Raw genomic sequence first — 92,195 nt, forward strand, 5'->3', positions numbered from 1 at the left:
CTGACTTCGACGACACCATCATGAAGCTCTGCCGTTGAGCCGGGGCCCGATGCCCCGCCACGAGAGGCGTGGCGGGACATCGGGCCGGGGTCAGCGGTGCCGACCGTGCTCTTGTGATGCCTTCCGCGCCGCTCCCCGTGCTTGGGGATCGCCCCTACTCAGGACCGATTCACGCCCTGTGATCGCGCGGGCTCTGAGGCCGTGCCAGTCCCTCCCAGAACAAGCAGTCGCGAGGGTACTGCTTGACGACCTGCGGGAGCACCGGATCAGCGACCTTGCCGCGTATGGCCACGTCGTCGAGCGAGGCAATGACATCGAGAACCGAACGCGGCTCGAACTGTCCCGCCAGCCGCTTCGCCTTGCTACGCACGTTGTTCGGCGTAGGGCCGGCGTCGAGAACCGAGTGATGCCACAACCGGCTGTGGTGGGCGCACCGGTTGCGCAGGTAGACCGACCTCACACGGCAGGCGAACCCGGCCGTCGCGACCCCGACGTTGGTCGCCACGGCATCGGCCAGTGCGCCGCTGGCTCCGCGCTCGATGGCCTTGGACAGCGTTCCGAACGAGCACGCTTCAACGGCGGACCACACGGGCAGCTTGCTGTGGTCGACACGGTCACCTTCGGTACCCCTGTACCGAAGGATGTGGCGGTCTTTGCTCCGGTCGATGTCACGCAGGCACGACTCGACACAGGTCCTCTGTACGCGGACCGAAGAAATCCACGTCTTCCAATGCTGACCTTCTTCCTTCTTGCACAGCTCCACTGACCGTCGTGGCCGGCCGTGGCCCCGGGGCGTATCCGCCGGGAAACGGCCAGGTCTTCGGAAGTCAATTCCTAGCAGCCGGCCGAGACGATTCCCCGGCCCGGACCGCCGGGGCCGTATCGGGCGGACCAGCCGACGGCCCGGACCGGTAACCGGAACCCTCGGCATTCGAGGAGCGTGCTGCTCGTCGGCGGCGGAGGCGGCCAGGGACGTCCTACTAGTGGCGTGGACTGCTGCAATCGGAGCTCGGGCGCCGGGTAGCCCGCAATCCTGCTCGCTTCCGAAGAGATCTCCCTTCTCGCCGAGATGCTGCAACAGCCCTGCTGACGCCCGGAATGCGGAGTCAAGCAGGTGGACACAACTGCGTAGAAGGTGATTCGATCGGTTTCGAAAGACGGTGCACGAAAGGCAGATTCGTGATCACATCCCGCTGAGCGCGGACACACTGGCAGCCATCCGGTTCGCGGTTTCCCCACGGATGCAGGCCGGCGCCTTGCTGCATCCGTCCCGGCCGCGAGCCATGGGCGACGACTCCCTGTCATATGGCGAGGGTCAGCAGCGTGCTGTAGGAACATCGAATGCATCTGCGGGCCGCAGTACGCCAGTTGATGCAGACACGGTCATCCACTGGTACGGCGAGCACGAGACGAGCTGGCTGTTGCGCCGGGTCCTGCCGCGCTACCTCCAGAAGTTCATGCAGGGCATAGCCGAAGGGCTGGCCCGCTACGCCGAGGAGCGCAAGCCGACACAGTGAGACCTGTGCTGCGGTGCGCGTTCAACCGGGGCCCGCCCATCGATCAGGAGCCTCTCCCAGCATCCGCACCGTGCCCCCGGCACCGCCCAGCAACACTGTCTGACCGGCGCCTGGTTCGGGCAGAACGGCCGCTTCGCCGGGACAGTTTGGTCCCCTCCACTTCGCTCAGCCCCCGGGCCGCCGTGCCCGCCCTGTCGTGCCTACGCTGCTCCTGTCCCACCGCCGCTGATTCGGACGGTCCTCCTCGTGCCTCTCTCCTTCGAATTCCTGTTGCTCCCAACGGCCCTCATACTGCTCGGCAGTGTCATGAGCGCATTGGGATGCCGTGCCTTCCTCCGAAACCGGAGCCTGCGCCGGAAGGGCGCGAGGGCGGAGGGGGTGGTGATCCGCTTGCAGTGCACCACGATGAGATCCCCCAGTTCGGGCTCCTCAAAAGTCGGGTACTTCCCGGTCATCGCCTGGACGACGGCCGACGGACGCCCCATGGAGACCGACGACCGGGTAGTCCGCGAGCTTCACCACAGCCCGCCGCCCGGCACCCCGGTCACGGTCTACTACGACCCGGCGGACCCATCCCGCTGGATGGTCCCCTCCACGGCCGCGCTCGTGTACTGGCTCCTCGGTGGAATCGGGGCGGTGTTTGCAGTGGCCGGCGTAGGGATCCTGCTGGCAATGGTGTTCTGGGGATCCTCGATGGAAAAGTGCGATTCGGGTCCGAGCGGCTACAGCACCTCGTGTCCCTGAAAGCTGGCGGGCTGACTCGCTGCACCAGAGTTCCGAAGAGGGATATCATCCAGGCGGGCGTTGTGGTTCAGACGGTGCCAGGGGGCATGGTGAGTTCAGAGCACGGTGAATCGCGCGGGTTATTCAGTGGGTTCGAGGGCTACCGGACGCCGGCACCGACGGAAGTCCGTGCGGCCCTGGCTCACGGCGTCGTCGTCGTGGATACCAACGTGCTGGTCGACCTCTACCGAATGAACCGCCAGGTTCGCGAGGACATGTTGACGGTGCTGGAGGCGCTCAGTGACCGCCTGTGGGTGCCGCACCAGGTACTCATCGAGTTCTGGCGCAACCAGCAGCAGCCTGGCGTACTCGGACACCATCACGTCCAGGCGCGCGACACCCTCACTGCCATGACCAAGGCGCACAGCTCGATCGGAGATTCCCTCAAGCGCTGGGCACGAGCAGTCCACCTGTCTGAAGACGCCCCCATCCGTGACGAGTTGAACCAGCTCGAGGGAGAGCTTGACGCAACACTGTCAAGGCTCCGGGAGGTACTCGAACGACAGGCCAAGGTCGACCAGGTGCCGGGTGCACCGGACACATCGGCGGACCCGGTAATCGGCAAGCTGGAGGGGCTGCTCCAGGGCAAGGTCGGGGCTGCGCCAACGGACGAGCAGCTCGTTCGCTGGATTTCGGAGGCCAGGGAGAGGGCGCAGCGCAGGCAGCCGCCGGGCTTTCGTGACTTTGACGATGGAAAACCCGACCAGACGGCAGCGGGCGACTACATCGTGTGGAGGCAGCTCTCCGCAGAGGTGGCAGCGCGCGGCAAGGACGTCGTTTTCGTTACCAGGGATCTTAAGGAGGACTGGTGGCGGACCCTGGCGGTGTCCGGTGATCGCTTGCCACGCATTGAGCTCGTACACGAACTGCGCGCCGAGACAGGACAGCAGCTGTACATGCTGGAGCCGAGCGGTCTGCTCGACTTGGCCCAGGATAGCCTTGATCTGCGTGGGCGAGTGGCGAGCACCTCAGTCGACGCGCTGCGCCAGATGGAGAGCGAATCGAGCACCATCGAGTGGTCGGAGGAGACGCTTTGCTACCTGCTCGCCACGCTTCAGCATCAGTCCCCTGTCAGGTTCCAGGTCCTGCTCCAGGCCGGGCGCGCCAACGGCTTCGTCGACAGGGAGACCGTCTATAGGCTCGGAGGCTACGAGCCAAATCGGATGCTGCGCGGTTTCACCAGACCAGTAGCAACCGCCGCCCGCCGCCTTCAAGCGCTCGGACTCATCAGGGGAACACCGGAAGAGTTGCTGCGCGCCGTGTACGACGGCGATGTCCTAGCAGCGGGCTTCGACGTTCCCGATTACACCATCCCGATACTGAAGCGCATCGCGCAGAATTTTGACACGCACGGCGTTGTCACGCTGGAGACCGACACCGATGACGAGGACGCGGAACACGACTCTGAAGCCTGCGAGGATTGACATGCTGGGCGACCCTGCATTCGCCTCCGACGACGTCCACGGTTCCGAGTTCGACCACGGACGACGTATGCGGTCTCGATATCGACAAGCGCCCTCAACCCGCACGGAACCAGCGTGGAGCCGCTCCAAAAACTGCGATAGCCCGATCACTTGTTCGCGTTCAGGTCAGCGGCGTCAGCCGGGTCCGCCCCTGCACTGCCACTACGGCGCGAGTACGCAGGTCACCGTGGTGCGCAAGACCAGCTATGTTTTGTGCGGCCACGACAGTGACGGGGAACTGCGGCACCCGACACCTACACCGCCAGTTGCCCGTCAGGCACCTCTCAAGGGCGCGTGCTCCACCTGCAGGGAGGACGTCCTGCCCGAACGCCCCGCCCCCTTACCCGGGCCTCCATCCAGCACCGATCCAGCACCGATCCAGCACGGTACGGGTTTCCATAGGTGACGACAGGTGACGATGGGTCAGGAAATCCAGCACCGATCCAGCACGGGAACAGCGACGGGGTCGGCCCATAAGTGGGTCGACCCCTGCTGACCTGCACATTTGCCAGGTCAGCGATCAACTGCTGGAGCAGCCACTACACATTGAAGCGGAACTCCACCACGTCGCCGTCGCGCATGACGTAGTCCTTGCCTTCCATGCGGGCCTTGCCTGCGGAGCGGGCCTCGGCGACCGAGCCGGTCTCCAGGAGGTCCTCGTAGGAGATGACCTCGGCCTTGATGAAGCCCTTCTGGAAGTCGGTGTGGATGACGCCGGCGGCCTCGGGGGCGGTGGCGCCCTGCTTGATGGTCCAGGCGCGGGCTTCCTTGGGGCCGGCCGTGAGGTAGGTCTGGAGGCCGAGGGTGCGGAAGCCGACGTGGGCGAGGGTGGCGAGGCCGGGCTCCTCCTGGCCGACGGTCTGCAGCAGCTCCAGCGCCTCCTCCTCGTCCAGCTCGGCGAGGTCGGCCTCCAGCTTGGCGTTCAGGAAGACGGCCTCGGCGGGGGCGAGGAGGGCGCGCTGCTCGTCCTTGAAGGACTCGTCCGTCAGTTCGTCCTCGTCGACGTTGAAGACGTAGATGAACGGCTTGGTGGTGAGCAGGTGCAGCTCGTGCAGCGGCTCGGCGCGCTCGGTGCCCTGGGCGATGCCCGCGGAGAAGAGGGTGCGGCCCTCCTCCAGAATGGCCTGCGCCTCCTGGACGGCCTTGACCTGCGGCTGCTTGTCCTTCTTGACCCGCGCTTCCTTCTCCAGGCGGGGCAGCACCTTCTCGATCGTCTGGAGGTCGGCCAGGATCAGCTCGGTGTTGATCGTCTCGATGTCGTCCTTGGGCGAGATCTTGCCGTCGACGTGGACGACGTTGTCGTCCTTGAACGCGCGGATGACCTGGCAGATCGCGTCGGACTCACGGATGTTGGCGAGGAACTTGTTCCCCAGCCCCTCCCCCTCGCTCGCGCCCCGCACGATGCCCGCGATGTCGACGAAGTCGACGGTGGCCGGGAGGACGCGCTGGGAGCTGAAGATCTCGGCGAGCTTGCCGAGCCGGGGATCGGGGACGCCCACGACGCCGACGTTCGGCTCGATGGTGGCGAACGGGTAGTTGGCCGCCAGCACCTCGTTCTTGGTCAGAGCGTTGAAAAGGGTCGACTTGCCGACGTTCGGCAGGCCGACGATTCCGATCGTGAGCGACACGTGGCGACTACTTCCCGTTGCCCCTGGCGGGGGTTCTCCGTAGAGGGGTCTCTTGGCGGACAGGCGGCCCGGAGGCCGACCACCCAGTCTACGGGCGACCGGAACCGCGCTTCCCCTGCGTCGGCCGTACGGGACCAGGGCGGGATCAGTGCAGGGTCGTGCCGGTGCGGCCGGCGGTCCAGGGGTGGCTCGGAGGCGGCTGAGCAGCCGCCCGGCGCCGAGCGGCCCGCCGAGCCGGGCCCCGTGCGGGGAGGGCGTCCGACTGCTGCCTGGACGGCGACCGGGCTGCCGGGTGGTCTCCCGGCAGTCGGTACGGCCCGGCCTGTGCACGGATCCGGCAGACCGGGTGGACGGGGTGCGCCGGACCGGCGCCTTTGGCGGAATCCGCGTGTTCATGACGGCCACCACGGGGCCGGACCGCCTACCGTGGCCCGGTGGAGCAACGCAGCGCGCGCACGACCCAGCACGATCCGTACGGGGCCCCTCCCCCGGGCAGCCGTGCCGAAGGCGGCGGTGCCGCCACCCGGCAGAGCCCGCGGCTCCCGCACCCGGCGGCGCCCGCCCCCGCACCCGCGTCCCCGGGCCGACGGGGGAAAGGGCAGGCTCGGTCCTCCGCCCTGCCGAGAGGCGCACCCCGGCGGAGTGCGGGCAAGCAGTCGGCAGGCGGGCGGCAGCGGACAGCTCGCGGCGGTGCGGCCCGGCGCGGGAATGCCCCCTCGGCACCCCGCCTGACCGGGCTGGGCGTCGGAGTGTTCGCCACGCTGCTGATGGTGCTGGTCGGGGGTCTGGTGGCCCTGATGCCCGGTGGGGCGCCTGCCTTCTACGGCATCGGGTTCGTCCTCGTCTCCATGGCCGCTGCCGTGTGGGTACGGCCTACGGAGCTGTTCACCGCTCCGGTCGCGGTACCGCTCGCCTACACGGCGGGGCTCTTCTTCGCCGGGGGTGCCGGGGACGGCGTCGTGGGAGTGCTCCAGAACGTCTTCACCGGGCTGGCCGTGCACGCGGGTTGGCTGTACGCGGGCACCGTGGCGGCGGCGCTGATCGCCCTCGTACGGAGGACGGCCCTCGGCCTGGAGCAGCGCCGCAGCCGGCGGCGCGCCGCGGCAGGGTGACGACAGTCGGCCGGTGAAGCGGCAGGGGATGCGTCCGGCCCCGGGCCTGGCGGCACGCGGGGCTCGGCCGGAGGCTTGACCGCCGCTCACGGGCTCGCCGGGTCGGGCGGGGCCTGCCGACGGGGCCGCGCCTCTCGCCGGCGAGCCCCTTCCCGACTCCAGGTGCAGCCGACCCCGCGGGCCCGTGTACGGCCAGGCCCGCGGGCGATCGGCCCCGCGGGCGATCAAGCCCCGCTCGGCCGGAAGCCGGGCCGCTCGGGCCCGCGGGCGGGGTCAGGCTCGCGGCCGGGGTCAGGACCGGGTGCGGTCCGCGGCCTCGGCGCGCAGGTCGCGGCGGAGTTCCTTCGGGAGCGAGAACTGCATGTGCTCGTCGACGGGCTTGACGATCTCGACCTCGTCCCAGCCGCGCTGCGCCAGCCACTCCAGGACGCCGTCGACCAGGACCTCGGGGACCGAGGCGCCGGAGGAGAGGCCGATCGTCTCGACGCCTTCCAGCCACGCCTCGTCGAGTTCTTCCGCGTTGTCGACCAGGTGGCCGTCCTTGGCACCGTGCGTCAGGGCCGTCTCCACCAGGCGTACCGAGTTGGAGGAGTTCTTGGAGCCGACCACGAGGACCAGGTCGGCCTCCGCGGCGACCTGCTTGATCGCGGTCTGGCGGTTCTGGGTGGCGTAGCAGATGTCGTCGCTGGGCGGCGAGAGCAGATTCGGGTAGCGGCCCTTGAGCGCGTCGACCGTCTCCATGGTCTCGTCGACCGAAAGAGTGGTCTGGGAGAGCCACACCACCTTCTCGGGGTCGCGGACCTCGACGTTCCCCACGTCTTCCGGGCCGTCGACCAGCGTGATGTGGTCCGGCGCCTCGCCGCTGGTGCCGATGACCTCTTCGTGGCCCTCGTGTCCGATCAGGAGGATGTCGTAGTCCTCCTTGGCGTACCGCACGGCCTCCTTGTGCACCTTGGTGACCAGGGGGCAGGTGGCGTCGATGGTGGCCAGCTTGCCGCGCTCGGCCTCCTCGTGGACGGTGGGCGCCACCCCGTGCGCGGAGAAGATGACGATCTCGCCCTCGGGCACCTCGTCCGTCTCCTCGACGAACACGGCACCCTTCTTCTCCAGGGTCTGGACCACGTACTTGTTGTGCACGATCTCGTGCCGTACGTAGATCGGAGCGCCGTACTGCTCCAGTGCCTTCTCCACGGCGATCACCGCGCGGTCCACGCCCGCGCAGTAGCCGCGGGGCGCGGCGAGCAGGACGCGGCGGCGGCCCGGAGCGGCGGATTGCGGTGCGGTGGTTTCCGGTGCGTCGTCGGGCCTGCGGGCGGGCGTACCAGTCATGGCTCCATCGTAAAGGCCGTGCTCGCCTCGTTCCGGGGGCCGCCCGCAGCGGCGCGGGCGGCGGAGGCACTCGGCGGGAGCAGATGTGCGCGCCGACTCCGGTGTGCGCCAGGGGCGCGGTTGTGCCGGCGCGAGCCGGTCACCCGGCGCGAGCCCGCTACCCGGCCCCAGCCCGTTCCGCGGCGCACTTCCGTACCGCCCCAGAGCCCATTCCCCGGCACGAGCCCGATCCGCGGCACGAACCCGTCCCGCGGGGGAGCGCGCTGCACGGCGGGAGACGCTGCGCGGCGGGAGCGCTTGGCGCGGTCGGGTTGCGCCGCTGGGGCGCGTTGTCCGCTGCTGATGGATGCGCTCTGCGGCAAGCTGGGCCCATGCCTGGAGCCCGCTCGCGCACGGCCGACCTCCTGGGGGACAGCCCGGACGGTGCACTGCGGCGCAGTCTGACGCTGCGCGACCTGATCGTCTACGGTCTGCTGTTCATCGCACCGATGGCACCGGTGGGCATCTACGGTGCGCTGGACGCACGCAGCCATGGCGTGGTGCCGCTGGTGTACGTGGTGGCGACGGTGGCGATGTCGTTCACGGCCTTCTCGTACGCCCGGATGATCCATACGGTGCCGCAGGCGGGCTCCGTGTACGCGTACGCGCGCGTGGGCGTCGGGCCCGGCGCCGGCTTCGTGGCCGGCTGGATGATGATGCTGGACTATCTGCTCATCCCGGCTGTCGCCTATCTGTTCTCCGGCATCGCCATGGCGCAACTGGTGCCCGAAGTGGACCAGTGGATCTGGACGGCCCTCGCCGTGGTGGTGACGACAGCGCTCAATCTCTCGGGGGTGCGGCGCGCGGCGGTGGTCGGATTCCTGGTGCTGGCCATGGAGATCCTGGTGCTGCTGGTGTTCGTGGCGGCCGCGCTGGTGGTGCTGGTGCAGGACGGTCCCGCGCGGGGCTGGCTCTCCCCGGTCACGGGGGACCGCGCCTTCTCGCTGACGGCCCTGCTGAGCGCGGTCTCCGTGGCGGTGCTCTCCTTCCTCGGCTTCGACGCCATCGCGAACTTCGCCGAGGAGGCGCGGGCCGGCAAGGGTGACCGCGCCACCCCGGTCGCCCGCGCCCTGGTGTGGTGCCTGCTGGTCACCGGTGTGCTCTTCGTCGTCCAGACCTACCTGGCCGCGCTGCTGTCGCAGGACTCCTCGCAGCGGCTCGCCGACGATCCGGCCTCCCAGGGTGCTGCCTTCTACACCGCGACGAAGGCGGCGGTCGGGGGCTGGCTGGAGACGACGGTGGCGGTGAGCAAGGCGATCGGTGCGGCGTTCGCGGCGCTGGCCGGGCAGGCGGCGGCCGCCCGGCTGCTGTACGCCATGGCGCGCGACCGGCGGCTGCCGCGGGTGCTCGCCGAGGTCGGCAACCGCACCGGGGTGCCGGGGCGGGCGCTGCTGCTGAGCGCGGTGCTGACGCTGTGCGCCGCGGTGTGGGCCGCGCGGGCCGCCGACGGTCTGGACCGCCTCGTCTCCGTGGTGGACATCGGCGCCCTCTTCGGATTCGGCATGCTGCACCTGTCGGTCATGGGCTACTACGGGCTCGGGCGGCGGGAGGGACAGCGCCCGGTGGGCCGGACCGCGGCGCCGGGAGGCTCGACACCCGGAGGTCCGGCGCTCGAAGGCGGCGCGCCCGGTGGCGCGGCGGGGCGACGGGGGCACGTGCTGTGGAACTGGGTGGTGCCGCTGGTCGGGCTCGGAATCATCGTCGCGGTGATCGTCACCGCCAATCGCGAGGCGCACTGGGTGGGCCTGGTGTGGCTGGCGGTCGCGCTGCTGGCGCTGGCGGTGCTGCGCCGGCGGGACCGGCGGGAGGCCGCGGCCGGGCGGGACACCGCTCCCGGCTGACCAGCGCGGACCGGACTGCCCGACCGGAACTGCCGGGGCAGAAGGACGCAGGGACAGAAGGACGCAAGGGCAGAAGAGCGGAGGGGGCGGAGGGAGCGGAGCAGCGTAGGAGTGTAGGGGACGGAGCGCAGGGGGCGCGGGCGACGGAGGCGGGAAGGGCCGGGCTGTCGGTGGCAGGGCCTAGCCTTCTCGCATGGCTCTCACCACGTCCGCCGAATCCCCGATCCCCGTCAGCGAGGTCTCGCGACTGATCCGCGGTTGGATCGACCGGCTGGGCGCCGTCTGGGTGGAGGGGCAGATCGTCCAGCTCTCGCCGCGGCCCGGTGCCGGCATCGTCTTCCTGACGCTTCGCGATCCCTCCCGCGAGGTCTCGCTCAGCGTCACCTGCTTCCGTCAGGTGTACGAGCAGGTCAAGGACGTCATCAGCGAGGGCGCCCGAGTGGTGGTCCACGCGAAGCCGGAGTGGTACGAGAAGACGGGGCGCCTCTCGCTGCGCGCCGCGGAGATCCGCCCGGTGGGTATGGGTGAGCTGCTGGCGCGGTTGGAGCGGCTGCGGAAGACGCTGGCGGCCGAGGGGCTGTTCGCGGCGGAGCGCAAGCGGCGGCTGCCGTTCCTGCCGCAGCGGATAGGGCTGATCACGGGCCGGGCCTCGGATGCCGAACGGGATGTGCTGCACACCGCGCGGGAGCGCTGGCCCGCCGTGCGCTTCGAGGTGCGGAACACGGCGGTCCAGGGGGTCTACGCGGTTCCGCAGATCATCGAGGCGCTGCAGGAACTGGACGCGCGGGCCGACGTGGACGTGATCATCGTGACGCGGGGCGGCGGCGGTATGGAGGATCTGCTGCCGTTCTCGGACGAGCGCCTGGTGCGCGCCGTCGCCGCCGCGCGGACCCCGGTGGTGTCGGCGATCGGGCACGAGGCCGACGCACCGCTGCTGGATCTGGTCGCCGACCTGCGCTCCCGCACGCCCACCCACGCGGCCAAGGACACCGTGCCGGATGTCGGCGAGGAGCACGAGCGGGTGCGCGCGCTGCGGGAGCGTGCCTGGCGGGTGATCAACGGGCTGCTGGAGCGCGAGGAGCGCGGCCTCGCGGAGGTGATGAGCCGCCCCGTGATGGCCGATCCGCACGCCATGGTGGCGGATCGGGAGGAGGGGGTCACGGCGCTGCTGGACCGCTCGCGGCGGGTGCTCGACCACCGGCTGGCCCGCGCGGAGGACGCCTTGGAGCACACCCGCGCCCGCGTCGTCGCGCTGTCTCCGGCCGCGACGCTGGAGCGGGGCTATGCGGTGCTGCAGCGGGAGGACGGTGCTGTGGTCCGGGACGCGGCCGAGGTCGCCGAGGGCGACCTGCTGCGGGCCCGGGTGGCCGACGGGGAGTTCGGCGTCGCTGTCGGTCCCCGCGCATAGGCTGGCGGTATGACGACGGAAACGGAAGGCCAGGTCGCCGCGGGCGGCCCGGCGGAGGCCGCGGCGGACGGTGCGGCCGGCTCGTCCCAGGCGGAGCTGGCCTCGGCGGACGCGCTCAGCTATGAGCAGGCGCGGGCCGAGTTGGTCGAGGTCGTGCAGCGGCTGGAGTCCGGTGGTTCGACGCTGGAGGAGTCGCTGGCGCTGTGGGAGCGTGGCGAGGAGCTGGCGGGAATCTGCCGCGCCTGGTTGGAGGGGGCGCGGGCCAGGCTGGACGCGGTGCTGGAAGAAGAGGAAGAAGAAGAGGAAGAAGAGGCGGAGGAAGCAGAGGAGGACGAGCGGTGAGCCGGGGGCGGTGAGCGGTGGGCGGCCGGCCCGGGAGCACCCGGTGCGGGGCACTGCCCATGGGGCGGGCGACCGGCGCCGGAGGCGGCCCGCCGGTGGCGCGCCGGGCGGCCACCGGAGGTGTTGTTCAAGCTTTAACTAGTGCTGGTTACACTTGTCTCTGCACCCCGAACGTCGCACGCAAAGGCAAGGCACCACCCCATGACACTCGCCCTCGACCCCGCAGCCCAGGACCTCCTCTTCCGTGAGGCCCGCACGGCCAACACCTTCACGGACGAACCGGTCACCGAGGAGCAGGTCCAGGCGATATACGACCTGGTGAAGTACGGCCCCACGGCTTTCAACCAGTCGCCGCTGCGCCTCACCCTGCTGCGCTCACCCGAGTCCCGGGAGCGGCTGCTGGCACACATGGCCGAGGGCAACGTGCCCAAGACCCGCAAGGCGCCGCTGACCGCAGTGCTCTCCTACGACCTGGACTTCCACGAGCGGCTTCCCGAGCTCTTCCCGCACGCCCCGCACATCAAGGACGCGTTCTTCGCGGAGGAGAGCACGCGCGAGAGCGCCGGTGCGCTGAACGCGGCGCTCCAGGCCGGGTACTTCATCCTCGGCGTGCGCTCCGCAGGGCTCGCGGTCGGCCCGATGACCGGCTTCGACCACGACGGCGTCGACAAGGAGTTCTTCGGCGACGGCCGCCAGCGCGTCCTGCTGGTCGCCAACATCGGGAAGCCGGGCCCCGACGCGTTCGCCCCGCGCTCGCCCCGACTCTCCTACGACGACGTGGTGACCGCCCTCTGAGCCACCGCCCCGTGCGGCACCGCCCTGCGCGGCGCCGTGCCCGGCGCTGATCGCCGAGCCGCGCCCAGCGACCCCTGAACCGCCCCCCGCGCGTACCCCCCCTCGCGCGGGGGGCTTCCCTTTGCGCCGGGGCGACGCCGGCGGTCCGCCGGGCCGGACGGACGCCGGTCCACCAGGCGGACCGCGCGCCGCGCGCTATCCGGCCTGCTCGGCGGCTATCCGGCCTGCTCGGCAGGGGACGCGGACGGGCTGTCGGCGGGCTTGTGCGACTCGGCGCGGAGCGCTCCGGCCAGCTCGCCCAGTTGCTGGAAGCTCGCCGTACCCGTGACCACCGTCACCGACTTGCCGTCCTCGGCGGTGCGCACCAGCGCGTCGTATTTGGGGCCGCGGTAGCGGGTCCACTCCGCGCCCGCGACGCGCTGCTTCTTCGCCGTCTTCTCCGCGCCCTGGGTGACGTCCTCGACGAACCGCGCCGGACGCTCCTCGTCGCTCTGCTCGACGGCGGCGTACTCGTTGTCCGGCGTCATGAAACCCAGGTGCCAGGCGGATCCCAGCGGGCTGTCCGCCTTGTAGCGGACAGAGGTGGCGCGCCACTGGTCGGACAGTCCCTGCGGCGCGGCGACCGGGTACGGCGCCGCGCGCCGTGCGGACGCCAGCTCGACGCGGTAACCGACGGCCTTGACCGGGTCCTTCTTGTCGTCGTGCGGAACGAACAGGTAGACGACCCCGGCGGCGAGAATGATCACTACCAGCGAGATGACCATGTCGCGCACGGCCTGTGCGCCGCGTTTCTTGTCTGCTGCCACGCCCCCATCGTCCCTTATGCCGGTCGGCGCCCCGCGCGAGGGTGCGCGCAGCGGGCGCAGCGCCCGGCCGGTGGCCGCGAGCACACCCCGCCCCGGCCGCTCATCCGTGGGCGCCCCTGCTCAGTCTGTGGCGTACGGGTAAAATCCTGCCCACCCTCGCCGAATCGGCACAGCTCACGTCGCCGCAGTGGCCGTCCAGAGTCGCCGTACAGAAAGGTGTGTTCCGATGACCGAACACCACCACCTGCCCTCCCCGCTCGAAGTCAGCCCGGAGGCACCTGACCGCAACCTGGCCCTGGAGTTGGTGCGGGTCACCGAGGCGGGGGCGATGGCGTCGGGGCGCTGGGTCGGCAAGGGGGACAAGAACGGTGCGGACGGCGCGGCGGTCAAGGCGATGCGCACGCTCGTCTCCACGGTCTCCATGAACGGCGTGGTGGTGATCGGCGAGGGCGAGAAGGACGAGGCCCCGATGCTCTACAACGGGGAGCGCGTCGGCGACGGCACCGGGGCCGAGTGCGATGTGGCCGTCGATCCGGTCGACGGCACGACACTCACGGCCAAGGGCATGGGCAACGCGGTCTCGGTGCTGGCCGTGGCCGAGCGGGGCTCGATGTTCGACCCCAGCGCCGTCTTCTACATGGACAAGCTGGTCACCGGGCCCGAGGCGGCGGAGTTCGTGGACATCACCGCGCCGCCCGCGGTGAACATCCGCCGGATCGCCAAGGCCAAGGGCTGCGGCGTCGAGGACGTGACCGTCGTCGTGCTCGACCGGCCGCGGCACGAGGGCCTGGTCAAGGAGATCCGCGAGGCGGGCGCCCGGATCAAGTTCATCTCGGACGGCGATGTGGCGGGTGCCGTCATGACGGTGCGCGAGGAGACCGGCGTCGACCTGCTGCTCGGGGTCGGCGGCACCCCGGAGGGCATCATCGCGGCCTGCGCGATCAAGTGCCTCGGCGGGACGATACAGGGCAAACTGTGGCCCAAGGACGACGAGGAGCGGCAGCGCGCTCTCGACGCGGGCCACGACCTGGACCAGGTGCTGCTCACCGACGACCTGGTCAGCGGTGAGAACGTGTTCTTCGTCGCCACCGGTATCACCGACGGCGACCTCCTGCGGGGTGTGCACTACCGCGGCGAACGCGCCTACACCCAGTCGCTGGTGATGCGGTCGAAGTCGGGCACCATCCGCCAGATCGACTCCGTGCACCGGCTCTCGAAGCTGCGCGCCTACAGCGCCGTCGACTTCGACCGCGCCCGCTGAGGGCTGCGCCCGCGGCCGGGCCCGCACCGGCTGCGGGCCCGCACCCGGCCGGAGCCGCCCGGTGACGTCGCCGGGGGCGGTCCGGGCCCGGGACCGGTGGTGCCGCCCTCCGGGGACGAGTGCGCATCCCGCACCCCGCACCCCGCGACGCCACACCCACACCCGGACCCACACCCGCGAGCGCACCCGCATCGGAGCCCGCGTTCCTGCGCGGTGGCACGGGCCTGCCCCGCACCCGCACCCGCGAGCGCGAGCGCGAGCGACCGGACAGTGGCAGCCCCTCCCCGGAGCAGTCACGGTTTCCCCGGAGCAACTCCCGGAGCAGTCCCGGAAGCAGCCCCTCCCCAGCGCCGGAGAGGGGCCGTGCGGAGCGGGGGTTCCGGGTGAGTGCAGCTAGGCGATACGGGAGACCTCCGCCGGCTGCCCCGCGGCGGCGGACTGCGCGGCGCGGCGGCGACGCGAGAGGACGACGCGGCGCTCCGCGGCGGTGAGGCCGCCCCAGACGCCGTACGGCTCGGGCATCACCAGGGCGTGCTCGCGGCACTCGACCAGGACGGGACAGCCCGAGCAGACGCGCTTGGCGGCCTGCTCGCGGGAGAGGCGGGCGGCGGTGGGCTCTTTGGAGGGGGCGAAGAAGAGACCCGCCTCGTCCCGGCGGCAGACGGCGTCCGCGTGCCAGGGGCCCGCTTGGTCGTCTCGCTCAGGCGTTCGCTGTGCGGGGACGGTGGCGGCGGCCTGCAGGGACTGATGCGGCGTGTGCAGCACGGTCTGCTCCTGACGCGACGACGGAGGTTTGTTTCCCCTTCACCCGTCTTGCGGCGTACGGCAGTCCGCGGCTCCCCCGCGGGCCCCTCGGGACCGGCTCGCAAACTCTCGCCGTACGCAAGACGATGCCCGAGCCCTACCCGCTGTACGCGCCGGTATGCATTGCGTGTCGTCTGATACGCGCCCCAGCGTGCGCTCCCCGGCGCACACTGAACACCCCATGCGCCCCGCCCGTTCAGAGCTCCTTGCGCAGCCGGTCGCGCAGGTTCTGGATGAGGCGGCCGCGCTTCGGCTTGGCGTCCACACCGCCGAAAATCGCCACTCCCTCGACCAGCACGGTCGGCGCGTCCGGATCCGCGGAGTCGTTGACGCGGACGTCGAAACCGCCGAAGATCCCGGCGCCCTTCTGCTGCAGGGTGACGTTCTCCGGGACCCGGATCTCGATTCCCCCGAAGATCGCAGTGGCGTTGATCTGCACATGCGGGTGCTCGAACAGCGCCTCGGTGAGGTCGATCTCGATCCCGCCGAAGCAGGCGAAAGCGTTGATCTTCCGCGGGACCCGCCAGCGCCCCTTGCGCCCGGCGCCGCTGAAGATGGCGACCAGGTTCTCCTTGGAGCAGTTGCCCGGCGCGGACGGGACGGAGGTGTGCGAGGCCGAGAAGTTCGCGAACGCGGTGCCGTAGGACCGCTGGCCGCCCCCGTGCGGTCCCGCGCCGTCGTGCTCTGCGCCGGAGGCGCCGGAGCGGCCCGCGGGAAGATCGCGCACGAGGGGCTCCAGCTCGCCCATCGTCTTGGCCCCGTAGACCGCCTCGATCCGCTCGCCGTGCTCCTCCGCGTCCAGCCGGCCCTCGGCGAGGGCCTCCCGGAGGATGTCCGCGACCCGGTCCCGGTCGGCGTCCGAGGCGCGCACCCCGCCGGGCTCCACAGCGGGGGCCGGCGCCGGCGCTGCCGCCGCGGCGGGCTCCGGGGACCGTTCGGCCGACTGCTGCTTCTGGAGCGAGGTGCGGGAAGAGTCTTCAGTCACAGGGGCAGCGTACCCAGACGCGATAGATCGCGACTACCCCCGCAGCGCCTCCTTGCACCCGGGTTCTACGCTGTGAGACGCGCTCCCATCGTCGAGAGCCGTAAGTGTGAGAGGAAGAGTCCCCGTATGTCTGCCAGCTCCCGACCGGCCAGCCCGGAGTTCTCCTACACGGATCTGCTCCCCGCCGGCGCGGACCCCACGCCGTACCGCCTGATCACCAGCGAGGGCGTGAGCACTTTCGAAGCGGACGGGCGGACCTTCCTCAGGGTGGAGCCGGAGGCGCTGCGCAAGCTGGCGGCCGAGGCCGTCCACGACATCCAGCACTACCTGCGCCCCGAGCACCTCGCGCAGCTCCGCCGCATCCTGGACGACCCCGAGGCCAGCGCCAACGACCGGTTCGTCGCACTGGACCTGCTCAAGAACGCCAACATCGCGGCGGCCGGGGTGCTGCCCATGTGCCAGGACACCGGCACGGCGATCGTGATGGGCAAGCGCGGCCAGCAGGTGCTGACGGCGGGCGGCGACGAGGAGGCCCTCTCGCGCGGCATCCACGACGCCTACACCCGGCTCAACCTGCGCTACTCGCAGATGGCTCCGCTCACCATGTGGGAGGAGAAGAACACCGGCACCAACCTCCCGGCCCAGATCGAGCTGTACGCGACGGACGGCGACGCCTACAAGTTCCTGTTCATGGCCAAGGGCGGCGGCAGCGCCAACAAGTCCTTCCTCTACCAGGAGACGAAGGCCGTGCTCAACGAGGCGAGCATGATGAAGTTCCTGGAGGAGAAGATCCGTTCGCTGGGCACGGCCGCCTGTCCGCCGTACCACCTGGCGATCGTCGTCGGCGGCACGAGCGCCGAGTACGCGCTCAAGACCGCCAAGTACGCCTCCGCGCACTACCTGGACGAGCTCCCGGACACCGGTTCGCCCGCCGGGCACGGCTTCCGCGACAAGGAGCTGGAGGAGAAGGTCTTCGAGCTCACGCAGCAGATCGGCATCGGCGCCCAGTTCGGCGGCAAGTACTTCTGCCACGACGTGCGCGTGGTGCGGCTGCCCCGGCACGGCGCCTCCTGCCCGGTCGCCATCGCGGTGTCCTGCTCGGCCGACCGCCAGGCCAAGGCGAAGATCACCGCCGAGGGCGTGTTCCTGGAGCAGTTGGAGACCGACCCGGCGCGCTTCCTGCCGGAGACGACGGACTCCGAGCTGACCGAGGGCGCGGGCGCCGACCTCGACGCGGTGCGGATCGACCTGGCGCGTCCCATGGACGAGATCCTGGCCGAGCTGACCAAGCATCCGGTCCGCACCCGGCTGTCGCTGACCGGCACGCTGGTCGTCGCCCGCGACATCGCGCACGCGAAGATCAAGGAGCGGCTGGACGCGGGCGAGGAGATGCCGCAGTACCTCAAGGACCACCCCGTCTACTACGCGGGCCCCGCCAAGACCCCCGAGGGGTACGCCTCCGGTTCCTTCGGCCCCACCACGGCCGGGCGGATGGACGCCTACGTCGAGCAGTTCCAGGCCGCGGGCGGCTCGAAGGTGATGCTGGCCAAGGGCAACCGCAGCAAGCAGGTCACCGACGCGTGCGCGGCGCACGGCGGCTTCTACCTCGGCTCCATCGGCGGCCCGGCCGCCCGGCTCGCCCAGGACTGCATCAAGAAGGTCGAGGTCCTGGAGTACGAGGAACTGGGCATGGAGGCGGTCTGGCGGATCGAGGTGGAGAACTTCCCGGCGTTCATCGTCGTCGACGACAAGGGGAACGACTTCTTCGCCGACCCCGCACCCGAGCAGCCGTTCGTCACCTCCATCCCGGTGCGCCCCGGCTCCTGACTCATCCGCCGGGGCACAGCGTCACCCCGGCAGGGCTCCCGGGCCCGGTGCCGGCACCCGACCGGCACCGGGCCCGATGACAGCACCCGGGGCCGGTTCCCGGGCCCGGCCCACCCGGCAGGGCCGGGGCGGGATCCTCACAGGTCCTGGACCGTCCGCTGCAGCAGGCAGAACTCGTTGCCCTCCGGGTCGGCGAGCACCGTCCAGGTGACGTCCGGGGGCTGGCCGACGTCCACCCGGGTGGCGCCCAGCTCCAGGAGGCGCCGCAGCTCCTCCTCGGTGGTGCTGCCGTCGGCCCGCAGGTCGAGGTGGAGGCGGTTCTTGAGCGTCTTGCGCTCCGGGACGGGGAAGACGTCGATGCCCGGCAGCGCCGGGTCCGACGGGCCGATGGTGATCCCGCCGTCGGCCTCCTCCCTGATCCGCCAGTCCAGCACCCGGCACCAGAAGTCGGCCACGACCCGGGGTTCCAGAGCGTCGATGCACAGCACCGAGATACGACTCGTCATGCCCGGACCCTAGCCAGGAATGCGGCCGGGATGCGAGATGCTGAGGAGCAGGGAGGTGTGCGCACGATGACGGACAGCACAGACAGCACCGGGTACCGGGTCGAGCACGACTCGATGGGAGAGGTGCGGGTTCCCGCGGACGCCAAGTGGCGTGCGCAGACGCAGCGCGCCGTGGAGAACTTCCCCGTCAGCGGGCAGCGGCTGGAGCGCGCTCACATCCAGGCGCTGGCCCGCGTCAAGGCGGCGGCCGCGGTGGTCAACGCCCGGCTCGGGGTGCTGGACGAGGAGCGGGCCGAGGCGGTGCGGGCCGCGGCCGAGGAGGTCGCCGAGGGCCGCTGGGACGACCACTTCCCGGTCGACGTGTTCCAGACCGGTTCGGGCACCTCCTCGAACATGAACATGAACGAGGTGCTGGCGACCCTGGCCACCGAGCGGCTGGCCGCCGCGGGTTCCCAGCCGCCCTCCGTACATCCGAACGACCACGTCAACGCCAGCCAGTCGTCGAACGACGTCTTCCCCTCGTCCATCCACATCGCGGCGACCGCTGCGGTGACCGCCGACCTGGTCCCGGCGCTGGAACACCTGGCCGGCTCGCTGGAGGGGAAGGCCGCGGAGTTCGCCGACGTGGTCAAGTCGGGGCGCACCCACTTGATGGATGCCACCCCGGTGACGCTGGGCCAGGAGTTCGCCGGCTACGCGGCGCAGATGCGGTACGGCGTCGAACGGCTGCGGGCCGCACTCCCCCGGCTGGCCGAACTCCCGCTCGGCGGCACGGCCGTGGGGACCGGGATCAACACCCCGCCGGGCTTCGCGGCCGCCGTCATCGAGGAGGTGGCCGAGGCCACCGGGCTGCCGCTGACCGAGGCCCGGGACCACTTCGAGGCGCAGGGCGCGCGGGACGCGCTGGTGGAGACCTCCGGGCAGCTACGGACGGTCGCCGTGGGGCTGACCAAGATCTGCAACGATCTGCGCTGGATGGCCTCGGGACCGCGCACCGGCCTGGCCGAGATCGCGCTGCCCGACCTGCAGCCCGGCTCGTCGATCATGCCGGGCAAGGTCAACCCGGTCGTCCCGGAGGCGGTGCTGATGGTGGCGGCGCAGGTCACGGGGAACGACGCGACGGTGGCGGCGGCCGGGGCCGCGGGCAATTTCGAGCTCAACGTGATGCTGCCCGTCATGGCCAAGAACCTGCTGGAGTCGATCCGGCTGCTGTCCAACGCCGCGCGGCTGCTGGCCGACCGCACGGTGGACGGCATCACCGCGAACACCCGGCGGGCGCGGGAGTTCGCCGAGTCCTCGCCCTCGGTCGTCACGCCGCTGAACCGGTACATCGGCTACGAGAGCGCGGCGGCCGTGGCCAAGCGGGCCATGGCCGAGGAGTGCACCATCCGCGAGGCGGTGCTGGCCGCGGGGCACGTGGAGCGCGGGGAGCTGACGCTGGAACAACTGGACGCCGCGCTGGACGTGCTGGACATGACGCGCCCCTGAGCCGGGCGGACCCTCCCCGGGCAGGCAGCCCCCTGGGTCCGGTGTGCCGCACGCCCGCGTGACACACCGGACCCGGGGACTCCCCGGGGACGGGGTCCCCGGGCCGGGGCGGAACGGCACCCGGCGCGCTGCGGCACAGCTCACGGCGGTCCGACCGGCCGCACATCTAAGATCCCGTCATGACAGCGGAACAGACGGCGCACCGGCAGCGGTGGCCCACAGGCACTCCGATCCTGTGGCGGTACCGCGCCAACGGCGCCACGCACCCCCACATCTGCCGCCCTGTGACCGTCGTCCGGGACACGGCGGAGCTGCTGGCGGTCTGGCTGGCGCCCGGCACGCGGTGCGTGCGGCCCGAGATGGCCGACGGCACGCCTGTGCACCACGAGCCCCTGGCCACCCGCTACACCAAGCCGCGCAGGGCCTCCTTCGCCCCCTGGTTCGGGACGGGTGTGCTGAAGCTGGCGCGTCCGGGCGAGCCGTGGTCGGTGTGGCTCTTCTGGGCGGACGGCTGGCAGTTCAAGAACTTCTACGTCAATCTCGAGGAGCCGCTGCTGCGCTGGCCGGGCGGGGTGGACTCCGAGGACCACTTCCTGGACCTGGAGGTGCGCCCGGACGGCCGCTGGGAGTGGCGGGACGAGGACGAGTTCGCCGAGGCGCAGCGGGCCGGGCTGCTGGATGCGGCGCTGGCCGAGCGGATCCGTGCGGCGGGGCTGCGCGCGGTCGAGGCGGTGCGCTCCTGGGGCTCGCCGTTCGCGGACGGCTGGGAGCACTGGCGGCCCGATCCGTCCTGGCCGGTGCCGCCGCTGCCGGAGGACTGGGACCGGCCGCCGCGGAATGCGTCCGGGCACCGGCCTCCCGATGCCCCTTGATGCGCCCCCATACTGCAAACGTAGGATCAACGTCCGTAAACAGTACCGCTGCACAACAACTCCCCTCACCCCCCGGGGACTTGACCGGCAGCCAGGAAGGAGCCGAGCCGTGAGCAGCTCTGCGGGTTTCGGGGCCGGCGGAACGTCCGGGGCGGACTTCGGGGTATATGACGGATTCGCCCGGATGAGCATCGACAGATCCGGGCAGCCCGAGGCGTTCGACGCCATAGGGGACCGCTACGACGAGGCATTCCCGCACAAGGAAGGCCAGCTCGACTGCGGTACCTGGCTGGCGGACCAGTTGCCGCCCGGGTCCCGGGTACTGGACGTGGGCTGCGGAACCGGTCTGCCGACGGCACGTCAGCTCGCCGACGCGGGGCACTCGGTCGTGGGCATCGACCTGTCGTCCTCGATGCTGAAGCTGTGCCGCGACAACGTCCCCGAGGCCGACTGCCACAGGCTGGACGTGGCGGCGCTGGAGTCCTCGGGCCTGGGTCCCTTCGACGGTGTCGCCGCCTTCTTCTCACTGTTGATGCTGCCCCGCGACGAGATCCCGTTCGCGCTGCGCGCCCTGCACCGGCAACTGCGCGGCGACGGCCCGCTGGCGCTGGGGATGGTGGAGGCGGACGTGAACGATTTCGCCATCCCGTTCCTGGGCAACTCGATCCGGGTATCCGGCTATCTGCGGGACGAACTGCGCGGGGTGGTCCAGGACGCGGGATTCGATGTCGTGGGTGAGGACGCACGCGCGTACGCTCCTGCGAGCACGGACATACCTCCCGAGATTCAGCTTTTCTTGCAGTGCCGACGACGCCCATAGACCGCGAGCACCCAGCGCAGGGCGTGCGCCGACGCGCAGCCCCGGATGGATGGAAACCGAACGCGTGACGGAGCACGAGAAACCTGCGGTGAGCAGCACCACCGATCCGACGCACCCCGCACCGTCGGGGGACGCCCCCACCGGCGCCGGGGAGCAGCCGGCGGGGCGGGAGCGCGAGGGCGCTCCGCCGAGACCGCGGCCGCACCCGCCGCAGCCCGGCGACGCCGCAGAGCGGGCCGTCGCCGAGCCGACGGCGGAGGACGACGCGCTCAGCGAGCGCTCCGAGCGGGAGCGCCGCGGCGGCGACCGGCTGCGGTTCGTCGGCGCGGCGACGCGGCGCATCGCGCGCGGAGTGGACCTGGACGAGACGGTACTGGGCCTGTGCCGTGCCAGTGTGCCGGCCTACTCGGACGCGATCCTCGTCTATCTGCGTGATCCGCTGCCGGTCGGCGACGAGCGGCCCACCGGCCCGTTCATGCTGCGGCTGCGGCGCAGCGACCGGATCCCCGAGGACCCGCTGTCCGCGCAGGCGCTGCAGGCCGCGCAGACGTCGGCGGGACTGGCGGCGCCCGAGGCCGCCGGGCATCCGGCCGACGCCGGATATCAGGGGCGGGCCGCGGCGGAGGCGGCGGGCCTGTCGCTGGGCATGGCGGCGGGTATGGCGGCGGGCGCGGCGGGCACCGCGGCGGCGCAGCTCGCCGAGGTGCGCGCGGGCGGCCCGCTGGCCGAGGTGCTGCGCGGGGTGCGGCCGGTCTTCGCGGACTCTCCCGCGGCGAGCGCCGCGCTGCCCGAACTCCTCGGCCCGGAGCGGGACGTGCCCGGCGGGCACCGGGCCATCCTGGCGCCGCTGCGGGGCCGCCGCCGGGTGATCGGCGCCGCGGTCTTCCTGCGCCGCCCGGACCGGCCCGCCTTCGAGCCGGACGATCTGCTGATCGCCGCGCAACTGGCCACCCATACGGCGCTGGGCGTGGACAAGGCGGTGCTCTACGGGCGGGAGGCGTACATCGCCGACGAGCTCCAGCGCACCATGCTCCCGGACGAGCTCCCGCAGCCCACCGGAGTGACCCTGGCCAGCCGCTATCTGCCCGCCGCCGAGACGGCGCGGGTCGGCGGCGACTGGTACGACGCCATTCCGCTGCCCGGTTCACGGGTGGCGCTGGTGGTCGGGGATGTAATGGGCCACTCGATGACGTCCGCCGCGATCATGGGCCAGTTGCGGACGACGGCGCAGACCCTGGCCGGGCTGGACCTGCCGCCCCAGGAGGTGCTGCACCACCTGGACGAGCAGGCCCAGCGGCTCGGCAGCGACCGCATGGCGACCTGCCTGTACGCCGTCTACGACCCGGTCGCACACCGCATCGTGATCGCCAACGCGGGCCACCCGCCGCCGGTGATGCTGCACCGCAGCGGACGGGCCGAGGTGCTGCGGATACCGGCGGGTGCGCCGATCGGCGTGGGCGGCGTCGACTTCGAGGCCGTGGAGCTGGACGCACCGGCGGGGGCCACGCTGCTGTTCTACACCGACGGGCTGGTGGAGTCGCGGCAGCGCGACGTGTGGACCGGCATCGAGCACCTGCGCGAGAAGCTCGCCGCGACCGCGCGGCTGACCCGACCCGGCGCCTCGGCCCCGCTGGAGCCGCTGTGCGACGAGGTGCTGGACATCGTGGGTCCGGGCGACCGGGACGACGACATCGCGCTGCTGGCCGCCCGGTTCGACGGCATCGCGCCGAGCGACGTGGCGTACTGGTTCCTCGACCCGCGCGCCCAGACCGCGCGGCAGGCCCGTCGGCTGGCGCGCAGGGCGCTGACCCGCTGGGGCCTGGAGGAGCTGTCGGACTCGGTCGAGCTGCTGGTGAGCGAGATCGTCACGAACGCGGTGCGGTACGCGGAACGCCCCATCACACTGCGGCTGCTGCGCACCGACACGCTGCGCTGCGAGGTGGGCGACGACGTACCGCAGTTGCCCCGGCTGCGGCAGGCCCGCGCCACCGACGAGGGTGGACGCGGGCTGTATCTGGTCAACCGGCTGGCCCGGCGGTGGGGCGCCACCCGGCTGTCCACCGGCAAGGTGGTCTGGTTCGAACTCCCGGTCCCGGACGCCGGACCGGACCCTGAACCGGAGCTGTGAGGCACGGCGGCCGGGTACTCGGAGCGCCGGGCCCTGTCAGCACGGATCGGCGCCGGCCGGTACGGATCGGCGCCGGCCGGCGCGGATCTGGCCGGCGCGGTTCCGGTCGGTCCGGGCCCGGCCGGTGCGCGTCCGGCGCGTACGCCCCGGGCCGACTCGGCCCGGCCGGTGACACGGCACGGCCCCGGGTGCGCCGCCGTGCGGGCGGGCGCACCCGGGGCCGGACACAGGTGCCGCGAGAGCGCGGGGCTCAGCCCGCGAGCTGCTCCTCGGCGTCCAGGGTGGCGCCGACCGCCTGGAGGACGGCCGCGATCTTGAAGGCTTCCTGGATCGTCTCGCGGTCCACTCCGGCCTTGCGCAGCACCTGCTCGTGCGAGTCGAGGCACTGGCCGCAGCCGTTGATCGCGGAGACGGCGAGCGACCACAGCTCGAAGTCCGCCTTCTCGACACCGGGGTTGCCGATGACGTTCATCCGCAGCCCGGCACGCAGCGTGCCGTACTCCGGGTCCGACAGCAGGTGCCGGGTGCGGTAGAAGACGTTGTTCATCGCCATGACGGCGGCGGCCGACTTGGCGGCGGTGTACGCCTCCTCGCTCAGGTTCTCCCTGGCCTCCGGCTCCAGTGCGCGCAGCACGATCCCGGAACGGGACGCGATGGCGCAGGACAGCACGGTGCCCCAGAGCTGCTGCTTGGGCAGCTCCGAGTTGCCTATGACGGAACCGAGGTTGAGCTTGAGGTCCTTCGCGTAACCGGGAAGGGCCGACTTCAGGTCGTCGAGAGCCATGGCTTCTCACTCACCAGCCAGCAGCGAGACCGGGTCGAGAGTCTCCTCGCCCTGGGTCCAGTTGCAGGGGCACAGCTCGTCGGTCTGCAGCGCGTCGAGGACCCGCAGGACCTCCTTGGGGTTACGGCCGACGGAGCCCGCGGTCACCATCGTGAACTGGATCTCGTTGTTCTGGTCCACGATGAAGACGGCGCGCTGCGCGAAGCCGTCCTCGCCCTCGATGCCGAGCGCGCGCATCAGCTCGTGCTTGGAGTCGGCCATCATCGGGAACGGCAGGTCGGTCAGGTCCGGGTGGTCCTTGCGCCAGGCGTGGTGCACGAACTCCGAGTCACCGGAGAAGCCGAGGATCTGCGCGTCGCGGTCGGCGAACTCCTCGTTCAGCTTGCCGAAGGCGGAGATCTCCGTCGGGCAGACGAAGGTGAAGTCCTTCGGCCAAGCGAAGACGACCTTCCACTTGCCCTCGTAGGTCTTGTGGTTGATGTCCTCGAACTCCTTGCCCTTCTCCAGGGAGACGCAGGCAGTCAGCTCGAACTCAGGAAACTTGTCACCGACAGTGAGCACGTACACACTCCTTGTGCTTGCGACCAGGATGCCCGGATTGCGAGCATTCCTGGAGGTTGGTCGGAACCACCTAACCACACGGGGCATTGATCGCGGAAATCGGCATGTGCGTGCCCGTTGATCGCCTCCACTTATCAGAGTCCGGGCTCCCGGCAGCGACCCGCCCGGGGCCCCCGGGCCTCCCGCATCCGCACCGAAAGCCGCACCGAAAGCCGCACCGAAAGCCGCACACCCGCAATCCCCTGCGCACCACCGGCACCCGCTCGGGGCCTGCCCTCAGCCGTCCACACACAGGTGAACACCGATCCCCGCTTCGCAGCGGGTGCGCAGCAGCAGCCCCACCTGCCGCACCCTCGCTCAAAACTCCCTCCTGAATGAGGAGTTCACGGGTTACAGTCCTCTGGCAGGTACCTGAATGGGGGGTTCTACGATGACTCGGACAAGCATATGGCGTTTTGTTACTGTTTCAACTGCGGCGGTCGGTCTCCTGTTACCGCTCAGCACCTCGGCCGCAGCTTCTGACGCGGACACGTTGATCGATGCGCCGGTGCGCCCGGGAGCGCACAGCGAACCAGGTGCCGCGGCTTCGGACGACGCCGGGAGCGTTCCGCCTGACGCCGAAGCGCGCATCAATCTCTTCACCACTCACGGCGACAACGCACATGTGACCCGGGGTGAAGTGTCCGTGCACGGATGGTGGACCAAGCAGAGCGGACCGGCCACCAAAGCCAAAGTCACGGTGTGGCTCCAGGCACACAAGGGGTCGAAGTGGAAGACCGTCAAAAAGGGAGTCCGCACCGTCAAGCCGGGAACGAGCAAGCGCGCCAACGCCCGGAAGAAGTGCAAGAACACCACCACGAAGGTCAAGTTCCGCACGAAGGTCGATGTCGACATCATCGGATACCCCGACTCGCCCAGAAAGCTGTACACCAAGGGCGTCAAGCGCCGCTGCAAGGTGTGACAGCCGCGAGACCGCGACCAAGAGGCAAGCGAGCCGGACAAGGAGGCACCGGTGAGGCGTAGGCGGGCACCGCGCGCCAAGAGGGTGGAGACGGGCGCGACGGGCGAGATGTTCCTCGGTCTCCACGGCGTCGCGGACGTCGATGCCGCCGTCCTGGCGCACTGGCGCCAGAGCGATGTGGCGGAGGTGGCGGACGGGATCAACGGACTGGTGGTCTGCCGCGCCGACGCATACGGCTGGCCCTCGGCCCACTCCAGCGACGGAATGCCGCCGGGGCGCCGCTGGTGGCACCTGGATGCGGGCGGCGACTGGGAGCACCCCGGCCGGCAGACGGAGATGGCCTGGTGCCAGGTCGAGGTGGCACCCCAGCCGCCGGGACAGCGCCTGCCGTTCCTCCCGCTCGCCGCGCTCCTGTCCGACGCGCTGAGTGCCGTCGGCACCTACCGCCTCACCGGCCTCCACGCCCTGGTCCCCATGGAAGCCGCGGTCGACGCCCGCGCGGCGCTCACCTCCGTGTCCGAATGGCGGGAGCTGACCGCGCTCCGGCAGCCCGAGCGCACGGTGCGGGTGAGCCTGGCAGGAGTGCCGGACTCGGTACGGGCCGGCACACTCGCGGCCGCAGCAGGCGGACTCGCCCACGGGCTGCTCGTGTGCCGCACCGAAACAGGAGCCGACACCGGCACTCCTCCCGAGGGGGTCACTCCACACCCCATCGGGCATGAGCGCCTCCGGGAGACTCCCGGCGGGAGCCTCTCCCTGAGCTTCGCGTGCACCGTCCGAGGGTGGGACGGGGACACGGCGGCGTGGCTGGCCGAACTCTTCACCGAGGCCCTGCGGCAGTGCGGCACGGCAACGGGCAGCGTGCTCGTCTCCGTGGGAGCCTGAGCGACCGCGGGGCACCCGCCGCGGATCCCGCGGGCCGGAGAGGGAGGAACCTCCCCCGGGGCGGCGGCGTCCGGTCCCCCCGCTCCGGACGCCGCCGTCGTCAGCCTCACGAGACCGTCCACGACGAACGGCCCGGGGCCGGGGACCCTTGGGAGCTGCCGCCGGTCGGTGCCATGACCTACGCCCTCACCCGGCCGCCCCGGGTCCGCGCCCGGGGCCGGTCACAGGAGCGGCAGGTGCCTCACCGAGCGAGCCCGGGGGGGGTGAAGGCCGGTGGCGGGCCGGCGTGCCTCAGTTCCAGATGACCCAGAGTTCGTAGTCGTCGCCGGGGACCCACGACCCGTTGATGCACTGGTACCTCGACCACTTCCGGAGCTCCTGGCCCCGCTCACCTGCCTTGAGGCAGTCCTCGTTCCAGTAGTAGTAGCCCACGAAGGCCCACGGGTAGGAAGGGTCGTCGACCCGGGCCTTCCCCGGCTGAGCGGCTGAAGCAGGGGACCAGTCACCGACCGGCTGGGCGGCGTGTGCCGGTACGGTCAGTGCACCGAGTCCGAGTGCGGTTCCGAGTGCCGCGGCCGCCAGAGAACGACGAAGTCGCATGAGAACTCCTTGTCGAAGTACGTGACCATCACAAGGCATCGCCCGGGGGAAATGCCTCTCGCCTGCACGATGCTTCCTGAAGCGCTGGAGAGGGAGAAGCTTTTCGATCCACCTCGAAAGGCTCCCTCGGGGAGCGTCAGGGGCGCTTTTCCGACCTGTGCTGATGGCCCCGGGAGTTCCGTCAGTCGACGGGGTGACGCTGCTCCAGCAGGGCGATGCCCAGTGAGGTGATCGTGTGACGGACTGCTTGGCCCTCGCGCCGTGTGGTGATCAGACGGGCGTTGCGCAACACCGTTGTGTGGTGGCTCGCGGTCGCCGGCGAGATGTTCAGCCGGCCGGCCAACTCGGTGGTTCCGCAGCCACCGACACTCGCTCTCAGCACCGCAGCCCTGGTGCGTCCGAGCAGATCGTCGAGGGACCGGGGGACGGAACCGTCCGCACAGTCCCACAGTGTGGTGTCGAGCGCAGTGCCACTGACCGCAGGGACTGCCAGAACGGGTGGCCGGTCCGGGTCCAACGGTGCTTGCAGTAGTTCGACCTCGCTTCTGGAGAACATTGTCGGTGCGATGACAAGTCCTCGCCCCTGCAGATGAATATCCGCATCGCGGGTGTGAGCCACCTGCAGCACGGGGGGCCGCCACCGGATCGACGGAGGGCAGAGGGTGGTGAGGAGCTGCTCGACCCCACCGTCGGCCATCGTGTCGGCGTACGCGGCGCGCACCTTGCTCAGATGGGAGCTCACGCGGCTCCAGTAGGGGGCCACGGCCATGCGGTGACATGCCCGGAGAGCTGCCGCCACGTCAAGACGGGCCTCCCGGTCGCCGCTGATCAACTGCTGGGCCCAGGAGCGGTGTTCCCGGCCGAAGTCGATGCCTTCCAGCTCGAGGCGCATGAGGGCGCGGGGAGCCGTGAGGAGATGGTCCACCGCCTCGTCGATGGAGGCCGTGTCCCCGGTCAGACTCGTCAGGTCGACGAGTGGCCCTCGTGCGGGCATCATCGCGGTCAGTGGGCCCGTCTGTTCACTCAGCCGGCCGGGGACCGCCAAGCGCCAGGGGCGGAAGGCGAGACTGGAGGTCCGGGCCTTCAACAGCTTCAGGCTGTCGAACGTCTCGGCCGCCACCCCGATGGTCGTGGACACGCGGGTCCGGGCCAGGTCCTCCGGCGTGAAGTGGATGCGCTTCACCGACTGCCCTTTCCAGCGTGCCACCGTTCGGACCACAGCAGTCTCAGCGTCGGTGAGGGCGCATACAACGGCCACATCAGGCCACGGCCGCAGGATGGTGGCGCGGCGCCAGAAGGCATACGTTCCGCCCGGACCTCCCGAGCCCGTGGCATGCGGAAGAGAGACGCCATGGCGGAAAGCCGTGCGGGCCGGCGGACTTGCAGGCCGGCCCGCAGCGGAGCGCGCCGACAGCGCGCCTCCGCCCGCCGGGTGCCCGGCCGGACGGGGGCGCGCACTGCGCGTGCGGCGTCAGCGCTCGGCGTGCTTGAGTCCGCTGACGAACGCGGACCAGGCGGCGGTCGGGAAGCTCAACGACGCACGGCTGGTGTCCTTGCTGTCCCGGACGGGGACGTTCCCGGAGGCGGCGAGCTGCGGCGCCCACTCGACGCAGTTGCCGCCCTGTCCGCCGCTGTAGCTGCTCTTGAGCCAGGTGGTGCTCATCGGGTGTGCTCTCCCATCACGCCGTGAATCAAGTCGAATGACTGAGCCGGTGATAGCGCGTCTGCACGGAGGCGGTCCAAAAGCTTCCAGCCCTCCGCCACTCGCTCCGCAGAGTCAATCACACGGCCGATTCCCTGTCCTTCGGAGTACAGGACAGGCCGTTGGGCCGTGGGCTCGGGAAAGCGGAGGAGAGTGAACGGCGACTCGGCCGGAGGCGCTCCGGAGGTGAAGGGCAGGACTTGAATCGTGACGGCCGGGTACTCCGCCAAGCTCATGAGGTGCTGTAGTTGCTCGTGCATGACCGCGCTTCCCCCCACCTCGCGCCGCAGACAGGCTTCGTCCAGCACCAGCCAGAGCAGCGGGGGATGACCCCCCGTGTGGAGAGTGCCGCGCTTCAGTCTCAGATCGGCCTTGGCGGCCGTCTGGTCGGGAGTGTCCAGTGGTTGGCCCGAGCGCAACAGTGCCTGGGCGTACTCCCGCGTCTGGGCACCGCCGAAGATCAGGTTGGTGCTGTAGTCGCAGATCTCGGAGGCATGCTTCTCCAACTCCACGAAGGGTGCGAACCAGTCTGGATGGTCCACCTCCATGAGCCTTCGCAGCGATTCGGCGAAGAGTCCGCCCGTTCCGAACGCGCGGTCGCACCCTTCTGCAAACTTGACCGAAGGCGTGACGGTACCCTTTTCGATCTTGCTCACATAGCCTTCCGAGTAACCGGTCACCTGACCCAGTTGCCTCTGCGTGAGCCTGCGGGCCCGCCTCACTCTCCGAACATCCTCACCGAAAGAGTGAGGCACCGGTGGATTCAAGTCCGCTGCACGCCTCTGCCTTCCCTGCACTACTGACCAGCTCCTACGCGTTCGGACAGATGGGTGCGCGCCGCTCTCCACTTGCGGGCTTGCATTCAAGTGCGGCCAGATTAACGCGAGTTGTGTTGTCCTCACCACAGAGTCCGAAGAAAGGGCGCAGGTGATGGAACTACAGGTCGGGATCACCGTCCGGGTCTCCGGCGTGGAGGATGACCGGTTGATGAAACTCATGGCGGTGGAAGACGTACCGAACTCCGCGGACGGTCCGCATCGGCGGAGATTCGAGCGGACAGCGTTCGTACGCCCGTTGGCCGGCGGCGCCGAGCGCGGCTACCCGGTGGAGGCCGTGGAGGCCGTCTGCGCTCATCCCCGGCTGGACCGGCGCGGGGACGGGACCTACTGCACGGGCTGCGAGGCGCTCATCTACGCCTCCGGCGCGTCGTAGCGGTGTTCGACGTGGGCGACGTGCCAGGGGAGGCGTTTTCTCCTCCGCCGCTCGTCAACGGATGCATGTGGTGCGAGAACGCCTCGTCCACCTACGCGGGGCATGCGCGCATGCCGGACTGCCCCCGGCGGGACGAACTGTTGTTCTGGGCGATGCGGCAGTGGCGCTCCCATTTCGAGTACGCACACCCGGATGCGGCCGAATGAAAGAAAGTGACTGGAATTGAAGCGCATTCTTCGGATCCTGATGGCGTATGCCGGACCGATCATGATCGTGACCGTGAGTGGGGCATGCGGCTTCGTTCTGGGACTGTGTCCGGGACGGATGTGAGTGCCTTTCGGCACCGCCCGGTGGGGCGCGGGCGCCGGGCCGGATTCCGGCCCGGCGGACCCGCTGCGGAATTGATTGCGGGAGTGGATACAGTTGGCCCGGTTGATTGGAGTGAGTTATCAGTGACCGGTCCCACCGTCCCCGCACAGCAGACCCGCGCCCCGGCCCGGAAGCCGGCCCAGGCGCCCAGCCGGACCCCGGCGGCAGCCACGCACTCGGCGCGTGCGCGCCAGCCCAGCCTGGCGCAGCTTCGGGCCTTCGCCGCCGTCGCGGAGCATCTGCACTTCCGGGAGGCGGCCGCCGCGCTCGGGATGAGCCAGCCGGCGCTGTCCGGGGCGGTCGCGGCGCTGGAGGAGACGCTCGGGGTGCAGCTCCTGGAGCGGACCACCCGGAAGGTGCTGCTCTCGCCCGCGGGTGAGCGGATGGCCGCCCGGACCCGGTCGGTGCTGCACGCCGTGGGGGAGCTGATGGAGGAGGCGGAGGCCGCGCAGGCCCCCTTCACCGGGGTGCTGCGGCTGGGGGTGATCCCGACGGTGGCTCCGTATCTGCTGCCCACGGTGCTGGGGCTGGTGCACCAGCGCTATCCGGACCTGGACCTCCAGGTCCACGAGGAGCAGACCGCCTCGCTGCTGGAGGGGCTCGGGCAGGGACGGCTGGACCTGCTGCTGTGCGCGGTGCCCCTCGGCGCGTCGTGGGTGCGCGAGATACCTCTGTTCGACGAGGACTTCGTCCTGGTCACCCCGGACGGGCACCCGGTCGCCGGACGTACCGATCTGCCGCGCTCGATGCTGCGCGAACTGGATCTGCTGCTGCTCGACGAGGGCCACTGCCTGCGGGACCAGGCCCTCGACATCTGCCGCGAGGCGGGCCGCACGGAGGGGGCGAGTGTGACGACCAGCGCCGCGGGGCTCTCCACACTGGTGCAACTGGTGGCCGGCGGGATGGGCGTGACGCTGCTGCCGCACACGGCGGTCCGGGTGGAGGCCGGACGGAACCAGTCCCTGGCCACGGCACACTTCGCCGACCCCGCACCGGCCCGGCGGATCGCGCTGGCGATGCGGGAGGGCGCCGCCCGCGAGGAGGAGTTCCGCGCGTTCGGCGACGCCCTGCGCGCGGCCCTGCGCTCGCTGCCGGTGCGGCTCGCACTGCCCTAGCACCCGGGTGGGGCGCCTACGAGGCCGCTTTGCGCGACTGTCGGCTCGCGGACGCCGCGGTCAGGACGGCCGGCGCAGTCCGGCGACGAGGATCTCGACCAGTCGGCGGGCGTCGTAGCGGGGGTCGCTCTCGGCGCCGATGCAGAGGTTCCCGATGCCGCGCATCAGATGGTACGCGTCGAGGTCGGAGCGGATCTCGCCGGACGCGGCGGCGGCGTCGAGGAGTTCTGCGCACACCGGCAGGAGGCGTTCGAGGAAGTAGGCGTGCAGCGTCTCGAACCCGGCGCTGTCCCCCTGCATCGCGCCGGCCAGGCCGTGTTTGGTGACCAGGAAGTCGGCGAAGAGGCCGACCCACCGCTCCAGCGCCGCACGGGGTGTCGGGCTGTCGGCCAGCAGGGCCGGTCCGGCCTCGGCGCAGGCGTCGACCTGGTGCCGGTAGACGGCGATGACGAGGTCCGCGCGGGTGGGGAAGTGGCGGTAGACGGTGCCCACCCCGACTCCCGCCTCGGCGGCGATGTCGCGGACCGGTGCGTCCACGCCCGAGGCGACGAAGACCGCCGCGGCCGCGTCCAGCAGGGCCCGCTGGTTGCGTCGGACGTCCTTGCGCCTGGATCCGGCCCCGTCGGCCGGTCCCTGACTGGCGTCGCTCACCGCGCGCTCCTTCCACACTTGCAAAACGGAACAGCGTTCCGTATCGTCTTTGGCGGAACAAGGTTCCGTTTCATTCATCATCGCAGAACCCGGCCGCCGCCGACCAGGCCGCCTTCGCGCGCACTCCTGCTCCCGGAAGCACCGGGAGCAGGAGTGCGCGACCGCCGGCGCCCGGCTCGGCACGGCCGCAGCCGCGAACCGCCCCCGCTCCCCCACCGGCCCAGACCGCGACTCCACCGTCGCCGGCCGCGCCGGTCCCGAGCGATGCCCCTGACCGGAAGGCATCTCCATGTCCGACCCGAACACCCCGACCGACCCGACGAACACGACCGACCCGTCGAACGCCACCGCGCCGACGACGGTGGTCTCCGCGAAGCCGGTGGTCCTGGCAGCGCCCGGCGGGCGGGGCGTGGACCTCCAGGTCCGTGTGTCCGCCCCCGCGACCGGCACCGACCTGCCCGTCGTCGTCTTCTCCCACGGCTTCGGCTGGTCGATGAACGGCTACGCCCCGCTGGCGGACCACTGGGCCGCCCAGGGCTTCGTGGTCGTCCAGCCCACGCACCTGGATTCCCGGACGCTCGGCATCCCCGCCGAGGACCCCCGTACACCGCGGATCTGGCGCTTCCGCGTCGAGGACATCACGCAGGTGCTGGACGCGCTCGACGTCGTGGCAGCCGCCGTGCCGGGCCTCGCCGGGCGCCTGGACCGCGGCCGCATCGCCGTGGCAGGCCACTCCTGGGGAGCCCAGACGGTCAGCACGCTGCTGGGAGCGCGCGTCCTCGACGCCGACGGCGTACCCGGCGAAGACCTGTCCGACCCCCGGGTCACGGCGGGAGTGCTGCTCGCCCTCACCGGCCTGGGCGACGACCTGACCCCTTTCGCCGTCGAGCATCTGCCCTTCATGAGGCCGTCCTTCGACACCATGACCGCACCGGCCCTGATCGTCGCCGGGGACCGGGACCAGTCCCACCTGTCCACCCGCGGACCGGACTGGTTCACCGACCCCTACACCTACAGCCCCGGCCCCAAGCACCTGCTCACACTGTTCGGCGCGGAGCACTCGCTCGGCGGGATCCCCGGATACGAGGTCGCCGAGACGACCGACGAGAGCCCCGCACGCGTCGCCCTGGTCCAGAAGCTCAGCACCGCCTTCCTGCGCGACGCCCTCTCCCCCGGCGGCGCCGGTGCCGCGGAGTGGAAGACGGCCGCCGCCGCACTGGAAGGGGCCGCCGAGCCGCTCGGGACGCTGCGGAGCAAGTAGCTGCGGAGCAAGTAGCTGCGGAGCAAGTAGCCCCCTCGAAGCCGTCCGCATCGCTCCGGAGGGCTGCTCGCGGCGGGCTTCCGGCGCAGCCGGGCCGGGCCTCGGCTCAGCCCGGGTTCGGCGGGCGGCCTCGGCGCGGGTGGGGGCGGGCCTCCTTGGGCAGGCGGCCCGCCTCCTTGAGGGCCCGGCGCAGCAGGTAGTCGATCTGCGCGTTGGTGGAGCGCAGTTCGTCGGCCGCCCAGCGGGCGAGCGCGTCGTGCATCGCGGGGTCCAGCCGCAGCAGCACCTGCTTGCGGCGCTGCGGCCCGGACCTGCCCGCCCTCTCCGGCGCGGGCGGCTGCTCGGCGGCCGCCGCCCGCTCGGGATCCGGGCCGGTGCCCTCGCCCGCCTCGGTGGCGCCGCCGCCGTCGGCCGTCACTGGTAGAGCGACCCCGTGTTCAGCACCGGCTGCGGGGACCGGTCGCCGCACAGCACCACCAGCAGGTTGCTGACCATGCTGGCCCGGCGCTCCTCGTCCAGTTCCACGAAGTCCTGCGCCGTGATGCGGGCGAGCGCGTCCTCGACCATGCCGCAGGCACCCTCCACGATCTGCTTGCGGGCCGCGACGACAGCGCCCGCCTGCTGCCGCTGGAGCATGGCGGAGGCGATCTCGGGCGCGTAGGCGAGGTGGGTGAAGCGGGACTCGACGACGGACACCCCGGCCGCCCGCACCCGGGCCGTCAGCTCCGCGGCCAGCTTCTCCGTGATCTCCTCGGCGTTGCCGCGCAGGGAGAGGCCGCCCTCCTCCAGCGCGTCGTACGGGTACTCGATGGCGATGTGGCGGACGGCAGCCTCGGTCTGGGTGGAGACGAACTCCGCGTAGTCGTCCACCGAGAAGGTGGCCTGCGCGGTGTCCCGCACCTGCCAGACGACGACCGCGGCGAGTTCGATCGGGTTGCCATAGGCGTCGTTGACCTTGAGGACCGCCGTCTCGTGGTTGCGGACCCGGGTGGAGATCTTGGTGCGGCTGGTCAGCGGGTTGACCCAGCGCAGTCCGTCGGCGCGGACGGTGCCGGTGTAGCGGCCGAAGAGCTGGACGACGCGTGCCTCGCCGGGCGCCACCATGTTCAGCCCCGCCATGCCGAAGACCGAGCCGATCGTCAGCACGATGCCGAGGACGATCAGCACACCGCCGCCCGCGGCGCTGCCACCGGCGGCGAGGCCGCCACCGGCGAGGAGGACACCGACACCGAACAGGAAGCCGACCAGGCCGAGCAGCAGCGCGATGCCGCCGGGCAGGCTGACCGCCACCGTCTCCTTCACCTCGGGTGCGGGCATCTCCGGTGCGTCGGTCGGCTGGTCACTGCTCATCGTGCTCCCCCGTTCGGTCGTGCGGGCGGGTGCACACCGCGCACGGCGGCACCCCTATCAAAGTGATAACACATTAACGTCCGGAAGCGGCGGTCGCCAGTCCGGGCCGACGGCCGAGCGGTTTTCCGGCACCCGGCGGAGGGTCAGCCGCACACCTGCGAGCGCAGTGCGTCGAGCCGGGCGGCGGCCGTCTCCAGCCAGCGCAGATCGGCCTCCAGATGGAAGAGCGCGTGGTCGCAGATGAGCTGATCGGCGAGGTCGCCCTCGGTCTTGCGGCGGGTCAGTTCGCGCATCAGCCGCAGATGCTCGGCGCGCTGGGTGTCCAGCAGCGCGGCGCCGTCCCGGCCCGTCAGCAGCGCGAGGACGAGTTTGGTGTAGAGCGTGCTGTGCAGATAGGGCTCCGGCTTCTCCGGCGTGGACAGCCACTCCTGCACATCGGTGACCCCGGCGTCGGTGATCGCGTACCGCTTGCGCTCGGGGCCCTCACCGGGCTCCCTGCCCTCGACCTCCACGAGCCCGTGCTTCAGCAGCCGCGACATGGTCGAGTAGACCTGCCCGTAGTGCAGGGGCTTGTCCTGCCCGAACCTCTCGTCGAAGGCCCGCTTGAGGTCGTATCCGTGGCGGGGTCCGGTTTCCAGCAAGCCGAGCAGCGTGTGACCGATGGACATGGGCCAACTCTACGCCATGTGTATACACGTCGTGTATACATCTCCGCCGGACCCCGCTCAGCCTCCCCCGGAACCTCCTCGGGCTCGTCCCCGGACCCGCCGGGCCCGCCGGACCCTGGACCCGCCGGACCCGCCGGGCCACGGACCCGCCCGGCCGCGGGCCCGCCCGGCCGCGGGCCACGCACGCCCGAGCAACCCGGCGCCCGCCCTTTGCGTCAGCGCATCGGGGCCTCGCAGCCGGGGTCGGGACCGTGGGCGGACAGCGAGCGGGAAGCAGGCGATGGGACAGGCAGCGGACGACCGGATCGCGCAACCACCGCACGCGGACCGGCACCCGGCCGCCGACCCGCCCTCCTCCGCGTCCGACACCCCGTCCGGCACCGCCGAGCCACCACCCGCCTCCCGCACCGACGCCGGAGAGCCGTCGACGCTGCTCCCCGGCACCGCCGAGCCGCCCGGCCGGCTCCCCTCGCCCCGTACCGTGCGCCTGCCGGGCCCCCGCGTCGGGCCGCCGAGCGGACTCCGGCCGGCCGACGGGACCGCGGAGTCCCCCGGCGCCGACCCCGCAGGCCCGGCCCCGGGGGAGTCCCCGGAAGCGGAAACGGAAGCGGAAGCGGAAACGGAAACGGAAGCGGACCCGCCACGACCGCGGGGCGCGCTCCTGCTGCGCACCCTGCGCGGCCCGGTGCTCGCCCTCCTCCGGCATCCCTACTGGGAACCCGCCGACCCTGCCTACGTCCTGCGGCGCTGGCCCGGACTGACCGCGATGTGCTGCGCGACGCTGTTCTTCTGGCTGTCGCTGACGCCCTCGCTGGTACCCCGGCCCTGGCCGCTGCAGGGAGTGATCGGCGGGATCACGGCCGCCATCGGGTACGCCATCGGCGGACTGCTGGAGTGGCTGCTGCGGCTCGCGCTGGGGCCGCTGTACCGCCGCCACCGCAGCCGGGTGCACCGCCTGCTGCCGGGGCACCCGGGGCCGCACTGGCGGGCCCGGGCCTGGCTCGGCTACTACCTGCTCAGCACCGGACTCACCGTCGCGGCGCTCTCCCTGAGCGCCGACGCGCAGCGGGAGCTGCGCCGGCTCCAGGAGATGCCCGAGACACTGACCTGGCACTCCCTGATGATCGCGCTGCTGGCCATGGCGATCTGCGGCACGCTGGTGGCGCTCGGCCGGGCCGTGCGGCTGGGCACCCGCGTCCTGATCCGGCTGCTGGGCCGGTTCGTCCCGCGTCCGCTGGCCATCGGCGTCGGACTGCTGGTCAGCGCCACCGTCGTGGTCTTCGGGACCCGCGACGTCGTCTTCGACCGGGGCATCATCGACGTCGCGGCGCGGCTGGCCGAGAAGACCGACAGCAGCACGAAGGACGGCATCGTGCAGCCGGCCTCACCACAGGTCTCCGGCAGCCCCGGTTCGCTGGTGCGCTGGGACGAGCTGGGCTACGAGGGGCGCAACTTCACCGGCTCCTCGCTCTCGCCGCACCGGATCACCACCGTCACCGGCAAGCCCGCCGTGCAGCCGATCCGGGTGTACATCGGCCAGGAGTCGGCGCCGACCTTCACCTCCCGCGCGGAGCTGGCGGTACGGGAGCTGGAGCGCACCGGCGCCTTCGACCGGGACGTGCTGGCCGTCGCCGGTACCACCGGCCGGGGCTGGGTCAACTCCACGGACGCCGAACCGCTGGAGTACATGCACGGCGGGAACACCGCGATCGTCGCCGTGCAGTACTCCTACCTGCCGAGCTGGGCGTCGTTCCTGGTGGACAAGGAGCAGGCGGGACGGGCCACCCGGGCCCTGGTCGAGGCGGTCCGCGCCCGCTGGCTGCGGATTCCGGCCCAGGAGCGGCCGAAGCTCGTCGTCTTCGGCGAGTCCCTCGGCGCCTATGGCATCGAGGCGTCGTTCGACGGACCCGACGACATGCTGTCCAAGGTGGACGGCGCGCTGCTGGCCGGAACCCCCAACTTCTCCCCCATCCGCCGGGAGCTGACCGCGCACCGCGACCGGGGCACCCCGGTCTGGCGACCCGAGTACGAGAAGGGGCGGCACTTCCGCTTCGCGCAGTGGCCGCGCAAGGACCTCGCACGGCCGGGCCCGGAGTCCGCGTGGAAGGGACCGCGCGTCGTCTATCTGCAGAACGCGTCGGACGCGATCGTGTGGTGGTCGCCGGATCTCGCCCTCGAACCGCCCCGGTGGCTGCGCGCCCCGCTGGGTCCGGACATCACCGACGAGGTCACCTGGTTCCCGCTGGTGACCTTCTGGCAGACGACGGTGGACATGGCCGTCTCCTACGGCGTCGGCGCCCCGCACGGCCACCGCTACGGCAACGGCTCGGTGGAGGGCTGGGCGGCAGTCGCACCCGCGGCGGGCTGGACGGAGCAGGACACCGCGCAACTGCGCCGGTTCATGGACCAGCGGGAAGCCCCCTACTGAACCACCCAGGCCCCGCGGCCGCAGACCCCAGGGCCCGCGGCACATCCGACCGCCGGAGAGGCGGCCGCGGGGCCGGCCCCCGTCGTCACTCCTGAGCGCCGCCGTTCCCGGGCGGCGCCGACTGCTCCGGGCCGGGAGCGGCGGACCCGCTCCCGGCGGCGGCGCCCGCGGGTTCCGGGGCGGCCTCGCGCAGCCGGCTGAGGGCCTGCTCCTGTGCGTAGCCCTTGAGGTAGCCGACGACGGTGTTGGTGACGGCGACCAGCGGAACCGCCACGACGGCGCCGGGGATACCGGCGATCAGACTGCCGCCGGTCACGCCGAGGACCACCGCCAGCGGGTGGACGCGCACCAGTCGGCCCAGGATGAAGGGCTGGAGGATGTGGCTCTCGATCTGCTGCACGGCCAGCACCACGGCCAGCGCCAGCAGCGCCGTGACGATGCCGTCGGTCACCAGCGCGACGACCACGGCGAGCGCGCCGGAGACCACCGCACCGATGATCGGGATGAAGGCGAAGAGGAAGATGAAGACGGCCAGCGGCACCGCCATCGGGACGTTGAGCAGATACAGCCCGATCCCGATGAAGATCGCGTCGATCAGCGCGACTATCACCGTCCCGCGGACGTAGCCGGTGAGCGTGGCCCAGGCGCGCGGACCGGCTCCCGCCACCCCCTCGCGGGCGGCCGCGGGGACGAACTTGAGCGTCCACTCCCAGATGCGGCGGCCGTCGTAGAGCAGGAAGAGGGTCACGAACATCGCCAGCAGGGCGCCGGAGAGGAACTCCAGGATGACGGTGACGCCCTCGATGCCCGCGGAGGTCAGTTCCTTGCTGTTGTCGCCGATCCAGTCGCTGAGGTTCTGCGCGATCTCGTTGATCTGGTCCTCGGAGACATGGAACGGCCCGTTCAGCGCCCAGTTCTTCAGCTCCTGGATACCGTCCTGCACCTTGTCGGTGAGGGTGTCCAGGTTCTCCATCACCTGCCAGACCACGAACCAGCCGACCAGGCCCATGACCACGAAGCCGCCGATGAAGGTGATGGCGGTGGCCAGCCCGCGGCCCAGCCCGATCCGCCGCAGCCGGGCGACGGTGGGCTGCAGCAGTGCGGTGATCAGCAGACCGGCGGAGAAGGCGATGATCACCAGGCTTATCGTGCTGACGACCTTCATCAGCACCCAGATGACGCCGGCCAGCACCAGCAGCCGCCAGCCCGCCTCGGCGGCGACCCGCACGCCCCACGGCACGGCCGCCGACGGCTCCGGCTTGGCCGCTATGGCGGGCGCGTACTGCGGGGGCGGCGGCACGTAGGCGCTGCCGTTCGCCGCGTCACCGGCCTCCGCCTCGGCCTGGGCCCGGCCCGCCTCGGTGTTGGAGAGCTCCGGGTCGACGCCGTCGGACCGGTGCGCGGCACCTGAGCCGCGCTCCGCTTCGGCCCGCCGCTCGGCGGCCTTCGCGGCCCAGCGGCCCACGGCCACCCTGAGCCTGTCCATCCTGCTGGTCATTCCGCTTCCTCCGCCCCCGGGGCCAGTGGCTTCGCCGTGTGAGGGACGACGTTACCCGTGCCGATGGTTGCTTCGGGAACCGGATACCGCGGCCGACGGCCCGCCGCGGGCCCCGCGGCGTCGGTGCCGGCGTCCCGGCCCGTCCGGACGGACCCGCGGAAAAGGGGATGCCCCCCGGGTCGATCTTCACAGATCGCCGCGAGGGGCATCCCGTTCCGGACCGGCAGGGGTCCGGTGAGCTGCGCTGGACCGGTTCGGCTCAGTAGTAGTGGTTGGCCTGCCAGAAGTCCCACGCACCACAGGGGCTTCCGTACCGGTCGTTCATGTAGTTGAGGCCCCACTTGATCTGGGTGGCCGGGTTCGTCCGCCAGTCGGCACCCGCCGAGGCCATCTTGGAGCCCGGCAGCGCCTGGACGAGCCCGTAGGCACCCGAGGAGGCATTGGTCGCGCGGTAGTTCCAGCCGGACTCGCGGGAGACGATCGACGAGAAGCACTGGTACTGCCCGCCGCCGACGATCTGCTTGGCCATCGACTGCACCTCTGCGGTGGAGTACGACGACTTCTGGGCGAAGTCCGCGCGCTCGTTGGAACGGCTCGCGGTCGACTTGACCTCGTCGCGCTCCTTGGCCTTCTCGGCGGCCTTCTCCGCTGCCGCTTCCTTCTCGGCCTTCGCCTTCTTGGCGGCGGCGTCCTCGGCGGCCTGCTTGCGGGCGGCCTCCTCGGCGGACTTCCGCGCCTCGGCGTCGGCCGCGGACGAGGCGGCGTCGACCTGCTGGGTCAGGGAGGCACTCTGCGCCCGGGCCTGCGACCCGGCTGGTATGTCCTCCAGGAGCGTCGCCTGGGCGGCGGTGGCCTCGGCGTCACTGGGCGCCGAGCCCTGGTCGGCGCCTGCGGCAACACCGACGACGGCGCCGACGGTGGTGACCGCGGTGGCGGACGCCACGGCGAATCCCCGGACCGAAATCCGAGCAGTCACACGGTTTCCTTCCAACATGCCCGCTGGGGTGACCTCGCGGGCGCAATCGTGCCCCTGGCACTGGCCTCCCTCGTTCTGGCCACGGGAGACACGGGCCCGGTGGGTCTCTCCCGGCGGGAGAGCCCGCGTGGTGCTTCGGGCGGCATACGGCGACTGCTGTTCAGTTCTGTACTGCGTTGCGGTGTCGCACCGTTGGTGGTGCGGATGTGCCGTATGCGGGGCCTGACAGAAACCACACCCTGCCGGAACCGGACGCGCCGAAGCAATTCCGTGCCGAGTGGGAAAGCTCACACGGCGTTTGGGGGACAGGAATCCCGGAAACATGCGCGCGAGCAGGCCCCGTGCGGCTAAGGTGCTGTGCCCTTGCGCACGGGGCCCGGTTCCCTCGGAAGCGGCTAGCGGGCTCGGTCCGGCCCACAGCCGAGATCAGTGCAGGTCAGACCCGCCCCTCCTCCAGCATTTCGGTCACCAGTGCGGCAATCGGAGAGCGCTCCGAACGCGTCAGGGTGATGTGTGAGAAGAGCGGATGACCCTTCAACCGCTCCACCACGGCGACGACTCCGTCGTACCGGCCCACCCGCAGGTTGTCCCGCTGCGCCACGTCGTGGGTGAGGACCACCCGCGAGTCGGTGCCGATCCGGGAGAGCACCGTCAGCAGCACGTTGCGCTCCAGCGACTGGGCCTCGTCGACGATGACGAACGCGTCGTGCAGCGAACGGCCCCTGATGTGGGTGAGCGGCAGCACCTCCAGCATGCCGCGGCCCACCACCTCTTCGATGACCTCCCTGCTGGTGACCGCCGAGAGCGTGTCGAAGACGGCCTGCGCCCAGGGGTTCATCTTCTCCGCCTCGGAGCCCGGCAGATACCCCAGGTCCTGCCCGCCGACCGCGTACAGCGGCCGGAAGACCATCACCTTGCTGTGCTGCCTGCGCTCCAGCACCGCCTCCAGTCCGGCGCAGAGTGCCAGCGCGCTCTTGCCGGTGCCCGCGCGCCCGCCCATCGACATGATGCCGACCTCCGGGTCGAGCAGCAGATCCAGCGCGATCCGCTGCTCCGCGCTGCGGCCCTTGATGCCGAACGCCTCCCGGTCGCCGCGCACCAACCGGATCCGGCCGTCCGCCGTCACCCGGCCGAGCGCCTTCCCCTTCTCCGACTGCAGCACCAGTCCGGTGTGCACGGGCAGCTCCGGGGCGTCGTGCGGCAGGGCCGTGCTCTCCTCGGCGAAGAGTTCGTCCACGTCCTCGCCCGGGAGGGTGAGTTCGGCCATGCCCGTCCAGCCGGAGTCGGTGACCGCCAGCTCGGCCCGGTACTCCTCGGCCAGCAGCCCGACGGACGACGCCTTGATCCGCAGCGGCAGGTCCTTGGAGACGACCGTGACGTCATACCCCTCCGCCTGCAGATTGCGGGCGACGGCGAGGATCCGCCCGTCGTTGTCCTCCAGCCGCCCGTGCGGATTGAGGAACGCGGCCGGCAGCACCGCCGGATCCGAGTGGTTCAGCTCGACCCGGAGCGTGCCGCCCGTGTCGCCGATCGGGATCGGCGCGTCGAGCCGGCCGTGGCGGATGCGGTACTCGTCGAGCCGGCGGAGGGCCTGCCGGGCGAAATAGCCCAGCTCTGGGTGGTTGCGCTTGGCCTCCAACTCGGTGACGACGACCACGGGGAGCACGATCTCGTGCTCGTCGAACCGGTCCATGGCTGCCGGATCCGCCAGCAGGACGCTCGTGTCGATGACATACGTGCGTCGGCCGGAATCGCTGCGCTTCTTGCTGATCACCACGGTGGGACGAACCCCCTCGGATGAGGTCGGGAGCGACGGCGTCGCGGGGGAAGAGACCGGAGTCGGCCCGCACCACGCGGGCCGGGCTCCGGCCCTCCGCGTCCTGCGCCCGTGCCGCGCGCGTTGCTGCTCCGCGCGGTCCGGGGGCGTCCGTGGTGTCCAAAGGGCCTCCCGGCGACCACACCCCCTGGGAGGGGCACGGTCGTGAGGGATATTCCCTGCTGAGTGGTCAGCCATGCAATCAGCCGTCCCCTGCGTCGCAGCACGCCCGCGCGGGGCGGCCGGCGGCCGCGAGAGAGCAAGAGGCCGGCGGAGGAGCCGGGGTCCTGGGCCGGATCGGCGGCACGGAGCAGCGGAGCCGGGCCGGGTGGCGCCCGGGGCCGGGCTCGGGAGGCGGCGACGGCGTCGGTCGCGGCCGGGCGGCGTTCGTCCTCGGCCCGCCGTCGAGCCGGACGCTCGGGTGCGGGTGCGGGTGCGGGTGCGGGTGCGGGTACGGCGGCCGTCGGGCCGGGCGCGGGCGGTGGTACCGGTGACGGGGGCGGCGGGCGGCGGCTGCCGGTGGCGGCCCTCAGCCGCCGTAGCGGCGGTGGCGCGCGGCGTAGTCGCGCAGGGCGCGCAGGAAGTCGACCTTGCGGAAGCCGGGCCAGAGCACCTCGCAGAAGTAGTACTCCGAGTGGGCGCTCTGCCAGAGCATGAAGCCGGACAGCCGGGTCTCCCCGCTGGTGCGGATGATCAGGTCGGGGTCGGGCTGCCCCCTGGTGTAGAGGTGCTCCGAGATGTCCTCGACGGTGAGGCTCTCGGCGCACTCGTCGAGGCTTATGCCGCGCGCGGCGCGGTTGCTCAGCAGCGAGCGGACGGCATCGGTGATCTCCTGCCGGCCGCCGTATCCGACAGCGACGTTCACCAGTATCCCGTCGACGTCCCCCGCCTTCTGCTCGGCCTCCTTGAGCACCTTCTGGGTGCTGGCCGGCAGCAGGTCGAGCTGCCCGACGTGGTGCACGCGCCAGCGCCCGTCGGCGGCCAGGTCGCGCACGGTGTCCTCGATGATGCCCACCAGCGGGAGCAGTTCGCTCTCCGGGCGGTTCAGGTTGTCCGTCGACAGCAGCCAGAGCGTCACGACCTCGACGTCCGTCTCGGCGCACCAGCCGAGCAGCTCCTCGATCTTGGAGGCGCCCGCTTTGTGTCCCTGCTCGGCCGTCCCGCCGGCGGCCCGCGCCCAGCGCCGGTTGCCGTCCAGGATGACGCCGATGTGCTTGGGGGCCTGGTCGTGGTCGAGACGGTCCTCCACCCGGCGCGCGTAGAGCTTGTACACCAGGTCGCGCAAGTTCATGGGAACGGCCAGCCTCTCCGTGCCGAGTCGGGATTCCAGCACCTTACTGCCGTTCGCCCGACCGTACGAACCGAGCCGGTCATGGTCGCGGAGCCGTCCCCGCGACCGGGAGCGGGGCCGTCACCGGCACGGTGATAGGAAAAGGCATATGACGCACGGCACTCACCTCACCACATCCCCCGTCCCCGTCCCCACAGCCGTACCGTCCGACACGCTGCACCGTGCGGACCCCGCGCGCTACGACGCCATGGAGTACCGCCGCACCGGCCGCTCCGGGCTGAAGCTGCCCGCGATCTCGCTGGGGCTGTGGCACAACTTCGGCGACGACCGTCCGCTGGCGACCCAGCGGGCCATCCTGCGCCGCGCCTTCGACCTCGGGGTGACCCACTTCGACCTGGCCAACAACTACGGCCCCCCGGCCGGGTCCGCCGAGCTGAACTTCGGCCGCCTCTTCGCGCAGGACTTCCGGCCCTACCGCGACGAGCTGGTCGTCTCGACCAAGGCCGGCTATCCGATGCACCCCGGGCCGTACGGGGACTGGGGTTCGCGCAAGTACCTGCTCTCCTCGCTCGACGCGTCGCTGAGCCGGATGGGTCTGGAGTACGTGGACATCTTCTACTCCCACCGCTACGACCCCGAGACCCCGCTCGAGGAGACCATGGGCGCGCTCGCGAGCGCCGTCCGGCAGGGGAAGGCGCTGTACGCGGGCGTCTCCTCCTACAGCGCCGCGCGCACCCGCGAGGCCGCCCGGCTGCTGCGCGAGATGGGGGTGCCGGCACTCATCCACCAGCCCTCCTACTCGATGATCAACCGCTGGACCGAGGACGACGGGCTGCTGGACACGCTGGAGGACGAGGGCATGGGCTGCATCGCCTTCGCGCCGCTCGCCCAGGGGCTGCTCACCGACAAGTACCTCGGCGGTGTCCCGGAGGGCTCCCGGGCCGCCCAGGGCACGTCCCTGGACCCGGGCCTGCTGACGGAGGAGGTCGTGCGGCGGCTGCGCGGCCTGAACGAGATCGCCGAGCGGCGCGGGCAGTCCCTCGCCCAGTTGGCGCTCCGCTGGGTGCTGCGCGACCCGCGGATGACCTCGGCGCTGATCGGCGCCAGTTCCGTGGCGCAGCTCGAGGCCAATGTCGCGGCGCTGCGTGCCGGGGGGCTCACCGAAGGTGAGCTGGCCGAGATCGACGAACTCGCCGTCTCGGAGCCCGGCGCCAACATCTGGGCCGCCAGCAGCAACTCCTGACCGCCGCGGCGGGGGCCCGAAGGGGCCCCGGAACGCAAAGCGGGCCGGTCCGTGGGGGGATACGGACCGGCCCGAGGGGGGGGTTCCCACCATAGCCCCTCGGGTGCGATCTTCCGCACACCAACGACCGTGTCGCACAAGCGGATCCGGGCCTTCAGACGGCCAGCGCACCCAGCGCGACCCCGGCCATCGCCCCGAGCACCATGAAGGGACCGAAGGCCAGGGCGCTGTTCCGGCGGGCGCGGCCGGTCGCCACGAGGGTGAGGCCGTAGCCCGCCGCCGCCAGGAAGCCGAGGAACGCGCCGGCGAACAGCACCCCCCAGCCGTACCACCCAAGAGCGACCCCGACCGACAGCGCGAGCTTGACGTCGCCGAAGGCCACCGCGCGCGGACTGATCAGGAACAGCACGAAGAAGGCCCCTGCCAGCGCGAGCCCGCCCAGCAGCGCCCGGCCCCAGCTCCCGCCCGCGCCGGGCAGCAGGGCAGCGCCGCCCAGCAGTACGGCGGTGCCGCCCGCCAGCGGCAGGGTCAGCAGGTCCGGCAGCCGCATCACCGCGTGGTCGACGGCCGCCAGCAGCAGGGCCACCGGCACGGCCAGCAGCCACACCGCCAGTTCCGGACGCAGCCCGGCGGCCGCGGCCAGTCCGGCGCAGGCGAGCGCGCCAAGTAGCGCGAGAGCGCCCCTTCCGCGCCCGTACGCCCCCTCGGGCTCCTGAGTCCCGGCGCACCCGGCGCAGGTGGCGGGACCGAGCAGACCGCGCACTCCCCCGCCCAGCGGGTGCCCGCGGGGACAGCTCCCGCGCCACGGTTCCCCCGGTTCCACCGAAAGGCGGTAGACGGCCCGGGGCAGCAGAGAGCACGCCGCGGCGCCGTAGGCGGCGGCGGCCGGTATCGCGATCCACTCCAGCGGCGGCACACCGCGAGCCTACGCGGGGCCGGTGGCCGAACGGCCCTACTCGCCCGTACGGTGGTCTTCGGGAGCGATTCATCTCACACCGGCGCGGAGCATCCCGGAGCGGGACAGCGCCGACACCTGCGACGCAGCACCAACCGGCCCTCTTCGGCGCCGCGTTATCCACCTGCCGTTGTCAGTGGGGGGCCGTACTGTAGTGCGTATGACATCGACTTCCACCGGGCCCGGAGAGCCCGGACGGTCCCAGGAGACCGCTGCGGGCGCTGCGCCCGCACCGGAGACCTCCGTCACCGCGGCCAACGACGCGATCAGGAACTTCGTCGCGGGCCGCACCCTCTGGTCGAAGGAAGCTCTGGCCGAGCTTGACCGGCTGCGCGAGCAGTGGCAGCGCGCCGTTCGTGCCGAGATGGTCGAGGCGGCGTGAGGGCCGCCGCCTCGACCATCTCCTCCTCCCGGTGAGCTCCGACTCACCGTCCTCTCCGCGCCACTTCGGCGCACACGCACCGCACCTCCCGCCGAACGGGGTCTCGTCACCCGCCCGTTGATCCGCGACCATGTGACGGGTCGGCGGTACCCGCGGCACGCGGGCTCCCCGGGGGACGGAGGTACGGTGCGGAATCGCGGACTGCGGCAGCGGAGTCGGCCGCGGACGGCGGACGGTCCCGCCGCGCCCGAGTACGGCGGGCACAGCCCCGAGCACGACAGCCCCGAGCCGGGCGACGACGAGGCAGCCGGACACGAGGCGTACGAGGCCGCGGAGCGGGCCCGGCGCGGACGGCGGCGACTGCTGGTCGCCGCCGCCCTGTTCGCGACACTGATCCTCCCCCGGGTCGTCAGCCCGCCCGGCTCCGCGGACGGCACCGAAGCCGCCCGCCCCGCGCCCGGCAGCGCCACCGCCCCGGCGACCCCGCACCCCGGCGCGGGCAGCAGTTCCTCCCCCGCACCGGCGCCCACCTCCACCGGGCCGGCGCACGAGGACGCACCGCGCCCGACCAGGAGTCCCGCACCCGGCCGCCCCGGCCCCGCGGCGGGGCCGGGATCCGGCGACGGCGAGGCCGCGTTCCGCTCGGTACACGCGGGGCAGTGCCTGACCGTGCACGGCAACGGCTCGGGGTGGAACCGTCCGGCGCCCACCGAGGCCACCCGGATCGGCTGCGGGGACGACCGCGCCTTCACCCGGGTGACCGCCGTGCGCCGCGCTCCGGCCGACGGCACGAGCGCCCCCGGGTGCCCCACCGGGAACGGCCGGGCCACCTGGACGCACGGCGCCACGACGCTGTGCCTCACCCGGCAGTTCCGCACCGGCCAGTGCCTGCTGGCCGAAGCGGACGACGGCCAGGTGCGTGCCGCGCTGATGTCCGCGCCCGCGTGCTCCGCGGCCCCGCCCTCCGGCCCGGGCCGGTACAACCGGCTGCTGCGGGTCACCGGCGTCCGCGACGACACCGCACCCTGCCGGGAGAACGACCCCGCAGCGCACTCCCGCTACTGGCGGTGGCGCATCGACGGCGGCGACCGCACCCTGTGCACGGCCGACGCGACCGAGTGAGGCACGCCACCCCTCACCCCGCGCGGCGGCGCACCCCGGGAGCGGCGGTGGCCAGCACCACCGCGAGCCCCCCGGCGAGCAGCGCGAAGGGCAGCGCCGCACCCGCCAGAGCCAGATACGGCAGCGCGGAAAGCCCCGCGACGAGGCAGTAGCAGGCACCCGCGAGGGAGAGGAAGCACTGGGTGCGGGGCGGTCCGTCCACGTTGAGGCGGACCACCAGCGCGGCGCACACCGCGGCCCACAGCGCCGCCCGCGGCTCACCGAAACTGCACGCGTCCCGGGCCGCCTCCGCCGCACGGAACCACCACTGCGCGTCCAGAGCGTCCGCCATGCGGGGGAAGTCGGCCGCGTAATCGGGCAGTCGGGCGCCGCCGGGCACCCGGGCGCCGAAGGGCGCCACGTCCCGCCGGACGCACTCGGTGACCAGCAGCACCGCCGCGCCGAGCGCCTGTGCCAGGCCGGAACTCCACCCGACCGTCCAGGCCCGCAGCCGGACACCGCCCGGGACTTCGGGCGGGCCGCCGCCTGGTGCTCCACCGCCCGGCGCTGCCGTCTCCGCCGCCGCTGCTCCGCCGGGTCCCGGTCCGGCATCCGCCGCCACCGCTGCTCCGCGGGGGCCCGCTCCGGCTTCCGCCGCCGCCCCGGCGGGTTCCGCCGCCTCCTGTGCCACGCCCGCACGCTCCCTCGGCCCGCCGTCCGTCCGCGGTCGGCCCGGGCCGCCCGGACCGGCTCCGCCATGATCGGACGCACCGTCCCGCCCCGCAAGAGGCCGCCGGGGCACCGGAGTCGGGCGGCGCGCGGTGCCGGTCAGTCCTTCTTGGGGAAGGACACCTCCACCCGGCGGTTCTTCGCGCGGCCCTCCTCGGTCCCGTTGTCGGCGACCGGGTAGTCCTCGCTGTAGCCCCGCACGTTGAAGCTGACCTCGGAGCCCAGCTTCCGGGCCAGCGCCGTCTGGACGGCTGTCGCGCGCTTCTTGGAGAGCGTCTTGCCGTGCGCGTAGGTGCCGAGGTCGTCGGTGAAGCCGAAGACGTTGACCTCCGTGCTGCCCTGCTTCTCGATCTCGTCCGCGATGGTCTCGATGCGGTCCTTGGCGCCGCTGCCGAGCTCGGCGCTGTTCTTGGCGAACAGCACCTCGGCCTGCAGAGTGAACTTCGTCTTCGCCGAGCTGTCCTCGCGGCGCTCCTCGCCCCCGAGGTCCTCGGTCACGAACTTGATGTCCAGCACCTTGGGCTCCGCGAGCTTCGCACCCGCGGCGAGGCGCAGCCCGTCGGCCTTCGCATCCACCCGCACGGGCTTCCCGGAGTCCTTGAAGTCGTCCGGCGGCGCGCTGAAGCCGGGGTCCCCCGGGCCCTTCTCGCCGGGGAGCGAGGGCGCCTGCCCGGTGGGGATGCCGGTGGGGTCGTCGGTGGGGTAGCGGGTCGCGATGTCCGGGACAGACGGAGTCGGCCCGGGGGTGGGGTCGTCCGCCCGCGCGGCGGGCGCCGTGATGCCCAGGACGAGGGCGGCGGAGGCGGACGAGGCAGCCGCGGCTCTGGCGGCGAGCTGCCACCGGGTGAAGCCCATCCCTCACTCCCCTTCAGAGATCGTCACACCGGCGGGAGGCATGTCCGCGATCTGGAACTCGACCTCGTCGTTGCCTTCCGGCGGAGCGGGGAACTGCGCGTACCAGGTCTTCGACTTCCCGGCGAGCACCGGCTGGCCGAACGAGGTGCACAGGCACCGTCCCTCGGTGTCCCTGAGGACGAGATAGCGCTTCTTGCCCTTCTTGTCGACGAGTTTGGCACCGGCGACCGACAGCTTGTTGCGCAGGGCGACTTCGGACTCGTTGCCCTCCCAGCCGGGTGCCACCCACGCCTTGCCGCCCCCGTTGGTCACCTTGCCGCTGATCGTCACGAAGCCGCCGGACTCGCGGCGGGCCGAGGTGATGGTGAGGGTGATGTCCTCGCCGCCCCGCACCTCCGCCAGCGGTTCGCCGTCCGCGGGGGCGCCGGAGCGTCCGCCGTCCGAGCCTCCGCCGCTCCCGTCGGCCTTTGCGGAGGACTGCGGCTCCTTGCCGTCGCCGTCTCCGCCGTCACCGCCCCCGCCGCACCCGGCGGTGACTGCCAGTCCGGCCGCGAGGGCCACCGCGGTCATGGTCCTGCGGACCCGCAGGACGCGCCGATGATTCATGGACCACTCGACTCTCGTTCGTCGTTCGCTCGTCATTCGACCAGCACCACCGAGAACAGGTCGGACGGCTTCAGATCGCGCCCCGCGTGTTCGGGGTCGATCGTCAGCTCCTCGCCGTCGCAGCGCAGCCGGATCTCCTCGGCGCTGTCCCCGTCGCTGTCGTCGCTGTCGTCGCTGTCGTCGCTGCCGTCGCTGCCGTCGCTGCCGTCCCCGGCGCCGCCGTCGCTGCTGCCGTCGCTGCCGGGCCCGCCCGTGCCGGTGTCCTCGCTCTCGCCGCCAGTGCCGCCGGCGTCGCTCTCGTCGCCGCCCGTGCCGTCGTCACCGGTGTCCTCCGCCACGCAGCGGGGCCGGAGCACCGCGGTGGCGGTGGCCTTGGCCGTCCTGTCGTCCGCGCCGGGGACGATCGTGCGGCCGGTGTCGAACCGCGTCTCGATGCGGACGCGGTAGCCGAGGTCGCCGTCGCGCGTGACCGGGTCGCAGGTGAGCAGGTCGGAACGGTTGCGGTCCGCGAAGTGCGCCGCCGCGCCGCAGCCGTCGCCGGTCAGCGCGGCCCCGGCGGCCAACCAGTCCGGCCAGCCCCGCGCGGCCTCGACCGCGTCCAGGAAGCCGTCGAAGAACTGCTGCCGGTCGTCCTCGGCAGCTCCCAGCGCCGCCGCGTCCGCAGCGGTCTGGCCACCGTTGCGCACGGTCGCCGCCTGGGCGACGGCGAAGAAGGCGAAGGCGAGGAACAGCAGACCGGCGATCACCGCTCCGTAGAGCAGGACCGTCTGGCCGCCGTCGCCGGACGGACGGCGCGTGCTCAGCCACCCAGCACGGCGGTCACCGCGTTGATGATGGCGCCGGAGATCAGCGAGTCGAGCCCCAGCGCCCGGATGGCCAGAATGATGCCCGCGACGAGGATGACGATCCCGGCGTATTCGATCGAGTTGGCGCCCCGGTCCCCGCCCCTGCCCCGCATCAGGGCGAGGCGGGTGCGGATGCGTCCGCGCGTGGCGTTCGGCATCGGGCTCTCCTCCGTTGCTGGCTGACTCGGTACCCCTGGAGGGATCCGCCCCCGGGTCGTTCCGGACGTTCGGGCCCACCCGCCCCGCACGGCGGCCGGTGCCGGGGCGGCAGCGGCGTGGTGTCACCTCGGCCCCCTCCTGCCGGTACCCCGCGGTGTAGCTAACAGTCGCTGTCCGAATGCAGACTGTGCCACAACTCATTGCGGCGGCGAAGGGGTGGACGGCAACAGGTGCCGCGAGCACGGCCGTAGGGGGTGCGGACGGACACGTTCCGGCATACCGGACGGCGGGGAGGGCGGGGAGTAAGCCGGACATGAACCGACGCCGCCTCCTCTCGACGGACCGTGGCGACAGGGCGAGCGGCGCAGAAGCGCGGGGAACACCCGTGCTGAGTGCGCGCGTTGAGCAGATGCGGGCCGCGGACGTACCGACCCTCACCATAGCGAGCGAGATGCCCCGCGCGCGCCCGTCGCAACCCCGCTTCTCCGCGCGACATACCTCCCGTACGTGAGGTAACGGGCATGTCGCCGACCGCTCGTCGCCGCACCACCACCCCTTCCAATGGTTCGCATGCGGAAAGCAGCCGAGGGGGAACACTGCACCGTGAGTCAGCTCACAACGGCTTCGAAAACAACACGTCTCGTTTTTCACTTCCTTCGCACAGCACTTCGCTGTTCCCGCAGCACAGCCCAGGAATGCGATCAAGGAAAACATTCCGGACGTGAAATGCGCCGCAGTGGGGCGGAGATGACTCGGCGATCATTTTCTTGTGCGCCGGAAATATGTGTGCTTAAGGTGCCCGAGCTGTCGCGCCCGACGTGCGGCAGTTCGCAGCCGGACGCCGAGTCCTGCCGCTGGTCTGCGAGAACCCACCGTCGGCAGGAGCGGGGGAACCAGGTAAGTGCCCTCCGGGACCGATGTCCCGAGGGCTTGGGGTGAAGCCGTGACGGTGCCGCCGAAGAGGCGGACGTCGCGGCCGGGCTACTACTCCGGCCCGAATCCGACAGCTCACCTCGCAGGCGTAGGAGAGGGACTCCCCTATGTCTGGAAAGCATGCCCGAAAGTCCCGGAGCCGCCTCCGGCGCGGTGCCGTCCTGGCACTGACCGCAGGAGGCGCGGGTGTCGTACTGCCGCTGTTCGCGACCGGCAACGCCGACGCGGCTTCCGTCGACACGTGGGACAAGGTGGCCCAGTGCGAGTCGAGCGGCAACTGGCAGGCCAACACCGGCAACGGCTACTACGGCGGCCTGCAGTTCTCCCAGTCGAGCTGGGCCGCGGCAGGCGGCACCGCCTACGCCTCCCGCGCCGACCTGGCCACCAAGGACCAGCAGATCGCCGTCGCCGAGAAGCTCCTGAAGATGCAGGGCCCCGGCGCCTGGGCCTGCGCCGGAGCCGGCGGCCTGACCGCCGGCGGCCCCGCCGCCGACGTCCACCCCGACGGCGACCAGCCCCAGCCGCAGCAGAAGTCCACCCCCGAACAGGCCCGGCCCGAGAAACCCGAGCCGAAGCAGGCCGCCCCGCAGGACACGTCGGCCCGGTCCTACACCGTGGTCGGCGGCGACACCCTCTACGGGATCGCCACCTCGCACCAGGTGTCCGGCGGCTGGGAGGCCGTGTACGCGGCGAACCGCGCGGTGGTCGGCGGCGATCCGGACCTGATCCTGCCCGGCCAGCGCCTGTCGCTGCGGACGGAGGACGGCAAGGGAGACGTCGAGGAGAACGGCAAGGGGAACCACAAGAACTCCGAGGCGGGCTCCGAGCCGCAGGGCGGCGCCGAGAACTCCGCCGCGCAGGACGCCGCGGGCCCGGCGGACGCCGCAGCCGGTCAGGCCGCCGCGTCCGAAACGGCGCAGGACGACTACGTGCGGCCGGTGCCGGGCGGGACCAGCACGCCCTACCGGGCCGCCGGCTCCAGTTGGTCCAGCGGGCACCACACGGGCGTCGACTTCTCGGCCGCCACCGGGACCCCGGTGCAGGCCGTGGCCGCGGGCGAGGTCGTGGCGGCGGGTGACGGCGGCGCCTACGGCAACCAGGTCGTCGTCCGGCACGCCGACGGGAAGTACAGCCAGTACGGCCACCTGTCCTCGCTCGCGGTCCGGGCCGGGCAGCAGGTCGACGCCGGGACGCGGCTGGGGCTGTCGGGTGCGACCGGCAACGTCACCGGTCCGCACCTGCACTTCGAGGTGCGGACCGGTCCGGGCTACGGCTCCGACGTGGACCCCGTCGCCTACCTGCGGGCACACGGCGTCTCTCTCTGAGCCGCGGCACCACGCCCCCGAGCGCCCGGCGTCCGGCCCCCCGCGGGCCGGACGCCGGGCGCTCGCGTACCGGGCGGGCGCGCGGACCGGGCGGGCGCGCGGACCGGGCGGGCGCGCGGACCGGGCGGGCGCGCGGACCGGAACGTAGGGGACGGGACCGGGCTCAGCCGCCCAGCACCGCGCCGAAGTCCGTGTCGGAGCCCAGGATGAAGGTGGCGACGATGAGGATGAGGGTGCCGGGGAGCAGGAAGGCGATGGTGGTCATGGTGGCCTTGGGCACGGTCTTGGCCGCCTTGCGGCGTGCGTTCTGGGCATCGGTGCGGCGCATGTCGGTGGCGATCTGGATGAGCGTCTCGGCGATCGGGGCGCCGAGCTCCTCGCCCTGCTGCAGCGCGGTGACGAACTGGTCGACCTCGTCGCTGGCGTTGCGTGCGCGCAGCTCGTCGAACGCCTGGCGACGGCTGACGCCCATGTCCATTTGGCGGAGCGTGATGCGCAGTTCGTCGGCCCACGGGCCGCGGTAGCGGTCGGCGACGCGCTCCAGCGCCTGCCGGAAACCGAGCCCGGCGGAGACCACGACGGCCAGCACGTCCAGGAAGTCGGGCAGGGTGCGCTCGATGACGCGGCGCCGTTCCTTGATCGCCTGCCGGATGGCGAGATCGGCCGCGAACCAGCCGAAGGCCAGCACCAGCGCGGTGAAGAAGAGGCTGCCCGCCCACAGCCCCACCAGCCCCATGGCGAGCCCGAAGGCGCCGTAGACGGCGCGGCGGGCGGCGTACCGCTGGAGCGTGAGGCCGCCGGGGTTGCCGGCCTGGTCGATCCGGCGGCGCTTGGCCGCGACCTGCTTGGGGCCCATCAGCCGCAGCACCAGCGGGGCCAGCCGCATGCCGAGCCGGTCGACGGCGGCCTCCCCCGTCGAGGTGCGGGTGGCACCGACCTCCAGGGCCACGGCCAGGTCGGGCGGGAGCCTGGCCTCCGCGCGGTACATCCGGATGCCCAGAAAGGCGCCGAGGACGGCGAGCGCGCAGAGTGCGGCGAGTCCGAGAGCCAGCACGGTCACACCTCTATCCGGCCGAGGCGGCGGATGACGAGGAACCCGGCGGCGAAGAGCCCGACGGCCACCACCATGGCGACCTGCCCGACCGGGCTGCCGGTCACCCGGGCCAGGGCGCCGGGCATCATCGAGTTCATCATCAGCATGGCGCCCAGGCCCAGCAGCGGGATGGTGAAGGCCGTCGCGTTGACCTCGGCGAGCATGGTGCGCACCTCGCGCCGGGTCTCCTTGCGCTCCTCCAGCGTGGTGGTGAGGTTGCGCAGCGAGGCCACGATGGTGCCTCCGGCCCGGTTGGCGAGGACGAGCGTGGTGACCAGGACGACGAGTTCGCGCGAGGGCAGCCGCTCGGCGAGTTCGTTGAGCGCGTCGTCGACGGAGCGGCCGACGGCGAGCTGGTCGGTGACCAGCCGCAGCTCGTCGCCCGCGGGGGCCTCCAGCTCCTCGGCGGCCATGCCCAGTGCCGTGCGGAGTGCGAGTCCGGCAGAGGTGGCGTTCGCGAGGATGCGGGCGAGTTCGGGGAGCTGGCCGATGAACTGCTCGGTGCGGCGCTGCCGCTGGTGCGCCAGGAAGGCGTTGGCGGCCAGCACCCCGACGAGCCCGGCGATCGGCCCGAAGAACGGCGCGAGCACGGAGGACGCCAGCAGCCACAGCACGGCGACCAGGCCGGTCAGGTACACGACGTACTCGCCGGGTGTGAGGTCGAGTCCGGTCGCGGCGAGCTTCGCCTGGAGGCGGCGCCCCGCACCGGTGGCGCGCACCCGGCGGTCCACTCCGGCGAACCGCCGCCGCCCGCCGCCGGTGCCGGGCGGCAGCGCCGGTGCGGGGCCGCCGTCCCGGTCGAGCCGGTCGAGGAGGGCCCGGCGGCGGGCCCGCCCGGAGGCGTAGAGCAGCACGCCGGCGGCGGCCAGCAGACAGGCGGCCAGCGCGGCGCCGAGGGCGGTACCGGCGGCGGCGTCCAGCGCGAGCGGCGTGCCGTGCGGGCGCGGGGCGGGGGTCACACCGCCTCCCGGGTGGCGAGCTGGTCCTCGGAGTGGGCGACGCCGAAGGCGGCGGGCACGGGTTCCCCGGCCAGCGAGAGCCGGTCGGCGACGCGGCGGGGCAGCGGCAGATGGGTGAACGTGCCGTGCACCCGGCCGTCGGGGCCCGTGGGCCGGGCTGCGAACCGGGAGACGGTCGCGATCTGGAAGGACTCGCGGCCGTGCGAGGCCAGCAGGGCGATCTCCACGATCCGGCGGGAGCCGTCCGGGAGCCGCGCGAGCTGGACGAGCACGTCCACGGCGGAGTTGATCTGGTCCTGGAGGGCGGCGAAGGGGACGTCGACCTCGGACATGGAGGCGAGCGTCTGGAGCCGCATCAGGGCGTCCTCGGCGCTGTTGGCGTGCACGGTGGCCAGGGAGCCGTCGTGACCGGTGGACATGGCCTGGAGCATGTCGAGGGTCTCGCCGCCGCGCACCTCGCCGACGATGATGCGGTCCGGGCGCATCCGCAGCGAGTTGCGCACCAGGTCGCGTACCGTCACCTGGCCCTTGCCCTCCACGTTGGGCGGCCGGGTCTCCAGCCGGATGACGTGCTGCTGCTGGAGTTGCAGTTCGGCGGCGTCCTCGACGGTGATGATCCGCTCGTGTTCGGGGATGAGCGCGGACTGCGCGTTGAGCAGGGTCGTCTTGCCGCTGCCGGTGCCGCCGGAGACGATCACGTTGAAGCGGGCCCGGATGAAGGCGGACAGCAGCGCGAGCATGTGCTCGTCCAGCGTGCCGAGCCCGATCAGTTCGCCGAGCGAGTAGGCGCGCGGGAAGCGGCGGATGGTGAGGGTGGCGCCGGTCAGCGAGAGCGGCGGGATGATGACGTTGACCCGCTCCCCGGACGGCAGCCGCGCGTCCACCATCGGGTTGGACTCGTCCACCCGGCGGTTGACGGTGGAGACGATGCGCTCGATGGTCTGCAGCAGTTGCTCCTCGGAGGCGAACCGTACGGGTACCTGCTCGACGCGCCCGCCCCGCTCGACGAAGACGTGGTCCGGCCCGTTGACCATGATCTCGGTGATCGAGCCGTCCTCCAGCAGCGGTTCGAGCACCCCCAGGCCGAGGGCCTCGTCCACCACGCGCCGGATCAGCAAAGTACGGTCGCCGGTCGCCAGGACCGGACCGTCCCGGCTGATGAGGTGGCCCAGCACCCGCTCCAGGCGGGCCCGGCGCTCGGCGGGGCTGAGGGCCGACATCTCGGCGAGGTCGATCTCCTCCAGCAGCTTGGCGCGGTAGGCCGGCACCAGGTGCCCGGTGCTGTCGGCCGCCGGCCCCGGCGCTCCGGCGGGGCCGGCGGCCGCGGGGTTCTCGTGCCCGGTGATGCGGGAGCGCAGACTCATGGACCGACCTCGCTCATTCCTGTCCTCTCCGTCGCGGCGGTCGTCCGGCTCATCAGCGGCGCTCGCTCGGCATGGTCGCGGAGCGGGAGGCGGAGCCCAGGCTGTCCATCCCGGGGAGCAGGGACGGGATGGACACGGTCGCGGTGACCCGCACCTCCCCTGCGCCGTCCGCGCGCGTGAAGCTGCTGCGCTCCGCCGTCCAGTCGGACATGGCGGCCCGTCCGCCCGCCGCGTACCGGTCGGCCGTCTCCTCCCGGGAGGCCACCCGCGCCGCCGCCCGGGCGCCGGTGCCCGCCTGCTGGACGGCGTAGCCGACGATGCCGAGCTGGATGGCCGCCAGCGCCACGAGCAGCAGCAGCGGCAGCATCCCGGCGAACTCCAGCGCGCTGGAGCCGCGATCGGCTTCCCGGCCCCGCGTGCCGGAGCGGGGCCGGTGACGTCGCAGGCACCGAAGGTCCCCGCTCTCCCGGCGGCTTCGCGGACCCCGGACGAGCCGAACGTCCCCGCTCTCCCGGCGGCTTCGCGGACCCCGGACGAGCCGAACGTCCCCGCTCTCCCGGCGGCTTCGCGGACCCCGGATGACCCACGGGTCCCTGCTGCCCCGGCCGCTTCGCGGGTCCTGACGGCCCCGGCGGGCCCGCGGACCCCGGCCGTTCGGCAGGCCCCGGCAGGCGCTCCCCGGCATGCCCCCTCACCCCTCCTCCGCCGCGCCCGCAGCGCCGCTCACCGTGAACGGCAGACCCGCGCCGCCCGGGAACAGCAGCGGCGTGCGCAGGTCGACGTCGGCCTTCCAGACGGTGCCGCCGCGGGTGCAGCTGACCGCGGCGTCCGAGCGCCACTTCGCGGGCAGGTGTGCGCGGGCCGCCGCCTCGCAGGCGCTCTGCGGGTCCCCGTAGGCGGCGGCCGCGGTGGCGGCACGGGCGGCCTCGTCGGCGGAGTTGCCCGCGAGCGAGAAGGTGTAGCCGATCAGGACGCACTGCCACAGCAGCACCAGGGTGAGCAGCACGACCGGCGCCATCCCGGCGAACTCCACGGTCAGCGAGCCGCGGTCGCCGCCCCATGCGCCGGTGCGGCCCTCCGGTGGCACCTGGCGGCGCGGGATGCCCAGGGCTCCCCGGTCGGAGCCGAGGGGCGACGCGGTGCCGGAGGCCGGGCCGGGCGGCAGCGCCTGTCGCGCCTGCCGCGCCTGCGGGGCGAGCGCGGGTCTGTGGCCGGCCTCCTCGCCCCCGCCCCGACCGCCGCCGCCCTGGCCACCGCCGCCCTGGCCACTGCCACGGGTCCGGCGCCGGGCCGCGGGACCGCGCGGCGGCTCCCCGCCCGGCCCCGCGGCCAGTCCGAGCTCACCCGCCAGGGCCCACAGCGCCTGCCGGACGCTGCCTTTGGGGTCCAGGTCCTGCATCCGCCCGGCGTCCAGCGCCGACTGGAGTTCCTTGAAGTGGGCCGGCACGGTCGTGCGGGCCACCGGGCTGCCGGTGATGCGGGCGACGAGCTGCGGCTGGATCTCGGCCTGCCGCGAGGCCCGGTTGACGACGACGACCGTCTCCTGCGCCGTGCGGATCCGCAGCCGGTCCCACATCCGCACCATGCGCTTGGCACCCCGTACGGCGAGCACGTCGGGGGTGGTCAGCAGCAGGGCGAGGTCGGCCGCCTCGACGGCCGCGGCGTTCCCGGAGTGCATCTGGCTGCCGCAGTCCAGCACCACCGTCTCGTAGTGGGAGCGCAGCGCGGCGACCAGTTGGCGGGCGGTCCGCTCGTCCACGTCCTCGCCGCGCTCGCCCTCGTCCGGGGCCAGCAGCAGGCCGAGACCGGTCTCGTGCGGGTAGACGGCGTCCTGGAGGACCCGCGGGGTCAGGTCCTTGATCCCGGCCAGGTCGGCGACGGACCGGCGGAAGCGCACGTCGAGGAAGGAGGCGACGTCCCCGGACTGGAGGTCGAGGTCGGCCAGCACCGTGCTGCGGCCCGCGGCGCGGGCGGCGAGGGCCAGTTGGACGGCCGTCAGGGTGGTGCCGACGCCGCCCTTGGCCCCGGAGACGGTGACGACGGTGCCGCCGCCCGGTCCGGCGGCGCCGGGCGGCGCTGCGTCGCGGCCCTCGGGACCGCCCAGGTGGCGGCGGACGCCGGTGGCCCAGGCCGCGGCGGCGCCGACCCGGGCCGCCAGTTCGTCGTAGTTCAGGGGCAGTCCGGCGACGCCGCGGGCTCCGGCGTCCATGGCGGCGGCGTACAGCGCGGGGCTGGTGTCCTGGGTGGCGAGCACGACGGCGACGGCGGGGAACCGGAGGGCGACCTGGCTGATCAGTTCCAGTGCGGCGACCGGGCCGATCAGCTCGTGGACGAGCACCACTTCGGGCAGCTCGGCGGGTGCCTCGGCGGCCTGCTGGGCGAGGGCGTCCAGCAGTTGCCCCGAGTCGACGGCGGGCGGGAGCGGCTCGGCGTCGGGGAGCTGGCTGAGCAGGGTGACGAGGGGGCGGGCGGCGTCCGGGTCGCTGACGGCGGGCTGGATGCGGATGACCATCGGGGCCTCACTTGTCTCCGGGGAGCGTGTAGATGCGGTCCTCCTCGGGGACCTCGGTGTCGTCACCCGGTGCGACCAGGGCGAGCCGGACGTGCTCGGCGAAGGATTCGGCGTAGGCGACGCGCTGGGCGTCCTCGGTGGTGAGCGCGAAGGTGATGGGGACGCCGTCGCGGTCGCGGGCGCGGTCGTCGCGGTCCCCGCCGTCCTTGAGCGGGGTGAGCTTGCCGACGTCGATGACCTTGGCGCCGCTGACGATGACCCGGGACTCGGAGGGGGTTCTGCCGCGGCCCTCGCCTCCGGCGCGCTGCTCGCCCTCGAAGGTGGCGTAGATGTTGACCCGGTTGCCGGGGTGGATCTTCCCCGCGACGCCGGTCTCGGCGTCGATCATGATGGCGATCTCCTGCTCGCCCGTGTCGAGTTCGGGCCGCTCGGCCATCATGTCCGACTGGAGCAGCGAGCCCTTCTTGAGGGGGTTGACGGCGATCTTGCGCCGGATGTCGCCGAGGTCGGTGACGGCGGTGGCGGGCAGCCACCGCTTCGGCATGGACACCTCGGTGAACTGCGAGCTGTCCAGCGTCCGGTAGGCGGGCACGTCCTCCTTCAGCTCGTAGGCCGTCGTCTCCTCACCCACCTTGGACTCCACGTTCCGGACGACGGCCAGCACTCCGGCGAACGCGGCGAGGGCGCACAGGGCCGAGAGGACCAGCAGGAGGACACCGCGGCGCTGGCGTGAGTTCATGGACGGATTCCTCGGGGATCGGCGACGGCGGGCTCGGGCGGGTCGGGCTCGGGCGGCGCCGCGGAGTGGGCGGAGGCCGCGGACACGGGCGGTGCGGAGGCGGGCGGTGCGGAGGCGGGCGGTGCGGAGGCGGACGGTGCGCCGGGGGGCGCGGGCGGCAGCGAGGCGGCACAGAACGCGCAGCGGTCGCCGATCAGTTCGAGGCCGCATCCGGGGCATTCGTCCCGCCGTACCGAGGCGACCAGTTGGTAGAGGACGGAGACGTCGGGGATGGCGGCCACGAACTCGGTCAGCCGGGTCGTGCCCCACCAGTCCGCCGAGTCCCGGGGCAGCGGCGCCTGGTGCACGTGCCCGACCCGCCAGCGGGCGGGGAGGGTGTGCAGGGCCCAGTCGGCGGCGAGCCCACCGGGTGCGACGGTCAGTTCCGTGGCGAACTGCGGTGCTGTCAGGCCCTTGTCCGCCTCGGGGGTGCCGAGCCGGACCAGCTCGGGAGTGGGCGCCGCCAGGACGGCGAACCGGCTGCCGGGCAGCCAGGAGCGGGCGTGCGAGGTGACGCCGACGGGCACCCGGTCCAGCTTCGCGACGGACCCGAGGACCGCACCGGCGTACAGATAGTGGGTCAGCAGGCGGGCCGCGGCCCCGAGCACCCCGGGAGTGAAGTCGCACAGCGAGAGCTGCCGCAGCTGCCGCACCAGCACGCCGGTGGCCAGCGGCGGCAGTTCGACCGGCAGCAGGGCGATCCGGCGGCTCTCCAGCAGAGAGCGGACGGTGTGCAGCCGGTGCCGGTGGCGGAGGGGAAGGGTGGCGGGGAAGACGGTGACCAGGTGGCCGTGCCGCTCCAGCAGTCCCTGTGTCTCGGCCAGCGCCGCGTCCAGCGGCTGCTCCCCGGGCGGGGAGAGCACGTGCGCGAGCGGGGTGTGCCGGTCGGGCGCGGCGAGCAGGTGGTCGGGGCAGGTGACCGCTAACGCCGTCGACACATCTGCCTCCCCCGGAGCCCACCACCGGGCTACCACACTAGCCATGGGCCCGCGCACCGGGAACCGTTCCCCGCAACTGGGCGCAGCCGAACCACTACCCGTCCCACCCGGCCCGCCAACCCCGCGGCGGGAAAGTCCGCGGGGCGCCGGCCGGCCGCGTCACCAGGGCAGGTCGCGGACCTGCTGCACGCACAGGACGAGGAAGAGCACGCAGGAGGCCCCCAGCAGGCCGTTGCTGACCGGACCGTTGCGCCATTCGCGGGGCGTGCGCTCGCTGTTGAGCAGCCACAGCAGGGTGGCGGCGAGGAAGGGCATGAAGAACGCGCCCAGCACTCCGTAGGCCACCACCAGACCGAAGGGCCGGTCCAGCCACAGCAGGATCATCGGGGGGAAGGTCAGCCACAGCAGATAGCCGCGGAAGGGCAGCGAGCGCTCCTGCTCGCCGCGGGCGAGCGGGGCGACGCCCGCCTCGGCCGGACCGCCGCGGGCGGCCCGTACCCGCGCCACGAAGTCGGCGAACATCAGGCTCACTCCGTGCCACACGCCCACCAGGGAGGAGAAGGAGGCGGCGAAGAAGCCGATCAGGAAGAGCGTGGCGGTGGAGCTGCCGAAGCGCTCCTCCAGGACGGATTCGAGGTCGAGGAGCCCTTTGTCGCCGGACGCGAGCGCCAGGTGCGAGGAGTGCAGCAGCTCGGCGCCGATGATCAGCATGGCGACGACGAAGACGCCGGTCGTCAGGTAGGCGACGCGGTTGTCGAGCCGCATCATCCGCATCCAACTGCTGTCCGCCCAGCCCTTGGCGTTGATCCAGTAGCCGTACGCGGCCATGGTGATGGTGCCGCCGACCCCGCCGATCAGGCCCAGGGTGTAGATCATCGAGCCGGACGGCAGGACCGGGACGAGTCCGGCGAGCGCGTCGCCCAGGTCGGGGCTGACCCGGATCGCGACGTAGACCACGACCAGGAACATCACGCCGACGAAGGCCATCATGATCTTCTCGACGACGGCGTAGCGGTTGGTCCACACGAACAGCAGCCCGACCAGCCCGGTGAGGACGGCCCACGCCTTGAGCGGCAGGGCGTCCGGGAAGAGCGCCTGCAGCGGCAGCGCGCTGGAGGACATGGCGGTCGCGCCGTAGACGAAGCCCCAGATCACCACGTACCCGGCGAAGTAGACCGTCGTCCAGGCTCCGAGGCCGCGCCAGCCGTCGAAGATGGTGCGCCCGGTGGCCAGGTGCCAGCGACCGGTGGCCTCGGCCAGTGCGATCTTGACGATGCAGCCGATGACGGCGGCCCACAGCAGGGTGTAGCCGAACTTGCTGCCGGCCACGAGGGTGGCGACCAGGTCGCCCGCGCCGACTCCGGTCGCCGCGACGACGACGCCGGGACCGATCTTCTTCCAACTGGGCCTGCGCACCGCGGGTGCGGTACCGCCGGTCGTACCGGGTGCGGCACTGCCGGACATGCCGGGTGCGGTCTCCTCCGCTGCCATGACGCCTCCGCCGTACGTGTGCTCGTGGGTGGGACGACCGTGCAGGTCGCAGGCGATGAAACCGCCTGCGGACGATCAGCACAAGGGGGTGCGGGCTGCGAGGTGGGCTCGCTTCGGAACGCCGGGGCGCCACCGGCGCACGCTGTTCGATGCCTTGACAACGGGCCCGCACGTGCACGCGCTGCCCTGAACCGGCCCCCGGCAGCGCCGCGCCCCCGGACCCGAGCGGATCCGGGGGCGCGGCGGTGTACGGAGCCCGCGGCGCCTGCTACGGCCCCTCAGCGGCCGTCCGCCGGCGGGGGACTACGCGGCCGGCTGCGGCAGGACGCAGCCGCGCGCGTCGAGGTCGAGCTGGTTGCCGCGGCCGAAGCAGCGGTTGATCCAGTAGGTCTGCTGGCCGTAGGCGTTCCGGTAGCGGATGCTGACCTCGCCCTTCCGGTCCACCTCGCACGGGTTGTTGAGCGTGCAGCGCTCCCCGTCCTCGTTGTGGGTGTTGTTGACCCCGACCACCTTGCCGGTGCGGTTGTCGATCACCGGGGAGCCGGAGGTGCCGCCCTTGGTCTGGCAGTCCATGGTGTAGCGGATGGAGTTCTTCCAGGTCCAGTCCGCCTCCTTGAGCCGGTAGGCGAACCCGTCGACCGCGCAGCCGAAGGTCTCCTTCCAGTAGCCGGAGACGACGGTGATGTCCCGCCCGGCACGCGGACGCTTGGCGTCGAGCTTCAGTGCGTCGATGCCGTACTTCTTCTTGATCTGCCGGTACGTGGAGGTCGTCTCGTACAACGAGATGTCGGTGTCCGTCATCGTCGCGTACGCGATCTTGTCGGAGTGGATCTTCCCCGCGTCGCTGCCGTCCGCGTTCAGCAGGGTGAAGTCACGGCTGGTCGGCTGGTCGACGACGACCTCGCCCGCGCCGGGCATGCCCTCCTGGAGGCAGTGGCCGTTGGAGAGCACGAGCGCCGGGTCACCGGGCCGGGAGTGCTTGAGCTTGACCACGGAGCCCGAGCAGTTGCTGAGGGCGACGGTGCCCTCGAAGGAGGGGGTGCGGTGGGCGGTGGGCTGGGCGGGGGCTGCGGCGGCGGGGGCAGCGGATATGCCCACCAGCGCGGCGGCGCTCAGGAGCGCCGCCGCGGCCGTGCCGACGAGGGACTTTCTCATGTACTCCTCATTCTTCTCGGTTGCGGGAGAACCGGCCCCGAGCGGGGACGGTGGTGGCAGTTCCTGCGCCGGGCCCCCGGTCCGCACGGACGGGTGGCGTCAGGGCTTGGGGAGCGTGCAGCCCGCGCGGTCGAGGTCGACCTTGTTCCCCGCGCCCACGCACGGCGCGATGATGTAGGTCTCCTGGCCGTAGCCGATCCCCGGGCGGACGGTGACCTGCCCGGACGCGTCCACCTCGCAGGGGTTGTTCAGGGTGCAGCGCTCCCCGTCCTCGTTCCGGGTGTTGTTGACCCCGACCACCTTGCCGGTGGCGTCGTCGATCACCGGTGAGCCGGAAGTGCCGCCCTTGGTACGGCAGTCGGCGGTGTAGCGCAGGGAGTCCTTCATCGTCCAGCCGGCTTCCTCGAGCCGGTGGGCGAAGCCGTCGAGGGAGCAGCCGTACTTCTCCCGCCAGTAGCCGGAGACGACGGTGATGTCGCGGCCCTGGGTGGGGTGGGCCGCGTCGACGTCGAGCGCCTCGATGCCGTACCGGGACTCGATCTGCCGGTAGGTGGAGCGCACCTGGTACAGCGAGATGTCGGTGTCGGTCATCGTCGCGTAGGCGACCTTGCTGGCGCGCACGGTGCCCGCCCGCCAGCCGCCCGCGGTCAACAGGGTGAAGGAGCGGCTGGACGCCTGGTCCTTGACGACCTGGCCGGGCGAGGGCATGCCCGTCTCCAGGCAGTGGCCGTTGGAGAGCACGAGCGCCGGGTCGTCGGGCTGCGAGGTGGGCATCTTGACGACCGAGCCGGAGCAGTTGCTGAGTGCGACGGTGCCCTCGAAGGAGGGCGTCGCGGCCACCTTCGCGCCGTGCGCGGCCGTGTCGTGGTCGACGGCGGCGGCCGGTGCCGCGGCGATACCGGTGAGTGCCGCGGCGCCGAAGAGCGCGGCGGAGAGGGAGGTTGCGAGAGGTCTGTTCACGGTGGGGGTTCCTCTCTTGATACCGAAGGTTCGTTCGGTCCGACGCCGTGCATTCTTGGGCCAGATGGCGGCCACCACAAGAGCGCCCCCGGAATCGGGAGAAACGATTCCGGGGGCGCACGGGCGACCGGCGGCATCCGAACGGCGGTGCGACCGGGCGGCGTTGCCGCGGCCGGACCGCTGCCGGACGCGGGCTAGACGACGATGCTGACCAGCGCCGCCACCGCGAACCCCGCGACCGACAGCACCGACTCCAGCACCGTCCAGGAGGCGAGGGTGTCCCGCTCGGAGATGCCGAAGTACTTCGAGACCATCCAGAACCCGCCGTCGTTGACGTGCGAGGCGAAGATGGACCCCGCCGAGATCGCCATGATGACCAGCGCCAGGTGTGCCTGCGAGGGGTCGCTCTGCGCCAGCAGCGGTGCCACGATGCCCGCCGTGGTGACGATGGCGACCGTCGCCGACCCCTGCGCCACCCGCAGCACCAGCGAGATCAGGTAGGCCAGCACGATCACCGGCAGCCCCGCGTCCCCGAACACGTCCGCGAGGGCCTGCGCGACGCCCGACCCCTGCAGGACGGCGCCGAAGACGCCGCCCGCGCCCACCACCAGCAGGATGTTGCCGACCGGCTTGAGCGAGGCGGTGGAGACCGACTCCAGCGACTTGCGGCTCCACCCCCGGCGCAGCCCCAGCAGGTAGTAGGCCATCAGCAGGGCGACGGTCAGCGCCACGAAGGGATGCCCGACGAACTCGATGACCGAGCGGACCGTCGAGGGGTCGAGCGCGAGCGAGGAGAAGGTGGCCGCCAGGATGAGGACCAGCGGGGTCCCGATGATGGCCAGCACCGTGCCGAGAGCGACGGGCTGCTCCGCGGCCGCCGCCTCCTCCCCGGCCTCCGCGGTCCCGGTGCCGGTGCTGGTGCCGGTGCCGGTGCCCCCGGTGCCCTCGGTGCCGGTGCCGGACGTCCGCTTCTCCGCCGCGACGGCGCGCTTGGCCTCCTCGGCGGCCTCCAGCATGTCCTGCGGTACCGCGACGAAGAGCCGGTTGCCGATCCACGCCGCGTACGCCCAGGCGGCGAGCACTGCGGGAATGCCGCAGACGACACCCATCAGGATGATCCAGCCCAGTTCCACGTCCAGCAGCCCGGCCGCGGCCACCGGGCCGGGGTGCGGCGGCAGGAACGCGTGCGTCATGGACAGCCCGGCGAGCATCGGCATGCAGTAGAGGAGGATCGACTTGCCGCTGCGCTTGGCCGCCGCGTAGACGATGGGCGCCAGCACGAAGATGCCGACGTCGAAGAAGACGGGGATACCGAAGATCAGACCGGTCAGCCCCATGGCGAGCGGCCCGCGCCGCTCACCGAAGAGGCCCAGCAGCCGCGCCGAGAGCGCCTCGGCGCCTCCGCTGACCTCCAGGATCGCCCCCAGCATGGTGCCGAGGCCGATGATGATCGCGACGTGTCCGAGGATGCCGCCCATCCCCGATTCGATCATCGAGACGGCGTCGGACTTCTGGACGGTGCCGAAGAGTTCGGTGACGGACAGGCCCGCGCCCAGCCCCACCGCGATGGAGACGGTGAGCAGCGCGACGAACGGCTGGAGGCGGACCTTGATGATCAGTACGAGCAGCAGGACGATGCCGAGGGCCGCCACGGTGAGCAGGCCCCCGGTCCCGGGTATGAGCGCGAGCAGGCCGCCCGTGTGGGGGGCCGCCTCTCCGGCGAGCAGCATGGGAACTCCGTTGTCCGGTACGGGGAGGGAGGACTCCGCGCCTGCCGCGGACCGCGGCGGTGCGGCCGCGAGGGCCCGTTTCCCCTCCCCGCGGGCACGCCGGACCACCCGCCCGCGGCCGGACGGTGCCGGGGCGGGACGGGGGAGACCGGTGGGGCGCGGGGCGAGCGGGCGGCGCGGGGGAACCGGAGGCGCGCGGCCCCCGGCGCGGGGAAGGGGAAGGAGAAGGAGAAAAGGAGAAGAGGAGCGAAGGGAGGGGAAGGAGGGGAAGCGCCGGAGTGGGGGGGTGGAGCCCGGCGGCGGGGATCAGCCCAGGACGGCGAGGGCGTCGATCTCGACCAGCAGTCCGGCGGGCAGCCCGACGTAGACGGTGGTGCGGGCCGCGGGAGCCTCCTGGAGGGAGGCGAAGTACTCGTTGTAGATCTCGTTGAACTCCGCGAAGTGCGCGGTGTCCGTCAGATAGACGCGGATCATCATGGCGTCCTCCCAACCGGCGCCGCCCTCGGTGAGGACGGCCTCCACGTTGGCGAGGGTCTGCAGGGTCTGCTCGCGCAGCCCCGGGCCGACGGGCGTCGGGGCCGCCCCCTCGGCGGCCGGGCCGAACCCGACCTGTCCGGCGACCTGGAGGAGGTTGCCCTTGCGCACGCCGTGCGAGAACTTCGCGGGCGGCGTGGTGTGGGTGGCCGGGGTGAGGGCGGTCTTGGCAAGCTTCTCGCTCATGGTGCGGCTCTCTTGCTGCTCGGTTGCGCGGACGGTTGCTGCTGCGGCTCCGGCTGGGGCCGCAGGTGGGGCGACTGCCCCGTGTACTCGGCGCTGACGGCCTCGGCCGTCCGCCGGACCCGGGGCAGCAGGGCGAGGAGTTCGTCGGCGGAGACGACGACGTTCGGCGCGGAGACCGACATGGCCGCCACGACCCGCCCCTCGGCACCGCGGATGGGGGCCGCGACGCAGTTGATGGACTCCTCGTGGCCACCGAGGTCGGTGGCCCAGCCCTGTTCGCGCACCGCGGCCAGCTCCGCGAGGAACGCGGCGGCGTCGGGTGTCGAACGGGGCGTGTACCGGGGGTAGTCGAGCCGTTCGGCGACGGCGCGCCGCTCCGGCTCCGGTAGGTCGGCGAGCAGCAGCTTGGCCACGGCGGCCACGGTGGGCGCGACGGGCTTGCCGATGCGCGAGTACATCCGCACCGGGTAGCGGCTCTCGACCTTGTCGATGTAGAGGACCTCGTCCTCCTCGTGGACGGCGAGGTGCACGGTGTGCCCGCAGGCCGCGTTGAGTTCGGCCAGGTAGGGGTGGGCGATCTCGCGGATGTCGAGGTTCTCCATGGCCTGCTGGGCGAGCGCGAACAGCCGCGTCCCGAGCCGGTAGCGCTGGTCGGGCTGGCGGTAGACGATGCCGTGCTCGTGCAGCGTGCGCAGCAGCCGCAGCGCCGTGGACTTGTGCACCTCCAGCCGGGCGGCGACCTGCTCCAGGTTGGCGGGCCCCTCGGCGAGCAGCGGCAGAATGCTCAGTGCCCGGTCGACGGTCTGACTCATGCGGAACGCACCTCCGGCTCGTGTGCGCCGGGGCTGTCGGGCCGTCCGGCGGCTGCGGACTGGGGCCCGCTCGCCGTCCAGCCGGGGCCCAGCCGCAGTCTCCCCCACCTCTCCCCGTCCAGTGCCACCAGCCGGTCGGCGGCGGCGCGGTCGGGCGGCGCGGCCAGGTCGCCGGCGTCGGTGAGCGCCGCCGCGGCCATCAGGTGCCCGTGCCGGACCCGGTCGCGTACCGGCAGCCCGCGCAGGGTCCCGGCCAGGAAGCCCGCGGCGAAGGCGTCGCCGGCACCGACCGGGGAGACCACCTCCACCTCCAGTGCGGGTGCGAAGACACCCGGTGCGTCGCCGACGAACGCGGTGGCCCCGCGCGCGCCCTGCTTGACGACGAGCACGGCGGGCTCGCGCAGCAGTTCGCGCACCGCGCCGGGACCGCCGGTGACGCCCCAGGCGGCGGCCGCCTCGTCCTCGCCGACGAAGACGAGGTCGCTGCGCCGGGCGAGTTCGAGCAGCACTGCGGCGCCGGACTCGGCCGCGGTGTGCCACAGGCCGACGCGGTAGTTGACGTCGAAGGACACCAGCGGCCGGGGCGCGGCAGCACCCGTACCGGCCGGGGTGCCGTCCGCAGTCAGGGGACCGTCCGCAGTCAGGGGACCGTCCGCAGTCGAGGGGCCGTCCGCAGTCGGGGCACGCTCTGCCGTCGTCGCACGGTCCGCGGCCGGCTCGCGGTCCCCGGTCAGGGCGCGCATCAGGGCCAGGCAGTCCGCGGAGAGGGCCGCGGTGATCCCGGTCAGATGCAGCACCCGCCCGGCGTCGACGGCCTGCTGCGGAACGGTGGCCGGGGACATCGCGGAGGCGGCGGACCCGGCGCGGTAGTAGAGCACTTCGGACAGTTCGGCGAGGGCGGCGGTGCCGGGCGCCGACGGGTCGGTGCCGGGCACCGCGGGGTCGTGGGTGCCGGGTTCCGGGGCGGCGGTGGGGCGTTCTCCGTCCGTACGGAAGTAGATGCCGGTGGGCCGCTCCGGGTCGCGCTCGACGGCGGAGGTGTCCACTCCGTACCCGGCGATGGTGCGGACCAGGTGGTCGCCGAAGCCGTCGGCGCCGACCCGGCCCACCCAGCGGGCACGGTGCCCGGCGCGGGCGAGGGTGCAGGCGACGTTCGACTCGGCGCCGCCGATCGCGCGGTCGAAGGAGGGCACGTCGGCGAGCGGGCCGGGGCGGGAGGGCAGGAACGTGACCATGGACTCGCCCAGGCAGACGACGTCGATGTCGGCGGTGGTGGTCACGATGGGATCTGCTCCTCGCTGCGGGGTCTCGCCGGGCGGCCGGGCCGGTGCGGGCGGGGCCGTGCGGAAGGGGTTGTGCGACCCTCGGCTCCATTGACCGGCTGTTCGGCGGGATGCTAGACAGCAACAAGCGTCATACGCAATGGTCGTTGCAAAATATGCAACACCGCGAGTGCACAGGGAGACCGCATGGCAGCCCCCGTCCCCTCCCCCGGATCCGCCGCGTCCCGGGCCGTCGCCGCGGCCGCCCGCCTCGCCGACGAGCCCGCCGACCACCGCTTCAAGGGGCTGCCCCCGAACGCCGCCGACCGCACTCTCGGGGAGCTGGCCGCCGAACGCCGCTCCCTGTTCACCGGCGGCTTCACCACCCCGGTCCTCGCCCTCTCCGCGGAGCGCCTGGAGCACAACCTCACCGCGCTCGCCGACTACACCGCGCGCCACGGCCTGGCCTTCGCCCCGCACGGCAAGACCTCCATGGCACCGCAGCTCTTCGCCCGCCAGCTCCAGCACGGCGCCTGGGGCATCACGCTGGCCGTCCCGCACCAGGTGCGGGTGGCGCGCGCCTATGGAGTGCCGCGGATCTTCCTCGCCAACGAACTGGTGGACGCGGCGGCGCTGCGGTGGCTGGCCGCCGAACTGGACGCCGATCCGGACTTCCGCCTCGTCTGCTACGTCGACTCCCCGCAGGGCGTCGCGCTGATGGACGAGGCCCTGCGCGCCGCCGGGGCCCGGCGCCCGGTCGAGGTCGTGATCGAGCTCGGCGCCGGCGCGGGTGCGCGCACCGGAGCCCGCACCCAGGCCGAGTGCGCCGCGGTCGCCGAGGCGGTGGCCGCGACCGGGACGCTGCGGCTGGTGGGCGTCGCCGGGTACGAGGGCGAGGTGCCCGACGCCGACCTCGCCGCGGTGCGCGGCTGGCTGCGGCAGTTGGCCGAGGTCGCCGCGGCGCTGGACGCGGCGGGCCACTTCGCGGACGCCGAGGAGATCGTGGTCAGCGCGGGCGGCAGCGCATGGTTCGACGCGGTCGCCGACGCCTTCGCCGAGCTGCCCGAGCTGTCCGCGCCCGTACTGAAGCTGCTCCGCTCGGGCGCCTACGTCTCCCACGACGACGGCCACTACCACCGGTTGACGCCGTTCAACCGGCACCCCGACGAGGGGGCCCTCCAGGCCGCCTTCACCCTGTGGACCCAGGTCGTCTCCCGGCCCGAGGCCGGGCAGGCGTTCCTCAACGCGGGCAAGCGGGACGCCGCCTACGACCTCGAACTCCCGCAGCCGTACGCGGTGCGCGGCACCGACGGCACGGTGCGTCCCGCAACCGGGCTCGCCGTCACCGGACTCAACGACCAGCACGCCCGGGTGCGGGTCGAGGAGGGCACAGCGCTGGAGGTGGGCGAGTGGGTGGGCCTGGGGATGTCCCACCCCTGCACCATCTTCGACAAGTGGCAGGCGATCCCCGTCGCCGACGCCGACGGCACGGTCACCGACCTGATCCGCACCTTCTTCTGAGGCCGGTGACCCCATGGACACGGTCATCCGCGGCGCCCGCGTCGTCGACGGCTCCGGCGCCCCCTCCTACCGCGCGGACGTCGCCCTGGACGAGGGGCGCATCGCACGGATCTCCCCGGAGGGCGGGCCGCGCCTGCACGGCGCCCGCACCCTGGACGCCGACGGACTCGCGCTGGCGCCGGGCTTCATCGACATGCACGCCCACTCGGACCTGGCGATCCTGCGCGACCCGGAGCACACCGCGAAGGCCGCCCAGGGAGTCACCCTGGAGGTGCTCGGCCAGGACGGGCTGTCCTACGCACCCACCGACGACACCACCCTCGCGGCGATCCGGGAGGCGATCACCGGCTGGAACGGGGACGGCAGCGACATCGACTTCGACTGGCGCACGGTCGGCGGCTATCTGGACCGCATCGACCGCCAGGGCACGGCCGTCAACGCGGCCTATCTGATCCCGCAGGGCAGCGTCCGGATGCTGGCCGCGGGCTGGGAGGACCGCCCGGCCACCGCGGACGAACTGGCGGCCATGCGGCGCCTGGTCGCCCAGGGGATGGCCGAGGGCGCGATGGGCATGTCGTCCGGGCTGACCTACACCCCGGGCATGTACGCCTCGGACGCCGAGCTGACCGAACTGTGCCGGGTGGTGGCGGCCCACGGCGGCTACTACTGCCCGCACCACCGCTCCTACGGCGCCGGCGCGCTGGAGGCGTACGCGGAGATGGTGGCGCTCACCCGCGAGGCCGGGTGCCCGCTGCACCTCGCCCACGCCACCATGAACTTCGGCGTCAACCGGGGGCGGGCCCCGGAACTGCTGGCCCTGCTCGACGAGGCACTCGCGGACGGCGCCGACATCACACTCGACACCTACCCCTACACCCCCGGCTGCACCACGCTGGCCGCGATGCTGCCGAGCTGGGCCAACGAGGGCGGCCCCGAGGCGACGGCGGCGCGGCTGGCCGACCCGGCGACGGCGGCCCGCATCCGGCACGTGATGGAAGTGGAGGGCGCCGACGGCTGCCACGGGGTGCCGATCGAGTGGGACACGATCGAGATCTCGGGCGTCGGCAACCCGGCGCTGGCCGACCACGTGGGCCGCACCGTCGCCGAGTCCGCCGCGCTGCACGGCCAGGAGCCGTGGGAGACGGCGCTGCGGCTGCTGGTCGAGGACCGGCTCGGCTCGACGATCCTGCAGCACGTCGGCCACGAGGAGAACGTCCGGACCATCATGCAGCACCGGGTGCACACCGGCGGCAGCGACGGCATCCTGCAGGGCGCAAAGCCGCATCCGCGGGCTTACGGCACCTTCCCGCACTACCTGGGGCACTACGTGCGCGAGTTGGGCGTCCTCTCGCTGGAGGAGTGCGTCGCCCACCTCACCGGACGGCCGGCCGCCCGCCTCCGCCTCCTCGACCGCGGCCTGGTCCGCGAGGGCCACCGCGCTGACCTGGTGCTCTTCGACCCGGACACGGTCGCGGCCACGGCCACCTTCGAGGCGCCGCGCTCCCTGCCGGCCGGCATCCCGCACGTCCTCGTCGCCGGGCAGCCCGTCATCGCGGACGGCCGCCGCACGGACGTCCTCGCCGGACGGGCGGTACGGCAGACGGGGTGAGGGCTACTCCTCGGCGCTGCGCACCGGGAACTCGGAGGTGTCCACGATGACCCGCTCGCCGGTGGTGAGGGACAGCGTGACGGTCTCCCCATAAGCGACTTCGCGCACCTTCGAGTAGCCCGTTGCATGCGACTCGGACATCACGGTGCAGGTCCGCTTGAAGGGGTCTGCGATCACATAGCACTCGATACCGAACCGGCCGTACTTGGCGACGTTACGCACATAGTCCTTGTCGTCGTCCGCACGGGAAACGACCTCGACGACGAGGAGAACGTCGATGCAGTCGTAGCTGTTCTTGTGACGGCCGGCAGCGTCCGCCACGATGGCGAGGTCCGGCGCGGCGTCGTTCTCGCCGGGGAACCGCACCAGCACGTCACCCAGGACCCGTTCCCGGGAGATGCCGACCGCCCTGGCCGCCGCCTGCACCTCGGAGACTGTCCAGAACTGCTCCGGACTCCGCGGAGTCATGATCACTTCCCCGTCGAAGATCTCGACCTTGTAGCCCTCGGGGACGGCTCCGCGCTCCAGCAGGTCATCCATGACTGTCACGGCCGCTCACCTCCCGCGGCCAGGATGCGTGATCTCCGCCCTCCTCGTGGGGACTACGCGTGCTGGTAGGCGACCAGCGAGATGCCGACATAGTGGACGACGAAGGCGGCCAGGGTGAAGGAGTGGAAGACCTCGTGGAAGCCGAACCAGCGAGGTGAGGGGTTCGGGCGCTTGATGCCGTAGATGACGCCGCCCGCGCTGTAGAGCAGCCCTCCGACGACGACGCACACCATCACCGCGATGCCGCCCTGCCGCATGAACTCCGGCAGGAAGAAGACCGCGGCCCAGCCCATGGCGATGTAGCAGGGGGTGTAGAGCCAGCGGGGGGCGCCGACCCAGAAGACGCGGAAGGCGATTCCGAGTCCGGCCGCTATCCAGATGCCCCACAGCAGCAGGTCGCGCCGCCCGTCGGGCAGCAGCAGGATCGTCAGCGGGGTGTAGGTGCCCGCGATGATCAGGAAGATGTTGGCGTGGTCGAGCCGCCGCAGCACGGCGTTGACCCGGGGGCTCCAGTCTCCGCGGTGGTAGAGCGCGCTGACTCCGAAGAGCAGGCAGGCCGACAGCGTGTAGACGGCGCAGGCGATCCGGCCGCGCATGCTGTCGGCGAGAGCGGTCAGGAACATGCCGGAGATCAGCACGGCGGGGAACATGCCCAGGTGCAGCCACCCGCGCAGCTTGGGCTTGATGACCTGAGCCGCCGAGTGCGCCGACGCGGACAGCTTGGCGGCGGAGAAGTGCGCGGAGGAAGAAGCGGAAGACGGAGAAGAAGGGGAAGAAGGAGAAGAAGGGGAGGCAGCGGAGGAAGAGGCTGCGGCGGAGGGCGCTTCGGGGGACGACGAGGCGCCGGACGGCGGGGAGATCACAGCGGCGGGCTCCGGGGACGGGGACGCGGAGTCAGTCATCGGGACATCGTACCCACGACACTTTCACGACCTACGCCTCCGTAGGTTACGGCCCGTGGACAGCCGGTATGACCCTGCGTGGCACAGGGGAGGACCCTACGTGTCGACGACCACACGCTCTCCGTCTGGACAGACAAAGCCTTCGCACCGCATGATCAGATGAGCACAAGCGGCACCGGATGAGCGAAAGACATATTGCCACGAAAGCATCCGGGTCGCGGCCCCCAAGGGGCGCGCTGGCAGTCGGTACCCAACCCTCAACGTCTGGAGCGATCGTGGCGCGCAGTTCTGCGGCTCCCCTCACCTCGAACCCGTCCGACCCGTCCACCTCGAACCCCGGGGACGCCCCCACCCGCCACCAGGAACTGCTCTCCTGGGTGGACGGAATCGTCGAGCTGACCCAGCCCGAACGCGTCGTCTGGTGCGACGGCTCGGAGGCCGAGTACGAGCGCTTGTGCGAAGAGCTGGTCGCCAAGGGCACGTTCACGAAGCTCGACCCGGTCAAACGCCCCAACTCCTACTACGCCGCGTCCGACCCCTCGGACGTCGCCAGGGTCGAGGACCGCACCTTCATCTGCTCCGAGAAGGAGGAGGACGCGGGCCCCACGAACCACTGGAAGGACCCCGCGGAGATGAAGGAGGTCTTCGCCGGGGAGCAGGGCCTCTTCCGCGGTGCGATGCGCGGCCGCACGATGTACGTCGTCCCGTTCTGCATGGGCCCGCTGGGGTCTCCGCTCTCCGCGCTCGGCGTGGAGATCACGGACTCGGCGTACGTCGCCGCCTCCATGCGCACGATGACCCGCATGGGACAGCCCGTGCTGGACGAACTGGGCGAGGACGGCTTCTTCGTCAAGGCCGTGCACACCGTGGGCGCCCCGCTGGCCCCGGGCGAGGCGGACGTGCCGTGGCCGTGCAACACGACCAAGTACATCTCGCACTTCCCGGAGACCCGCGAGATCTGGTCCTACGGCTCCGGCTACGGCGGGAACGCGCTGCTCGGCAAGAAGTGCTACGCGCTGCGCATCGCCTCGGTGATGGCGCGCGACGAGGGCTGGCTGGCCGAGCACATGCTGGTGCTCAAGCTGACCCCGCCGCGCGGCGGGACCGAGGCCGTCAAGTACGTGGCCGCCGCCTTCCCGTCCGCCTGCGGCAAGACCAACCTCGCCATGCTCCAGCCCACCGTCCCCGGCTGGACCGTGGAGACGATCGGTGACGACATCGCCTGGATGCGGTTCGGCGAGGACGGCCGCCTCTACGCCATCAACCCGGAGGCCGGCTTCTTCGGCGTCGCCCCCGGCACGGGCGAGGACACCAACGCGAACGCCATGAAGACCCTGTGGGGCAACGCGGTCTTCACCAACGTCGCGCTCACCGACGACAACGACGTGTGGTGGGAGGGCATGACCGACGAGACGCCCGCCCACCTCACCGACTGGAAGGGCAACGACTGGACGCCGGAGTCGGGCACCCCCGCCGCACACCCCAACGCGCGGTTCACCGTCCCGGCCGGGCAGTGCCCGATCATCGCCCCGGAGTGGGAGGACCCGCGCGGCGTGCCGATCTCGGCCATCCTCTTCGGCGGCCGGCGGGCCACCGCGGTGCCGCTGGTGACCGAGTCCTTCGACTGGCAGCACGGCGTCTTCCTCGGCGCCAACGTCGCCAGCGAGAAGACCGCGGCGGCCGAGGGCAAGGTCGGCGAGCTGCGCCGCGACCCGTTCGCGATGCTGCCCTTCTGCGGCTACAACATGGGCGACTACTTCGCCCACTGGCTGGAGGTCGGGGAGAACGCCGATCCCGCCAAGCTGCCGAAGATCTACTACGTGAACTGGTTCAAGAAGGACGCGGACGGCAAGTTCGTCTGGCCCGGCTTCGGCGAGAACAGCCGGGTGCTGAAGTGGATCGTCCAGCGGCTGAACGGTGAGATCGAGGGAGTCGAGACGCCCATCGGCATCCTGCCGCGCAAGGAGGACCTGGACACCGCGGGGCTCGGACTCTCGGACGCCGAGCTCGACTTCGTCCTCGCCGTCGACAAGGAGGTCTGGCGGGACGAGGCGGCGCTCGTCCCGGAGCACCTGAACACCTTCGGCGAGCACACCCCCAAGGCACTCTGGGACGAGTACCGCTCCCTGGTGGAGCGCCTGGGCTGATCGCGTGTGGCGGGCCGGCCGGGTGCGGGGCACCTCGTCCGGCCCGCCACGGCCCGGACGCCTTCCCTGCCGGGAGGCGGGATGCCCCGCACCCGGCGCCGGGAGCGGGCTACACCGGGAGGGCCTCCGCGGCGGTGTGGGCTGCCAGGCGCTCCGTCACCAGTGCGGTGACCTCCTCGTCGCCGCGGGAGGTGGCGACGGCGAGGGCGTTCCCCGCCAGGGTGCCGGCCCGGGCGTGCAGGGAGGCCACATGACCGGCCTCGGCCCGGACGGCGGACGGCTCGGCCCGCAGCGGCGCCCGGCCGCCGGAGAGCCGGGCCGCATGGCCGGCGAGCTGCGCGGCGGCGGTGTCCAGCGCGGAGGACGGCGTCAGCACCCGCAGCTCGTCCGTCACCGTGAGCAGCGCGGTCAGATGTCCGGCCAGGCGGATGTCCAGCTCCTCCTCGCGGGTGCGCCGCGGCAGGCCGGACCGGGGGCTCTCGGCCGCGGTGTGGACCGATTTGGTGCGGATCGGTTCGTACATGGATGGCCTCCTGATGCTCCAGAAGGCCATCCTAACTTGGACAGCGTCTAAATTTGTCCTTCGTTCATTGAACTCGCCACGAACGGTCACACTCGGTCACGGCTGGCTGTATCCATCCAGGAAGCGGCCGATTCTGGTCACGGCATCGCGCAATTCCGTCACGCTCGGCAGATTGACGATCCGGAAGTGATCAGGCTCGGGCCAGTTGAACCCGGTGCCGTGCACAATCATGATCTTCTCGGCGCGCAGCAGGTCGATCACCATCTGCCGGTCGTCCTTGACCTTGTACACCTTGGGGTCGAGCCGCGGGAACGCGTAGATCGCCCCCTTGGGCCGTACACAGCTCACGCCCGGGATGTCGGTCAGCAGCTCGTACGCGGCATCGCGCTGCTCGCACAGCCGGCCCCCCGGCAGCACCAGGTCCTCGATCGACTGCCGGCCGCCGAGCGCGGCGGCCACCGCGTGCTGCGCGGGCATGTTCGCGCACAGCCGCATGTTGGCCAGCACGGTCAGGCCCTCGATGTAGCTCTCGGCGTGCGCCTTGGGCCCGCAGACCGCCAGCCAGCCGCTGCGGTACCCGGCGACCCGGTAGGACTTGGACAGACCGTTGAAGGTCAGTGTCATCAGGTCGGGCGCGACCAGGGTGGTCGGGGTGTGGGTGGCGCCGTCGTAGAGGATCTTGTCGTAGATCTCGTCCGAGCACACCACCAGGTTGTGGCGGCGGGCGATGTCGGTGAGGCCGCGCAGGACCTCCTCGTCGTAGACCGCTCCGGTGGGGTTGTTCGGGTTGATGACGACCAGCGCGCGGGTACGGTCGGTGACCTTGCGCTCGATGTCCGCCAGGTCGGGCATCCAGTCGGACTGCTCGTCGCAGCGGTAGTGCACCGCCGTACCGCCCGCCAGCGACACCGAGGCGGTCCACAGCGGGTAGTCGGGTGCCGGCACCAGCACCTCGTCCCCGTCGTCCAGCAGCGCCTGCATCGACATCTGGATGAGCTCCGAGACCCCGTTGCCCAGGTAGACGTCCTCGACGGACAGCTCTATGCCCTGCGTCTGGTAGTGCTGCGCCACCGCCCGGCGCGCCGAGAGCAGGCCCTTGGCGTCGCCGTAGCCGTGCGCGGTCCCGACGTTGCGCAGCATGTCCTCGAGGATCTCCGGCGGGCAGTCGAAGCCGAACGCGGCGGGGTTGCCGGTGTTGAGCTTGAGGATCTGATGCCCTGCCGCCTCCAGCCGCGTCGCCTCCTCCAGGACCGGGCCCCGGATCTCATAACAGACATTGGCGAGCTTCGTCGACTGGATGACCTGCATGACGTCAGCCTACGGGCGGTGTTGACCGGGCGCCCTATGTTTTCCCTCACCTCGGGGACCCTCGAACACTCCTTCCCCTCCGAATGGCAGCCACTGCCATTCGGCGTGCACTGCCACAATTGCCCAGCCGAATCCCGGCAGGGTGGCCCGGTGCCGTACGGGACACCTCTCTCTCCGACAGCCGCCGGACGCGCGCGGCACCGCGAAGACAGCGGCGCCCTCCGGGACGAAGACACCGGCGGCTTCCGGGACATGGCCCTGCCCGCGGACGATGCATGACAATGAGATCCATGGCCCCCGCACCTGCAGAAGCCGACGACGACACCGCCGCGGACCCCTGTGCCCCTCCGGCCAGACCGGGGCTGCGCGAGCGCAAGAAGATCCGGACCCGCCAGGCCATCCGGCGGGCCGCCTACCGGCTCTTCGAGGAGCAGGGCTACGACACCACACCGGTGGACCGGATCGCCGAGGAGGCGGACGTCTCCCCCAGCACCGTCTTCCGCTACTTCCCCACCAAGGAAGACATCGTCCTGACCGACGAGTACGACCCACTGCTGGAGGAGGCGCTGCGGCAGCGCCCGGCCGGAGAACCGCCCGTCGCCGCCCTGCGCGAAGCCCTGTGCTCCTCCCTGACGGGCATCTACCGGGCCGACGCCGAGGAGACGATGCTGCGCATCCGCCTCATCCGCGAGGTGCCCGCACTGCGCGGCCGGATGAGCGAGCACTCCGCCGACACCGCGTGGCTGCTGCGGCGCTCCCTCGCCGAGCGCACCGGACGCGCCGAGGACGACCTCGAACTGCGGATCGTGACCAGCGCCATGCTCGCCGCGCTCACCGAGGCCCTGTACTCCTGGGCCGACACCGGCATGGCGGGCACCCTGGAGGACCTGCGCGCCCTGGTCACCCGCGCCCTCGGTGTGCTGGAGCGCGGGCTGACGCTGTAGAGGCGGAGCCGGGCCGGCGGGCGGCCCGCGGCCCGCGGAGGGGGCCTGCCACCCGGCCCGGAGCCGGCTGCGGCAGGCGCCCCGGCCGCAGGCTAGTCGCGGAGGGCGGCACCCAGCGCCTCGGGATCCGTCACCGGTGCGGCGCACACGAAGCCGCGGCACACATAGGCGGCCGGCTTTCCGTCCACCAGCCCCCGGTCCCGCAACAGCGGTACGCCGGAAGCGCCCGGTGCGCCCACCGCCACCACCGCGCCGGGCGCACCGGACAGCAGGGCGGCCCGGTGCAGCGCGCCGCCCGGCTCCTCCCCCACCACGGCGACCTCGCGCGGCCCGTCCAGCAGCGCCTCGCCCGCGGCCAGCCCCCAGCCCAGGAAGCGGGGCGCCCGCGCGGCGAGTTCGCGCACGACGCCCAGGGCCCGCTCGGCGGCCTCCCGGTAGCGGTGCTCCCCGGTATAGGCGCCGTACGCGAGCAGCGCGGCGGCCGCCGCGTTCCATCCGGAGGGCACGGCGTTGTCGGTGGGGTCCTGGGGGCGCCGGATCAACTGCTCGGCGTCGTCGGCCGTGTCGAAGAGAGCGCCGTCCGCACCGGCGAACCGCTCCAGCACGGTGTCCAGCAGGGCGCCCGCACGGGTCAGCCACTCCGCTTCACCGGTCACCGCATACAGCGCCAGATAGCCCTCCGCCGCGTCGCCGTAGTCCTCCAGCACCCCGGCACTGCTGCCCGGCACCCCGTCCCGCGAGGTGCGCACCAGGCGCCGGCCCTCGTCGAAGGTGTGCACCTCGGCGAGCAGCGCGGCGGCGCCCGCGGCGGCCTCCACCAGGTCGGGCCGGCCGAACCAGGCCCCGGTCTCGGCCAGGGCCGCGACGGCCAGACCGTTCCAGGCCGTGACGACCTTGTCGTCGCGCGCCGGCCGGGGACGCTCCGCCCGCGCCTCGAACAGCCTGCGCCGGACCGACGCGAAGCGGTCGGCGTCCAGCAGCGGCGTCTCCCGGTCGGGCAGTTGCAGCACCGAGGCGCCGCCCTCGAAGGTGCCCTCCTCGGTGACGTGGAAGCACTCGGCGGCCAGTTCACCGTCCGCCTCGCCCAGCACCTCGGTGAGCTGCTCCGGGGTCCACACGTAGTAGGCGCCCTCGGCATGGCCGCCGTGCCCGTCGTCGCTGTCGGCGTCCAGCGCGGAGGCGAACCCGCCCTCGGCGGTGCCCAGCTCGCGGACCAGGAAGTCCGCCGTCCGCAGGGCCACGGCGCGGGCCTGCTCCGAACCGGTGGCCCGCCACAGCCGGGCGTAGACACGGCACAGCAGCGCGTTGTCGTACAGCATCTTCTCGAAGTGCGGGACGACCCACTCCGCGTCCACGGAGTAGCGGGCGAACCCGCCGCCGAGCTGGTCGTGGATACCGCCCCGGGCCATCGCCTCGCACGTCGCCGAGGCCATCTGCAGCGCGCCCTCGGAGCCGGTGCGGGCGTGGTGCCGCAGCAGGAACTCCAGCACCATGGGCGGCGGGAACTTCGGCGCGCCGCCGAACCCGCCCCACCGCGCGTCGAAGTCCTTGGTCAGCCCGAGCAGCGCGGCGCCCATCTCCTCCGCGCCCGGGGGCTGCGGAGCGCCCAGCCGGATGCTCCGCCCGGCCAGGTCGGCACTGATCCGGGAGGCGACGTCGGCCACCTCCTCGTGCCGGTCCTGCCACGCGGTCCGCACGCCCTCCAGGATCTGCCGGAAGGACGGCATGCCGTGCCGCGGCTCCGGCGGGAAGTACGTCCCGAAGTAGAAGGGTTCGGCGTCCGGCGTCAGGAACACCGTCATCGGCCAGCCGCCCTGCCCGGTCGCCGCCTGGACGGCCTCCATGTAGACCGCGTCCACGTCCGGGCGCTCCTCGCGGTCCACCTTCACGCTGACGAAGCCCTCGTTCATCAGCCGCGCCGTCGCCTCGTCCTCGAAGCTCTCCCGCGCCATCACATGGCACCAGTGGCACGACGCGTATCCGACCGACAGCAGCACGGGCACCTCGCGCCGCCGCGCTTCCTCGAAAGCCTCCGGCGTCCAGGGCCACCAGTCGACCGGATTGTCCGCGTGCTGGAGGAGATAAGGCGAGGTCACGCCAGCCAACCGGTTCATACGCCCAGGCTCTCACAGCGGCCCGCCCGCCCGAGGCGGCACGCTCGTCCGCCACGGTAGTGCCGTAGTGCCCCACGGCGAGCCGACGGCGTACCGCCGGACACGTCCCGGCGCTCCTTCGAATCGGTGGACCAGTATGCGAAGGCCGGCATCCCCTTCCACTGGCGGGTCGAACAGGCCGCCACCGGCGTCCCGATCGTCTACACCTACGTCCTCGATCCCGCTACCAGGACCTACCGGGACGGCGAGATGTTCACCGGCGTGATCAAGGCTGCCGCGCCGTTCACCATCACCGCCGATCTCGGCGCCCTCTGAGGACTCGCCTCCGTCGAGTCACTCGCGCACCGGCGGTGGCCAAGAAGAAGTCTCCGGCCCGGCCGCCGGCGCCGGACGGCCCGGGCGGCGCGTCCTGCCGGCCCGTGGGCCGGCGACGGACGGGGTCGGCGGGACGGCCCGGCTCCTACTGGTCGGCCTGGCGGCCGAGTTCTGCGAGTCGGACCAGGGCGGGCAGGGCCTCGGCGATCGACTGCCGTTCCTCGGGGGTCAGTTGGGCGATCAGCGGGAGCAGGTGGCGGCCGCGGTCCTCGTGCCGCGCCTGGCAGATCTGCCGGCCGCGCTCGGTGAGGTGGACGAGGACAGCCCGGCCGTCCGTCGGATCGCGGCGGCGTTCCACAAGCCCGTCGTGTTCGAGCCGGGTGACCAACTGGGTCAGCCCCGGCTGGCTGATCTGCTCGGCCCGGGCGAGTTCGGTGAGCCGTTTGGGACCGCTCTGGACCAGGGTGTCCAGCACGGACAGCGTGGTGAACGGCAGCTTCTGCACCACGGGGAGCCGGATGTAGTAGCGGTTGAAGTCCTCGATCGCCCGGGTGAGGTCGCCGACGGCCAGGTCGGTGCCATGGCCGGAGCGCTGCATAGAAGTCACCCCGCAAATGTATCGCGAACTTATATAAGTGTTTGTTGGATCGCTGCGCGGTGCTGGGCCCGCCGTGAGCGGCTCGGACCACGCTGTGGGGCGGCGGCGCTGCGGCGCGGCGGCGCTGCTCACGCCGCGGAACGCGGCGGTACTTGAGCGGCGGATCGTGTCCCTGAGTGCGGTCGTGCGGGGCACCGGCCTGCTGCTGGTGACGCTGGTGCCCGGGACGGATCGGCCGCATCCGCCGCTGCCGGCGGTGCACGGGCGCACGCACACCGTGGAACGCGCCGCCGACCGGCCGGGCCACCGACCGGCGGACCCGCGGCGCGCCCGCGGCGGGCCCCTCCCGGCATCGTCCGGGGGCGATGCGGAGTGACTGGTCCGCTCGGCCCGGGCGGTCGGCGGGCCGACCCCGCCGGACATCGCGCCCCGGATGCGGGCACCACGGCCGGAAGGACCGGGTGCCCGGGGCGGCGGCGCCGCGCTCAGTGCGGGGTGCGGGCGCCGCCCGCGGCCTCCCAGCCGGCCACCGCGAGGGCGCGGTAGGCGGTGTAGGCGGCGGCGGGGTCGCCCTCGTCCACCCACGGGACGGCGCCGACGTGGCCGTCGACGGCGGCGAGGGCCTCCATGGCCTCGCCGTAGCGCTCGGCCCGCACCAGGAACCAGACCAGCAGATGGAGGACGTGCGGGCGTACCGGGTGGTCGTCCTCGACCTGGTCGACGGCGTACTCGGCGGCCTCGATGGCCTTGCCGATCTCCTCGCTCTGATACAGGCCGCGGACCATGTTCACCTCGGGCAGGTGGCCGTAGGCCGCGAACAGCGGCAGCGCCGCCAGCAGCGACCCCTCGGGCGCCTGCGCAGCCGCGGCGCGGGCGAACGCATCGGCCTGCTCCTTGGAGCCCGTGCCCCGCGCCGACCAGTAGGGCAGTGCCGCCAGATGGGCGCCCATGTGGTCGGGTGCCAGCCTGCGGACGGTGCCCCACAGGGACTCGAAGTCGGCCTCGCGGTAGCCGAGATGGCGCGCGAGGGTCAGCTCGGTCAGCTGCGGCGTCGGGTCGGCCGGGGCGAGCTTCGCCGCGTCGCGCGCGACGTTCCGCGCCTCCTCCAGGATGATGCGGCGGCTGTCGGGATCGCTCTCGGCCAGCGCCTGGAAGACCAGAAACTGCGCGTACACCTGGGCGCCCCCGTGGTCGCGCGGCTGCCGGGCGCGCCACTCGCGCAGCCACCGCGCGTCCGGCACCCCGGCGCCCGGCTCCTTGCTGAAGGACACCCCGCCGGTGCCGGTGTCCGCACCCGCGGCGGCGCCGTGCTCGCGGGAGCGGGCCAGTTCCATGGCCGCGGCGCCCGCCAGGGACTGCACCCGCTGCCAGCGCAGCTCGTACTCGTCGCCGGTGAAGGCCAGCAGGTGTGCGACCGGCTGCCAGTCCTGGGTGCGCTGCGCCTCCTCCAGCGCCTCGACCAGTTCCCGGTCCGGCCCCGGCAGCCGCACATCGAGCTCGTCGGCGGGGACGAAGCCGTACCCGGCCGTCGGGTCGACCGCCTGGGCCAGGCCCCTGGCGCCGTCCTGCCGCAGCTTCCTGCGGCGCATGGCGGGGTAGACGACCACGCCGAAGACGGCGGCGAGGGCGATCAGGAGGAGCAGGGCTTCCATGGCGTCGGATCTCCACGCTGTGACGGACGGCTGGGCGGGGCGGCACGCCCCGGGGGCGGTACGTCCCCGGAGCGGTACGTCCCCGGGGAGGAGTGCGCCCCACTCCACCGTACGGCCCACTAGTCTCGCCCCCATGAGTGAGCAGCGCGACAACGGCATCGACAGCGGGGCGGACGGCACCCCGGACACCCCGCGGCAGAGCTTCGAGACCCTCGCCATCCATGCGGGGCAGGCCGCCGACCCGAGGACGGGGGCGGTGGTCCCGCCCATCCACCAGGTCTCCACGTACAAGCAGGACGGCGTCGGGGGGCTGCGCGGCGGCTACGAGTACAGCCGCTCGGCGAACCCGACCCGCAGCGCGCTGGAGGAGAACCTGGCGGCGCTGGAGGGCGGCAGGCGCGGACTGGCCTTCGCCTCCGGGCTGGCCGCCGAGGACTGCCTGCTGCGCACCCTGCTCACCCCCGGGGACCACGTGGTGATCCCGAACGACGCGTACGGCGGCACCTTCCGGCTCTTCGCCAGGGTCGCCGAGCGGTGGGGTGTGCAGTGGTCGGTGGCCGACTCCTCCGACCCGGCCGCCGTCCGCGCCCAGCTCCGCGAGCGCACCAAGGCGGTCTGGGTGGAGACCCCCTCCAACCCGCTGCTGGGGATCACCGACATCGCGGCGGTCGCGGAGGTGGCGCACGAGGCGGGCGCACGGCTGGTGGTCGACAACACCTTCGCCAGCCCGTACCTCCAGCAGCCGCTCGCGCTGGGCGCGGACGCGGTCGTGCACTCGACGACGAAGTACATGGGCGGCCACTCCGACGTGGTGGGCGGTGCGCTGGTCGTCGCCGACCCCGCGCTCGGCGACGAACTGGCCTTCCACCAGAACGCGATGGGCGCCATCGCGGGGCCGTTCGACGCCTGGCTGGTGATGCGGGGGATCAAGACGCTGGGCGTGCGCATGGACCGGCACGGGGAGAACGCCGCCCGCGTGGTCCAGTTGCTGAGCGCGCACCCGGAGGTGACGGAGGTCTACTACCCGGGGCTGCCCACGCATCCCGGGCACGAGATCGCGGCCAAGCAGATGCGCGGCTTCGGCGGGATGGTGTCCTTCCGAGTGGCGGGCGGCGAGGAGGCCGCGGTGCGGGTGTGCGACCGGGCCCGGCTCTTCACGCTGGGCGAGTCTCTGGGCGGGGTCGAGTCGCTGATCGAGCACCCGGGGCGGATGACGCACGCCTCGGCGGCGGGTTCCGCGCTGGAGGTGCCGGCAGACCTGGTGCGCCTCTCGGTGGGCATCGAGTCGGCGGACGATCTGCTGGCGGACCTGACGCAGGCGCTGGAGGGGGCCGCAGCGGGCTGAAGCGACGCGGCCGGGCCCGGGTCACCCGCCGACGCCCGCGGGCGGGGACGTCGTCCAGCCGCGCGGAGATGACCCCGCCGACGCTGGATCCGACCCCCGCGGGCGAGGACGTCGTCGCGGCTCCCCGGCAGCCCACCCCGGGCGGGGTCGTCGTCGGGGGTCACCAGCCCACCGCGGGCGGGGTCGTCGTCGGGGGCGGAGCCGCCCAGGGGTGCAGCACCAGCGCCCACACGGCCAGGACCAGCAGAGCGGCCAGCACCCCGGTCCACAGCGCCGCACCGAGCGCCCGGCGGCGCCGCAGCAGCCGGGCGCCCTCCGCCAGGGCCCGCTCCGCCAGGTCGGCGGGGACGGGCTCGGCGGTGCGCTGCTGGACCAGGCGCCGCACCTCGGCCTCCTTGCGGTCAGGCGGGCTCATGGGCGCTCTCCGCTGCGTCCTGCTCGCCCTGCGGGGCCCGGGGGGCCGCCTGGGGGCCCTGCTCGGCCTGCGGGGGCCCGACCGCTCCGCGGGCCGGGCTGCTGAGCACCGTCGCCATGGCACGGGTGTGCAGGGCCCGCACCCGTTCGACGGGGAGCCCGAGACCTGCGGCGACCTGCTCCTCGGCGATCCCCTCGTGCAGCCGCAGGACGAGCACCAGCCGCTCCTGCGGAGTGAGGACGCCCAGCAGCCCGCCGCGCGCGCGGCGGTGCCGTCGGCCGGTGCGGGCGAAGCGGAGCGCCAGCGCCTGCCGGGTGTGCTCGTAGGGGTCGTCACCGCGCAGCCGGGCCCAGTCGGCGCGGGTCCGCGCGAGCGCCCGCACCAGCAGCCGCTCCGCTTCGGGAGCGGCGCCGGGAGGTTCGGCGGTCAGCAGAGTGGCGGCATGCAGCAGCCGGCCGCCCGCGCCCGCGACGAACGCCTCGAACTCCCGGGCGCGGAGGCTCTCCTGCCGTGCCTGACGCTCTCGCACGCCGCCTCCCGTGCCGCCTATAGGACGGCAGGCAGGGAGATCAAATCAAGAGGCGCGACACCACCGCGACACCACCGCGCCGCCCCCGGAACCGGCCCCGCGCTGCCGGGAGCCGAACTGCCCCGGCCCGGAGCGCTCCGCACACCTGTGCAGACGGCGCCCCGGCGGCGGCACTCGGCCGTCGCAGCCGGGGGGCGGGGGGCCGGGAGTCGGGCCCCACGGGGTCAGGAACCGGACCCCGGCGGCTGCGAGAGACTGCTCGGGTTCAGTTCGAGCATCGCCGTGTTGAAGCGGGTCAGCAGCTTGCAGAACGTCCCGCGCTCCTCCTCGGTCCAGTCCTTGGTGATGAGCTGCATCAGGTTGCGGCGGGAGGAGCGGACCTCCTCCAACCGGGCCTCACCGCGCGGCGAGAGCTGGAGGACGACGGCGCGCCCGTCCTCGGGGTGCGAGGTGCGCTTGACCAGTCCGGACTCGACGAGCGGGGCGACCTGCCTGGTCACCGTCGAGGAGTCGATGCCCATGCCGGCGGCGAGCGCCTTGACGCCCATCGGGCCTTCCTGGTCGAGGCGGTTGAGCAGCAGATAGGCGGCGCGGTCCATGGAGTTGCGGGCCTGTCCGAGTCCGCCGAGGCGGGTCTGCTCCGCGCGCCGCGCGTACACCGCGAGTTGGTGCTGCATGGCGTCCAGCGCGGCGGTTCCGGAGGCGGCACCGTCGTCGGCAGGCACCGCGGAGTCGTCCGGCGCGTCGGGGGTGTCTGTCGTCATGTCCGGATGCGTGGGCATGGCAGGTGCGCTCACTTCGTCGATCAGCAGGAGTTTTTGTTGAGTTTTGACAGTTTTGGGGTGGTCTGTTGGGTGCATCGACCTGAGGTGGTGGCCACAGAGTACGCGGAGCGGACCCACGCCGTACCTCCACTGCACGAACCAGTGACGCGGACCACCCCGCGCGGCCGCCCGGCCGGTGGCCCGCCCACCGGCGGGGCGGCTGCCAGACTGGCGGAATGGTCACCAGCGCAACCCCCTCCGCCGCCTCCGGGCACCCCGAACTCCCCGTCTCGCTGGACGAGGTGCGCCTCGCCCGCAAGACGCTCGCGGGGGTCGCCCGCACCACCGCCGTCGAGGGCAGCCGGCACCTCTCCTCGCTGGTCGGTTCGCCGGTGCACCTCAAGTGCGAGAACCTGCAGCGCACCGGATCGTTCAAGCTGCGCGGCGCGTACGTGCGGATCGCGGGGCTGACGCCCGAGGAGCGGCGGCGCGGGGTGGTCGCGGCGAGCGCGGGCAACCACGCGCAGGGCGTGGCGCTGGCGGCGTCGCTGCTGGGGGTGCCGTCGACGGTCTTCATGCCGGTGGGGGCGCCGCTGCCGAAGGTGGCGGCCACCCGCGACTACGGAGCGCGGGTGCGGATGCACGGCCAGGTGGTGGACGAGACGCTGACGGCGGCCGAGGAGTACGCGCAGGCCACCGGGGCCGTCTTCATCCACCCCTTCGACCACCCGGACGTGGTGGCCGGGCAGGGCACGCTGGCCCTGGAGCTGCTGGAGCAGTGCCCGGAGGTGCGGACCGTCGTGGTGGGCGTCGGCGGCGGCGGGCTGCTCGCGGGCATGGCGGTGGCGATCAAGGCGCTCCGCCCCGATGTCCGCGTGGTGGGGGTGCAGGCGGAGGGCTCGGCCGCGTATCCGCCGTCACTGCGGGCCGGGCGTCCGGTCGCACTCGGGTCCGTCTCGACGATGGCGGACGGCATCAAGGTCGGCCGGCCCGGCGACGTGCCGTTCGAGATCATCCGGACGCTGGTCGACGACATCCGCACGGTGTCCGAGGATGCGCTCTCCCGGGCGCTGCTGCTGTGCCTGGAGCGGGCCAAGCTGGTGGTGGAGCCCGCGGGGGCGAGCTCGGTCGCGGCACTGCTCTCGGCCCCGGACAGCTTCGAGGGGCCGGTCGCCGCGGTGCTCTCGGGCGGCAACGTCGACCCGCTGGTCCTGCAGCGGACGCTGCGGCACGGGATGGCTGCGGCCGGGCGCTATCTGTCGCTGCGGCTGCGCCTCCCGGACCGGCCGGGCGCGCTCGCGGCGCTGCTCGGGGAGCTGTCGGTGGCGGACGCCAACGTGCTGGACGTCGGCCATGTGCGGACCGATCCGCGGCTGGGTCTGGACGAGGTGGAGGTGGAGCTGCACATGGAGACGAAGGGCCCGCAGCACTGCGTGGAGGTCGCCTCGGGGCTGCGCGCGGCGGGGTACACGGTCATGAGCTGAGCGGGCACGGGGCGCCCTCGCCCCGGCTCTCACGACACGGCGGCACAGGACGCGGACTATCGCGTATTTCTTGACGCGATACATCGCGTCGCTCCATACTGCTGTGCGACGGACCCCGGTTCGCCGCATCTCCGTACATGCCGGAACTTCCCGGCACCTCTAGCATTTTCGTAGCGTGTCACGCTCCACACCCTGGGAGTCCATCCATGCCAGGTGCCATTTACGCCGAAGGGCTGGTGAAGACCTTCGGCGAGGTGAGGGCTCTGGACGGCGTCGACCTCGACGTCCCCGAATCCACCGTGCTGGGCCTGCTCGGCCCCAACGGCGCGGGCAAGACCACCGCGGTCCGGGTACTGACCACCCTGCTGCGCCCCGACGCGGGCCGCGCCGTCGTCGCAGGTCTCGATGTCCTGAAGAACCCGACCGCGGTACGCCGCTCCATCGGCCTCTCCGGCCAGTTCGCCGCCGTCGACGAGTATCTGACCGGCCGCGAGAACCTCCAGATGGTCGGACGGCTCTATCAGATGTCCGCACGTGACGCGAAGAAGCGCGCGAACGAACTGCTGGAGCGCTTCAACCTCGCCGACGCCGCCGACCGGACGGCCAAGACCTACTCGGGCGGCATGCGCCGCCGCCTGGACCTCGCCGCCGCGCTGGTCGTCAGTCCGCCCGTGATGTTCATGGACGAGCCCACCACCGGACTCGACCCGCGCAACCGGCAGCAGTTGTGGGAGGTCATCGAAGAACTGGTCGCGGGCGGTACGACGCTGCTGCTGACGACGCAGTACCTGGAGGAAGCCGACCGCCTCGCACACGACATCGCCGTCGTCGACCACGGCAAGGTCATCGCACGCGGCACCTCCGACGAGCTCAAGGCCCGCACCGGCGGCGAGCGCATCGAGGTCGTCGTCCACGAGCGCGCGGACATCCCCGCGGCACGCGAGGTGCTCGTCAGCCACGGGCTGAGGGGGACGGTGCACGAGGGCTGCACCGTCGAGCAGCACACCCGCAAGCTGACCGTCCCGGTCACCGGCGGCGCCAAGCTCCTCGCCGAGGTCATCAGGGAGCTGGACGCGCGCGGCATCGAGATCGACGACATCGGCCTGCGCCGCCCCACCCTCGACGACGTCTTCATCTCCCTGACGGGCCACGCGGCCGAGGGCGGGCGGGAGCCGGAGGGCACCGGTGAGGACGCACCCCCGGACGGGCCCCGGGGCACCCTCCGGTCCACGTCCGAGTCCGAGGAGGTCACCAAGTGAGCGGCACAGCGCGGACGCCGATCCGCACGGCACGCATCTCGAGCCCCGGTCAGCCGGCAGGGAAGGAAGGGCACAAGTGAGCACTGTGACCGATTCGCTGGTGCTGGCCCGGCGGAACGTGATCCGCATGAGCCGAATCCCCGAAGTGCTGCTTTTCGGGCTCATCCAGCCCGTGATGTTCGTGCTCCTGTTCACGTACGTCTTCGGCGGCTCGCTGAAGATCGGCAACACCACCGACGCGGCCGTCTACAAGAACTTTCTGATGGCGGGCATCTTCGCGCAGACCGTCACCTTCGCGACGGCGGGAGCGAGCGCGGGCATCGCCGAGGACATGCACAAGGGGCTCGTCGACCGGTTCCGCTCGCTGCCCATGGCACGCGGAGCCGTGCTGACCGGCCGTACCCTCGCCGACCTGGCGCAGACGGCCCTGACGCTGCTGGTCCTCGCGATCGTCGCGCTCCTCGCCGGCTGGCGCCCCGGCTACGCGGAACCGACCAACCTCGCAAGAGTGCTGGGCGGCTTCGGCCTGCTGCTTCTGCTGGGATACGCCTTCACCTGGATCGGCGCGCTCATCGGGCTGTCCGTGCGCACCCCGGAGGCGGCGACCTCGGGAGGGCTGATCTGGCTCTTCCCGGTGACGTTCATCTCCAACGCCTTCGTCGACACCGGGCAGATGACGCCATGGCTGCGCCATGTGGCCGATTGGAACCCGTTCAGCGCCACCGTCCAGGCGTGCCGTGAGTTGTTCGGCAACCCCGGGGTCACCGGGTCGGACGCCTGGCCGATGCAGCACCCGGTGTGGGCTTCGCTGCTCTACTCGGTCCTGATCGTCGCCGTCTTCCGCACGCTCGCGGTCCGCAAGTACCGCCGGGCGGCCGAGTGATGACTCCCCCTTCCTGACCCCGCACAGCCAGGGCATGCTCCGGCCCCCTCCCCCAGGAGGGGGCCGGAGCATGCGACTCCCCGGAAGCCTCGCAGGTGACTCACGTCACAACTGGGGCGCAGCCGAATGCCACCGTCCAGTCTCACCGGGTAGCTAGATTGGCCCGGCCAGAAGCCGAGGGGAAGCTTGAGGGGAAATATGATGGTTAAACGACATCTTATGGTCGCGACCGCTGTAGCCACCATCCTGGCGGTCAGCGCCCCCGTCGCCGGCGCGACCAGCGGCACGGCGGGAGAAACCACCCACCGCGCCGAAAAGCTCAGCTCCTTCTCCGCAGAGGCGAGCAGCGCCCCGGAAGTGACTCTGGCCAAGAAGTACAAGGGCAAGGCCAAGACGCCCTACTACAAGAAGAAGCGCGTCCGTTCCTACGGCGTACTCAAGTCGAAGCGGCCCAAGGGCTGGAAGCTGTGCATCAGCCTTCTGATGAGCACCCCCACCTCGCCGCCCGGTCAGGTGGCAAAGAAGTGCGCCTACAAGAGGAAGGTGAAGGTGTCCACCATGAACTGGTGCGCGCCTTTCGCGGCGCTCCTGACACTCGAGAAGAAGGGGCAGAGGACGTACTGGGTGCACCGGACGAAGGCCCGGGTCATCTGCCGGTGACGTCGGCCGCCCCACAGCCTGCCCGCTCAAGGCCGCCGGCACGCCCACGAACCGGCGGACGGCCCGCGCTGTCACGCGCGGGCCGTCCGCCATCGTGGTACCGGGGCCCCACAGGGCACGCCGCGGTGCGACTCAGTCCCGGTAGGGCTTGGCCTCCAGGATGCGTACCGACGCCATCTTGCCGTTCGGCAGCTCGTACTCGGCGTCCTGGCCGACCTTCTTGCCCATCACGCCGGAGCCCAGGGGCGACTGCGGAGAGTAGGTCTCGATCTCGGAGCTGGCGTACTCGCGGGAGGCCAGCAGGAAGGTGATCGTGTCGTCCTCGTCGCCGTCGAAGGCGATCTTGACCACCATGCCGGGCTCCACCACACCGTCGTCCGCCGGAGCCTCACCGACCTTGGCGTTCTCCAGGAGCTGCTGGAGTTGCCGGATACGCAGCTCCTGCTTGCCCTGCTCCTCCTTGGCCGCGTGGTACCCGCCGTTCTCGCGGAGGTCGCCCTCCTCGCGAGCCGCCTCGATCTTCTTGGAGATCTCGGTGCGTGCAGGACCCGACAGGTACTCCAGCTCGGCCTTGAGCTGGGAGTACGCCTCCTGGGTCAGCCAGGTGACGTTGTCGCTGGTCTGGGTCACAGGTGCTCCTCGTCGGTACTGGGATATGAAGCTGATGCAGAAAACGCCCTACCAGAAAGGGTGCGCCTGCACTGGTGGGCGAAACCACGAGCTTAACAATTCCGCCGGAAAAGGGAAGAAGACTCCGGCTCCATCCCAGGTCAGCAGGGTCCGCCGGACGAGCCGGAACGCCCGGCCGCCGCCCGCCTCAGCGCTCCTGGCAGCCGATCAGCTCGGCACTCGTGGCGCGCGCCGTGGTACGCACGGTGACGACCTCGTCCACCCGGGAAGCGCCCGCGGCGAACTCCGCGTTCTTGCGCCCGACCTCGCTGCCGTCCTCCGCGCGGGTGCGCAGCGTGCACACGCCCTCGGCCCCGGCCTCCTTGCGCACCTCCACGTGGACCTGCACCGCGCTGTCGGAGACCACCTTGAACTTGATCAACTCGCCGCTCACCTGCTGGCCGGAGATGTACGCGACCCCGAACCAGCCGATCAGCGCGAGCAGCAGCACCCCCAGCACACCGCCGGTGACCTTCAGCCGACGGTCCGTGCGCGCCTCCGCGTCCGCGGACCGGCCCGCAGCACGCCCGTACCGCCCCTCGGGGACCTGTTGGCGCAGGTCGACCATGGTCCGTTCCTCCCGGCAGCCGCTCCGACCGTGCTGTGCGGACCCGGCCGGAGCCGGGCGGGCCCGAACCGGGAATACATCACGGTGCTGATTCGGTCACTATAGAAGCCGCTCCCGAATCCGCCGACGGCGGGCGGGGCCGATGGCGGAGCCGCTTTGACCTATGAGGATTGAGTTGTGACTGAGCAACTGCGACTGATGGCCGTGCACGCACACCCCGACGACGAGTCGAGCAAGGGTGCGGCCACCATGGCGAAGTACGTCGACGAGGGGGTGGACGTGCTCGTCGCGACGTGCACCGGGGGAGAGCGGGGCTCCATCCTCAACCCGAAGCTCCAGGGCGACACCTACGTCGAGGAGCACATCCACGAGGTGCGCCGCAAGGAGATGGACGAGGCCCGGGAGATCCTGGGCGTGAAGCAGGCGTGGCTCGGCTTCGTCGACTCGGGCCTCCCCGAGGGCGACCCGCTGCCGCCGCTGCCCGAGGGCTGCTTCGCCCTCCAGGAGGTGGACGAGGCCGCCGGAGCGCTGGTGCGGCTCATCCGCGAGTTCCGCCCCCAGGTGATCACCACCTACGACGAGAACGGCGGCTACCCGCACCCCGACCACATCATGACCCACAAGATCTCGATGGTCGCCTTCGAGCAC

General features: G+C 72.2%; 89 protein-coding genes, 1 pseudogene and 1 riboswitch (1 of these 91 cut by a window edge). Of the genes and pseudogenes, 37 read left to right on the plus strand and 53 right to left on the minus strand.

Annotated elements, in window-relative coordinates:
• On the plus strand, positions 1-38 hold the final stretch of the coding sequence (locus BMX65_RS20230; RefSeq protein WP_075001837.1) for an SMI1/KNR4 family protein. It extends 496 nt beyond the left edge of the window; the window shows 38 of its 534 coding nt (coding positions 497-534); its start codon lies beyond the left edge, outside the window; its stop codon occupies positions 36-38.
• 131 nt (positions 39-169) lie between these two features.
• Here the strand turns inward: BMX65_RS20230 and BMX65_RS20235 are convergent, their stop codons facing one another.
• Positions 170-763, minus strand: coding sequence for an Abi family protein (locus BMX65_RS20235; RefSeq protein WP_204357577.1), 594 nt, complete (start codon positions 761-763; stop codon positions 170-172).
• 397 nt (positions 764-1,160) lie between these two features.
• Between BMX65_RS20235 and BMX65_RS32980 the strand changes: the two genes are divergently transcribed.
• The 3 genes from BMX65_RS32980 to BMX65_RS20250 all read left to right on the plus strand — a co-directional run bounded on the left by BMX65_RS32980 (position 1,161) and on the right by BMX65_RS20250 (position 3,724).
• A complete protein-coding gene (locus tag BMX65_RS32980; protein ID WP_177214305.1) occupies positions 1,161-1,517 on the plus strand; it encodes a hypothetical protein in 357 nt (118 codons plus the stop codon).
• A gap of 246 nt (positions 1,518-1,763) precedes the next feature.
• Positions 1,764-2,261 carry a DUF3592 domain-containing protein gene (locus BMX65_RS20245; RefSeq protein WP_075001747.1) on the plus strand — a complete coding sequence of 166 codons (498 nt, stop codon included), beginning with the start codon at positions 1,764-1,766 and terminating at the stop codon, positions 2,259-2,261.
• An 86-nt stretch (positions 2,262-2,347) separates the two neighbouring features.
• Positions 2,348-3,724: a PIN-like domain-containing protein gene (locus BMX65_RS20250; RefSeq protein WP_075001748.1), complete on the plus strand. Its 1,377-nt coding sequence runs from the start codon at positions 2,348-2,350 to the stop codon at positions 3,722-3,724.
• A 578-nt stretch (positions 3,725-4,302) separates the two neighbouring features.
• Here the strand turns inward: BMX65_RS20250 and ychF are convergent.
• The gene (ychF, locus tag BMX65_RS20255; protein ID WP_075001749.1) at positions 4,303-5,391 is read right to left on the minus strand and encodes a redox-regulated ATPase YchF; all 1,089 of its coding nucleotides are present in this window, start codon (positions 5,389-5,391) and stop codon (positions 4,303-4,305) included.
• A gap of 434 nt (positions 5,392-5,825) precedes the next feature.
• On the opposite strand from ychF, the gene BMX65_RS34175 reads away from it, so the two are divergent.
• Positions 5,826-6,503 (plus strand): DUF6542 domain-containing protein, encoded by a 678-nt coding sequence (locus tag BMX65_RS34175; protein ID WP_338068946.1) that lies wholly within the window; start codon positions 5,826-5,828, stop codon positions 6,501-6,503.
• Between the two features lie 291 nt (positions 6,504-6,794).
• On the opposite strand, the gene BMX65_RS20265 is transcribed toward BMX65_RS34175, so the two are convergent.
• Complete coding sequence (locus BMX65_RS20265; RefSeq protein ID WP_075001751.1) at positions 6,795-7,832, minus strand: 4-hydroxy-3-methylbut-2-enyl diphosphate reductase; 1,038 nt, start codon at positions 7,830-7,832, stop codon at positions 6,795-6,797.
• 371 nt (positions 7,833-8,203) lie between these two features.
• On the opposite strand from BMX65_RS20265, the gene BMX65_RS20270 reads away from it, so the two are divergent.
• From BMX65_RS20270 to BMX65_RS20285, 4 genes are all read left to right on the plus strand, one after another.
• Positions 8,204-9,712: an APC family permease gene (locus BMX65_RS20270; protein WP_075001752.1), complete on the plus strand. Its 1,509-nt coding sequence runs from the start codon at positions 8,204-8,206 to the stop codon at positions 9,710-9,712.
• Between the two features lie 193 nt (positions 9,713-9,905).
• The gene (gene xseA, locus BMX65_RS20275; protein WP_075001753.1) at positions 9,906-11,120 is read left to right on the plus strand and encodes an exodeoxyribonuclease VII large subunit; all 1,215 of its coding nucleotides are present in this window, start codon (positions 9,906-9,908) and stop codon (positions 11,118-11,120) included.
• Positions 11,121-11,129: 9 nt separating this feature from the next.
• Entirely contained in the window at positions 11,130-11,462 is a 333-nt protein-coding gene (locus BMX65_RS20280; protein WP_239502107.1) for an exodeoxyribonuclease VII small subunit, read from the plus strand.
• Between the two features lie 201 nt (positions 11,463-11,663).
• The gene (locus BMX65_RS20285; protein WP_075001754.1) at positions 11,664-12,257 is read left to right on the plus strand and encodes a malonic semialdehyde reductase; all 594 of its coding nucleotides are present in this window, start codon (positions 11,664-11,666) and stop codon (positions 12,255-12,257) included.
• A gap of 215 nt (positions 12,258-12,472) precedes the next feature.
• On the opposite strand, the gene BMX65_RS20290 is transcribed toward BMX65_RS20285, so the two are convergent.
• Complete coding sequence (locus BMX65_RS20290; RefSeq protein WP_075001755.1) at positions 12,473-13,063, minus strand: DUF4245 domain-containing protein; 591 nt, start codon at positions 13,061-13,063, stop codon at positions 12,473-12,475.
• A 226-nt stretch (positions 13,064-13,289) separates the two neighbouring features.
• Here BMX65_RS20290 and glpX point away from each other — a divergent pair, with 226 nt between their 5' ends.
• Entirely contained in the window at positions 13,290-14,324 is a 1,035-nt protein-coding gene (gene glpX / locus BMX65_RS20295; protein ID WP_019355303.1) for a class II fructose-bisphosphatase, read from the plus strand.
• A gap of 393 nt (positions 14,325-14,717) precedes the next feature.
• Here the strand turns inward: glpX and BMX65_RS20300 are convergent, their stop codons facing one another.
• The gene (locus tag BMX65_RS20300; RefSeq protein WP_075001756.1) at positions 14,718-15,089 is read right to left on the minus strand and encodes a WhiB family transcriptional regulator; all 372 of its coding nucleotides are present in this window, start codon (positions 15,087-15,089) and stop codon (positions 14,718-14,720) included.
• Between the two features lie 235 nt (positions 15,090-15,324).
• Positions 15,325-16,113, minus strand: coding sequence for a DUF1707 SHOCT-like domain-containing protein (locus BMX65_RS20305; protein WP_075001757.1), 789 nt, complete (start codon positions 16,111-16,113; stop codon positions 15,325-15,327).
• Positions 16,114-16,239: 126 nt separating this feature from the next.
• On the opposite strand from BMX65_RS20305, the gene BMX65_RS20310 reads away from it, so the two are divergent.
• The gene (locus tag BMX65_RS20310; protein ID WP_075001758.1) at positions 16,240-17,940 is read left to right on the plus strand and encodes a fumarate hydratase; all 1,701 of its coding nucleotides are present in this window, start codon (positions 16,240-16,242) and stop codon (positions 17,938-17,940) included.
• Positions 17,941-18,077: 137 nt separating this feature from the next.
• Here BMX65_RS20310 and BMX65_RS20315 read toward each other — a convergent pair whose 3' ends face one another.
• On the minus strand, positions 18,078-18,446 hold the full coding sequence (locus BMX65_RS20315; protein WP_075001759.1) for a VOC family protein: 369 nt from the start codon (positions 18,444-18,446) through the stop codon (positions 18,078-18,080).
• Positions 18,447-18,512: 66 nt separating this feature from the next.
• Here BMX65_RS20315 and BMX65_RS20320 point away from each other — a divergent pair, with 66 nt between their 5' ends.
• The 4 genes from BMX65_RS20320 (at position 18,513) to BMX65_RS20335 (ending at position 23,754) form a co-directional block, all read left to right on the plus strand.
• Positions 18,513-19,934, plus strand: coding sequence for a class II fumarate hydratase (locus tag BMX65_RS20320; protein WP_075001839.1), 1,422 nt, complete (start codon positions 18,513-18,515; stop codon positions 19,932-19,934).
• Between the two features lie 179 nt (positions 19,935-20,113).
• Positions 20,114-20,806, plus strand: a complete 693-nt coding sequence (fomD, locus tag BMX65_RS20325) for a cytidylyl-2-hydroxypropylphosphonate hydrolase (RefSeq protein WP_075001760.1) — start codon at positions 20,114-20,116, stop codon at positions 20,804-20,806.
• 184 nt (positions 20,807-20,990) lie between these two features.
• Positions 20,991-21,626 (plus strand): class I SAM-dependent methyltransferase, encoded by a 636-nt coding sequence (locus BMX65_RS20330; RefSeq protein WP_075001761.1) that lies wholly within the window; start codon positions 20,991-20,993, stop codon positions 21,624-21,626.
• Between the two features lie 49 nt (positions 21,627-21,675).
• A complete protein-coding gene (locus BMX65_RS20335; protein ID WP_075001762.1) occupies positions 21,676-23,754 on the plus strand; it encodes a SpoIIE family protein phosphatase in 2,079 nt (692 codons plus the stop codon).
• 250 nt (positions 23,755-24,004) lie between these two features.
• Here the strand turns inward: BMX65_RS20335 and BMX65_RS20340 are convergent, their stop codons facing one another.
• Together BMX65_RS20340 and BMX65_RS20345 are read right to left on the minus strand one after the other, a co-directional pair.
• The gene (locus BMX65_RS20340) at positions 24,005-24,538 is read right to left on the minus strand and encodes an alkyl hydroperoxide reductase (RefSeq protein ID WP_069992918.1); all 534 of its coding nucleotides are present in this window, start codon (positions 24,536-24,538) and stop codon (positions 24,005-24,007) included.
• A 6-nt stretch (positions 24,539-24,544) separates the two neighbouring features.
• A complete protein-coding gene (locus BMX65_RS20345) occupies positions 24,545-25,099 on the minus strand; it encodes a peroxiredoxin (protein WP_075001840.1) in 555 nt (184 codons plus the stop codon).
• Between the two features lie 664 nt (positions 25,100-25,763).
• On the opposite strand from BMX65_RS20345, the gene BMX65_RS20350 reads away from it, so the two are divergent.
• Together BMX65_RS20350 and BMX65_RS20355 are read left to right on the plus strand one after the other, a co-directional pair.
• Positions 25,764-26,060: a hypothetical protein gene (locus BMX65_RS20350; protein ID WP_143081869.1), complete on the plus strand. Its 297-nt coding sequence runs from the start codon at positions 25,764-25,766 to the stop codon at positions 26,058-26,060.
• Between the two features lie 51 nt (positions 26,061-26,111).
• A complete protein-coding gene (locus BMX65_RS20355; protein ID WP_143081870.1) occupies positions 26,112-26,945 on the plus strand; it encodes a hypothetical protein in 834 nt (277 codons plus the stop codon).
• 291 nt (positions 26,946-27,236) lie between these two features.
• On the opposite strand, the gene BMX65_RS20360 is transcribed toward BMX65_RS20355, so the two are convergent.
• From BMX65_RS20360 to BMX65_RS20375, 4 genes are all read right to left on the minus strand, one after another.
• Positions 27,237-27,545, minus strand: a complete 309-nt coding sequence (locus BMX65_RS20360) for a hypothetical protein (RefSeq protein WP_075001765.1) — start codon at positions 27,543-27,545, stop codon at positions 27,237-27,239.
• A gap of 181 nt (positions 27,546-27,726) precedes the next feature.
• Complete coding sequence (locus BMX65_RS20365; protein WP_075001766.1) at positions 27,727-28,728, minus strand: ArsR/SmtB family transcription factor; 1,002 nt, start codon at positions 28,726-28,728, stop codon at positions 27,727-27,729.
• Between the two features lie 288 nt (positions 28,729-29,016).
• On the minus strand, positions 29,017-29,208 hold the full coding sequence (locus BMX65_RS20370; protein WP_075001767.1) for a DUF397 domain-containing protein: 192 nt from the start codon (positions 29,206-29,208) through the stop codon (positions 29,017-29,019).
• Positions 29,205-30,044, minus strand: a complete 840-nt coding sequence (locus BMX65_RS20375) for a helix-turn-helix domain-containing protein (RefSeq protein ID WP_244905674.1) — start codon at positions 30,042-30,044, stop codon at positions 29,205-29,207. The genes BMX65_RS20370 and BMX65_RS20375 overlap by 4 nt, the downstream gene beginning before the upstream one ends.
• A gap of 133 nt (positions 30,045-30,177) precedes the next feature.
• On the opposite strand from BMX65_RS20375, the gene BMX65_RS20380 reads away from it, so the two are divergent.
• From BMX65_RS20380 to BMX65_RS20385, 3 genes are all read left to right on the plus strand, one after another.
• On the plus strand, positions 30,178-30,459 hold the full coding sequence (locus BMX65_RS20380; RefSeq protein ID WP_239502105.1) for a hypothetical protein: 282 nt from the start codon (positions 30,178-30,180) through the stop codon (positions 30,457-30,459).
• Between the two features lie 11 nt (positions 30,460-30,470).
• Entirely contained in the window at positions 30,471-30,665 is a 195-nt protein-coding gene (locus BMX65_RS32520; RefSeq protein WP_143081871.1) for a hypothetical protein, read from the plus strand.
• Between the two features lie 246 nt (positions 30,666-30,911).
• Positions 30,912-31,943 carry a hydrogen peroxide-inducible genes activator gene (locus tag BMX65_RS20385; protein WP_420856824.1) on the plus strand — a complete coding sequence of 344 codons (1,032 nt, stop codon included), beginning with the start codon at positions 30,912-30,914 and terminating at the stop codon, positions 31,941-31,943.
• A 60-nt stretch (positions 31,944-32,003) separates the two neighbouring features.
• Here the strand turns inward: BMX65_RS20385 and BMX65_RS20390 are convergent, their stop codons facing one another.
• Positions 32,004-32,594, minus strand: coding sequence for a TetR/AcrR family transcriptional regulator (locus BMX65_RS20390; protein WP_075001769.1), 591 nt, complete (start codon positions 32,592-32,594; stop codon positions 32,004-32,006).
• A gap of 289 nt (positions 32,595-32,883) precedes the next feature.
• On the opposite strand from BMX65_RS20390, the gene BMX65_RS20395 reads away from it, so the two are divergent.
• Complete coding sequence (locus BMX65_RS20395) at positions 32,884-33,855, plus strand: alpha/beta hydrolase family protein (RefSeq protein ID WP_075001770.1); 972 nt, start codon at positions 32,884-32,886, stop codon at positions 33,853-33,855.
• Positions 33,856-33,961: 106 nt separating this feature from the next.
• On the opposite strand, the gene BMX65_RS34180 is transcribed toward BMX65_RS20395, so the two are convergent.
• The 3 genes from BMX65_RS34180 to BMX65_RS20410 all read right to left on the minus strand — a co-directional run bounded on the left by BMX65_RS34180 (position 33,962) and on the right by BMX65_RS20410 (position 35,873).
• Positions 33,962-34,273: a type II toxin-antitoxin system antitoxin gene (locus BMX65_RS34180; RefSeq protein ID WP_075001771.1), complete on the minus strand. Its 312-nt coding sequence runs from the start codon at positions 34,271-34,273 to the stop codon at positions 33,962-33,964.
• Positions 34,270-35,205, minus strand: coding sequence for an SPFH domain-containing protein (locus BMX65_RS20405; protein WP_075001772.1), 936 nt, complete (start codon positions 35,203-35,205; stop codon positions 34,270-34,272). Before BMX65_RS20405 ends, BMX65_RS34180 begins: the two co-directional genes overlap by 4 nt.
• 143 nt (positions 35,206-35,348) lie before the next feature.
• Positions 35,349-35,873 carry a PadR family transcriptional regulator gene (locus tag BMX65_RS20410; RefSeq protein WP_075001773.1) on the minus strand — a complete coding sequence of 175 codons (525 nt, stop codon included), beginning with the start codon at positions 35,871-35,873 and terminating at the stop codon, positions 35,349-35,351.
• Between the two features lie 280 nt (positions 35,874-36,153).
• On the opposite strand from BMX65_RS20410, the gene BMX65_RS20415 reads away from it, so the two are divergent.
• Complete coding sequence (locus BMX65_RS20415) at positions 36,154-38,301, plus strand: alpha/beta hydrolase (protein ID WP_177214308.1); 2,148 nt, start codon at positions 36,154-36,156, stop codon at positions 38,299-38,301.
• 85 nt (positions 38,302-38,386) lie between these two features.
• Here the strand turns inward: BMX65_RS20415 and BMX65_RS20420 are convergent, their stop codons facing one another.
• The 4 genes from BMX65_RS20420 to BMX65_RS20435 all read right to left on the minus strand — a co-directional run bounded on the left by BMX65_RS20420 (position 38,387) and on the right by BMX65_RS20435 (position 43,882).
• Positions 38,387-39,799, minus strand: coding sequence for an AI-2E family transporter (locus BMX65_RS20420; RefSeq protein ID WP_075001774.1), 1,413 nt, complete (start codon positions 39,797-39,799; stop codon positions 38,387-38,389).
• Positions 39,800-40,058: 259 nt separating this feature from the next.
• Complete coding sequence (locus tag BMX65_RS20425; protein ID WP_177214309.1) at positions 40,059-40,793, minus strand: aggregation-promoting factor C-terminal-like domain-containing protein; 735 nt, start codon at positions 40,791-40,793, stop codon at positions 40,059-40,061.
• Between the two features lie 418 nt (positions 40,794-41,211).
• Complete coding sequence (phoH2, locus tag BMX65_RS20430; RefSeq protein ID WP_019357633.1) at positions 41,212-42,552, minus strand: RNA 5'-3' helicase PhoH2; 1,341 nt, start codon at positions 42,550-42,552, stop codon at positions 41,212-41,214.
• Positions 42,553-43,120: 568 nt separating this feature from the next.
• Complete coding sequence (locus tag BMX65_RS20435; RefSeq protein ID WP_075001776.1) at positions 43,121-43,882, minus strand: isoprenyl transferase; 762 nt, start codon at positions 43,880-43,882, stop codon at positions 43,121-43,123.
• A 148-nt stretch (positions 43,883-44,030) separates the two neighbouring features.
• Between BMX65_RS20435 and mgrA the strand changes: the two genes are divergently transcribed.
• The gene (gene mgrA, locus BMX65_RS20440) at positions 44,031-45,125 is read left to right on the plus strand and encodes an L-glyceraldehyde 3-phosphate reductase (RefSeq protein WP_075001777.1); all 1,095 of its coding nucleotides are present in this window, start codon (positions 44,031-44,033) and stop codon (positions 45,123-45,125) included.
• A 154-nt stretch (positions 45,126-45,279) separates the two neighbouring features.
• Here the strand turns inward: mgrA and BMX65_RS20445 are convergent, their stop codons facing one another.
• Positions 45,280-46,041 carry a prepilin peptidase gene (locus BMX65_RS20445; protein WP_079171995.1) on the minus strand — a complete coding sequence of 254 codons (762 nt, stop codon included), beginning with the start codon at positions 46,039-46,041 and terminating at the stop codon, positions 45,280-45,282.
• A gap of 199 nt (positions 46,042-46,240) precedes the next feature.
• Between BMX65_RS20445 and BMX65_RS20450 the strand changes: the two genes are divergently transcribed.
• Entirely contained in the window at positions 46,241-46,462 is a 222-nt protein-coding gene (locus BMX65_RS20450) for a hypothetical protein (RefSeq protein ID WP_075001778.1), read from the plus strand.
• A 186-nt stretch (positions 46,463-46,648) separates the two neighbouring features.
• On the plus strand, positions 46,649-47,584 hold the full coding sequence (locus BMX65_RS20455) for a hypothetical protein (protein WP_075001779.1): 936 nt from the start codon (positions 46,649-46,651) through the stop codon (positions 47,582-47,584).
• Between the two features lie 13 nt (positions 47,585-47,597).
• On the opposite strand, the gene BMX65_RS20460 is transcribed toward BMX65_RS20455, so the two are convergent.
• The 5 genes from BMX65_RS20460 to BMX65_RS20480 all read right to left on the minus strand — a co-directional run bounded on the left by BMX65_RS20460 (position 47,598) and on the right by BMX65_RS20480 (position 50,756).
• Positions 47,598-48,254 carry a hypothetical protein gene (locus tag BMX65_RS20460; protein ID WP_079171996.1) on the minus strand — a complete coding sequence of 219 codons (657 nt, stop codon included), beginning with the start codon at positions 48,252-48,254 and terminating at the stop codon, positions 47,598-47,600.
• Between the two features lie 137 nt (positions 48,255-48,391).
• Entirely contained in the window at positions 48,392-49,147 is a 756-nt protein-coding gene (locus tag BMX65_RS20465; protein ID WP_075001780.1) for an OmpA family protein, read from the minus strand.
• 3 nt (positions 49,148-49,150) lie between these two features.
• The gene (locus tag BMX65_RS20470) at positions 49,151-49,753 is read right to left on the minus strand and encodes a hypothetical protein (protein WP_075001781.1); all 603 of its coding nucleotides are present in this window, start codon (positions 49,751-49,753) and stop codon (positions 49,151-49,153) included.
• 32 nt (positions 49,754-49,785) lie between these two features.
• Complete coding sequence (locus tag BMX65_RS20475; RefSeq protein WP_075001782.1) at positions 49,786-50,499, minus strand: hypothetical protein; 714 nt, start codon at positions 50,497-50,499, stop codon at positions 49,786-49,788.
• Between the two features lie 53 nt (positions 50,500-50,552).
• On the minus strand, positions 50,553-50,756 hold the full coding sequence (locus BMX65_RS20480) for a hypothetical protein (protein ID WP_075001783.1): 204 nt from the start codon (positions 50,754-50,756) through the stop codon (positions 50,553-50,555).
• A gap of 861 nt (positions 50,757-51,617) precedes the next feature.
• Positions 51,618-51,794: riboswitch (cyclic di-AMP (ydaO/yuaA leader) on the plus strand.
• A gap of 3 nt (positions 51,795-51,797) precedes the next feature.
• Between BMX65_RS20480 and BMX65_RS20485 the strand changes: the two genes are divergently transcribed.
• Positions 51,798-53,015 carry a transglycosylase family protein gene (locus BMX65_RS20485; protein ID WP_075001784.1) on the plus strand — a complete coding sequence of 406 codons (1,218 nt, stop codon included), beginning with the start codon at positions 51,798-51,800 and terminating at the stop codon, positions 53,013-53,015.
• Positions 53,016-53,178: 163 nt separating this feature from the next.
• On the opposite strand, the gene BMX65_RS20490 is transcribed toward BMX65_RS20485, so the two are convergent.
• From BMX65_RS20490 to BMX65_RS20555, 14 genes are all read right to left on the minus strand, one after another.
• Positions 53,179-54,069 carry a DUF5936 domain-containing protein gene (locus BMX65_RS20490; RefSeq protein WP_075001846.1) on the minus strand — a complete coding sequence of 297 codons (891 nt, stop codon included), beginning with the start codon at positions 54,067-54,069 and terminating at the stop codon, positions 53,179-53,181.
• Positions 54,070-54,071: 2 nt separating this feature from the next.
• The gene (locus BMX65_RS20495) at positions 54,072-55,067 is read right to left on the minus strand and encodes a type II secretion system F family protein (RefSeq protein ID WP_239502104.1); all 996 of its coding nucleotides are present in this window, start codon (positions 55,065-55,067) and stop codon (positions 54,072-54,074) included.
• A complete protein-coding gene (locus BMX65_RS20500; RefSeq protein ID WP_075001785.1) occupies positions 55,064-56,431 on the minus strand; it encodes a TadA family conjugal transfer-associated ATPase in 1,368 nt (455 codons plus the stop codon). The genes BMX65_RS20495 and BMX65_RS20500 overlap by 4 nt, the downstream gene beginning before the upstream one ends.
• A gap of 52 nt (positions 56,432-56,483) precedes the next feature.
• A complete protein-coding gene (locus BMX65_RS20505; RefSeq protein WP_398762538.1) occupies positions 56,484-56,798 on the minus strand; it encodes a TadE/TadG family type IV pilus assembly protein in 315 nt (104 codons plus the stop codon).
• A gap of 324 nt (positions 56,799-57,122) precedes the next feature.
• Complete coding sequence (locus BMX65_RS20510; RefSeq protein WP_075001786.1) at positions 57,123-58,943, minus strand: CpaE/TadZ family protein; 1,821 nt, start codon at positions 58,941-58,943, stop codon at positions 57,123-57,125.
• Positions 58,944-58,950: 7 nt separating this feature from the next.
• Positions 58,951-59,682: a Flp pilus assembly protein CpaB gene (gene cpaB / locus BMX65_RS20515; RefSeq protein WP_075001787.1), complete on the minus strand. Its 732-nt coding sequence runs from the start codon at positions 59,680-59,682 to the stop codon at positions 58,951-58,953.
• Positions 59,679-60,659, minus strand: a complete 981-nt coding sequence (locus tag BMX65_RS20520) for a hypothetical protein (protein ID WP_075001788.1) — start codon at positions 60,657-60,659, stop codon at positions 59,679-59,681. Before BMX65_RS20520 ends, cpaB begins: the two co-directional genes overlap by 4 nt.
• A 159-nt stretch (positions 60,660-60,818) precedes the next feature.
• Complete coding sequence (locus BMX65_RS20525) at positions 60,819-62,150, minus strand: Nramp family divalent metal transporter (protein ID WP_239502103.1); 1,332 nt, start codon at positions 62,148-62,150, stop codon at positions 60,819-60,821.
• A gap of 303 nt (positions 62,151-62,453) precedes the next feature.
• The gene (locus tag BMX65_RS20530; protein WP_075001789.1) at positions 62,454-63,305 is read right to left on the minus strand and encodes a S1 family peptidase; all 852 of its coding nucleotides are present in this window, start codon (positions 63,303-63,305) and stop codon (positions 62,454-62,456) included.
• A gap of 99 nt (positions 63,306-63,404) precedes the next feature.
• Positions 63,405-64,265: a S1 family peptidase gene (locus tag BMX65_RS20535; RefSeq protein ID WP_075001790.1), complete on the minus strand. Its 861-nt coding sequence runs from the start codon at positions 64,263-64,265 to the stop codon at positions 63,405-63,407.
• A gap of 194 nt (positions 64,266-64,459) precedes the next feature.
• Positions 64,460-65,995: a GntP family permease gene (locus BMX65_RS20540; protein WP_075001791.1), complete on the minus strand. Its 1,536-nt coding sequence runs from the start codon at positions 65,993-65,995 to the stop codon at positions 64,460-64,462.
• A gap of 306 nt (positions 65,996-66,301) precedes the next feature.
• Positions 66,302-66,715: a RidA family protein gene (locus tag BMX65_RS20545; protein WP_075001792.1), complete on the minus strand. Its 414-nt coding sequence runs from the start codon at positions 66,713-66,715 to the stop codon at positions 66,302-66,304.
• Positions 66,712-67,527 (minus strand): IclR family transcriptional regulator, encoded by an 816-nt coding sequence (locus BMX65_RS20550; protein WP_075001793.1) that lies wholly within the window; start codon positions 67,525-67,527, stop codon positions 66,712-66,714. The genes BMX65_RS20545 and BMX65_RS20550 overlap by 4 nt, the downstream gene beginning before the upstream one ends.
• A complete protein-coding gene (locus BMX65_RS20555; RefSeq protein WP_239502120.1) occupies positions 67,524-68,762 on the minus strand; it encodes a sugar kinase in 1,239 nt (412 codons plus the stop codon). The genes BMX65_RS20550 and BMX65_RS20555 overlap by 4 nt, the downstream gene beginning before the upstream one ends.
• A 234-nt stretch (positions 68,763-68,996) precedes the next feature.
• Here BMX65_RS20555 and BMX65_RS20560 point away from each other — a divergent pair, with 234 nt between their 5' ends.
• Positions 68,997-70,310 carry an alanine racemase gene (locus tag BMX65_RS20560; RefSeq protein WP_075001795.1) on the plus strand — a complete coding sequence of 438 codons (1,314 nt, stop codon included), beginning with the start codon at positions 68,997-68,999 and terminating at the stop codon, positions 70,308-70,310.
• A gap of 13 nt (positions 70,311-70,323) precedes the next feature.
• Entirely contained in the window at positions 70,324-71,919 is a 1,596-nt protein-coding gene (locus tag BMX65_RS20565; protein WP_075001796.1) for an N-acyl-D-amino-acid deacylase family protein, read from the plus strand.
• A gap of 3 nt (positions 71,920-71,922) precedes the next feature.
• On the opposite strand, the gene BMX65_RS20570 is transcribed toward BMX65_RS20565, so the two are convergent.
• Positions 71,923-72,459 carry a Uma2 family endonuclease gene (locus tag BMX65_RS20570; RefSeq protein WP_075001797.1) on the minus strand — a complete coding sequence of 179 codons (537 nt, stop codon included), beginning with the start codon at positions 72,457-72,459 and terminating at the stop codon, positions 71,923-71,925.
• 62 nt (positions 72,460-72,521) lie between these two features.
• Complete coding sequence (trhA, locus tag BMX65_RS20575; RefSeq protein ID WP_239502102.1) at positions 72,522-73,370, minus strand: PAQR family membrane homeostasis protein TrhA; 849 nt, start codon at positions 73,368-73,370, stop codon at positions 72,522-72,524.
• A gap of 275 nt (positions 73,371-73,645) precedes the next feature.
• Here trhA and BMX65_RS20580 point away from each other — a divergent pair, with 275 nt between their 5' ends.
• Positions 73,646-75,517: a phosphoenolpyruvate carboxykinase (GTP) gene (locus BMX65_RS20580; RefSeq protein WP_075001798.1), complete on the plus strand. Its 1,872-nt coding sequence runs from the start codon at positions 73,646-73,648 to the stop codon at positions 75,515-75,517.
• A gap of 109 nt (positions 75,518-75,626) precedes the next feature.
• Here the strand turns inward: BMX65_RS20580 and BMX65_RS20585 are convergent, their stop codons facing one another.
• Together BMX65_RS20585 and BMX65_RS20590 are read right to left on the minus strand one after the other, a co-directional pair.
• Complete coding sequence (locus tag BMX65_RS20585) at positions 75,627-76,040, minus strand: SCO4983 family protein (protein WP_075001799.1); 414 nt, start codon at positions 76,038-76,040, stop codon at positions 75,627-75,629.
• A 96-nt stretch (positions 76,041-76,136) separates the two neighbouring features.
• The gene (locus tag BMX65_RS20590; RefSeq protein WP_075001800.1) at positions 76,137-77,348 is read right to left on the minus strand and encodes a pyridoxal phosphate-dependent aminotransferase; all 1,212 of its coding nucleotides are present in this window, start codon (positions 77,346-77,348) and stop codon (positions 76,137-76,139) included.
• A gap of 290 nt (positions 77,349-77,638) precedes the next feature.
• On the opposite strand from BMX65_RS20590, the gene BMX65_RS20595 reads away from it, so the two are divergent.
• Positions 77,639-78,292, plus strand: a complete 654-nt coding sequence (locus BMX65_RS20595; RefSeq protein ID WP_075001801.1) for a TetR/AcrR family transcriptional regulator — start codon at positions 77,639-77,641, stop codon at positions 78,290-78,292.
• Between the two features lie 92 nt (positions 78,293-78,384).
• On the opposite strand, the gene BMX65_RS20600 is transcribed toward BMX65_RS20595, so the two are convergent.
• Positions 78,385-80,406: a thioredoxin domain-containing protein gene (locus tag BMX65_RS20600; protein WP_075001802.1), complete on the minus strand. Its 2,022-nt coding sequence runs from the start codon at positions 80,404-80,406 to the stop codon at positions 78,385-78,387.
• A gap of 126 nt (positions 80,407-80,532) precedes the next feature.
• On the opposite strand from BMX65_RS20600, the pseudogene BMX65_RS20605 reads away from it, so the two are divergent.
• A pseudogene (locus tag BMX65_RS20605) lies at positions 80,533-80,721 on the plus strand (Uma2 family endonuclease); the annotation flags it as partial.
• Positions 80,722-80,866: 145 nt separating this feature from the next.
• Here BMX65_RS20605 and BMX65_RS20610 read toward each other — a convergent pair.
• Positions 80,867-81,319, minus strand: a complete 453-nt coding sequence (locus tag BMX65_RS20610) for a MarR family transcriptional regulator (protein ID WP_075001803.1) — start codon at positions 81,317-81,319, stop codon at positions 80,867-80,869.
• Between the two features lie 485 nt (positions 81,320-81,804).
• Positions 81,805-82,971 carry a hypothetical protein gene (locus BMX65_RS20620; protein ID WP_075001805.1) on the minus strand — a complete coding sequence of 389 codons (1,167 nt, stop codon included), beginning with the start codon at positions 82,969-82,971 and terminating at the stop codon, positions 81,805-81,807.
• A gap of 133 nt (positions 82,972-83,104) precedes the next feature.
• Here BMX65_RS20620 and BMX65_RS20625 point away from each other — a divergent pair, with 133 nt between their 5' ends.
• Positions 83,105-84,316, plus strand: a complete 1,212-nt coding sequence (locus BMX65_RS20625; protein ID WP_075001806.1) for a cystathionine gamma-synthase — start codon at positions 83,105-83,107, stop codon at positions 84,314-84,316.
• A gap of 160 nt (positions 84,317-84,476) precedes the next feature.
• Here the strand turns inward: BMX65_RS20625 and BMX65_RS33640 are convergent, their stop codons facing one another.
• The 3 genes from BMX65_RS33640 to BMX65_RS20640 all read right to left on the minus strand — a co-directional run bounded on the left by BMX65_RS33640 (position 84,477) and on the right by BMX65_RS20640 (position 86,042).
• Positions 84,477-84,731: a hypothetical protein gene (locus BMX65_RS33640; RefSeq protein ID WP_075001807.1), complete on the minus strand. Its 255-nt coding sequence runs from the start codon at positions 84,729-84,731 to the stop codon at positions 84,477-84,479.
• Positions 84,718-85,260 carry a sigma factor-like helix-turn-helix DNA-binding protein gene (locus BMX65_RS20635; RefSeq protein WP_075001808.1) on the minus strand — a complete coding sequence of 181 codons (543 nt, stop codon included), beginning with the start codon at positions 85,258-85,260 and terminating at the stop codon, positions 84,718-84,720. The genes BMX65_RS33640 and BMX65_RS20635 overlap by 14 nt, the downstream gene beginning before the upstream one ends.
• A gap of 224 nt (positions 85,261-85,484) precedes the next feature.
• Positions 85,485-86,042: a MarR family winged helix-turn-helix transcriptional regulator gene (locus BMX65_RS20640; RefSeq protein ID WP_075001809.1), complete on the minus strand. Its 558-nt coding sequence runs from the start codon at positions 86,040-86,042 to the stop codon at positions 85,485-85,487.
• A 218-nt stretch (positions 86,043-86,260) separates the two neighbouring features.
• Here BMX65_RS20640 and ilvA point away from each other — a divergent pair, with 218 nt between their 5' ends.
• From ilvA to BMX65_RS20660, 4 genes are all read left to right on the plus strand, one after another.
• Positions 86,261-87,508, plus strand: coding sequence for a threonine ammonia-lyase (ilvA, locus tag BMX65_RS20645; protein ID WP_075001810.1), 1,248 nt, complete (start codon positions 86,261-86,263; stop codon positions 87,506-87,508).
• 206 nt (positions 87,509-87,714) lie between these two features.
• Complete coding sequence (locus BMX65_RS20650) at positions 87,715-88,767, plus strand: ATP-binding cassette domain-containing protein (RefSeq protein ID WP_075001811.1); 1,053 nt, start codon at positions 87,715-87,717, stop codon at positions 88,765-88,767.
• A gap of 76 nt (positions 88,768-88,843) precedes the next feature.
• Complete coding sequence (locus BMX65_RS20655) at positions 88,844-89,650, plus strand: ABC transporter permease (RefSeq protein WP_075001812.1); 807 nt, start codon at positions 88,844-88,846, stop codon at positions 89,648-89,650.
• A 219-nt stretch (positions 89,651-89,869) separates the two neighbouring features.
• Entirely contained in the window at positions 89,870-90,310 is a 441-nt protein-coding gene (locus tag BMX65_RS20660) for a hypothetical protein (protein ID WP_075001813.1), read from the plus strand.
• Between the two features lie 132 nt (positions 90,311-90,442).
• On the opposite strand, the gene greA is transcribed toward BMX65_RS20660, so the two are convergent.
• The gene (greA, locus tag BMX65_RS20665) at positions 90,443-90,940 is read right to left on the minus strand and encodes a transcription elongation factor GreA (protein ID WP_075001814.1); all 498 of its coding nucleotides are present in this window, start codon (positions 90,938-90,940) and stop codon (positions 90,443-90,445) included.
• Positions 90,941-91,127: 187 nt separating this feature from the next.
• Positions 91,128-91,547 (minus strand): DUF4307 domain-containing protein, encoded by a 420-nt coding sequence (locus tag BMX65_RS20670; RefSeq protein ID WP_075001815.1) that lies wholly within the window; start codon positions 91,545-91,547, stop codon positions 91,128-91,130.
• 177 nt (positions 91,548-91,724) lie between these two features.
• Between BMX65_RS20670 and mca the strand changes: the two genes are divergently transcribed.
• Positions 91,725-92,195, plus strand: a 471-nt coding sequence (gene mca, locus BMX65_RS20675; RefSeq protein ID WP_075001851.1) for a mycothiol conjugate amidase Mca, incomplete at its 3' end; no start/stop codon positions are given.

Origin of the sequence: Streptomyces qinglanensis, from assembly GCF_900111245.1 — a bacterium.
In the GTDB taxonomy this organism is placed as follows: Bacteria; Actinomycetota; Actinomycetes; order Streptomycetales; family Streptomycetaceae; genus Streptomyces; species Streptomyces qinglanensis.

Excerpts from the sequence above, each read along its gene's own strand:
- BMX65_RS20250 (WP_075001748.1), top strand. The coding sequence starts at position 2,348 with ATGGTGAGTTCAGAGCACGGTGAATCGCGCGGGTTATTCAGTGGGTTC.
- BMX65_RS20265 (WP_075001751.1), bottom strand. The coding sequence starts at position 7,832 with ATGACTGGTACGCCCGCCCGCAGGCCCGACGACGCACCGGAAACCACC.
- BMX65_RS20270 (WP_075001752.1), top strand. The coding sequence starts at position 8,204 with ATGCCTGGAGCCCGCTCGCGCACGGCCGACCTCCTGGGGGACAGCCCG.
- xseA (WP_075001753.1), top strand. The coding sequence starts at position 9,906 with ATGGCTCTCACCACGTCCGCCGAATCCCCGATCCCCGTCAGCGAGGTC.
- BMX65_RS20280 (WP_239502107.1), top strand. The coding sequence starts at position 11,130 with ATGACGACGGAAACGGAAGGCCAGGTCGCCGCGGGCGGCCCGGCGGAG.
- BMX65_RS20285 (WP_075001754.1), top strand. The coding sequence starts at position 11,664 with ATGACACTCGCCCTCGACCCCGCAGCCCAGGACCTCCTCTTCCGTGAG.
- glpX (WP_019355303.1), top strand. The coding sequence starts at position 13,290 with ATGACCGAACACCACCACCTGCCCTCCCCGCTCGAAGTCAGCCCGGAG.
- BMX65_RS20310 (WP_075001758.1), top strand. The coding sequence starts at position 16,240 with ATGTCTGCCAGCTCCCGACCGGCCAGCCCGGAGTTCTCCTACACGGAT.
- BMX65_RS20315 (WP_075001759.1), bottom strand. The coding sequence starts at position 18,446 with ATGACGAGTCGTATCTCGGTGCTGTGCATCGACGCTCTGGAACCCCGG.
- BMX65_RS20320 (WP_075001839.1), top strand. The coding sequence starts at position 18,513 with ATGACGGACAGCACAGACAGCACCGGGTACCGGGTCGAGCACGACTCG.
- fomD (WP_075001760.1), top strand. The coding sequence starts at position 20,114 with ATGACAGCGGAACAGACGGCGCACCGGCAGCGGTGGCCCACAGGCACT.
- BMX65_RS20330 (WP_075001761.1), top strand. The coding sequence starts at position 20,991 with ATGAGCATCGACAGATCCGGGCAGCCCGAGGCGTTCGACGCCATAGGG.
- BMX65_RS20335 (WP_075001762.1), top strand. The coding sequence starts at position 21,676 with ATGGAAACCGAACGCGTGACGGAGCACGAGAAACCTGCGGTGAGCAGC.
- BMX65_RS20340 (WP_069992918.1), bottom strand. The coding sequence starts at position 24,538 with ATGGCTCTCGACGACCTGAAGTCGGCCCTTCCCGGTTACGCGAAGGAC.
- BMX65_RS20360 (WP_075001765.1), bottom strand. The coding sequence starts at position 27,545 with ATGCGACTTCGTCGTTCTCTGGCGGCCGCGGCACTCGGAACCGCACTC.
- BMX65_RS20370 (WP_075001767.1), bottom strand. The coding sequence starts at position 29,208 with ATGAGCACCACCTGGCTCAAGAGCAGCTACAGCGGCGGACAGGGCGGC.
- BMX65_RS20380 (WP_239502105.1), top strand. The coding sequence starts at position 30,178 with ATGGAACTACAGGTCGGGATCACCGTCCGGGTCTCCGGCGTGGAGGAT.
- BMX65_RS20395 (WP_075001770.1), top strand. The coding sequence starts at position 32,884 with ATGTCCGACCCGAACACCCCGACCGACCCGACGAACACGACCGACCCG.
- BMX65_RS20405 (WP_075001772.1), bottom strand. The coding sequence starts at position 35,205 with ATGAGCAGTGACCAGCCGACCGACGCACCGGAGATGCCCGCACCCGAG.
- BMX65_RS20410 (WP_075001773.1), bottom strand. The coding sequence starts at position 35,873 with ATGTCCATCGGTCACACGCTGCTCGGCTTGCTGGAAACCGGACCCCGC.
- BMX65_RS20415 (WP_177214308.1), top strand. The coding sequence starts at position 36,154 with ATGGGACAGGCAGCGGACGACCGGATCGCGCAACCACCGCACGCGGAC.
- BMX65_RS20420 (WP_075001774.1), bottom strand. The coding sequence starts at position 39,799 with ATGACCAGCAGGATGGACAGGCTCAGGGTGGCCGTGGGCCGCTGGGCC.
- BMX65_RS20425 (WP_177214309.1), bottom strand. The coding sequence starts at position 40,793 with ATGTTGGAAGGAAACCGTGTGACTGCTCGGATTTCGGTCCGGGGATTC.
- BMX65_RS20435 (WP_075001776.1), bottom strand. The coding sequence starts at position 43,882 with ATGAACTTGCGCGACCTGGTGTACAAGCTCTACGCGCGCCGGGTGGAG.
- mgrA (WP_075001777.1), top strand. The coding sequence starts at position 44,031 with ATGACGCACGGCACTCACCTCACCACATCCCCCGTCCCCGTCCCCACA.
- BMX65_RS20450 (WP_075001778.1), top strand. The coding sequence starts at position 46,241 with ATGACATCGACTTCCACCGGGCCCGGAGAGCCCGGACGGTCCCAGGAG.
- BMX65_RS20465 (WP_075001780.1), bottom strand. The coding sequence starts at position 49,147 with ATGGGCTTCACCCGGTGGCAGCTCGCCGCCAGAGCCGCGGCTGCCTCG.
- BMX65_RS20470 (WP_075001781.1), bottom strand. The coding sequence starts at position 49,753 with ATGAATCATCGGCGCGTCCTGCGGGTCCGCAGGACCATGACCGCGGTG.
- BMX65_RS20480 (WP_075001783.1), bottom strand. The coding sequence starts at position 50,756 with ATGCCGAACGCCACGCGCGGACGCATCCGCACCCGCCTCGCCCTGATG.
- BMX65_RS20485 (WP_075001784.1), top strand. The coding sequence starts at position 51,798 with ATGTCTGGAAAGCATGCCCGAAAGTCCCGGAGCCGCCTCCGGCGCGGT.
- BMX65_RS20500 (WP_075001785.1), bottom strand. The coding sequence starts at position 56,431 with ATGAGTCTGCGCTCCCGCATCACCGGGCACGAGAACCCCGCGGCCGCC.
- BMX65_RS20505 (WP_398762538.1), bottom strand. The coding sequence starts at position 56,798 with ATGCTGCCGCTGCTGCTGCTCGTGGCGCTGGCGGCCATCCAGCTCGGC.
- BMX65_RS20510 (WP_075001786.1), bottom strand. The coding sequence starts at position 58,943 with ATGGTCATCCGCATCCAGCCCGCCGTCAGCGACCCGGACGCCGCCCGC.
- cpaB (WP_075001787.1), bottom strand. The coding sequence starts at position 59,682 with ATGAACTCACGCCAGCGCCGCGGTGTCCTCCTGCTGGTCCTCTCGGCC.
- BMX65_RS20525 (WP_239502103.1), bottom strand. The coding sequence starts at position 62,150 with ATGGCAGCGGAGGAGACCGCACCCGGCATGTCCGGCAGTGCCGCACCC.
- BMX65_RS20530 (WP_075001789.1), bottom strand. The coding sequence starts at position 63,305 with ATGAGAAAGTCCCTCGTCGGCACGGCCGCGGCGGCGCTCCTGAGCGCC.
- BMX65_RS20540 (WP_075001791.1), bottom strand. The coding sequence starts at position 65,995 with ATGCTGCTCGCCGGAGAGGCGGCCCCCCACACGGGCGGCCTGCTCGCG.
- BMX65_RS20545 (WP_075001792.1), bottom strand. The coding sequence starts at position 66,715 with ATGAGCGAGAAGCTTGCCAAGACCGCCCTCACCCCGGCCACCCACACC.
- BMX65_RS20550 (WP_075001793.1), bottom strand. The coding sequence starts at position 67,527 with ATGAGTCAGACCGTCGACCGGGCACTGAGCATTCTGCCGCTGCTCGCC.
- BMX65_RS20555 (WP_239502120.1), bottom strand. The coding sequence starts at position 68,762 with ATGGTCACGTTCCTGCCCTCCCGCCCCGGCCCGCTCGCCGACGTGCCC.
- BMX65_RS20560 (WP_075001795.1), top strand. The coding sequence starts at position 68,997 with ATGGCAGCCCCCGTCCCCTCCCCCGGATCCGCCGCGTCCCGGGCCGTC.
- BMX65_RS20565 (WP_075001796.1), top strand. The coding sequence starts at position 70,324 with ATGGACACGGTCATCCGCGGCGCCCGCGTCGTCGACGGCTCCGGCGCC.
- BMX65_RS20570 (WP_075001797.1), bottom strand. The coding sequence starts at position 72,459 with ATGGATGACCTGCTGGAGCGCGGAGCCGTCCCCGAGGGCTACAAGGTC.
- trhA (WP_239502102.1), bottom strand. The coding sequence starts at position 73,370 with ATGACTGACTCCGCGTCCCCGTCCCCGGAGCCCGCCGCTGTGATCTCC.
- BMX65_RS20585 (WP_075001799.1), bottom strand. The coding sequence starts at position 76,040 with ATGTACGAACCGATCCGCACCAAATCGGTCCACACCGCGGCCGAGAGC.
- BMX65_RS20590 (WP_075001800.1), bottom strand. The coding sequence starts at position 77,348 with ATGCAGGTCATCCAGTCGACGAAGCTCGCCAATGTCTGTTATGAGATC.
- BMX65_RS20595 (WP_075001801.1), top strand. The coding sequence starts at position 77,639 with ATGGCCCCCGCACCTGCAGAAGCCGACGACGACACCGCCGCGGACCCC.
- BMX65_RS20600 (WP_075001802.1), bottom strand. The coding sequence starts at position 80,406 with ATGAACCGGTTGGCTGGCGTGACCTCGCCTTATCTCCTCCAGCACGCG.
- BMX65_RS20610 (WP_075001803.1), bottom strand. The coding sequence starts at position 81,319 with ATGCAGCGCTCCGGCCATGGCACCGACCTGGCCGTCGGCGACCTCACC.
- BMX65_RS20620 (WP_075001805.1), bottom strand. The coding sequence starts at position 82,971 with ATGGAAGCCCTGCTCCTCCTGATCGCCCTCGCCGCCGTCTTCGGCGTG.
- BMX65_RS20625 (WP_075001806.1), top strand. The coding sequence starts at position 83,105 with ATGAGTGAGCAGCGCGACAACGGCATCGACAGCGGGGCGGACGGCACC.
- BMX65_RS33640 (WP_075001807.1), bottom strand. The coding sequence starts at position 84,731 with ATGAGCCCGCCTGACCGCAAGGAGGCCGAGGTGCGGCGCCTGGTCCAG.
- BMX65_RS20640 (WP_075001809.1), bottom strand. The coding sequence starts at position 86,042 with ATGCCCACGCATCCGGACATGACGACAGACACCCCCGACGCGCCGGAC.
- ilvA (WP_075001810.1), top strand. The coding sequence starts at position 86,261 with ATGGTCACCAGCGCAACCCCCTCCGCCGCCTCCGGGCACCCCGAACTC.
- BMX65_RS20650 (WP_075001811.1), top strand. The coding sequence starts at position 87,715 with ATGCCAGGTGCCATTTACGCCGAAGGGCTGGTGAAGACCTTCGGCGAG.
- BMX65_RS20660 (WP_075001813.1), top strand. The coding sequence starts at position 89,870 with ATGGTCGCGACCGCTGTAGCCACCATCCTGGCGGTCAGCGCCCCCGTC.
- BMX65_RS20670 (WP_075001815.1), bottom strand. The coding sequence starts at position 91,547 with ATGGTCGACCTGCGCCAACAGGTCCCCGAGGGGCGGTACGGGCGTGCT.